At 37.5% G+C, this 115,343-nt stretch carries 113 protein-coding genes, 1 other RNA gene, 7 pseudogenes and 1 riboswitch (2 of these 122 running past the window's edge); of the genes and pseudogenes, 40 read left to right on the top strand and 81 right to left on the bottom strand.

The features are described from left to right. Nucleotides 1–202, top strand: the final stretch of a protein-coding gene (gene phaC, locus JOC76_RS03280) for a class III poly(R)-hydroxyalkanoic acid synthase subunit PhaC (RefSeq protein ID WP_205176045.1). 842 nt of this gene lie to the left of the window's left edge; the window shows 202 of its 1,044 coding nt (coding positions 843–1,044); its start codon lies beyond the left edge, outside the window; the stop codon is at nucleotides 200–202. 109 nt (nucleotides 203–311) lie between these two features. Here the strand turns inward: phaC and pdxR are convergent, their stop codons facing one another. After that, a complete protein-coding gene (pdxR, locus tag JOC76_RS03275; RefSeq protein WP_205176043.1) occupies nucleotides 312–1,754 on the bottom strand; it encodes a MocR-like pyridoxine biosynthesis transcription factor PdxR in 1,443 nt (480 codons plus the stop codon). 220 nt (nucleotides 1,755–1,974) lie between these two features. On the opposite strand from pdxR, the gene JOC76_RS03270 reads away from it, so the two are divergent. Then, entirely contained in the window at nucleotides 1,975–2,583 is a 609-nt protein-coding gene (locus tag JOC76_RS03270) for a histidine phosphatase family protein (protein ID WP_205176041.1), read from the top strand. A 186-nt stretch (nucleotides 2,584–2,769) separates the two neighbouring features. Here JOC76_RS03270 and JOC76_RS03265 read toward each other — a convergent pair whose 3' ends face one another. Together JOC76_RS03265 and JOC76_RS29790 are read right to left on the bottom strand one after the other, a co-directional pair. Next, on the bottom strand, nucleotides 2,770–3,237 hold the full coding sequence (locus tag JOC76_RS03265; protein ID WP_205176039.1) for a collagen-like protein: 468 nt from the start codon (nucleotides 3,235–3,237) through the stop codon (nucleotides 2,770–2,772). 170 nt (nucleotides 3,238–3,407) lie between these two features. After that, a complete protein-coding gene (locus tag JOC76_RS29790; RefSeq protein ID WP_239557514.1) occupies nucleotides 3,408–3,611 on the bottom strand; it encodes a YjcZ family sporulation protein in 204 nt (67 codons plus the stop codon). 299 nt (nucleotides 3,612–3,910) lie between these two features. Between JOC76_RS29790 and JOC76_RS03255 the strand changes: the two genes are divergently transcribed. Both JOC76_RS03255 and JOC76_RS03250 read left to right on the top strand, forming a co-directional pair. Continuing rightward, a complete protein-coding gene (locus JOC76_RS03255; RefSeq protein WP_372441901.1) occupies nucleotides 3,911–4,798 on the top strand; it encodes a permease in 888 nt (295 codons plus the stop codon). Between the two features lie 10 nt (nucleotides 4,799–4,808). Next, nucleotides 4,809–5,705, top strand: coding sequence for a TIGR03943 family putative permease subunit (locus JOC76_RS03250; protein ID WP_307784681.1), 897 nt, complete (start codon nucleotides 4,809–4,811; stop codon nucleotides 5,703–5,705). Nucleotides 5,706–5,835: 130 nt separating this feature from the next. Here the strand turns inward: JOC76_RS03250 and JOC76_RS03245 are convergent, their stop codons facing one another. The 5 genes from JOC76_RS03245 to JOC76_RS03225 form a co-directional block, all read right to left on the bottom strand. Continuing rightward, nucleotides 5,836–6,663: a protein-ADP-ribose hydrolase gene (locus JOC76_RS03245; RefSeq protein WP_205176032.1), complete on the bottom strand. Its 828-nt coding sequence runs from the start codon at nucleotides 6,661–6,663 to the stop codon at nucleotides 5,836–5,838. Between the two features lie 88 nt (nucleotides 6,664–6,751). Continuing rightward, nucleotides 6,752–7,597 (bottom strand): Sir2 family NAD-dependent protein deacetylase, encoded by an 846-nt coding sequence (locus tag JOC76_RS03240; RefSeq protein WP_205176030.1) that lies wholly within the window; start codon nucleotides 7,595–7,597, stop codon nucleotides 6,752–6,754. A gap of 79 nt (nucleotides 7,598–7,676) precedes the next feature. Continuing rightward, the gene (locus JOC76_RS03235) at nucleotides 7,677–8,549 is read right to left on the bottom strand and encodes an SDR family oxidoreductase (RefSeq protein WP_205176028.1); all 873 of its coding nucleotides are present in this window, start codon (nucleotides 8,547–8,549) and stop codon (nucleotides 7,677–7,679) included. 187 nt (nucleotides 8,550–8,736) lie between these two features. After that, entirely contained in the window at nucleotides 8,737–9,717 is a 981-nt protein-coding gene (locus tag JOC76_RS03230) for an NADPH:quinone reductase (protein ID WP_205176025.1), read from the bottom strand. A 156-nt stretch (nucleotides 9,718–9,873) separates the two neighbouring features. Next, nucleotides 9,874–10,323: a hypothetical protein gene (locus tag JOC76_RS03225; protein ID WP_205176023.1), complete on the bottom strand. Its 450-nt coding sequence runs from the start codon at nucleotides 10,321–10,323 to the stop codon at nucleotides 9,874–9,876. A 226-nt stretch (nucleotides 10,324–10,549) separates the two neighbouring features. Between JOC76_RS03225 and JOC76_RS03220 the strand changes: the two genes are divergently transcribed. The 3 genes from JOC76_RS03220 (at nucleotide 10,550) to JOC76_RS03210 (ending at nucleotide 11,842) form a co-directional block, all read left to right on the top strand. Next, a complete protein-coding gene (locus JOC76_RS03220; protein ID WP_205176021.1) occupies nucleotides 10,550–10,720 on the top strand; it encodes an SPW repeat protein in 171 nt (56 codons plus the stop codon). Between the two features lie 421 nt (nucleotides 10,721–11,141). Then, nucleotides 11,142–11,297: a hypothetical protein gene (locus JOC76_RS03215; RefSeq protein ID WP_205176019.1), complete on the top strand. Its 156-nt coding sequence runs from the start codon at nucleotides 11,142–11,144 to the stop codon at nucleotides 11,295–11,297. Nucleotides 11,298–11,371: 74 nt separating this feature from the next. After that, nucleotides 11,372–11,842: a tRNA (cytidine(34)-2'-O)-methyltransferase gene (locus tag JOC76_RS03210; RefSeq protein WP_205176017.1), complete on the top strand. Its 471-nt coding sequence runs from the start codon at nucleotides 11,372–11,374 to the stop codon at nucleotides 11,840–11,842. 638 nt (nucleotides 11,843–12,480) lie between these two features. On the opposite strand, the gene JOC76_RS03205 is transcribed toward JOC76_RS03210, so the two are convergent. Next, complete coding sequence (locus JOC76_RS03205) at nucleotides 12,481–12,597, bottom strand: aspartyl-phosphate phosphatase Spo0E family protein (RefSeq protein ID WP_307784685.1); 117 nt, start codon at nucleotides 12,595–12,597, stop codon at nucleotides 12,481–12,483. Nucleotides 12,598–12,883: 286 nt separating this feature from the next. On the opposite strand from JOC76_RS03205, the gene JOC76_RS03200 reads away from it, so the two are divergent. From JOC76_RS03200 to JOC76_RS03190, 3 genes are all read left to right on the top strand, one after another. Then, complete coding sequence (locus tag JOC76_RS03200; protein ID WP_205176016.1) at nucleotides 12,884–13,198, top strand: ArsR/SmtB family transcription factor; 315 nt, start codon at nucleotides 12,884–12,886, stop codon at nucleotides 13,196–13,198. 84 nt (nucleotides 13,199–13,282) lie between these two features. Beyond that, the gene (locus tag JOC76_RS03195) at nucleotides 13,283–13,711 is read left to right on the top strand and encodes a DMT family transporter (RefSeq protein ID WP_205176015.1); all 429 of its coding nucleotides are present in this window, start codon (nucleotides 13,283–13,285) and stop codon (nucleotides 13,709–13,711) included. Nucleotides 13,712–13,722: 11 nt separating this feature from the next. Continuing rightward, nucleotides 13,723–14,220 carry a DMT family transporter gene (locus JOC76_RS03190; RefSeq protein ID WP_205176014.1) on the top strand — a complete coding sequence of 166 codons (498 nt, stop codon included), beginning with the start codon at nucleotides 13,723–13,725 and terminating at the stop codon, nucleotides 14,218–14,220. A gap of 267 nt (nucleotides 14,221–14,487) precedes the next feature. Here the strand turns inward: JOC76_RS03190 and JOC76_RS03185 are convergent, their stop codons facing one another. The 11 genes from JOC76_RS03185 to purK form a co-directional block, all read right to left on the bottom strand. Next, nucleotides 14,488–14,976 (bottom strand): CBO0543 family protein, encoded by a 489-nt coding sequence (locus tag JOC76_RS03185; protein WP_205176013.1) that lies wholly within the window; start codon nucleotides 14,974–14,976, stop codon nucleotides 14,488–14,490. 263 nt (nucleotides 14,977–15,239) lie between these two features. Next, nucleotides 15,240–16,178 carry a ring-cleaving dioxygenase gene (locus JOC76_RS03180; protein ID WP_205176012.1) on the bottom strand — a complete coding sequence of 313 codons (939 nt, stop codon included), beginning with the start codon at nucleotides 16,176–16,178 and terminating at the stop codon, nucleotides 15,240–15,242. A 111-nt stretch (nucleotides 16,179–16,289) separates the two neighbouring features. Continuing rightward, complete coding sequence (locus tag JOC76_RS03175) at nucleotides 16,290–16,688, bottom strand: DoxX family protein (RefSeq protein ID WP_205176011.1); 399 nt, start codon at nucleotides 16,686–16,688, stop codon at nucleotides 16,290–16,292. Between the two features lie 63 nt (nucleotides 16,689–16,751). Continuing rightward, nucleotides 16,752–17,174: a MarR family winged helix-turn-helix transcriptional regulator gene (locus tag JOC76_RS03170; protein ID WP_205176009.1), complete on the bottom strand. Its 423-nt coding sequence runs from the start codon at nucleotides 17,172–17,174 to the stop codon at nucleotides 16,752–16,754. A 221-nt stretch (nucleotides 17,175–17,395) separates the two neighbouring features. Continuing rightward, nucleotides 17,396–17,974, bottom strand: coding sequence for a phosphoribosylglycinamide formyltransferase (purN, locus tag JOC76_RS03165; protein WP_205176007.1), 579 nt, complete (start codon nucleotides 17,972–17,974; stop codon nucleotides 17,396–17,398). A gap of 2 nt (nucleotides 17,975–17,976) precedes the next feature. Then, the gene (gene purM, locus JOC76_RS03160; RefSeq protein ID WP_205176005.1) at nucleotides 17,977–19,011 is read right to left on the bottom strand and encodes a phosphoribosylformylglycinamidine cyclo-ligase; all 1,035 of its coding nucleotides are present in this window, start codon (nucleotides 19,009–19,011) and stop codon (nucleotides 17,977–17,979) included. Nucleotides 19,012–19,024: 13 nt separating this feature from the next. Next, nucleotides 19,025–21,310 (bottom strand): phosphoribosylformylglycinamidine synthase subunit PurL, encoded by a 2,286-nt coding sequence (gene purL, locus JOC76_RS03155; RefSeq protein WP_205176003.1) that lies wholly within the window; start codon nucleotides 21,308–21,310, stop codon nucleotides 19,025–19,027. Beyond that, a complete protein-coding gene (gene purQ, locus JOC76_RS03150) occupies nucleotides 21,297–21,980 on the bottom strand; it encodes a phosphoribosylformylglycinamidine synthase subunit PurQ (protein ID WP_205176001.1) in 684 nt (227 codons plus the stop codon). The genes purL and purQ overlap by 14 nt, the downstream gene beginning before the upstream one ends. A 20-nt stretch (nucleotides 21,981–22,000) precedes the next feature. Next, nucleotides 22,001–22,249, bottom strand: a complete 249-nt coding sequence (gene purS / locus JOC76_RS03145) for a phosphoribosylformylglycinamidine synthase subunit PurS (RefSeq protein ID WP_205176000.1) — start codon at nucleotides 22,247–22,249, stop codon at nucleotides 22,001–22,003. Beyond that, entirely contained in the window at nucleotides 22,242–22,961 is a 720-nt protein-coding gene (gene purC, locus JOC76_RS03140) for a phosphoribosylaminoimidazolesuccinocarboxamide synthase (protein ID WP_205175999.1), read from the bottom strand. The genes purS and purC overlap by 8 nt, the downstream gene beginning before the upstream one ends. Nucleotides 22,962–22,983: 22 nt before the next feature. After that, the gene (gene purK / locus JOC76_RS03135; protein ID WP_205175998.1) at nucleotides 22,984–24,111 is read right to left on the bottom strand and encodes a 5-(carboxyamino)imidazole ribonucleotide synthase; all 1,128 of its coding nucleotides are present in this window, start codon (nucleotides 24,109–24,111) and stop codon (nucleotides 22,984–22,986) included. Nucleotides 24,112–24,280: 169 nt separating this feature from the next. Between purK and purF the strand changes: the two genes are divergently transcribed. Next, nucleotides 24,281–25,660, top strand: a complete 1,380-nt coding sequence (gene purF, locus JOC76_RS03130; RefSeq protein ID WP_205175997.1) for an amidophosphoribosyltransferase — start codon at nucleotides 24,281–24,283, stop codon at nucleotides 25,658–25,660. Nucleotides 25,661–25,759: 99 nt separating this feature from the next. Here purF and add read toward each other — a convergent pair whose 3' ends face one another. Then, complete coding sequence (gene add, locus JOC76_RS03125; RefSeq protein ID WP_205175996.1) at nucleotides 25,760–26,752, bottom strand: adenosine deaminase; 993 nt, start codon at nucleotides 26,750–26,752, stop codon at nucleotides 25,760–25,762. 66 nt (nucleotides 26,753–26,818) lie between these two features. Continuing rightward, a riboswitch (purine riboswitch) is annotated at nucleotides 26,819–26,917 on the bottom strand. Between the two features lie 359 nt (nucleotides 26,918–27,276). On the opposite strand from add, the pseudogene JOC76_RS03120 reads away from it, so the two are divergent. Then, nucleotides 27,277–28,254 (top strand): annotated as a pseudogene (locus tag JOC76_RS03120) (aldo/keto reductase). 634 nt (nucleotides 28,255–28,888) lie between these two features. Here the strand turns inward: JOC76_RS03120 and JOC76_RS03115 are convergent. Next, nucleotides 28,889–29,542: a TerC family protein gene (locus JOC76_RS03115; RefSeq protein ID WP_205175995.1), complete on the bottom strand. Its 654-nt coding sequence runs from the start codon at nucleotides 29,540–29,542 to the stop codon at nucleotides 28,889–28,891. A gap of 258 nt (nucleotides 29,543–29,800) precedes the next feature. Here JOC76_RS03115 and JOC76_RS03110 point away from each other — a divergent pair, with 258 nt between their 5' ends. Both JOC76_RS03110 and JOC76_RS03105 read left to right on the top strand, forming a co-directional pair. Then, nucleotides 29,801–30,190, top strand: a complete 390-nt coding sequence (locus JOC76_RS03110; protein WP_205175994.1) for a thiol-disulfide oxidoreductase DCC family protein — start codon at nucleotides 29,801–29,803, stop codon at nucleotides 30,188–30,190. Between the two features lie 330 nt (nucleotides 30,191–30,520). Then, the gene (locus tag JOC76_RS03105) at nucleotides 30,521–31,831 is read left to right on the top strand and encodes a prolyl oligopeptidase family serine peptidase (RefSeq protein ID WP_205175992.1); all 1,311 of its coding nucleotides are present in this window, start codon (nucleotides 30,521–30,523) and stop codon (nucleotides 31,829–31,831) included. A gap of 98 nt (nucleotides 31,832–31,929) precedes the next feature. Here the strand turns inward: JOC76_RS03105 and JOC76_RS03100 are convergent, their stop codons facing one another. Then, nucleotides 31,930–33,159, bottom strand: a complete 1,230-nt coding sequence (locus JOC76_RS03100; RefSeq protein ID WP_205175990.1) for a multidrug effflux MFS transporter — start codon at nucleotides 33,157–33,159, stop codon at nucleotides 31,930–31,932. Nucleotides 33,160–33,221: 62 nt separating this feature from the next. Further along, nucleotides 33,222–33,653, bottom strand: a complete 432-nt coding sequence (locus JOC76_RS03095) for a MarR family winged helix-turn-helix transcriptional regulator (RefSeq protein ID WP_307784680.1) — start codon at nucleotides 33,651–33,653, stop codon at nucleotides 33,222–33,224. Nucleotides 33,654–33,947: 294 nt separating this feature from the next. Here JOC76_RS03095 and JOC76_RS03090 point away from each other — a divergent pair, with 294 nt between their 5' ends. Further along, a complete protein-coding gene (locus JOC76_RS03090) occupies nucleotides 33,948–34,160 on the top strand; it encodes a hypothetical protein (RefSeq protein WP_205175988.1) in 213 nt (70 codons plus the stop codon). 337 nt (nucleotides 34,161–34,497) lie between these two features. Here JOC76_RS03090 and JOC76_RS03085 read toward each other — a convergent pair whose 3' ends face one another. From JOC76_RS03085 to JOC76_RS03065, 5 genes are all read right to left on the bottom strand, one after another. Continuing rightward, entirely contained in the window at nucleotides 34,498–35,505 is a 1,008-nt protein-coding gene (locus JOC76_RS03085) for a DUF3231 family protein (RefSeq protein ID WP_205175986.1), read from the bottom strand. A gap of 224 nt (nucleotides 35,506–35,729) precedes the next feature. After that, entirely contained in the window at nucleotides 35,730–36,626 is an 897-nt protein-coding gene (locus JOC76_RS03080; protein WP_205175983.1) for a quinate/shikimate dehydrogenase, read from the bottom strand. Between the two features lie 7 nt (nucleotides 36,627–36,633). Then, nucleotides 36,634–37,398 carry a type I 3-dehydroquinate dehydratase gene (gene aroD / locus JOC76_RS03075; RefSeq protein WP_205175975.1) on the bottom strand — a complete coding sequence of 255 codons (765 nt, stop codon included), beginning with the start codon at nucleotides 37,396–37,398 and terminating at the stop codon, nucleotides 36,634–36,636. A 183-nt stretch (nucleotides 37,399–37,581) separates the two neighbouring features. Next, on the bottom strand, nucleotides 37,582–38,895 hold the full coding sequence (locus JOC76_RS03070; RefSeq protein ID WP_205175973.1) for an MFS transporter: 1,314 nt from the start codon (nucleotides 38,893–38,895) through the stop codon (nucleotides 37,582–37,584). Nucleotides 38,896–39,089: 194 nt separating this feature from the next. Then, the gene (locus JOC76_RS03065; protein WP_239557513.1) at nucleotides 39,090–39,653 is read right to left on the bottom strand and encodes a VOC family protein; all 564 of its coding nucleotides are present in this window, start codon (nucleotides 39,651–39,653) and stop codon (nucleotides 39,090–39,092) included. 237 nt (nucleotides 39,654–39,890) lie between these two features. Here JOC76_RS03065 and JOC76_RS03060 point away from each other — a divergent pair, with 237 nt between their 5' ends. Beyond that, nucleotides 39,891–40,796 carry a LysR family transcriptional regulator gene (locus JOC76_RS03060; RefSeq protein WP_205175971.1) on the top strand — a complete coding sequence of 302 codons (906 nt, stop codon included), beginning with the start codon at nucleotides 39,891–39,893 and terminating at the stop codon, nucleotides 40,794–40,796. A gap of 162 nt (nucleotides 40,797–40,958) precedes the next feature. Here JOC76_RS03060 and JOC76_RS03055 read toward each other — a convergent pair whose 3' ends face one another. From JOC76_RS03055 to JOC76_RS03035, 5 genes are all read right to left on the bottom strand, one after another. Further along, a complete protein-coding gene (locus JOC76_RS03055) occupies nucleotides 40,959–42,905 on the bottom strand; it encodes an FUSC family protein (RefSeq protein ID WP_205175969.1) in 1,947 nt (648 codons plus the stop codon). Between the two features lie 341 nt (nucleotides 42,906–43,246). Beyond that, complete coding sequence (locus tag JOC76_RS03050; protein ID WP_205175967.1) at nucleotides 43,247–43,858, bottom strand: FMN-binding negative transcriptional regulator; 612 nt, start codon at nucleotides 43,856–43,858, stop codon at nucleotides 43,247–43,249. A 26-nt stretch (nucleotides 43,859–43,884) separates the two neighbouring features. Further along, entirely contained in the window at nucleotides 43,885–44,403 is a 519-nt protein-coding gene (gene paiA, locus JOC76_RS03045) for a spermidine/spermine N(1)-acetyltransferase (protein WP_205175965.1), read from the bottom strand. Between the two features lie 26 nt (nucleotides 44,404–44,429). Continuing rightward, nucleotides 44,430–44,882, bottom strand: coding sequence for a MarR family winged helix-turn-helix transcriptional regulator (locus JOC76_RS03040; RefSeq protein ID WP_205175963.1), 453 nt, complete (start codon nucleotides 44,880–44,882; stop codon nucleotides 44,430–44,432). Nucleotides 44,883–45,068: 186 nt separating this feature from the next. Beyond that, nucleotides 45,069–45,533, bottom strand: a complete 465-nt coding sequence (locus tag JOC76_RS03035; protein WP_205175961.1) for a DUF3291 domain-containing protein — start codon at nucleotides 45,531–45,533, stop codon at nucleotides 45,069–45,071. Between the two features lie 297 nt (nucleotides 45,534–45,830). Between JOC76_RS03035 and JOC76_RS03030 the strand changes: the two genes are divergently transcribed. Further along, entirely contained in the window at nucleotides 45,831–46,274 is a 444-nt protein-coding gene (locus JOC76_RS03030) for a GNAT family N-acetyltransferase (RefSeq protein WP_205175959.1), read from the top strand. Continuing rightward, nucleotides 46,271–46,933: a YczE/YyaS/YitT family protein gene (locus JOC76_RS03025; RefSeq protein WP_205175956.1), complete on the top strand. Its 663-nt coding sequence runs from the start codon at nucleotides 46,271–46,273 to the stop codon at nucleotides 46,931–46,933. The genes JOC76_RS03030 and JOC76_RS03025 overlap by 4 nt, the downstream gene beginning before the upstream one ends. Nucleotides 46,934–47,304: 371 nt before the next feature. Here the strand turns inward: JOC76_RS03025 and rnpB are convergent. Together rnpB and JOC76_RS03015 are read right to left on the bottom strand one after the other, a co-directional pair. Continuing rightward, nucleotides 47,305–47,690, bottom strand: an RNA gene (rnpB, locus tag JOC76_RS03020) — RNase P RNA component class B. Nucleotides 47,691–47,902: 212 nt separating this feature from the next. Then, on the bottom strand, nucleotides 47,903–49,096 hold the full coding sequence (locus JOC76_RS03015; RefSeq protein ID WP_205175955.1) for a YhgE/Pip domain-containing protein: 1,194 nt from the start codon (nucleotides 49,094–49,096) through the stop codon (nucleotides 47,903–47,905). Between the two features lie 168 nt (nucleotides 49,097–49,264). Between JOC76_RS03015 and JOC76_RS03010 the strand changes: the two genes are divergently transcribed. From JOC76_RS03010 to JOC76_RS03000, 3 genes are all read left to right on the top strand, one after another. Next, on the top strand, nucleotides 49,265–49,882 hold the full coding sequence (locus JOC76_RS03010; protein ID WP_205175953.1) for a TetR/AcrR family transcriptional regulator: 618 nt from the start codon (nucleotides 49,265–49,267) through the stop codon (nucleotides 49,880–49,882). Between the two features lie 201 nt (nucleotides 49,883–50,083). Continuing rightward, nucleotides 50,084–50,476 (top strand): HAD hydrolase family protein, encoded by a 393-nt coding sequence (locus JOC76_RS03005; RefSeq protein WP_205175951.1) that lies wholly within the window; start codon nucleotides 50,084–50,086, stop codon nucleotides 50,474–50,476. After that, nucleotides 50,463–50,924: an HAD family hydrolase gene (locus JOC76_RS03000; RefSeq protein WP_205175949.1), complete on the top strand. Its 462-nt coding sequence runs from the start codon at nucleotides 50,463–50,465 to the stop codon at nucleotides 50,922–50,924. Before JOC76_RS03005 ends, JOC76_RS03000 begins: the two co-directional genes overlap by 14 nt. 291 nt (nucleotides 50,925–51,215) lie before the next feature. Here JOC76_RS03000 and JOC76_RS02995 read toward each other — a convergent pair whose 3' ends face one another. The 5 genes from JOC76_RS02995 to JOC76_RS02975 all read right to left on the bottom strand — a co-directional run bounded on the left by JOC76_RS02995 (nucleotide 51,216) and on the right by JOC76_RS02975 (nucleotide 54,562). Next, nucleotides 51,216–51,563 (bottom strand): VOC family protein, encoded by a 348-nt coding sequence (locus JOC76_RS02995; RefSeq protein WP_205176327.1) that lies wholly within the window; start codon nucleotides 51,561–51,563, stop codon nucleotides 51,216–51,218. 143 nt (nucleotides 51,564–51,706) lie between these two features. Then, the gene (locus tag JOC76_RS02990) at nucleotides 51,707–52,648 is read right to left on the bottom strand and encodes a hypothetical protein (RefSeq protein ID WP_205175947.1); all 942 of its coding nucleotides are present in this window, start codon (nucleotides 52,646–52,648) and stop codon (nucleotides 51,707–51,709) included. Between the two features lie 126 nt (nucleotides 52,649–52,774). Continuing rightward, complete coding sequence (locus tag JOC76_RS02985) at nucleotides 52,775–53,044, bottom strand: hypothetical protein (RefSeq protein ID WP_239557512.1); 270 nt, start codon at nucleotides 53,042–53,044, stop codon at nucleotides 52,775–52,777. 595 nt (nucleotides 53,045–53,639) lie between these two features. Beyond that, nucleotides 53,640–54,092 carry a GNAT family N-acetyltransferase gene (locus JOC76_RS02980; protein ID WP_205175944.1) on the bottom strand — a complete coding sequence of 151 codons (453 nt, stop codon included), beginning with the start codon at nucleotides 54,090–54,092 and terminating at the stop codon, nucleotides 53,640–53,642. Beyond that, entirely contained in the window at nucleotides 54,089–54,562 is a 474-nt protein-coding gene (locus JOC76_RS02975; protein ID WP_205175942.1) for a hypothetical protein, read from the bottom strand. The genes JOC76_RS02980 and JOC76_RS02975 overlap by 4 nt, the downstream gene beginning before the upstream one ends. Before the next feature lie 124 nt (nucleotides 54,563–54,686). Here JOC76_RS02975 and JOC76_RS02970 point away from each other — a divergent pair. Continuing rightward, nucleotides 54,687–54,827: pseudogene (locus tag JOC76_RS02970) on the top strand (hypothetical protein); the annotation flags it as partial. A 74-nt stretch (nucleotides 54,828–54,901) separates the two neighbouring features. On the opposite strand, the gene JOC76_RS02965 reads toward JOC76_RS02970, so the two are convergent. Continuing rightward, nucleotides 54,902–55,384 carry a hypothetical protein gene (locus JOC76_RS02965; RefSeq protein ID WP_205175940.1) on the bottom strand — a complete coding sequence of 161 codons (483 nt, stop codon included), beginning with the start codon at nucleotides 55,382–55,384 and terminating at the stop codon, nucleotides 54,902–54,904. Nucleotides 55,385–55,755: 371 nt separating this feature from the next. Here JOC76_RS02965 and JOC76_RS02960 point away from each other — a divergent pair. Then, nucleotides 55,756–56,433, top strand: a pseudogene (locus JOC76_RS02960) (DUF3231 family protein). A gap of 380 nt (nucleotides 56,434–56,813) precedes the next feature. Here the strand turns inward: JOC76_RS02960 and JOC76_RS02955 are convergent. Then, nucleotides 56,814–57,887, bottom strand: a pseudogene (locus tag JOC76_RS02955) (nitric oxide synthase oxygenase). 243 nt (nucleotides 57,888–58,130) lie between these two features. Beyond that, the gene (locus JOC76_RS02950) at nucleotides 58,131–59,180 is read right to left on the bottom strand and encodes a DUF3231 family protein (protein ID WP_239557511.1); all 1,050 of its coding nucleotides are present in this window, start codon (nucleotides 59,178–59,180) and stop codon (nucleotides 58,131–58,133) included. A gap of 345 nt (nucleotides 59,181–59,525) precedes the next feature. Here JOC76_RS02950 and JOC76_RS02945 point away from each other — a divergent pair, with 345 nt between their 5' ends. Together JOC76_RS02945 and JOC76_RS02940 are read left to right on the top strand one after the other, a co-directional pair. Beyond that, nucleotides 59,526–60,023: a YhcN/YlaJ family sporulation lipoprotein gene (locus JOC76_RS02945; protein WP_205175938.1), complete on the top strand. Its 498-nt coding sequence runs from the start codon at nucleotides 59,526–59,528 to the stop codon at nucleotides 60,021–60,023. A 278-nt stretch (nucleotides 60,024–60,301) separates the two neighbouring features. Then, entirely contained in the window at nucleotides 60,302–61,195 is an 894-nt protein-coding gene (locus tag JOC76_RS02940; RefSeq protein WP_205175936.1) for a CPBP family intramembrane glutamic endopeptidase, read from the top strand. A 49-nt stretch (nucleotides 61,196–61,244) separates the two neighbouring features. Here JOC76_RS02940 and JOC76_RS02935 read toward each other — a convergent pair whose 3' ends face one another. Further along, nucleotides 61,245–61,850 (bottom strand): hypothetical protein, encoded by a 606-nt coding sequence (locus JOC76_RS02935; RefSeq protein WP_205175934.1) that lies wholly within the window; start codon nucleotides 61,848–61,850, stop codon nucleotides 61,245–61,247. Nucleotides 61,851–61,906: 56 nt separating this feature from the next. Then, nucleotides 61,907–62,647, bottom strand: coding sequence for a ZIP family metal transporter (locus tag JOC76_RS02930; protein WP_205175932.1), 741 nt, complete (start codon nucleotides 62,645–62,647; stop codon nucleotides 61,907–61,909). Between the two features lie 488 nt (nucleotides 62,648–63,135). Between JOC76_RS02930 and JOC76_RS02925 the strand changes: the two genes are divergently transcribed. The 7 genes from JOC76_RS02925 to JOC76_RS02895 all read left to right on the top strand — a co-directional run bounded on the left by JOC76_RS02925 (nucleotide 63,136) and on the right by JOC76_RS02895 (nucleotide 71,551). Continuing rightward, the gene (locus JOC76_RS02925) at nucleotides 63,136–64,497 is read left to right on the top strand and encodes an arsenic transporter (RefSeq protein WP_205176324.1); all 1,362 of its coding nucleotides are present in this window, start codon (nucleotides 63,136–63,138) and stop codon (nucleotides 64,495–64,497) included. Nucleotides 64,498–64,524: 27 nt separating this feature from the next. Continuing rightward, on the top strand, nucleotides 64,525–65,205 hold the full coding sequence (locus JOC76_RS02920; RefSeq protein WP_205175931.1) for a YwrJ family protein: 681 nt from the start codon (nucleotides 64,525–64,527) through the stop codon (nucleotides 65,203–65,205). Nucleotides 65,206–65,715: 510 nt separating this feature from the next. After that, on the top strand, nucleotides 65,716–66,120 hold the full coding sequence (locus tag JOC76_RS02915) for a CotD family spore coat protein (RefSeq protein WP_275591317.1): 405 nt from the start codon (nucleotides 65,716–65,718) through the stop codon (nucleotides 66,118–66,120). Between the two features lie 513 nt (nucleotides 66,121–66,633). Further along, nucleotides 66,634–67,509 (top strand): DMT family transporter, encoded by an 876-nt coding sequence (locus tag JOC76_RS02910; protein ID WP_205175930.1) that lies wholly within the window; start codon nucleotides 66,634–66,636, stop codon nucleotides 67,507–67,509. A gap of 227 nt (nucleotides 67,510–67,736) precedes the next feature. Beyond that, nucleotides 67,737–69,221, top strand: coding sequence for a spore germination protein (locus tag JOC76_RS02905; RefSeq protein WP_205175929.1), 1,485 nt, complete (start codon nucleotides 67,737–67,739; stop codon nucleotides 69,219–69,221). Then, complete coding sequence (locus tag JOC76_RS02900; protein WP_205175928.1) at nucleotides 69,202–70,428, top strand: Ger(x)C family spore germination protein; 1,227 nt, start codon at nucleotides 69,202–69,204, stop codon at nucleotides 70,426–70,428. The genes JOC76_RS02905 and JOC76_RS02900 overlap by 20 nt, the downstream gene beginning before the upstream one ends. 25 nt (nucleotides 70,429–70,453) lie before the next feature. Continuing rightward, nucleotides 70,454–71,551 (top strand): GerAB/ArcD/ProY family transporter, encoded by a 1,098-nt coding sequence (locus JOC76_RS02895; protein WP_205175927.1) that lies wholly within the window; start codon nucleotides 70,454–70,456, stop codon nucleotides 71,549–71,551. Between the two features lie 85 nt (nucleotides 71,552–71,636). Here the strand turns inward: JOC76_RS02895 and JOC76_RS02890 are convergent, their stop codons facing one another. Beyond that, complete coding sequence (locus JOC76_RS02890; RefSeq protein WP_205175926.1) at nucleotides 71,637–72,521, bottom strand: MurR/RpiR family transcriptional regulator; 885 nt, start codon at nucleotides 72,519–72,521, stop codon at nucleotides 71,637–71,639. Nucleotides 72,522–72,774: 253 nt separating this feature from the next. On the opposite strand from JOC76_RS02890, the gene JOC76_RS02885 reads away from it, so the two are divergent. Next, nucleotides 72,775–74,175, top strand: a complete 1,401-nt coding sequence (locus tag JOC76_RS02885) for a 6-phospho-beta-glucosidase (RefSeq protein ID WP_205175924.1) — start codon at nucleotides 72,775–72,777, stop codon at nucleotides 74,173–74,175. Between the two features lie 274 nt (nucleotides 74,176–74,449). On the opposite strand, the gene JOC76_RS02880 is transcribed toward JOC76_RS02885, so the two are convergent. Continuing rightward, nucleotides 74,450–75,043, bottom strand: a complete 594-nt coding sequence (locus JOC76_RS02880; RefSeq protein ID WP_205175922.1) for a nucleotidyltransferase family protein — start codon at nucleotides 75,041–75,043, stop codon at nucleotides 74,450–74,452. Between the two features lie 126 nt (nucleotides 75,044–75,169). On the opposite strand from JOC76_RS02880, the gene JOC76_RS02875 reads away from it, so the two are divergent. Next, nucleotides 75,170–75,598 carry a ribosomal maturation YjgA family protein gene (locus tag JOC76_RS02875; protein ID WP_205175920.1) on the top strand — a complete coding sequence of 143 codons (429 nt, stop codon included), beginning with the start codon at nucleotides 75,170–75,172 and terminating at the stop codon, nucleotides 75,596–75,598. A 111-nt stretch (nucleotides 75,599–75,709) separates the two neighbouring features. On the opposite strand, the gene JOC76_RS02870 is transcribed toward JOC76_RS02875, so the two are convergent. The 8 genes from JOC76_RS02870 to JOC76_RS02835 form a co-directional block, all read right to left on the bottom strand. Continuing rightward, nucleotides 75,710–75,892, bottom strand: a complete 183-nt coding sequence (locus JOC76_RS02870) for a Fur-regulated basic protein FbpA (RefSeq protein ID WP_205175918.1) — start codon at nucleotides 75,890–75,892, stop codon at nucleotides 75,710–75,712. Nucleotides 75,893–76,264: 372 nt separating this feature from the next. Continuing rightward, complete coding sequence (locus tag JOC76_RS02865) at nucleotides 76,265–77,242, bottom strand: aldo/keto reductase (protein ID WP_205175916.1); 978 nt, start codon at nucleotides 77,240–77,242, stop codon at nucleotides 76,265–76,267. A gap of 38 nt (nucleotides 77,243–77,280) precedes the next feature. Next, a complete protein-coding gene (locus JOC76_RS02860; RefSeq protein WP_205175914.1) occupies nucleotides 77,281–78,006 on the bottom strand; it encodes a dihydrofolate reductase family protein in 726 nt (241 codons plus the stop codon). A gap of 89 nt (nucleotides 78,007–78,095) precedes the next feature. Beyond that, nucleotides 78,096–78,641, bottom strand: coding sequence for an NAD(P)H-dependent oxidoreductase (locus JOC76_RS02855; RefSeq protein ID WP_205175912.1), 546 nt, complete (start codon nucleotides 78,639–78,641; stop codon nucleotides 78,096–78,098). Nucleotides 78,642–78,673: 32 nt separating this feature from the next. After that, nucleotides 78,674–79,105 carry a cyclophilin-like fold protein gene (locus JOC76_RS02850; RefSeq protein ID WP_205175911.1) on the bottom strand — a complete coding sequence of 144 codons (432 nt, stop codon included), beginning with the start codon at nucleotides 79,103–79,105 and terminating at the stop codon, nucleotides 78,674–78,676. Further along, nucleotides 79,071–79,430, bottom strand: coding sequence for a cyclophilin-like fold protein (locus JOC76_RS02845; protein ID WP_239557510.1), 360 nt, complete (start codon nucleotides 79,428–79,430; stop codon nucleotides 79,071–79,073). The genes JOC76_RS02850 and JOC76_RS02845 overlap by 35 nt, the downstream gene beginning before the upstream one ends. A 21-nt stretch (nucleotides 79,431–79,451) precedes the next feature. Next, complete coding sequence (locus JOC76_RS02840) at nucleotides 79,452–80,624, bottom strand: MFS transporter (protein ID WP_205175909.1); 1,173 nt, start codon at nucleotides 80,622–80,624, stop codon at nucleotides 79,452–79,454. A gap of 55 nt (nucleotides 80,625–80,679) precedes the next feature. Continuing rightward, on the bottom strand, nucleotides 80,680–80,883 hold the full coding sequence (locus JOC76_RS02835) for a tautomerase family protein (protein WP_205175907.1): 204 nt from the start codon (nucleotides 80,881–80,883) through the stop codon (nucleotides 80,680–80,682). A gap of 235 nt (nucleotides 80,884–81,118) precedes the next feature. Between JOC76_RS02835 and JOC76_RS02830 the strand changes: the two genes are divergently transcribed. Beyond that, entirely contained in the window at nucleotides 81,119–81,658 is a 540-nt protein-coding gene (locus JOC76_RS02830) for a TetR/AcrR family transcriptional regulator (protein ID WP_205175906.1), read from the top strand. 78 nt (nucleotides 81,659–81,736) lie between these two features. Continuing rightward, nucleotides 81,737–82,286, top strand: a pseudogene (locus JOC76_RS02825) (TetR/AcrR family transcriptional regulator). A gap of 169 nt (nucleotides 82,287–82,455) precedes the next feature. Here JOC76_RS02825 and JOC76_RS02820 read toward each other — a convergent pair. The 4 genes from JOC76_RS02820 to JOC76_RS02805 all read right to left on the bottom strand — a co-directional run bounded on the left by JOC76_RS02820 (nucleotide 82,456) and on the right by JOC76_RS02805 (nucleotide 84,834). Beyond that, a complete protein-coding gene (locus tag JOC76_RS02820) occupies nucleotides 82,456–82,641 on the bottom strand; it encodes a hypothetical protein (protein ID WP_205175905.1) in 186 nt (61 codons plus the stop codon). A 326-nt stretch (nucleotides 82,642–82,967) separates the two neighbouring features. Continuing rightward, entirely contained in the window at nucleotides 82,968–83,378 is a 411-nt protein-coding gene (locus JOC76_RS02815) for a cupin domain-containing protein (protein WP_205175904.1), read from the bottom strand. A 26-nt stretch (nucleotides 83,379–83,404) separates the two neighbouring features. Then, nucleotides 83,405–84,160 carry a carboxymuconolactone decarboxylase family protein gene (locus JOC76_RS02810; RefSeq protein ID WP_205175903.1) on the bottom strand — a complete coding sequence of 252 codons (756 nt, stop codon included), beginning with the start codon at nucleotides 84,158–84,160 and terminating at the stop codon, nucleotides 83,405–83,407. Between the two features lie 179 nt (nucleotides 84,161–84,339). Further along, complete coding sequence (locus JOC76_RS02805; protein WP_205175902.1) at nucleotides 84,340–84,834, bottom strand: MFS transporter; 495 nt, start codon at nucleotides 84,832–84,834, stop codon at nucleotides 84,340–84,342. Between the two features lie 521 nt (nucleotides 84,835–85,355). Between JOC76_RS02805 and JOC76_RS02800 the strand changes: the two genes are divergently transcribed. From JOC76_RS02800 to JOC76_RS02785, 4 genes and pseudogenes are all read left to right on the top strand, one after another. Beyond that, the gene (locus JOC76_RS02800) at nucleotides 85,356–86,453 is read left to right on the top strand and encodes an MBL fold metallo-hydrolase (protein ID WP_205176319.1); all 1,098 of its coding nucleotides are present in this window, start codon (nucleotides 85,356–85,358) and stop codon (nucleotides 86,451–86,453) included. A gap of 133 nt (nucleotides 86,454–86,586) precedes the next feature. Next, nucleotides 86,587–87,063, top strand: a pseudogene (locus JOC76_RS02795) (IS607 family transposase). Then, the gene (locus JOC76_RS02790) at nucleotides 87,060–88,211 is read left to right on the top strand and encodes an RNA-guided endonuclease InsQ/TnpB family protein (protein ID WP_205175900.1); all 1,152 of its coding nucleotides are present in this window, start codon (nucleotides 87,060–87,062) and stop codon (nucleotides 88,209–88,211) included. Before JOC76_RS02795 ends, JOC76_RS02790 begins: the two are co-directional and overlap by 4 nt. A gap of 160 nt (nucleotides 88,212–88,371) precedes the next feature. Further along, nucleotides 88,372–89,025: an NAD(P)H-binding protein gene (locus JOC76_RS02785; protein WP_205175899.1), complete on the top strand. Its 654-nt coding sequence runs from the start codon at nucleotides 88,372–88,374 to the stop codon at nucleotides 89,023–89,025. A gap of 112 nt (nucleotides 89,026–89,137) precedes the next feature. Here JOC76_RS02785 and JOC76_RS02780 read toward each other — a convergent pair whose 3' ends face one another. The 21 genes and pseudogenes from JOC76_RS02780 to JOC76_RS29770 all read right to left on the bottom strand — a co-directional run. Then, a complete protein-coding gene (locus JOC76_RS02780; RefSeq protein ID WP_239557509.1) occupies nucleotides 89,138–92,266 on the bottom strand; it encodes a family 78 glycoside hydrolase catalytic domain in 3,129 nt (1,042 codons plus the stop codon). 111 nt (nucleotides 92,267–92,377) lie between these two features. Then, a complete protein-coding gene (gene rhaS / locus JOC76_RS02775) occupies nucleotides 92,378–93,436 on the bottom strand; it encodes a rhamnose ABC transporter substrate-binding protein (RefSeq protein ID WP_205175898.1) in 1,059 nt (352 codons plus the stop codon). Between the two features lie 62 nt (nucleotides 93,437–93,498). After that, nucleotides 93,499–94,533 (bottom strand): ABC transporter permease, encoded by a 1,035-nt coding sequence (locus JOC76_RS02770; protein WP_205175897.1) that lies wholly within the window; start codon nucleotides 94,531–94,533, stop codon nucleotides 93,499–93,501. 4 nt (nucleotides 94,534–94,537) lie between these two features. Further along, the gene (locus tag JOC76_RS02765) at nucleotides 94,538–95,575 is read right to left on the bottom strand and encodes an ABC transporter permease (RefSeq protein ID WP_205175896.1); all 1,038 of its coding nucleotides are present in this window, start codon (nucleotides 95,573–95,575) and stop codon (nucleotides 94,538–94,540) included. Nucleotides 95,576–95,604: 29 nt separating this feature from the next. Continuing rightward, a complete protein-coding gene (locus JOC76_RS02760) occupies nucleotides 95,605–97,116 on the bottom strand; it encodes a sugar ABC transporter ATP-binding protein (RefSeq protein ID WP_205175895.1) in 1,512 nt (503 codons plus the stop codon). A gap of 188 nt (nucleotides 97,117–97,304) precedes the next feature. Next, nucleotides 97,305–98,918 carry a helix-turn-helix domain-containing protein gene (locus tag JOC76_RS30690; RefSeq protein WP_205175894.1) on the bottom strand — a complete coding sequence of 538 codons (1,614 nt, stop codon included), beginning with the start codon at nucleotides 98,916–98,918 and terminating at the stop codon, nucleotides 97,305–97,307. Then, on the bottom strand, nucleotides 98,908–100,734 hold the full coding sequence (locus JOC76_RS02750; RefSeq protein ID WP_205175892.1) for a sensor histidine kinase: 1,827 nt from the start codon (nucleotides 100,732–100,734) through the stop codon (nucleotides 98,908–98,910). Before JOC76_RS02750 ends, JOC76_RS30690 begins: the two co-directional genes overlap by 11 nt. After that, entirely contained in the window at nucleotides 100,724–101,731 is a 1,008-nt protein-coding gene (locus JOC76_RS02745) for an autoinducer 2 ABC transporter substrate-binding protein (protein WP_239557508.1), read from the bottom strand. Before JOC76_RS02745 ends, JOC76_RS02750 begins: the two co-directional genes overlap by 11 nt. 612 nt (nucleotides 101,732–102,343) lie before the next feature. Further along, entirely contained in the window at nucleotides 102,344–103,831 is a 1,488-nt protein-coding gene (locus tag JOC76_RS02740; RefSeq protein ID WP_205175890.1) for an amino acid permease, read from the bottom strand. Nucleotides 103,832–103,993: 162 nt separating this feature from the next. Continuing rightward, complete coding sequence (locus tag JOC76_RS02735) at nucleotides 103,994–104,272, bottom strand: YokU family protein (RefSeq protein WP_205175889.1); 279 nt, start codon at nucleotides 104,270–104,272, stop codon at nucleotides 103,994–103,996. 2 nt (nucleotides 104,273–104,274) lie between these two features. After that, nucleotides 104,275–105,684 carry a lysine 2,3-aminomutase gene (gene kamA / locus JOC76_RS02730; RefSeq protein ID WP_098528242.1) on the bottom strand — a complete coding sequence of 470 codons (1,410 nt, stop codon included), beginning with the start codon at nucleotides 105,682–105,684 and terminating at the stop codon, nucleotides 104,275–104,277. 60 nt (nucleotides 105,685–105,744) lie between these two features. Further along, complete coding sequence (locus JOC76_RS02725; protein WP_098528243.1) at nucleotides 105,745–106,224, bottom strand: GNAT family N-acetyltransferase; 480 nt, start codon at nucleotides 106,222–106,224, stop codon at nucleotides 105,745–105,747. Continuing rightward, nucleotides 106,212–107,732, bottom strand: a complete 1,521-nt coding sequence (locus JOC76_RS02720; protein WP_205175888.1) for a M81 family metallopeptidase — start codon at nucleotides 107,730–107,732, stop codon at nucleotides 106,212–106,214. The genes JOC76_RS02725 and JOC76_RS02720 overlap by 13 nt, the downstream gene beginning before the upstream one ends. Before the next feature lie 68 nt (nucleotides 107,733–107,800). Next, nucleotides 107,801–109,261: an aldehyde dehydrogenase family protein gene (locus JOC76_RS02715; RefSeq protein WP_205175887.1), complete on the bottom strand. Its 1,461-nt coding sequence runs from the start codon at nucleotides 109,259–109,261 to the stop codon at nucleotides 107,801–107,803. A 40-nt stretch (nucleotides 109,262–109,301) separates the two neighbouring features. After that, nucleotides 109,302–110,597: an aspartate aminotransferase family protein gene (locus JOC76_RS02710; RefSeq protein ID WP_205175886.1), complete on the bottom strand. Its 1,296-nt coding sequence runs from the start codon at nucleotides 110,595–110,597 to the stop codon at nucleotides 109,302–109,304. Then, nucleotides 110,581–111,966 carry an aminotransferase family protein gene (locus tag JOC76_RS02705; RefSeq protein WP_205175885.1) on the bottom strand — a complete coding sequence of 462 codons (1,386 nt, stop codon included), beginning with the start codon at nucleotides 111,964–111,966 and terminating at the stop codon, nucleotides 110,581–110,583. Before JOC76_RS02705 ends, JOC76_RS02710 begins: the two co-directional genes overlap by 17 nt. After that, nucleotides 111,954–113,144, bottom strand: a complete 1,191-nt coding sequence (locus JOC76_RS02700; protein WP_205175883.1) for a thiolase family protein — start codon at nucleotides 113,142–113,144, stop codon at nucleotides 111,954–111,956. Before JOC76_RS02700 ends, JOC76_RS02705 begins: the two co-directional genes overlap by 13 nt. Beyond that, the gene (locus JOC76_RS02695; protein WP_205175881.1) at nucleotides 113,144–113,806 is read right to left on the bottom strand and encodes a 3-oxoacid CoA-transferase subunit B; all 663 of its coding nucleotides are present in this window, start codon (nucleotides 113,804–113,806) and stop codon (nucleotides 113,144–113,146) included. The genes JOC76_RS02700 and JOC76_RS02695 overlap by 1 nt, the downstream gene beginning before the upstream one ends. 1 nt (nucleotide 113,807) lies before the next feature. After that, nucleotides 113,808–114,464, bottom strand: a complete 657-nt coding sequence (locus JOC76_RS02690; protein WP_205175879.1) for a CoA transferase subunit A — start codon at nucleotides 114,462–114,464, stop codon at nucleotides 113,808–113,810. Between the two features lie 186 nt (nucleotides 114,465–114,650). Beyond that, nucleotides 114,651–114,980, bottom strand: a complete 330-nt coding sequence (locus JOC76_RS02685; protein ID WP_205175878.1) for a DUF3870 domain-containing protein — start codon at nucleotides 114,978–114,980, stop codon at nucleotides 114,651–114,653. A gap of 243 nt (nucleotides 114,981–115,223) precedes the next feature. Continuing rightward, a pseudogene (locus JOC76_RS29770) lies at nucleotides 115,224–115,343 on the bottom strand (pyridoxal 5'-phosphate synthase lyase subunit PdxS) (its annotated part continues 38 nt past the right edge of the window); the annotation flags it as partial.

Below are 115,343 nucleotides of genomic sequence, written 5' to 3'. Positions count from 1 at the left end.
CGCCAATGTCCTAAACCTGTCTGCTGAAAGAGATCATATTGCACAACCGCATCAGGTAGAAGCTTTAATGAATGTCATATCCAGCAAGGATAAAACGTATATTTCTCTTCCAACCGGACACGTATCAGTAGCATTTGGCTCTAAAGCATCAAAAGTCACTTATCCAACGATAGGAAATTGGCTAGAAAAACGTTCAGATTAACAAAGATTTTAGGATTTGCAAACTATTTGTGGAGTACAGAAGTTGGTTCCTTCTTCTATTTATGCGAACGTCCAAGAGGATTTTCTTGGACGTTTTTTTAGTGTGTCAATTAGCTACGAATCTTAAAAGTCGCAAGTACTTCCGCAAACCTTTTAATCCCCTCATCGATTGCTCCTTCATTTTCCCTTGCAAAAGTAAAACGAACAAATCCTTTCTGAGACCCCATCGTATAGCCTGGGACATAAATCACTCCCCTTTTGATCGATTCTTCTAGTAATTGTACTTCATTAACCTCTTTATTTATCTTGACCCAAATATGAATGCCTCCCATAGGTATGGAGAAATCCACTTTGTCCCCTAAATAAAAATGAAGACTATTAACAATTTGATCTCTTCTCATTTCTAATTGTTTGGTTAAATTTTGAATATGAGAATGAAAATTTTCCGATTCTAAAAAGTCATTTGCGACCCATTGAGTATAACTTGCATGACCAAAATCAATTTGCTGCTTCGCATCGGATAATCTCTCAATAACAGGTGTAGGACCTATAATCCAACCAATTCTTAATCCAGAAGCGACGATTTTGGATAAAGAACTAATATATAAAACATTTCCGTTAGCATCCATTGATTTTAAAGTAGAGACCTTTTCCCCTGTAAAGGATGTTAAACTGTAAGGATCATCTTCAACGACAGGGATACCATATTCTGAAGATATATCAAGAATGGCTCTCCTTTTTTTTTCGCTAAGTAAAGCTCCCGTTGGATTTTGATAAGCAGAATTCAAGAAGATCATTCGTATTCGATGCTTTTTATACAAGGATAGTAAGTCATCCGGATTGATACCATCCTCGTTTACAGGTATGTAAAGCGGTCTCAATCCTGTTGATTTAAAGGTTGGAAGATTGTAGTTGTAAGATGGATCTTCCAATGCCACTGCATCCCCTTGTTTCAATAGGCATTGAACCACCAAGTGTAAGGCCTGTTGTGCACCAGATGTAATCAAGATGGATGAAGGATTGGTTTCAATGTTTCGATATTGCTTAACATGCTTGGTAATGGTCTCTCTTAATATTGCGTTTCCTTGCGGATGATCATAACCTAAGCTACCTATAAACGACCGAGAGGAAGTAATCTCCCTTAAGTATTTCAGTGGGAAAAGATCCTCTGACAGTTCTCCGCTTGCTAAATTGATTAACTTATGTTCTACAGCTTCTTTTCTAATCCTCTGTGTTATAGGCAAATTGGGTAAAAACGATCCTGCTTCAATATACCTGTTCCAACTTGGAATTCGTTTCTTCGTAATTCCCCAAATATCCTTACTTATGGTTGTGCCGCTTCCTCTATTTCTTTGAATTAGTCCAATTGACTCCAATTCATCATAGGCTGCAACTACTGTACTTCTATTCACATTAAGTTCCTTAGCTAAAGTTCTTTCCGATGGTAATGGTTTATCTGGAGGATATGTCCCATCTGCAATTCCATTCTCGATATATTCAGCAAGTTGTTTATATATAGCTTTTTTGTCTTGGCGATCTGGTTTCCAATCCATCTATTTCAGTCCTTCTAAAGAAATTTAGTTTAACTATTATATTTCCTATTTTACATTAATGTTGGTGTTTCTTCTTTATGGACAACCCCAAATTAGTATTTAAGCAAATAGTCTCGTTTTCGTGAAGGATAAATTTATAACTAGACGTTGCAATCAATAATTATATAAAATATAAAATATATTAAATTTTTTTAAAAGTAGCAACAAGGGGGGAGAACGGATGAAAAAAACATTTTATTTAATGAGACATGGGGAAACTTTGTTTAATGTAAGAAGAAAAATTCAAGGTGCTTGCGATTCTCCTTTAACAGACTTGGGGAGAAAACAAGCAAAAATAGCGGGTGAATACTTTAAAGGTATCCCTTTAGATCATGTCTATTGTTCTACATCAGAAAGAGCTAGTGATACATTGGAAATTATAACGAATAATCAAATGCCGTATATAAGGTTAAAAGGATTGAAAGAAGCGAATTTTGGTACTTTTGAAGGGGAAAGCGAAGACTTGAACCCGTCACGAGAAGAATATGAGACATTTTTTGTTCCCTATGGCGGAGAACACAGACAAGAAGTTCGAGAAAGAATGGTAAAGACTTGCACGGACATCATGGAAAAGGATGACCATCATGTTGTTTTAGCCGTTTCTCATGCAGGTGCATGCCGTAATTTCTTAAGTGTGTGGCAAGACACATCTGATGTCCTGCCAGAAAGAATTCCAAACTGTACCATCTTTAAATATGAATATGAAGATAAAAAATTCAAATTGCTAGAAATCATTACACCTAATTTTTCAAAAATTGAAGAGCTTTTGTCTGCTGCGACCATTTCATAAAAAAGCGCCATTTGGTGCTTTTTTTATGTCTATATAAAGCTGAAAGTGATACCAGTTAACGGCATCACTATCGAATGTTAGAAAAAGCTTCCTTTTTATTTAATACCATAGCGATCCATATATAATCGCAGTGCATTTCACCGTTAACAGAGCTATAAGCTTTCGTTTTTCTTGTTCTCATAGATATTAAAAACACGTAAAGGAAAGAATTCTCCTTGTATCAATACCAAATATCATCCAGGAAAAACCATTCCATCTGAAACCAGCAACAGATCTTGGACCTACGAAAATGGGATAAAACCAAAATCCTTCACCATTGTTGAGCCATATAAAAGTATTACGAAACAGACATAACCTTATGGCTCCTGGATCAACAGCAAATGGCGAAGCAGTTGCTTGTTGAGGAATAAATGGTGGAGGAGGAGCAGTTGGGGCTTGTGGTATTTGTGATCCTGGAAGGCCTGGAAACCCTGATGGTCCCTCAAACCCAGGTCCTGGTATGCCCGGTATGCCTGGTATGCCCGGTATGCCCGGTAAACCGGGTAAACTCGGTAAACCCGATGGTCCCGGAAACGACGGTATCGGTAAAGTTTGAAATTGACGCTCCAATTGCTGATCATAATCTAAATAGGAGTATACTGTCTGATTATACATTTAAAAGATCACCACCTTATCTTAAATAAATCTCTAAGTATTAGTATGTTGTGCTGTTCCTTTGTGAAGCTTAATCACAGTCTATATTACTGCCCATTTGCTTTCCAAAAATATTGTAATCCTCATCTGGAGTTAAGATGAGGATTCTTTAAAAGATACAGTCAGATCTTTTAACCATAGAAACAAACTGCTCCAATAATGATTAATAAAATAAACAACACTACGATGAGTATAAACTCACCGCACCCATGGGCAGGAAAACAACTTGCATAAACAGGAGCTGCATAGGAGTAAGACAATGGCTGTGGAAGAGGAGTAATTGGTAAGGCATTTGGCATGGCATTTGGCAAAGCATTTGGGATGGCATTATTCATTTTTTACACTTCCTTTCGAAGTATAGTTAGCTACGACATTACACTATATATTACAACTCAGAGAGGAAATTGGAGCCCGTCTATTTAATAAATGGGCATGACTTAACTCCCAAGCATCCATCTGTCATTAATCTTTTTTATAAAAAAATCTTTTGAACTGTTAACAATTTTGTCATAAAGATTGTTTAATATATAGTAATGGAATCATAACTACCACATATGGAAAATCAAAACATATCTATTTAGTTATAATTTTGATATGATAGTAGTTGTTTTTTTAAATAAACCAATTGTGTTATATCACAGGAGGAATATGCATGGATCGATTATTACAATTGAATACGATTTTTATTAGTATTATCATTGAAGCATTCCCATTTATTGTCGTTGGGGCTTTTATTTCTGCACTAATAGAAGTTTTTGTTTCTGAAAATACACTGCTTAAAATTCTACCAAAAAATAGATATTTATCTGTTGTTGCTGCTAGTTTTATGGGAGTATTATTTCCTGGATGTGAATGTGGGATTGTTCCCATCGTTTCACGGTTAATAAAAAAAGGACTTGCCCCTCATGCAGCAATTTCCTTTATGCTTTCTGGTCCCATTATCAATCCGATTGTTTTATTTGCTACATTTATTGCATTCGGAGATAGTTGGACGATGGTTGGGTACCGAGCAGGGTTAGCAATAGGTGTTTCAATTTTAGTTGGGCTTGTATTATCTTTTGTTATTAAGGACAATCCGCTAAAAGAAAATAGCGAAATACATGTTCACGATCATTCACACCAGAATACTAGACAAAAATTAATGAGTGTTCTAAACCATACTATTGACGAATTTTTTAGTATGGGAAAATACGTAGTGCTAGGTGCACTAATTGCATCTACTATGCAAGTTTATGTACCTACACGGATATTAACAACACTAGGCGGTACGCACGTAACTGCCATATTGGTTATGATGGCTTTAGCTTTTATCTTATCTGTTTGTTCGGAAGCAGATGCTTTTGTAGCAGCATCTTTTCGTAATTTTTTCCCCCAAACTTCTGTCGTGTCTTTCTTAGTGTTTGGCAATATGGTAGATATTAAAAATTTATTAATGATGTTTGGGTCTTTTAAGGCAAAATTTGCGGTTCTCTTAGTTTCATTAATTACTTCATTTGTATTCATTGGTTCACTTCTTTTGTAAAGGATGTGGGATGATGTTTAAAGTCCTAATTTTAATACTTACTACAAACTTGTTTTTTATGCTGCATGTCACAGGAAACATTTCAAAATATATAAACATGAAATATAGCTTCTTATCTGCGAGTATGATCGTGATTTTATTCATACTTACAGTGGTCGAAGGAATTAAATTATGGTCCTCTGGAGATAAGAAAGAGAAACATCATGATTGTGCTTGTAGCCACGATCATCATGAACATAAACACCATCATGAACATGATTACGATAAAAAGAAACCATCTGCTGGAAAAAAGATAAAAAAATTCTTGGCTTACACGCTCGTGGTAATCCCTGCTATTACTGGAGTAATATTTCCAGTGGCTACTCTTGATTCACAGCTAGTGGATGCCAAGGGCTTTTCATTTCCAACATTAGAAGACGGAAGTGATCAGTACGGGACCCATCAAGTTCTAAATCCTGATATGAGTAAATTCATGAACCAAGCTGATTTTACGGATTTAGTAAGGAAAGAGTCTAAGTCTTATATTCCAAAAAATAATATTACTCTAACGGATAAAGACTATTTAGTCGGGTTAGAAGTAATGTATAATTTTTCAGGGGCGTTTGCTGGGAAAACTCTTACCATGAATGGATTTACTTACAATGGTCCAGGAGAACAGCCTAACCAGCTGTTTTTACTTCGCTTTGGGATTATTCATTGTGTCGCTGACTCTGGTGCCTTTGGAATGATGATTCAATTCCCGAAAAACGTACACATTCCGAATGACCAATGGTATCAAGCAACAGGAACAATGGATACAGTCTATTATCCACAAATGAAAACTAAAATTCCTGTTTTAAAAGTAACAAGTTACAAAATCATTCCAAAACCGAAGGACCCTTATGTTTACAGAAACACTTTGAATTAATTAGAAGGACCCTATGAGGGTCTTTTTTTTTGATATATGGATGGAAATACAGAAGAACAAAGGAGCTTAGAATAGTTTCAGCTCTTAGCTATTTCTTTAGAAACATTTGTTGCTGCAAGAACAATAAACATCACTGGGTAAAAACATTTAAATATTCATTGTAATCCTCTTTACTAAACACGTTAAAGATGATTTTTTCAATACGATTAGAGTGATCTAGTAGCCATTGATTTACTGTCTTTACGGCGATATGAGCAGCTTCCGTTTTTGGAAAACCGAATACACCCGTTGAGATTGCACAGAAAGCAATCGTTTTAATATCCTCTATTTCATTTGCCAATTGGAGGCAAGAAATATAACAAGATGCTAATTCATCCCTTTTCTGATTTGTTAATGTCGTTCCCTTTGGGACAATTGGTCCAACCGTATGCAAAACATAATGGGAGGGCAGGTTATAAGCTCTTGTAATTTTCGCATTCCCCGTCTCCTCTAACTCTCCTTGGGAAGACATAATCAGTTCGCAATCACCCCTTAGTTGCGGACCAGCAGCCGAATGAATGGCATTATCAATACATGCGTGTAACGGCTGAAAACACCCTAACATTTGTTTATTGGCTGCATTTACAATTGCATCAGCATTTAATCGTGTTATATCCCCTTGCCACAAAATAAACTTCGCTGATTGGGAAAAAGGATTTGCAGGAGCCCTGGATACAACTGATTCAAGTTTTACCACATCAACGGTCCCCTTTTCATTTAACTCCCATTGTAAAAGAGAATCGATCTTTTCCACAATTTCATCATTTAGTGGTTTTGGTGCCCTTATGTTTAATAGAGCCCTTAATAAACTTCGTTTTGCGTTATAATCACTCGGAATTTCTACATCACCTGGAACATTAGGTTCTCGTAATAAGGCAGTAATTAAATCGTCTATCATATTTTCAGGATTGTTTTCCATGATTGGAAATGGCGGGATAAATGTTTCAGTTAATTTAATTAATGAAGCATAATCCTTTTATAATAATTGTGGCATTGTGTACGCTCCTTCATTCCATTATGGCTGATACAACTTCTTGCATATCCTCCGTAAAGGCAATAGTTTTATCAATATTTTCTTTTGCACCTTCAGGGTTTTCCTTGTTTAGACGAATCAATGTTGCATTCTTATTGTGGTATGTCATTTGTTCAAAGGGATAGCGAATAATTCCAGGAGTATTAAAGCCAACACCTAACTCCAAAAAGACCAATTTCTTTCCTCCGGATTCCTTTAAAAATGTATTGTATGATTGGTTCCATTCATACCACTTTTCATCCTGCACAAAATATTGGTTGATTCTTAAATGAGGGTCCATATTTCCACCACAGACAGGGCATGTTGGTACAAGTTCGGATGGTATTTTACAACCGACCGTTTTTTCTACCATTTCCTTTACCAGTGATTCATTATAATACACCTTGTTGTGGCAACCTGTTGAACATTGCAGAAAACCATAATTCCCTTGTACTTCAAACACTTTGTCAAAGGCGAAACCCGACTTCTCAAACTGGCTATCGACATTGGTTGTCATGACAAAATAATTTTTGCCATTTACCAATCGTAAAAGGTCCCTGTACAGTTTAGTAGCACCAGGTTCAAATCGGTTTATAAGAATATGTTTTGCCCAGTATGCCCAGCGTTCTTCCTGTGTTGGGAATGGATAGAAACCTGATGAATACATGTCAGTCAATCGATACTTTTCTATAAAAGAGGCAAAATTCTCCTTAAATCTTTTTCCGCCATACTCAATCCCAGCAGCAGCAGATAAACCTGCTCCGCCGCCTAGCAAAATATATTCTGCATTTTCGATTGCGTTCTTTGCCTGCTGAATACCTGTCTCAAAAGCCTTTTTCATACGCTGTACCTCCTCTTAACTAAAAACCGACCTTTTTTCGTATCAAGGTCGGTTTGTCATTATCATTGTCTCAAATATTTTATTTAGTTTGTGAAATGGCATTAACAAGTTGGGGCAGTGCTTCGTTGATCGGCGTAATTGGACGACCAAGAACTTTCTCAAAATCATTGCTTTCAACTTCTAGTGAACCGTTTCGAATGCTTTCTTGAATTCCTACTACAATTGGAATCACAAAATCAGGTAGCCCTAACCCTTTCATGATTTCTGCATATTTTTCGTCATTAACTTGTTGTACAGGTACTTCTTTACCCAAAACTGCACCAAGAGCTGCTGCCAATTCTGCTTGAGTTAAAAGGGGACCAGAAAGTTCATACACTGTATTTTCATGACCTTCTCCAACAAGAACCGCTGCCGCTGCATCGGCGTAATCTTGTCGCAGTGCCCAGCCTACTTTACCTTCTCCAGCAGAGGTTACCCACGGAGCTCCCGCAATAGCACCTTGAATGCTTCCGATCTCGTTTTCCAGATACCAATTGTTACGCAAGAAGGAATATGGAATACCTGTCTTAATGATGGCTGCTTCTGTCGCAACATGCGGTGGAGCCATTAAGTTTTTACTTTCGGTTGCATTTCCTAAGCTTGTGTAAGCAATAAATTTTACTCCTGCACGCTCAGCTGCTTGGACAGCATCTGTATGTTGACGAATTCTTGTTTCATTATCACCATCTGCAGAAATAATTAATAAGCGATCAATCCCTTTAAAAGCATGTTCTAATGTTTCTGGTCGGTCAAAATCTCCTTGACGAACGTCCACTCCACGAGCACGAAGTCCTTCTGCTTTCTCGGGATTTCGAACACTCACTGCCAGCTCACTTGCTGGAATAGCTTTTAATAATGAATCGACCACTTTTGAACCTAAGTTCCCTGTTGCTCCAGTTACTAATATTCTCATTTATATTCCCTCCAACTTTTAAATGTAACAATATTGATTACATGTATTTATTTTAGTTACCTGTAATCGTTTTGTCAACAAATAATTTTGTTCTAAAATTGGTTGCTTCTTTCAGTCACTTTCCTAGTCAAATAAAAAAGGCGATCTCCATTATGGAATAATCGCCTCCTATTAAAGAGATAAATAATTAGTCAATTTTCAAAACAAGTTTACCATTTGCACTGCCTTTTGCTATTTGTTCAAAGCCTTCCGTTGCTTGCTGAAGTGGCAATGTTGTACCAATAATTGGCTGAAGCGCACCACTTGTTAGCATGCCAATGACACCATGGATGCTTTGGTCATATTCATCTTTCGGTGCGTTCCATAGAGCAGTTGCTAAAATATCACATTCTTTTTGCATGGCAAGGCGTGGATTAATTTCGATGGAACCGCGATTCCCAATAATGACAATTTTTCCATATGATGCAATCAGCTTTAAATCTGTCTCTAAATTCTTATTTGCCAAAAACTCAATAATGACATCAGGCCCCTTGCCCTCTGTTAAGGCTAGCACATCTTCAATCGTTGCTTCAGTCACATGATCAATGACAAAATCAGCACCAGCTTGCTGCACAAATTTTTTACCCTCGTGTCTACTGGCTGTTCCAATTACTCTAGCACCGTGAGATTTAGCCATTTGCACAACCTGTAAGCCAACCCCGCCACTGGCTCCATGAATTAGCACAGTTTGACCAGGCTTCAGATAGGCGCGTTGAAATAGTGCACGATAGGCTGTTAAGGCAGGTACTCCTAATGCGGCACCTTGTTCAAAGGATACATGTTCCGGTAATGGATGAACCGATGTTGCATCACATACTACTTTTTGTGCAAATGCGCCTGTACTATGACCATTCATTAAGGACGCAATAAAGACACGATCCCCCACACGAACATTCGTGACTTCTTCTCCAATCGCCTCTACAATCCCAGCCCCGTCTAAGCCTGGGGTATAAGGCAACTGAGGTATACTAAACGCATATGTACCTGTTAATGTGTAAGTATCACTCGGATTGACGCCTGCCGCATGTAATCGAACACATACCTCTCCCTTTCCTGCTGTTACTTCGTCAACGTCTGTATAAACTAATTTCTCAGGTCCACCAAATTCTGTTACTTGAATTGCTTTCATGTTCTCAACCTCCTCAAAATTTATTATATATCGAAAGATTAGATTTACAGTAGTATCTTGGTTTGAAATAGTTTAGTTCCCCAAATTAGTACAAGAACAGTAAAAAGGGACCTTCCTCTTGAAGAAACGACCCTTTCGTTAAACACCATATTTAATCTATTTGAATACAGAATCGTACCATCTTTGATAAAGATAAATGATTGGTAAATGACTAATAATAGCAAAATATAGCCCCAAATTACTCATATTGTTCAACTCATAAAGTCCAACTTTTTCAAAAATAAAAGGGCTAATAATAAATGCTTGTACTGCATCTAATATGATATTAGCGCCAAAAAACAACCAAACGTTGGGATAAAAAAAATAAAATACAAGGATTGTAGTGACAGGAAGTAGCCCATATGTAAACGATGAAACATTTGATAGAAAAAATAAATTTTTTGTAACCGTCCACCAATCCCAAACTTCCGTTATTTGGAAATAAATCGTATACAATAAGACCGTAAAAAACGCAACGGATAAAAAATTTCTTTCCCTGATTGAATTTAGTGGTACAAGTAAAAACCAAGGTACGATCATTACAATCCAAGAAAGGACTTGACCCATTGATGAACCTCCAATAATTTTTTTATCTTTTCCTAAATTGGGTTACTCTTATTCAACTCCCTCCTAGTGAGGCATACATTTTCCTGCTTGGTCCTAATGGAACTAACCGGATAAACTTTCGGATTAAGAATCTGGCTTAATATGAATTAGGTTATATTCAGGAATAGAAAGTCATATATTTTAAAGACGTTAACGTCGACGTTAAATTTTAAAGGGAGTGGTAACTATGTGGCAACTTTGGCTCACTGGATTAATTGGTATCTGGCTCGTCATTTCGCCATGGGTGTACAATTTCTCCGATAACGCAGGCGCTCTATGGAATAGTATTATTTTTGGAATTATTACCTTAATCCTTGCAATTTGGGTAGGATCGAAAAAAGATACCAATAAATCCTAGTCGACTTATAACTGAACGATTGCAGGGGCAACTCCTATTGGGGTTCCCCTGCTGTTGTCTGTACGGAAAGGTATATATGCTGCAATTTTTATTACTGTGAAAGTCAAACCCCATTTTGCATCCCCCTCATCCTCACATTCATATCAAAAAAAGTACAGTTAAAACTAACCACAAGAAGTTTTGTATTTAATCCCCCAATTACTAACTCGACCGGTAGTTAAAAAACAAAAACTCGATCTCCGTAACAAGCCTATTTTTAAATTAAGTACCCGTTAATTCGTATATATTCAACTTGCATCAGTCCAGGTATGTAATTCCTTTGTAATGATTGTAGTGAAGACTTAAAACAAAGTGTACAAGCATTGGAGCATAAAGATGAAATAGATAAAAAATCAACTTTTCATTGAAGGAGGTTTTTATGATGGCTATTCTAGATAAGATCATCTGCAAATTAAAAGGTCACATTTATGAAGAAACAGATCAGAGACCAGATGGATGGGGATATATTGCGACTTGGTTTAGATGTCACCGATGTGGAGATGAAACAGTAGTCACGAAGAGAGAGAACGAAGTTTAATGCTAGTCATCAAGTAACAGTGCCTACTGTATGTTATAATTTGGAGGGTAAAATACAGATAGAGGTGACCATTCTTGGCAATACATGTTGTACTATATCAACCAGAAATTCCGGCTAATACTGCCAATATTGCACGTACTTGTGCCGCAACGGAAACAGCCTTGCATTTTATCCGGCCACTTGGCTTTTCAACAGATGAAAAGATGATCAAACAAGCTGGTTTGGATTTCTGGCAGCTTTTAAACATAACGTATTATGACTCATTAGATGAATTTTTCTCAAAAAATGAAGGTGAGTTTTACTATATTGAGACATATGGTGAAAAACCACATTCATCTTTTGATTTCAGTGATGTATCAAAGGAACACTATTTTATGTTCGGAAAAGAAACAACCGGTTTACCAAAAGATTTAATGAAAAAAGATAAAGATCACTTTTTGAGAATCCCAATGACTGGTAATATTCGATCACTGAACCTTTCGAATACAGCTGCTATATTGGTATATGAGGCTTTACGCCAGCAAGGATTTCCCAATTTAAAATAAAAAAATCTTCCATCTATTGGAAGATTTTTTATTTTAATTTTCTTTACAGAAAATTTGTGCTTATTAAAGTAGTGTCCTAAATGCCTGTCCCCTGTAAATCTATTCAGACTTTTAACAAGTCTATATCCAATTCACGTACTTGATCATATGCTTTTAAACGATATTTAGGTACCAGTGTTTTTCCAAGTTCCCAAGAATTCTCTTCGATTTCTGCTAAAAGCTGTTCTTTTTCTTCTTCTCCACCATAAAAGAGAGTCTTTAAAACTCGTGTATTTTTCCTAAATTCTAAATAATAACCGAGCTGGTGATAAAGTATAATCTTCGAACAGTTTTCATCTGTTTCTTTAATTTTAAAGTTAATTTTAGCGTTATACCCGTTAATTTGTATGTAGTTAAACTTGATCGTATTTGACGATACGTTATAACTTATCGGTAAAGTCAGTTTATTACTGAATTTAATAATTATATTTAGTTTGAGCTATTTTTACTGTATTAGTTATTATCTTCTCGATATCCCTAAACCAACCAAGAGAATCGTCCCCAAGATTAACTAAAATGGTTGAAAGTCAGGTAACTCCTGTCCACTTTTAAAATTCTCATGAAACATTAGTAAGTAGATTTATGTCTTTATTGGTAGATTACTTCATATATTTATTTATTAATATGTCAAGATTCTGACTACATTTTATTGTCTCTTCACTTTGCAAACCAGTATACTTTGCTGATTCAATCATTTTTTTCTTCATTTTATCAATACAATTTAAAATTAAAAATTAAGGTTTATCCACATTCATGCAACCACAAGTCTCCTACACAATATTTTAATAATTAAAAACACAAGATTAATTATAAAGTATTTTAATTCAATAAAATAGTTTTTTGGGGAGAATTTACAAACAAAAAAATGGAGTATGTCCACTCTCTCTGCCCCTTTAATCAATTAGGGGAATCCTTACTTATTCAGAAACAAAGCATAATAATAGTCATGACTTTCTTTGACTGAATTGACATATCGGAAAAATTCGATATATAATGTAAAACATGGAACCAATCGATGTATTTAAGGCGCTATCAAACGAAACTCGACTTAACATTTTACAGTGGTTAAAGGAACCAGAGAAGCATTTCCCTAAACAAGGCGCTCACCTGCCAAAGGAGGTAAGCTACAAAGGTGGAGTATGTGTTGGGGATATTCAAGAAAAGGCTAAAGCTTCTCAATCTACGGTTTCACACTACTTAAATATGATGCAGAAAGCAGGTCTGCTTGAATCTGTTCGTTATGGCCAATGGACTTATTATAGAAGAAACGAAGATTTCATTCGTCAGTTGGCTGAATATTTTAAAACGGAAATCTAAGTTGGGTGATTTCTGTTTTTTATTAAAACTTATATCGATTATTCTAGATATTTATTTATACAGATAATAAGGAGGACTTATCGTATGCGTTACTTCTCGTATTTACTTGCGTTATTTGCAGGTGCAGCACTTAGTTTTGAAGGTGCTATCTACGGTGAACTAGGGAAAACCATCGGACAATTGGAAACTAGTTTTTACAACTTCTTTATGGGTTCAATCATCTTGGGATTATTATGGATATTCTTTGGAAAAGGTAAACTATCATATGCTGTTGAGGCACCTAAATGGTCACTGCTTGGTGGTGTCTTAGGAGTTGTTTATTTAACATCTATTGTGGTTAGTGTTCCCTTTGTTGGTGTTGGGATCACCATGGTTGCAGTAATTATTGGTCAACTGGTCATGAGTATGGTTATTGAACATTATGGTTGGTTAGGCAGCAAAAAAACTAGAATCAATAAAGAGAAGATATTTGCTGTTATTTCAATGATAATTGCACTTATTTTAGTTTACTAGGAGGTCTTAAAATGGATATATTAATGATTCTATTTACCTTATTTGGAGGTATTACACTAAGCGCTCAATCGTCTATCAATGGTACATTTAGTCGAAAAGTAGGAACTATTGAAACTACACTGTTAACCTTTCTAACTGGGACATTGTTTTTAGCCATTTTTATTATCTTTTTTGGACAAGGAAATATCCTTGCCATCCTAGATGTACCTAAATGGCAATTAAGTGCCGCATTCTTAGGCACTATGTACTTACTTCTCACGGTCATGGCGGTACCAAGAATTGGCGTCATAGCAACCAATATTGCTGGTATAGCTGGTCAACTTGTTATCGGTATGTTGATTGATCATTTTGGATGGTTTAATAGTTTAGTAATTTCACTAGATATGAAACGTGCCTTCGCATTACTATTTATGATTATTGCCCTTTATTTAATCTATAAAGGAAATAAACGTTCAAGTGAACAAACAGATGCACAATATTTAAACAAACAAAAAGCTGTAAACTGCTAAATAAAGGTTGTAGTTCAATTCAAACAACGAAAAACACCTATTTGGACTTATATATTAAAACAATATTATAACTTGAAATAAAATTTACTTTTAGTTTGATAATTGAAATTAATCAATTAAGGCAATCCTCATGTTAAAAGGATTGCCTTAAAATTGTCTTTAAATCTTAAAATTTGATTAGCTCTTTATTGCTCTCATAACGAACTTCTATAAAAAATTTCAAAAGACAAAAAACTCTATTAAAGCATGTTATCATAGTATTAACCCTTAATTTTCGCTTATATTTTGCCTACCCTTAAATTTATCTAAAATTTTTATAAAACCAACAAACCCTCTAATCGTAAACAAAGTAAAATTAACACTTGCAAAAGTATGGAAGGCTGACCATTTGTTCCATTTAAATAATCTCGTGTTTTTTTCCATAAACCATTGCCCCAGACTCATAGGAACACTGAAAAGCAAACTTTTCATTAGAATGTTACTAAATTTATCATTATACGATATTTTCACCCAAATAACGCTTAGAATTGGGAAAAATAACATATCATAAAGAATATTTGTTTGAAAAATTTTTGAAAGAGGACGAACTGGGTATTCTATTCTTTTGGTTCCAACAACATAAGCATCAATAAGAGTCGCAATAACACCTTTTGAAAAAAAGATCAAAAGATTTTCTCTCATTTTTGATCCTCTGAATAAAAATGGAAAACATAAAACGCATACTGCTAATAGTAACTTTAACAACTTTTTCTCCACTAATTAACATCCTCTCGACATTCTCATATTGACATCCTTAAAATGCCCTAATTTTGCCATTTATACCCTATGATTATTTATATATTTTTTTATTAAAAACCCTAAATCCGTACATTATATTAGGTCGTTCATTTAAAGGTAATGTATATACACCTTTTTCTTTTTTGAAAACAAAAAGCTAATCGTGAAGTTGCCGATTAGCCTTTTGTGTCAATTATTTATGATTTGATTTCTCAACCCAAGAAATCATCCCTTTTCATAAATCAGTCTAGTTCTCTTACTTCAAACGGTAATAATACTCTTTCAATTTTTTCTCTATGTGGTTCATACTGTGTTGGCAACATTAATTTTTCACCCATTGTCTCTACGGATTCATCATGAGCAAATCCTGGAGGATCAGTGGCAATTTCAAATAGGATTTCTCCATGTTCTCTAAAATAAATGGCATTAAAGTAGTTTCTATCCTGAACAGGAGTGACACCATAACCATTAGCAGCGACATACTTTTGCCAATCCAATTGATCCTCATCATCAATAGCCCGCCATGCAATGTGATGGACTGTTCCAACACCCATTTGTCCACGTCCAATTGGAGTTAATTTAAGGTCGATGATATTTCCAATATCTGCAGTAGAACGGTAACGTGCGAAATCTTCTTCTTTACCGACCCATTCAAGTCCCATCACTTTTTCTAATAATTCGCCCGTTTTCTCAGGTTGAGTTGAGAAAAGAGTTGCACCACCAAAACCTTTTATAGCAACTTCAGGTGATACATCGCCAAAAGTCCAGGTATTAACATCCCCTTCCTCTCTTTCAACGATTTCAAGGTGCAGCCCATGAGGATCATCAAACTCCAAATACTGCTCTCCAAAGCGTTCCATTTTCGTAAAAGGAACATGGAATTTTTCTAACCTTTTTTCCCAGAATTCCATGGCACCTCTCGGAACGACATAAGAAGTGACACCTACTTGCCCGTCTCCAATAATTCCTTGACGAGCACCTGCCCAAGGAAAGAATGTAATGATAGTTCCTGGTTTTCCACCTTCATTTCCGAAATAAAGGTGATAGGTACCTGGATCATCAAAATTGACCGTTTGCTTGACCAAACGTAATCCCAAAACTCCTGCGTAAAAATCTACATTTTCTTGCGGATGCCCTACGATTGCCGTAATATGGTGAATACCCATTGTCTTTTTACTCATTTTTTTCACCCCTATTTAATATAAAATCCAGTTATCCCTTATTTTGTTCCTAATACGGATATTAAACCCGGAGCAATTATCTTAATTCAAATATCTCTAAATAAAGATAATTTAGAATAAAAAAGTATCTAAAGCATATTGTCCAGGACCGATTAATGCTACTCCGATAGCAACTGCAATCAAGGTTAGGTTATACTCATATCCATTCGCTGTTGCCCATAATCCGTTTGCTCCATGCACCTTAACGATTGCCATAACCATGGTGCCTGCGATCATTATAGCTGCAAGTGGTGTTAAAAGTCCTATTGCAAATAAAATACCACCAAGTAATTCTGCTAATCCTGCGAAAAGCGCCATGGTTACACCTGGTTTCATTCCAATCGATTCAAACCAACCACCTGTACCTTTTAAACCATAACCACTGAACCATCCAAATAATTTTTGAGCACCGTGACCTACAAATAATAAACCAACTACTAAACGTATAATTAATAAACCAATATTTAACATTTTTAAAATCCCCCTAAAAGTTTTTGTCTCGAAATCGAGATATTTTTTTAAAAAAAATGTTTGTTAAACATTATTCCTTACTTTTTTCAAAAGCTTTACAAATGTATCTGCCTCATCAGAATTTAATGAATCAAACATATCATTAACGACCTCATGATATTTGGGCATGAATTCGTTCATCCATTCATTTCCCTCTTCTGTTAATGTCACATGAATCGCTCTGCGGTCATCTGGACAAGCATTTCTCTTCAATAAACCTCTTTGTTCAAGTTTATCTAAACAATAGGTCATCGAACCACTTGAGATTAGTATGCATTGACCAATTTGATGAATGGTTTGTTTCCCTTTATGATAAAGTACTTCTAAAACAGAAAATTCCGTAATACTTAACTTGTTTTTTGCCATTTCTTCCTTTATTCGATCATGAATGGCTTTAGATGTTTGCATTAATAACAAAAAGGGCTGATTATTGCATTTCCTCTCCATTTCGTTCACCTCCTCAAATTAATCTTGAAATAAAGTATCTTGAATATGAGATAATAATAATACTTATTAATTTTTTTGTCAATAGCCTTTTTTATTTTAGGTTAGAAAATATAATCGAAAAATAGCAGGGACTGGCTCAATGTGTGTGGAGCAGTCCCTTTATCTTTAACTATAATATGTAAACGTACAATGAACATTTGAAAAAGATTCTCATAACACCATCATTTTGCTACCACCTTATTGGACAAACTTTGTATCACTTCTGGTAATAGTTTGTGTTCAACCTCTTGTATCTTTTTCATTAATGTTTCTTTTGTCTCCACCGAATCAATTGTGACAGCCTGTTGGGCAATGATTGCGCCTGTATCCATGCCTTCATCCACATAATGGACTGTAACTCCCGTGACCTTTACCCCATATTCGAGAGCTTGTCCAATCGCATCTTTGCCTTTAAATGAAGGTAACAAGGATGGGTGAACGTTAATGATGTTTCCCTCATAGGCATGCAACAGTACATGCCCCAAGAGTCTCATATACCCAGCTAATATGATGAAATCTACATTCCTTTCTATTAATTCTTTTAGTATTTCTTCTTCATAGGCTTGTTTGTTGGGATAATCCTTTGCTTTAAAAGTAAAAATCGGAATCAATTCATCCTTTGCTTTGCTTACTGCAAGAGCTTCAGGGTTATCACTGACCAATAAAACGATTTCGACGTTTGTGATTTGTTTCGATTTGATTGATTTTAGTATTGCGGCAAAATTAGTACCAGTTCCAGATGCAAAAACGGCAATTTTCATGGTTATTCCTTCTTGAACACTACGTTTTGGGCACCCTTTTTCACTTCTCCAATCAAGGATACTTCTTCACCTAATGTTTGGAGATGTTCAAGAATTACCTGGGAGTCAACAGAATCGACGATTAAAATCATTCCTATTCCCATGTTAAACGTGCGGAACATATCAAAATCTGAAATTTTACCGGCTTGTTGGATAATCGAAAAAATCTTTGGTATTTTCCAAGACCCATCTTGTATTTCCACCTGAAGATTTTCAGGAAGAATACGTGGAATGTTATCATAAAATCCGCCACCTGTTATATGAACCAAACCGTAAACAGTAAATTCCTTTAAAACGGAAAGGACAGATTTAACATAAATTTTTGTTGGTTGTAATAACACTTCTCCTAAAGTACAACCCAATTCTTCCACATATTCCCCTATTGAGAACTTGGCGTCCTCTAGTAACACCTTTCGGACAAGTGAAAACCCATTACTATGTAAACCGCTTGAAGCAATGCCAATCAGAACCTGTCCTTCTTGGATTTTGCTTCCATCGATAATCTGTTTTTGATCAACCACTCCTACTGTAAATCCAGCAATATCATATTCTCCATCTTGGTACATTCCCGGCATTTCCGCCGTTTCACCGCCAATTAGTGCACATCCGGCCTGCACGCATCCATCAGCGATTCCTTTTACGATCGCTTCGATTTTATGAGGGATGATTTTATCTGTGGCTAAGTAGTCTAGAAAAAAAAGGGGCTCAGCCCCTTGGACGATGACATCATTCACACACATAGCGACGGCATCGACTCCAATGGTATCGTGCTTATCCATTGCAAAGGCTATTTTCAACTTCGTACCGACACCATCAGTGCCTGAAACAAAAACAGGTTCTTCCATTCCCTTTAAATTTGGCTTAAATAATGCCCCAAACCCTCCCAATTCGGTTAAAACTTCCGGACGGAAGGTTTTTTTGACATGTTTCTTCATACGTTCTACGGCTTCATTACCTGCATCTATATCGACTCCCGCTTGACGGTATGAATCGCTCATCAGTCCCACTCCTTTATGGTAAACTTGCTGAAATTTCTTGGATATTGACGTTTTTTAATCTTTCAGACATTATCTCCGGAATTGAATTTCGCCATATTCCTTCTAATTCTTTAATTGATTGCGAAATGACTCTTTGACCGTTATGTTCAATGGAAAAATTCGTTCCTTTTACTTTCCCAATTTCTTTTATTGGGACTCCCATTTCCTTTGCCATATCATTTAATTTCTGAGTTTGTTCTTTTGAAATCGACAGGATAATTCGTGATTGGGATTCGCTAAACAAACTAAGATCCGTTCTTAGTTCATCCGAAAATTGAATGTCCGCCCCTAAATCCCCGCAAATACAGCTTTCTGCAATGGCTACAGCAAGACCGCCCTCTGCTGTATCATGAGCAGATTGCACGAGCCCTTCCTGAATCACTTTAAGTGTAAAAGCCTGTACTTTCCTCTCCAATTCTAAATTGATTTCTGGAGGACGTCCTTCTATTTTCCCTGTCATTAATTTTTGATACTCTGAACCGCCAACTTCAGCTTTTGTTTCACCAACTAAGAAAATCAAATCCCCGTCTTTTTTAAATTCCTGAGTGGTGATATGATCTACATCTTTTACTAATCCAACCATCCCAATGGTTGGGGTTGGAAAAATGGCTTCTCCTTTTGTTTCATTATAAAGACTGACATTCCCTCCAATGACAGGAGTGTTTAGCTGTCGGCACGCTTCACTTATACCGTCTGCAGCTTTTTCAAATTGCCAGAAAATTTCCGGTTTTTCTGGGCTGCCAAAGTTTAAGTTATCTGTAATGGCCAAAGGCTCGGCTCCAGAACAAACTACATTTCGTGCGGCCTCAGCAACGGCAATTGCCCCACCTACATATGGATCTAGGTAAACGTATCTTCCGTTACAATCCGTCGTCATGGCGAGAGCTTTTCGTGTTCCGCGAATGGCAACAACAGCAGCATCCGATCCTGGTATGACTGCCGTATTGGTTCTAACCATATAGTCATATTGCTGATAAACCCATTCCTTACTTGCTATCGTAGGCTTCCCTAAAAGCTGCCGTAAAACGAGATTATAGTCTTTTGGTTCTTCTATTACTGCTGCGAAATCTACTGAAGCATATCGTTCATAATAGGGTGCTTCCTTTGACGACTTACAATAAACTGGTGCGTCTTCTGCCAGTTTGTCAGCAGGAATTTCAGCTACGACTTCTCCCTTATGAAGCAAGCGAAGCATGTTATCATTGGTTACTTTTCCGATGACAGCAGAATGCAGTCCCCATTTTTCAAAAATCTTTTCAACTTCCTTCTCTTTTCCCTTTTTCGCCACCACCAACATCCGTTCTTGTGATTCTGAGAGCATCATTTCATAAGCACTCATGCCTTTTTCCCGTTGTGGAACGAAGTCCAAATTTAATTCAATCCCGTTCCCCGCTTTACTTGCCATTTCGGAGCTTGAGCTTGTTAATCCTGCTGCCCCCATATCCTGTATTCCTACCACATGGCCAGATGCAATCAATTCTAGAGTAGCTTCAAGCAACAATTTTTCCATAAAGGGATCACCTACTTGGACGGCTGGCCGTTTTGCTTCTGAGTTCTCACTTAATTCTTCCGAAGCGAATGTAGCTCCATGAATACCATCTCTTCCAGTTGCAGCCCCAACGTAGATAACAGGATTATCAATCCCTTTCGCTAAGCCTTTTTGGATCTCATCATGATTAATCAAACCGACACACATGGCATTTACGAGTGGGTTTCCTTCATAGGATGGATCGAAATAGATTTCTCCTCCAACTGTAGGAATCCCCATACAATTTCCATATCCGGCGATTCCTGCGACGACATTTTCAAATAAATATTTAGTTTTCGGGTTATCCAGTTCCCCAAAACGCAATGAATTTAATAGAGCAATGGGGCGGGCACCCATTGAAAAAACATCACGGATAATTCCTCCTACCCCCGTAGCCGCTCCTTGGTATGGCTCAATGGCTGATGGATGGTTATGGCTTTCTATTTTAAACACCACAGCTTGTTGATCACCAATATCAACAATCCCAGCGCCTTCCCCAGGGCCTTGCAGAACGTGTGGTCCTGTGGTAGGAAAACGCTTAAGAACGACCTTTGAATTTTTATAACTGCAATGCTCGGACCACATGACACTAAAGATACCGGTTTCCGTATAATTCGGTTTTCTCCCAAGAATTTGTACTACTTTTTCAAATTCTTCATCGGTCAATCCCATTTCCCGGTAAATCCCTTGTTCTGATATTTGCTCAGGGGTAGGCTCTTTATGCTGTTCCATGTTGTTTCCTCCAATAACTTAAAATAGAGGTAAACATCCGTTTACCATCATCTGTTCCAAGCCATTTGTGGACGGCCCTTTCAGGATGGGGCATTAATCCTAAAACATTTCCTCTTTCGTTGATCACTCCGGCAATTTCAGCGATGGAACCATTTGGATTCTTTCCCTCATACCTAAAAACAATCTGATTATTTTTTTCGAGCTGATGTAATGTTTGCTCATCACAATAATAGTTCCCATCTCCATGGGCGATAGGAATACAAATATTCTCCTCTACTTGATAATCTAAGGTAAAAGGAGTTTGGTTGTTTTCTACTTTTAAACGGATGGTGTCGCAACGAAATTTCAGTCTTTGATTTCTTCGTAGCGCACCTGGGAGTAAGCCAGCTTCAGTTAAAATTTGAAATCCATTACAAACACCTAAAACTAACTTCCCTTCATCAGCAGCCTTTTTAACCTCCTCCATTACGGGAGATAGACTAGCAACAGCACCGGGACGCAAATAATCCCCATAGGAAAAACCTCCTGGGACAAGGATGGCATCATACTTTGAAAGATCTGATTCTAAGTGCCAGACATACTCAACAGGCTGTTCAACCGTATCTATAACAGCTTTATACATATCAACATCACAATTGGAACCAGGAAATACTAGAACAGCGAAGTTCACCTTTTAACCCTCCTTTGTTTCTATAATGTTGTAACATCAAATCGATAATCTTCAATTACCGTATTCGCTAAAAGCTTCTCGCACATGTCTTTGACTCTTTGTTCAGCCTTGTTTTGATCCTCACTATTAATTTCCAGCTCCATATATTTGCCTATTCGTACTTCTCCTACTTCATCATAACCAAGGGAATGTAGTGAATCTTGAACGGCATTCCCTTGGGGATCTAGCACACTTTCTCGTAAAGTTACATAAACCGTAGCTTTAAACACCAACACTACCTCCAATTCGTTGTAGAATTTCTTGATAAGCTTCTTCCACTTGTCCCAAATCCCTTCTAAACCGATCTTTATCGAGTTTTTCTTTTGTATGTGCATCCCAAAATCGGCAGGTATCCGGTGAAATTTCGTCAGCTAAAATAATCTTTTCATTTGTAGTTTTTCCAAACTCTAATTTAAAATCGACCAATATAATGCCTTTCGGTAAAAGAAAATCTTTTAAGATTTCATTCACTTTTAGTGCAGTGTTACTTATTTCTACTAAATCAGATTCCGAGGCAAGGCTAAGAACGGAAATGTGGTCATTGTTAATAAAGGGGTCACCTAGGTCATCATTTTTATAGTAGAATTCCACAATAGGCCGCGGAAGCTCTTTTCCTTCCTCCCATCCCAATCGTTTGGCAAGCGAGCCGGCTACAATGTTACGGACTACTACTTCAATAGGGATAATCACCACTTTCCGGACAAGCTGCTCTGTGGATGAAATTTTTTTTACAAAATGGTTTTCAACCCCTTTTTCCTTAAGTAAGCTAAGAAAAATTGTGGTAATTTCATTATTCAACGATCCTTTACCAGTAATTTTGCCTTTTTTCTCCCCATTGAAAGCCGTTGCATCATCTTTATACTCAATCCAATATTCTTCCGGATCAGATGTTTTAAAGACCTTTTTAGCTTTACCTTCATAAAGCTGTTCTAATTTTTCCACTTTTTTCTCTCCTTCACTTTTTTCAATCCCAGATTTGCAGTTCTTTAATTTGTTGAAGCAATTGCTCTGTTGATGTGCCTAAAAAATTGATATGGCCCATTTTCCTATTTTCTTTTGCCTCTTTTTTTCCGTACAAATGGAGCTTGGCTGTTGGTGGAAGCTGCTCGACTTTATCTAACACCTTACTCAAATGCTGACCTAAAATATTAACCATGATAATAGGACTTAACAGTGTGGTATCTCCAAGTGGCAACCCGCAAATGGCCCGTATATGCTGCTCAAATTGAGATGTCATGCATGCGTCCATCGAATAATGGCCGGAATTATGAGGTCTTGGCGCTAATTCATTTACTAGAATTTCACCTTCATTTGTAAGAAACATTTCAATGCCTATTAAACCTACAACTTGTAAAGAATCAGCAATTTTGATAGCAAGAGCTTCTGCTTCCCTCTTTTGTTGCGCCGTTATTCCAGCAGGTACGATCGACTGATGTAGAATATTATTGATATGGACGTTTTCAACCGGAGGGAACGTTTTAGAATCCCCTAAACTATTCCGAGCTATTATTACGGACATTTCCTTGCTAAAGGGAATAAATTTTTCAATAATCATATCCATGTCTGCCTTTTTCCATGTCTCTATGGCATCGGAAATCTCACTCTCGCTTCTAATTACCCATTGTCCTTTCCCGTCATAGCCTCCTTCAGCCGTTTTCATGACAAAAGGAAGGCCAAGGCTTTCAACAGCCCTACGGATATCATTTTCCGATTGAATGATCATGAAGGGTGCGACAGGTACCTCATAGGATTGCAACGTTGATTTTTCACGAATTCGATTTTGAGTTATTTTTAGAAGTCTACTTCCTTGGGGTACAAATGAGGTAGTTTCTAAAACGGATGCTACATCGGCATTTACATTCTCAAATTCATAGGTAATCACATCGGATGCATTTGCTAATTCTTTTGCAGCCTCAAGCTCAGAATAGGAAGCAACAATTTGACGGTCTGCTGTTTGTCCGCACGGAGAATCAGGGGTCGGCTCCAAAGTGATGAAACGATAGCCCATATTCCTTCCAGCAATTGAAATCATTCTTCCTAACTGACCTCCTCCCAAAATGCCGATGGTGGAACCGGGTTTAATTACTTTCATCAATTCATCCTCCTTACACAACTCATTGTTTAGCCTATCCTTTCTTAATACCTTTTACTATTAAAAATTCCAAAAACTTTTGTCATTTTATAATGATAGAAAATTAAAAAGGATAGAAAATCCCCTATCGCCCAAAATATAGAAGTGAAATGTACCGGGAGGCGGAAAAATGGATACTGAATTGAAAGAAAAATGCGGTGTGTTTGGCGTATTTAACCATCCAAAGGCAGCAGATTTAACCTATTACGGACTCCATGCGCTTCAGCACCGGGGGCAAGAAAGTGCCGGAATTGTAGCTAGTGACGGAAAATCCTTTAGGCATCACAGAGGAATGGGTCTAGTAACTCAAGTATTTACCAGGGAAATCCTGGATGGACTGAGAGGAAACATGGCCATTGGCCATGTACGTTATTCTACCTCTGGTGCAAGCCTGCTACAGAATGCTCAACCACTTGTTTTTAAATATAGCGAAGGAGACCTGGCCGTAGCCCATAATGGAAACCTTGTCAATGCAAGGATTGAGCAGAAAGTGTTGCAACAGCAAGGGGCCATCTTTCAAACCACAACGGATACGGAAATTATTGCACACCTAATAGCCCGATCAAGTAAAAAACATTTTTTCGAAGCTGGGCCTGATGTTCTGAAGCGGCTTGATGGTTCATTTGCTGTTTTAATCATAACGGATAAACAAATGTTAATCGGTTTAGACCGTAATGGATTACGTCCGCTCAGCCTTGGCAAAATAGGTGAATCCATCGTTGCATCCTCCGAAACCTGTGGATTACATGCAGTAGATGCCAAGTTCTGGAGGGATGTTGAGCCAGGTGAATGGCTTCTCATCGATGAAAATGGAATTCAAACCGGCAGATTCGCTGAAAAAGGAAAGGTTTCACTTTGTTCCTTTGAATTTGTTTACTTTGCCCGTGCCGATAGTGTGATTCAAGGAAGAAGTGTTTTGTCTATCCGCAAAGAATTAGGGCAAATTCTTGCACAAGAACATCCGACGGAAGCGGATGTTGTCGTCGCAGTCCCTGAATCAAGTGTACCGGCAGCTCTTGGATTTGCTAAAGAATCGGGAATTCCATATGAAATGGGCATTATTAAAAACCCATATGCTGGTCGTTCCTTTATTGAGCCTACTCAGGAATTGCGTGATTTGGCTGTCCGTCTTAAATTAAGCGCTGTACAGGAAATACTTGAAGGAAAGAGAGTTGTCCTTGTAGATGATTCCATTGTCCGCGGAACGACAAGCAAACGTATTGTTGAATTAATTCGGCAGGCTGGTGCAAAGGAAGTACATGTACGAATTAGTTCACCAATGGTACGAAACCCTTGTTTCTATGGAATTGATATGCCCACAAAAGAAGAGTTATTTGCAAACAAACATGAACATGAACGAGCGATGGGACAAGTAATTGGGGCAGATTCACTAGCCTTTTTAAGTACAGAGGGATTATTGACAGCGGTTGACGTGGACCTTGCAGAAACTAGTAATAGTTGTATAGCTTGTTTTAGTGGGGCATATCCAACTAATTTATACTTAAAATGAAAAAACAAAGAAGGACAATCTTACCCATTGTCCTTCGCTCATCTACGCATGTTAATATTGGTACCGTTCAACCTGCAAAAAGAGGCTGGTTACAAGTCATTAATATTGTGCCAAGCACCATTCTTTGGTTTCTTGGGTTGCAAAGGATGCTTCTACACTATTTAAAAAGATTTGCCGGTAATCCTCTTCGCTTAGATTAAATTCTTTGTTAACTAAATGGATTTCTTTTGACATAGTAGTATCAGATACTGTTCTGTTATCCGTACTAATTGTCACTTTTATTCCATCTTTATGAAACTTATATATCGGATGATCAGAATAATGCTGAACTGCTTTTGTTTGGACATTACTTGTTGGACACATTTCAAGAACTACCTGTCTTTCTTTCACTTTCCTATAAGCCTCTGCACATTCTTTAATAAATACTCCGTGTCCGATTCTTTCAGCACCCAACAATTCAACAGCCTCTAGGACGTTTTTACCTATCCCCGTTTCTCCTGCATGAATCGTGACTCTGTAGCCATATTCTTTGGCTAATGCGATTGGTTCTCTGAATCTTTCACAGAAACCTTCTTCTTCTGATGCACATAGGTCAATCGCGACCACACCTTTTCCTAAGAATCTTTTTCCCTTTTCAACCACCTCAAATGCGCTTTCTACAGACATTGACCTCAAGCAAGACAGGATAATATTACCCTTTATTTCGTAACAGCTCTCTGCTTCCCTCATACCCTCAATAACGCACTGAATAACTTCTTCAACATCTAGTCCTTTTAATGTGTGAAGTAACGGTCCAAATCTGACCTCCAAATATTTCACATTTTCCCTTGTTGCATCCTCAAACAGCTCAAATGTAATTCTTCTTAAACTTTCCTTGGACTGCATGACCAAATTTGGAAGAGAAAATCTTTTTAAATATTCCTCAAGGGAGTCACATTCCAGTGGAGCAATCAGCTCCTTTTGCAACTCTTCCTTATCAAAAGAGGGTAACTGGATGCCTTCCTTTTGAGCAATATCAATAATCGTTTCAATCCTAACGCTCCCATCCAAATGACAGTGAAGCTCAATTTTTGGCAACTCTAAAAAATTCATTTTGACCTCCAAATATAGTTTTTATATGTAATTACAGAAAAAAAATTCCTGATTACGAAGAAAATACAAATCATGTACATTCTTCGTAATCAGGAATTTCGGTTCCTGGTAGAGACCTCCAAACCATATTATTGGAGTTATACGAAATATATGGAATTCATAAATGCTTTATAAAGGATAATTAAAAAAGTTTAGATTGTCAATATAGTGTCTAATACAAAAAAATTATTTTGTTTATTTTAAAAAGAAGAGTTTATGCCAATTAAGAGAACTGCATTGGATGTCGGAACGGATAAATATTTATATTATGCCCGTTAAGCATAACTTGATATAAGATATAAGCAATAGAATATAAACAAAAGTTAAGATAGAATAAACAAAGGAGTTTATATGGTGCTAAAACGAAAAAAGGTAGAAAACAACTGTATTAAATACGATTTTTTTGGGGGGCAAAACAATTGGTTTATTCCAAAGTCTTCCTTATCAAAATGTAAGCACACTTTAAAAGAAAGGGGTATAATTTCATGCGCAAAATGCCATTGGAAAAGCGGGATATTACGACAAGCCGCTTAGTTTTGGGCTGTATGAGGTTTGGCGGCAGTTAGGATAACAGCCCCATTACAAAAGAAGTTATTGTTGAAATGGAAAAAGCAATTGATTTATCACTTTCGTTAGGAATTACGATGTTTGATCATGCAGATGTCTATGCACTAGGAAAAGCGGAAGAGGTCTTTGGCAAGGTATTAAAAGCTCGTGCGGATTTAAGAGAGCAAATGGTCATTCAAAGCAAGTGCGGATTCCGTTTTGCGGATGAAAGAGGACCCCTCCGATATGATTTTTCGAAGGAGCATATCTTAGACTCTGTTAATGGGATATTGAAAAGGCTCTCCGTAGAATACATAGATGTTTTGCTATTGCATCGCCCCGATCCATTAATGGAGCCAGAAGAAGTGGCAGAAGCCTTTCACATGCTGAAAACATCCGGAAAAGTAGGTCATTTTGGTGTTTCTAATATGAATAAAGGACAAATCGAGCTCATTCAAGCATATTGCGAACAGCCGATGATTGTCAATCAACTGCAAATGAGTTTATTTAAGCGGGATTGGGTGGACCAAGGGGTATTGGTAAATCATGAAGCAGGAAAAGCATCTTATTTTGGAGAAAATTTGCTTGAGCACTGTATGTTAAATGATATTCAAATTCAATCATGGTCTCCATTGGCGAAAGGAATTTATTCTGGAAAAAATGGGAACGATCTTTCAGAGGCTGAAATGAAAACACGGGAATTGGTAGCAAAAATGGCTGAAGAAAAAGGAACAACAAGAGAAGCGATTGTTCTCAGCTGGCTGATGCGCCGCCCGGCAAAAGTCCAGCCGGTAATCGGTACGACAAATTTAGAACGAATTAAGGATTGCCATGATGCGATTCGCCAGTCGGAATTCATGACCCGCGAGGAATGGTATTCCCTTTATGTTACAGCAAGGGGTAACAACTTGCCATAATGGAAAAATGATTAAAAAATCTTATGAACACCTCTAAACGACCGGAGCCCTGATTTTTTTAACGCTCCTGTAGTTATGAACCCTTCTTAACGACTGAAGCTCTGATTTTTTTAACAGATCGGTCGTTATAAACCCTTCTTAACGACCGAAACCCTGATTTTCTTAACAGTTCGGTCGTTATGAACCCTTCTTAACGACGGAAACCCTGATTTTCTTAACAGTTCGGTCGTTATGAACCCTTCTTAACGACCGTCGCCCTGATTTTTTTTACAGTTCGGTCTTTATGAACCCCTCTTAACGACCGAAACCCTGATTTTCTTAACAGTTCGGTCTTTATGAACCCTTCTAAACGACTGAAGCTCTGATTTTTTTAACGCTCCGGTAGTTATGAACTCTTTAAACGACCGTCGCCCTGATTTTTTTTACAGTTCGGTCTTTATGAACCCTTCTAAACGACCGAAACCCTGATTTTCTTAACAGTTCGGTCGCTATGAACTCCTCTAAACGATCGAAACCCTAATTTTTTTAACGCTCCGGTAGTTATGAACTCTTCTAAACGACTGCACCCCTGAACTTTTTAACAGTTCGATTGTTTTACCTCAAATTGGCTCCCATTTTGACATTCCAACATTTCTTAACTTTCTTTAGCAGTTTTTATTTTATTAGTTAAATATCCCAAACCAATGACAAGAACGGTAATAGCGGTTGGAATCAATAAATGTAGATCGTCTGGAAGAAGATTCTCGAGTTTTGGTTCTCCAACCATCATTTCCCCTGCTGTCCAAGCTAATATCCCTGCTCCAGCATAAGAGATGATAGGGTACTTTTCCATTGCTTTTAATATTATCTGGCTGCAAAAAACAACAAGAGGAATACTTACAATAACTCCAATTACTATCCCAGCTATATTCCCTTCAACTGCACCAGCAATAGCTAGGACATTATCAAGGGACATGATTGCATCAGCAGTAATAATCATTTTCACCGCAGAAATTAAACTTGAACCACCTTCTCGATGAAAGTCTTCTTCTTCATCTATTAACAGTTTTATGGCAATATAGACTAGAAGAAGACCTCCTACAAACGTTACGAAAGGTAAGGCTAGTAGGTAAACAATTCCTATTGCAAAAATAATACGTAAAATAATGGCTCCAAATGTTCCCCAGAAGATTGCTTTCTTTTGTTGCTTCTTTGGAACATTACGTGATGCCATGGCAATTAAAACTGCGTTATCTCCGCTTAATACAATATTAATTAAAATAACCTCCAAAAGAACCGTAAAAGACATACCAAAAATCTCCAACCTATTCACCTCTGGAAAAGCTAACTAAGAAATTATATTAATTTGGGCTTTAAAAAAGACCGGAGTTTTTAGAAGATAAATGAAATACTATATCATATTATAAGAATATTGCATAAGCACTTGATAGACACATAAACCTTATTCAATTTAATAAAAAAACTTCCAGCTAATAGTAGGCAACTGCCATTTCGTTAAATGAGATAAAAATTAAAGATCCTATACTTAAAGAAAGGTTGGATTGATTTGGAAAGGATTATTTTATTCGACGGTGAGTGCAACTTTTGCGACTTCAGCGTACAATTCATCATTAAAAGAGACCCAAATGGCCTCTTTAAGTTCGCTTTGCTACAAAGCGATATTGGTAAAGAGTTATTGCATAAATATAATACCCCAAGTAATATAGATAGTTTGGTTCTTATAGAAGATAAGAATTGCTATTTTAAATCAACCGCAGCCCTTCGAGTTTGTAAGAACTTAAAAGGAGCTTGGAAGTTACCGTATTTCCTTTTGGTTATCCCGAAACCTTTGAGAGATTTCTTTTATGAAATCATCGCTAAAAATAGATATAAATGGTTCGGTACAAAAGAAAGTTGTATGATACCATCTTCAGAAGATAGAAACCGGTTCTTATAGTACCGATACCGCCGGGAATCCGATTTACGTACCATAATTGAAACTACCCCTACCTCAACTATAAGCAAAAAGATCTATTTTTACTATTACCTCTAACTAGCAAACTAGCCTTTTCTCACTAGAACAAGTCGTTTGTACTTTAAATATATGAATTAATACTCCTAATATTTATCGAATCTTGTCACTTTTCTGAATAAGTATACAATTAATTTCCTTTGATTACGGAAATTGGTTACATCGAAACCGCTTACATAAGGGTGCTATAATTCCCTTAGCAAATAAATTTTACATAGTTTAGATGCCCTGTAATCAGAATTGGAGGAGAGGAAAATGAAGAAAAAGGAATGGATGAAATCAGTTGTAACAATGGGTTCGGCTGCCCTTTTGACTCTGTCAATCGGCACAGGTGCGTTCGCAAAAGAATTGCCTACTCAGCCCACATCCTACAAAACGGTCACTGAAATTGAGGATTGGGGAGCCGCCATTACAAAAGTCATAGTGGACTTGGGAAGACCCGTTCCGGTTGGTTCTGTGACGAAGGATACCTTTAATGTGCATGTGGCAAGATACGACAACCGTCTAACAAACCCATCCTTAGGGGAAGGCAATCGCGTCGTGACCAAAGCGTATGTTTCTGATAAAGACGGAAACCCAACGCAACAAATGGGTCAATATGCGGTGCTGGAGTTAAAAATCGGCCCAACTGATTCCTTAGGTGCCGGGTTAAACTACGCTAACGGTAGGAATGCATGGGTGGACAGTAAGTATACCATTACCCAGCAAAAAGACATTGTTACTAGTGCTGGAAAGGTTTCAGGGCTTACCGTCAATACATTTGCAGGCGGAACACGCGTATTGGTCGATGATTTCCATACAGGAAAAGCCACTTACGGTGATACAACCCTTTCCTATGCCGACTTTACACCGAAAGTGGACAACCATAAGAATCCGCTTATTATCTGGCTCCATGGCGGCGGTGAAGGCGGAACGGATCCAACTATTCCGATCTCTGCAAACAAAGCTGACTCGTTCGCATCTCAAGAAACACAATCATACTTTGACGGTGCCTACGTACTAGCTCCGCAAGCACCGACTTTTTGGATGAATGGTACTTCAGGTAGCGCCGATGGAACAAGCATTTATGAAGACGCTCTCATTTCTATGATTAAAGATTATGTTGCAAATCATAAAGATGTGGATCCAAACAGAATTTATGTAGGCGGTGACTCAAACGGCGGTTATATGACTATGCTGCTTACACGTGATCTTCCTGGCTATTTTGCTGCGGCATTCCCTACTTGCGAAGGATTGAACAACAGTAAGATTAGCGATGCTGATCTCCAAAACTTGATCCAAACTCCAACTTGGTTCATTGCGGCTAAGAACGATACAACCTTACCACCAGCTATCAACACCTTACCAACTTACAACCGTTATGTACAAGCAGGTGCGACTAACGTGCATTTATCTTTATTCGATGACGTTCACGACACGACTGGACTTTACAAAAATGATGATGGAACAGCTTATCAATATCCTGGACATTGGTCATGGATCTATGTATATAACAACGAGCCAACTAATGAAATCAATGGTAAAACCACCACACTTATGGAGTGGCTTGCAGCACAGTCTAAATAAGTAGAAAACCCTTTCCTCCATTGGAAAGGGTTTTATTTTTAACATCTCATTTCTTATTATTAAAACTAAACAAGTTCAATCATTTTTTGTTAATAAAACTAATTACTATGCTTTTCTAACTTTTTGAAAGAGGTCATTGTTTTACCCCTTTTAACTAAGAATACATAGGCGATGATAGACAACAAGCTCGTAGTGAAAATAATAACTCCGAATGGTACCGCAGAATATTCACCTGCAAGACCCACAAGTGGAGCACTTACAGCACCAAATAATGTTGGCATAACACCCAAAAGTGCAGCGGCGCTTCCTGCGATGTGCCCTTGCGATTCCATCGCTAATGTAAAAGAAGTTGGACCTGTGATCCCAATCGCAGCGTTTAAGAAGAAAAGCGGAATGACTAACATCATTAAGGGACCATGCCAAAAGACATTGATCAAGACAATCGTCCCAGATATAAAGGCTAGTGCAAGCCCGATTAGTAGAATACTATCTTCTTTTATTCGCCCTGCTAATAATTTCACAATTTGAGCCCCTAGAATTAAACTAATGCCATTCAAAGCAAAAAGCATTGAAAACACTTGCGGTGTCACATCATAAATTTTTTGATAAATAAATGAAGCTCCGGAAATGTAGGCAAAAACCCCGGCAAACAATATACCTTGAACAAGAGCGTACCCCATGAATCTCCTAGACTTAAGCAAATCTTTAAAATTCTTTAATAATCCCTTGAAATCACTAGAAACACGCCGATCTTCAGGCAGGCTTTCTTTGATTTTCAATGCTGTTAAAGTGGATAATAAGATTCCAAAAAAACCTAAAAAGATAAATATACCTACCCAAGGAGTAAAAGAAATGATGGCACTTCCAGCAAGTGGTGCAATCAACGGAGCAAGATTAAAAATGATGGTTAAGAGTGAAAAAAACTTTGTCAGTTCTAAACCACTGTATAAATCACGCACAATTGCACGAGAAATGACAATCCCAGCAGAACCTGCAAATCCCTGTATAAAACGCAAAATAATAAATAGCGTAATGTTCGGTGCGAAAGCACAAGCGAAAGAAGAAAGAGAATACACAAGCATAGAAATCAATAAAGGTTTACGTCTGCCATGAACATCACTTAATGCACCCATGATGATTTGACCAAAAGCAATCCCTAATATACAAGAAGTCAAGCTTGCTTGGACCGTCGAAGCCTTTGTCCCAAAATGGCCCATAATTTTAGGAAATGATGCTAAATACATATCAATGGTAAACGGACCAATTGCAGAAAAGACTGCTAATAGTATAGCGAAAGCAATCGAATATTTATTTCTCCTTAAAGCCAATTCAATTCAACTCCTTACTAATTTTTTAATACATAGACATCTATGTAATGTTGTAAAAAAAATTAAAACCTTTTCAGGACTATCTCTAACAAATATTCCAGCTGTTCTTTTTCGGTTTTCGTTAAACCACCATAAATTACCGTGTTTAACTTTTCTGATACCTCACTGAAAATCGGCTCCAGCTGCTTACCCTTTTCCGTGAGATTGATTAACGTTACTCTACTATCCTCCCAGCTCTTTACTCTCTCGACATAATTAAGTTTTTGCAACTTGTCGACTAAAACGGTTACTGTCGGTTGTGTGCGATGGATTTTCTCAGCAAGTTCCTTCACGGATAAGCCATTTTTTTTGTAAAGGCACACTAAAATATCCCCATGAGAAGGAGCGATGCCATCCACTCCGTGTTTGTTAAGTTCCGACAAAATCAAATTGTTTACTGCGTCTCTAATCTTTCCAACCATTGAAGCTGTATCATATTTAATCATGTTTACCATTATACATAGATATCTATATAATTTCAAGTTCACACTCCCATTATGAAAATTAAACTATCCTCCCTTTATAGTTGTTATTATAATTACCATTTCAATCCTGGTACCTTAAAAGAAGCTGCCTGGTTTTCAAGTGCTTGGACCTATAACCATTCCTGAAGTTCAAAGAAAAAATTTGGTAATGGTGATTTAAAAAATGATTTAGGAAAAAAATAAAAAACGGACGTTCCTCCCACGCAAAAAGTAGGCGGAGTATTCATTTGCACCAAGGACAACAAAACTAAAGGAGAGATATAAATGCTCTATAAAACAGCACAAGTTGAAATGGGTAAGGAAGCAGAAATTCAAAATTATTTAAACAACCTCGATCTAAAAAATGAATCCCATACATTGTCTGACGGAACTACTGTTATTGATATTGAAGTTCCAACTGATTCAATAGTAGAAGAAATTGAGAAATTGAAAGGTGTAAAAAAAGTAAAGGATACTGTTTTCTCTTCGGGAAGTTAAAAAGAGCATAAAAACGCTGCCGCCTCAGGTGACCATTCCATCAACGACAGGGATGAATCGCGGCTGGCTGGAGGAGCCGCCGCAAATGGAGGGGGTCTAATCTATAAATTTTTCACCACTTACACGTGGGCATTCTTCTTGGCAGGCGTTTCCTGTTTATTAGCAAGCTTATTTGTTATTATGATTAAAAAACAACACTCAACTCAATTAACGAAAGAAGAATTTATGACGTTATAGCCATGCATCGAAAGCAAAAACAAAAAAGGGGTGAAGAAGGCGATTTAATCATTGGCTTCTACCCCTGTAAGACAGTTTATTACATAAAGTAATTCTCTAACTAGACTTTTCTATTTACTGCTTGAGGAGGTTGTTCAAACCATTTTTCTTTTATCGCTAAAAGGATACCTAGTCCATAATACTTCTTCATATCATCCGATATTTTGCTTAATTTAGATACAATGTCCGTTCTTAGACTAGAAGTCATAGCCTGACTAATCATGGAAAAACAGAATATTCCCAGACAAGTATTCACAAAAAACAACATTAACTTATCGGAGAATGGGGACATCTCTACATCAGAAATAGTATAGTCCCCTGATGCTGATATCGGAATATTTTCTTTATCAAGAACTTCTTGAAGTGACTCTAATACTTTTTCGATCCCATCTCTACCTTTACTAAAATGTTGTTTTAACTCCTTTGCTTTCGTTAATTTACTAAAAGTAACAAAAACCATTTTTGAAAACTGTGCTCTATGGACAATTCTGGATAGATTAGAAATTTCAGCAGTATTTAAAGGTCTTGATCCACCAAAAAAACCATTGAGATATAACATGGAATCAGCAATTTCTACCTCACTATCTATCTCAATTTGTGGATTTTTCAAATATACCCCTTGTGATAACATTAAGTCTACAATTTCATTCTGGATTTTCACAGAAAAGGCAATGTTTTTTTGAAAATGTTCTCGCACATCGTTTCTGGTGCAATCTGATAATGCAATTGGATATGTACTCATCGATAGATGTGTAAGATCAAAACAAAAAAACAAAATAAATGTATCGGAAAATACTTTGTGTGCGTCAACCCTTACGTCTTCCTCGGTAAAACCAAGAGGAATAGTAAGATTGACTTTGTTAAAAATCTCCTTGAGTTCATTTATATTTTGTTGAGATTGATTTAACATCTTTTCAATCACTTGTTTTATTTCACTGTTTTCTGTACTTGCATAAAAATATTCAAAAAGCCTTAGTTCCATACTGCTCTTTAAATAGGAAGACCAAAGGTTTGATACTTCGTTGGCGGTTAATTCTGCAAAAGCAAAATTGTGATTTGTATGACTCATTTTATCCACTCGCTTCTAAATTAGTTTCTCCAAATAGTACATAGCAAAAATGCATTCTAATAGCCCTTTCAGAACTGTTAAAAATAGTTTTTCCCATTTACTATTAATTATTTTTTGAAAACCAAGAAACGATTTAAGGAGCATGAAAGATAATAAAAAAGCTCTACTTCTTTTAGAAGTAAAGCTAACTGTAGCACCATAATAGTTTCAAAAAGTGATAACTTTTATTCAAACATGATTTTTTTGATCTCTTCAATGGGCATATCTTCACCCGTAAATAGTTTAAAGGCAATGGCCCCCTGCCACAACATCATACCTAACCCATTAATGACAGTTGCTCCAGCCTCTTCTGCCAACTGTAATAATTTAGTTTTTCGAGGATTATAAACAACATCTGTTACGACTAAACCTTCACGCAGAACGCCTAAATAATCATCCACGATACTTAAATGGTCTAAAGGTTTCATCCCCAAACTTGTACCATTGGCTAGTATGGCACTTTCTGATACTTCATGTTGAAATGCTTCTTTATCTTCTAATGAAAAGATATTGGCTCGAACACCAAAATCTTTCATATCGTGGTTAATTTTTTCTACATTTTTTACAGCTTGGTGGAAGAAATTATCCTTTCGTGCAAAAATACTAATTTCGCTAATACCCGACTGGGCTAATTCGATAGCGATTGGTGTGGCAGCGCCACCGGATCCAACTAGTGTAACTTTTTTTTTGTATAAATCTATCCCGTGTACTTCAAGGTTTTTCACATACCCTTTTCCATCTGAGTTATATCCAATTAACCTACCATCCGTATGTACCACCGTGTTTACCGCACCCGTGAATTTAGCACTAGCATCTAGTTCATCCAAATATTTAATCACTTCCATTTTATTTGGCATGGATACATTAAACCCAGCTACATCGAGAGCTCTCATTCCTTCTACCGCTTTTTCAAGCGTTTCATTCCCAACTTCAAAGGCAAGATAAGAGTAGTTTAAACCTTTTAAGGTATAACCTAAATTATGCATTCTTGGAGATAAACTGTGTCCAATGGGTGTAGCAAGTAAGCCTACCAATTTTGTTTTACCATCAATTTTTTCTAAGTTTTTTTGAAAGTTTGTCATTGTTGAATCACCTTGAATTTTTTTTGATTATTTCTAAAACCGTTCTTAATTCAGTAACTGGAATTTGTCCAGGTGCAGATTTTTCTTTCCCTGCAGCAAATGTACATGCTGAGCCAAATACTTCACCTGCTAGTCTACTGATCAAGCCGTCTTCGCCCATTGACATGGTAATAATGGGACGATCCGCATATTTTGTTTTCATTGTGGTGGTAGCATCAAGTAAAGTGATAACATCCTCCATACTATTCGGCATCACGGCCATTTTAGGAATATGTGCTCCTAGTTCTTGCATTTTACGAAGTCGATCAATTATTTCCTCTTTATTTGGAGTCTTATGAAAATCATGATTAGACATTACCACAAAAATACCATTCTCATCAGCTAAATCTACGAGTTCTTTGACAACAGAATCACCTGTAAACAATTCAATATCAATAAGATCTATATTCTTTGCCTTTATGACAGCTTGTATCAATTCTTGATAATGGCTATCTGAAATCTTTTTATTCCCACCTTCTTTATGACTTCTGAATGTAAATAAAAGAAGCGAATCCGTCACAAGGCTTCTTAATTCGGACAGTATTTGTTGAACAGCTTCTATGTTTTCGACATGTGCAAACATATCTACCCGCCATTCAATAATATCAGGGGTTAACTTTTTTACTTCGTTTAACTCTTGAAGAAGTTGTTCCTTTGTCTTACCCATTAATGGGATAATAATCTTTGGTATCCCCTCCCCAATTACCTTATTTTTAATCGTAATGGTTTTCATAAAAAATTTCCCTCCGTTTATTTGTTCGATTAATCGAAAGTTGATTAGTTGTATAACATCTTTAATTCAATAAAGAGAGCCGATACTGGAGTTGTAAACCGCAGAAAAGGCTCTTTTTAACTGATCGTTATGACTATTCAAAATGATTGGAAAAGGTTGAAACTCCTTTTTATTTGCAAATCATTAGTTAGCCTTTTGTTTAGTAGTCATTTCACGATTGCTAGATGTGTCGTAATCAGGACTTTCAATCGGTTCTAGATCTGTCAGAAGGAAGGTATAGCTTATAATACCTACGACAAGAATAACGGCCGCTAAAAGAAATGCGTACATAAAGGAACCTGTGGCTTGTACGATAAATCCAGTCGTGATGGGTGCTACGATTGCCATGGCATTGTTTCCAAAAGTGAGAATCCCTGTCAACGTTCCCGTCGTTCCCTTAGGAGCAATAAAGGTTGGAATGGAATAAGCAACTGCTGATGTCACCACAAGACCTCCGAGTGCCAATGAAATAAAAAATACAGCAACATTTGCACTATGAGTAAATGCAGCTCCAATAATAGATAAACCGAAAAGCAAACCGATCACTAAAAATGTTTTGCTCACACGGGTACGATTGTAACCCTTTTCGATTAATCGATCCACTAGCCAGCCACCAATCACAATTTCTGTTAACGTGCCGACAATCCATGGAATCGCTGAATACCAGCCAGATTTTAAAATGGACATGTGCATCTCCGTTGCAAGATATCCCGGAAGCCATGTTAGAAATAAAAACCATGAATATCCATATGCAGCAAACCCAATAAATACGGCCCATACTTTTCGTTTTGACAAAAGGTAACGTATATTTTGCATTGCATTGCCTGGTGCTTCTTCTGAACTTTGTGAACCGCCCTCCATTATGTATGTATATTCCTCTTTTGTCAGGCGTTTATCTTCATGGGGCTCACGATACCAGATAAAGTACACAAGTGCATAGAGGAAACTAAGAATAGCTGTTGCCATAAAACCGCCGCGCCATCCCCATTCGGTCACGATCAAGGCTATGATAGGTGCACCAATTGCATTGGACAATTTAGACATCGCATCATAGGAAGCGATTGCCTTTGAACGCTCTCCTCTCGGAACCCATTGGCCCACTGCCTTGGCAGCTGCCGGGAAATATGGCGCCTCTCCAACACCCAATAAGACCCTTGATAAGATAATCAATCCCCATCCATTCGCAACAGCCGTTAATAAGCAAGCGAGGGTCCATATCATGGTAGCCACACGTGTTACCCATTTAACCCCTATCTTGTCCAATAAGGGTCCTACAGGAAGTTGAAGAATGGCATAGGACCATGCAAATGCTGATAAAAAAATCCCTACCTGACCTGGCGACAAATGAAATTCCTTTTGCATTAATGGCATTGCGATTGACATATTGGTTCGATCAAAGTAATTCACAATCACACCCACAGCAATTAAGAGTACGATTGACCAACGATGTTTTTTCATCCTTTTCCCCCTTGATATCATGATTCAGAAGGATACGCTTTCATTTTTATGAAATAAAAACCTTGATTGGTTGTTATTATCCTTCAAGCATTTCACCTTCAGATTATCTACCTACCTTAAAATTTTCAAACTATTTTAAATTATATCATTTAAAACTCACTGGACATGAACCATTCTTCCTAAGTTTCGTCATGTTAGCGTTTTCTTTTTTCAGGTGTCCAACGCTCCGCATCACTGTTTTCAGGGTAGTGAATTCCACTAGAATACGAAATTAGTTCGATTAAGCTTCCCCATGGTGCTTGACCATATACCCAGTCATTCATTTCTCCACCTTCTATTTCTGAAGGCAGCGGATGTGGATCTGAACATAGCTTACCGCCGGCCTCAACAAATTTTTTAGCCGTTAACTGGATATTATCCGTATAAAAGGCAAGATGTGTTAGGCCGTAATGAACGATGGTATCTATAACGGATTGGTTATTTGCCTTAATATGAAATAATTCAATACAAGGTGTGTTTCCGATTCTTAGAAGTCGAATATGGTCAATGCCTGCGCCTTCTGGGAGATTTACGTTCCTTTTGGCTGATTCTCCCCTTTGCGGAGGCATCTCCGGAGTATGCACATCATAACAAACCTTTGCACCAAAAACCTTTTTAAAAAATTCCGTTGCCTCCTCCATATCTGGAACAGTTAATCCAATATGATCCATTCCTCGTACTTCATGCATACTTGCCTCCATTTTGTTTTCCGTTTCCATTGATGGTTTTATATTGTTCTCCACCCTTTCCCTTTAATTGTTTTTACTTAAATAAACTCCATAATCCATTTTTATCAACTTTGTGTTTGGTATCTTTGGTAGTTTGTAAGCTCATTATAGTAATAATATTCAGAAAAATAAATCTGATAAATTATATAGTATCAATAGAATTTTTCTATAGATTCTTTTATACTTTGCTTAATACATGATTGCTAAAGAGAGGTCGGGGAATCATTAATGAACTTAAAACATCTGGAGTATTTCCGTGTATTGGCGAAGGTAGAGCATTACACACTAGCGGCAGAACAGCTATCTATTGCCCAACCAAGCTTAACTTACGCCATTTCGGAATTGGAGAAGGAGTTAGGCGTCTATCTTTTTGAAAAGACTGGAAGAAACATTCGATTAACGAAATATGGGTCGATCTTTTTGGAATATGTCGATCAATCTCTCAAGTCGCTTGATGAAGGTCAAAAAAAAATTTCCGATTTAGTCAGCCCACATAAAGGTAAAATCGATTTGTCCTTTATTTATACCCTAGGATCACGATTTGTACCAACGATGGTAAAGGATTTCCTCAGTATGGATGAGCATAAAGATATTTCATTTTCGTTTAGTCAGGGAACCACTAAAAATATTATCGATGGTCTTAAATCCGATAAATATGATCTGGCCTTTTGTTCCTACCTTGAAGATCAACACGATATTGATTTTATTCCGTTGATTAAACAGGATTTAGTCCTTGTAGTCCCTTCCGACCATCCTCTGTCAAACCACACCAGCATAGACTTAAAGGATACGGAACCTTATCCATTTGTCTATTTTGATAAAGGAAGTGGTCTTAGAGGATTGATTGATGGGTTATTTAACGATGTTCAGATTACGCCTAATATTGCTTATGAAGTGGAGGAAGACAGTGCCGCCATTGGCTTGGTTTCCATGAATTACGGAATTGCTTTGCTACCAGATATTTGGATGCTAAAGCATTTCAATGTAAAGGTTTTACCCATCATCAATCCACCATATGAGCGTTTTATTTATCTTGCATCCGTAAAAAACAAATATTTAAGCCCTGTCGTCCATTTGTTTCGAGATTTTGCAAAGCAGTATTGTAAAGTGAAGTCTGGAAAAATACAAATCTAGGATGGATCATGCCATTACGATACGAGCAGAAAAAGTAAGTGGGTGAAACCAGTACGATTTCACCCTCTATACAGTCTGCTAATTATATTGTTTGCATCTCAAATCATTCAAAAATGTAAGCTAACCATGAAATCTTTTTACCATACAAAAGCGCCCTTTCATTTAAAAAGTAACGCTTCCATCTATTTGAAGGGATTTTTGCAATGTAATAATTTCATTCTGTATACTTGACAACCCTTCCATTTCAGGGACGTTTTTTATTGTGGGTGACTGTTTTCGATTGGCGGCAATTGCCATCGTTTCACAAACATAAAGCAATTGGGAAAGAGTTTCATCTGAAAAAATAGGGCGATATTCATTTTTCGAGCAATTATCCAATAAATATCCTAAATGCTCTAAGGAGAATATAACTGGCCAGTAATATTCTAGTGCTTTTTGATTGACTGGAATCTCACCAGCAGCTGTATTATATAGTGTTTTTAAATTATTTAAATTCGTTCGCATTTTTATGATTTCTCTACTCTTTCTCGCATTATAACCGGTTCCTTGGTCAGAGAAAAGAATGAATAAAAGTTGCGCCTGACTTCGAATCGTTTTGGTTATTAAATGTGGGAGTCGACTAGAGGCAGACTGTCTTCCTATGAAGAATACTCCTATTAGACCAATGAAAATACCGATAATGATATCAATTAATCTGGCTGATGCAAAATATGTAAAGGTAAAGCTTCCATGACTCGTGCTTTCAGCCATAAGCAGTGCATTCGGCGTAAAAAATAACGCAGCAAGGCCATAATTTTTTACAATAAATAATTCTGTCATGAACGTCAATAGCAGAATAAGTACTGCAATAATCAATCCAGTTGGGTGAGTCATCAGAATTAAACTTGCCATTAAAATACCTAAGATTGTACCAAATGCTCTTTGAATCGCACGATGATAAGTAGCGACAATCGTAGAGCCTGACATAACTGCTACACAGGATAACGGTATCCAAAAGGGCCTTGTAAATTCAAACTGATACGCGATAATATTAGCGATCGTCGTAATAATACCAAACCGTACAGCATTAATAAATACAATGGAGTTTTTATCAAAGGCCCCCAAAAAAATGCTCATGAGTGATGGCTTGGAGATTTGAATCACTTGATTAATCTTGGAAGTTGGTTCATTCATGATGGCATCCGCATCGGAAATTTTTTTGAATAACTCTAGAACTGCTTCATCCATTTTTTCCGGCAGAAGGATTTTTTTAGCAACACTTTCATTTTTATTTTTCAGATCAAGCGAATGAGCAATTTCCCGGATAAATACCCCTAATTCGGGTGGCAATTTTACGTTAGTTTTCGAAAAATTTTCAAGTACATATAAAAATATCGTGTTTGCATGATCATTTAAGATGACTAATCGATTAAAGATGTCCGTATTTCTCCAAGGTATATATCCTACTGCTAGTGTTTCTTCTGCTTCTTTCAAGTCTGACATGACTTTGTGTCTTGTCTCATTAAATTTCTCTGTACCAACAGACTCAAGAAACGAAGCCAATTCTGAATATACCTTTTTTACTACACCTGTTTCCGGACCATGAGGATCAGAAAACCAACCAATCATGGCAACTACCCATGAAAGTGCCCCACCTAAAAATACAAGACCAGCGCGTAGCAAGACAAGTTCTGGATGTACAGGCATACCAGATGTCATGGCAAAAACTAAAACGAAAAAGATTGCAGATGGACCTATAATTTTTAATGCTCCAAAAATAAAAATAGTCGCAGCTCCAATAATCCCCATCAAAATAGCTACTGCAAGTGGGTAAGGAGCAGCAAGAGTCCCTAAAGCAGAGACTAAAGTCATTCCAAGTACGACAAAAAATAGCTTTTTTGCTCTCTGAGCAAAGGGGATATTAAACACATAAAGATAGGTAAACCCCCCCATTCCAGCTATCAACCCATATTCTAGATTCGCAAATAATAATCCAATAAAGACTGGCAAAGATGCAGCTAAACCCGCACAAAATGCCTTTCCCCACGGAAACGGCTTCCTATTAACCGTTAATGCTTGTTTTATAATGGATGGGGATTTGGGAGAGACCGCTTTAGGTGTTTCTCTCATACTAGATTGCTCCTTTTCCAACTTTAACCAATTTATATTTGAAACACCCCTCCTCTTACTTCATTTAAATTTCCAAATGTTCTTATAAATTATACGACACTTAAAAATCAGCTTCATCATAACTCACTACATTGCTCGACAAAAAGAACTCCCGCCATCCGTGGAGACTTCAACAGTCACAACTGGATCTTGAGCCCAAGCCCCCCCCCAAATTTCCGTTTCTTCAGGTTTGATGGCTTGCCCATTTTGAGGTTGTACAATCAAAGAATTAGGACTAACAGACCAAACCGGTGTTTCTATTATTTAGCCCTCTACTACCTCACGATCCATACTAATCTCCATCATTTTTCAAGGTTTTTCTTCATTAGAGCTGCTACCTGTAAGTTATCTTGGTGAGAAGTGTTTTCTAGTTGCTTTATTATTAACTCTTGTCGTTCCATAGGATGATTTTGACTTAATTTAGCTTTCGCTTCGATTTTTGTGATGTTGATTTTGAATGCTACGATTCCTTTGCTCATGCCTTCGATGAAACTGGGGTCTACATCACTTAAATGGTATGGACTAGTAGGACTTTCATATTTTTTTACCATGTCATCTAAAGAATCAACTATTACTTTTTGATCTTCGATAATCTCCATCTTTCCATATACATGGATTGACACATAATTCCATGTGGGTACAGCCTTCATTGATTCGTACCAAGAAGGAGAAATATAACAATGTGGACCTTGAAAAATCGCCAAAACTTGTTGGTTCTCAGCATCCTTCCATTGTTCATTCGGACGGGCAAAATGACCATATAAAGCATTTTCAGACTTATTGAATATCAATGGAAGATGAGTAGCATAGGGTTCTCCGTTATGCTGTGAAAATAAAGTGGCAAAGCTATACTTCTCAATAAAATCATAAATCGTGTTTTCATCATCGATTATAAAATGTTTAGGTATATACATAAGAATTCCACCTTCGATTCAAAAAATTAATTGAGTGTTTTGGTCATAATAAAGTCGACTTGTTCTTCATCACCCATATAAAAAGAGTGGGCTCCCGTTTGTACAAACCCCATTCTCTGATAAAAAGCAATCGCATTTTCATTTTTTTCCCATACGCCTAACCAGATTTTCTTCTTATTAAGCTCCAGCGCCAATTCCATCGCTTTATTAAACAGATATTTACCAAGACCATGTTTTTGGAATTGATTCTTTATATAAATCCTCTCGATTTCAAGTGATTCATCACCCATTTCTTCTGACTGAGCCTCATTGGTATTGACCTTTAAATAACCAGCTACTTCATGATTCAAATAAACAAAAAAGAATTCCGAAGAACTATTGGCTATTTCTTTTTCTAATTGTTCTAAATTAAAGGCCCTTTCCAAATAAGTGGTCATATTTTCGGGTGAGTTCTGATCCTTAAATGTCTCATTAAATGTTTCATAACTTATTTTTTGAAGTCTGTGTAAATCCTGAAGGGTGCATTTTTTGATATTTATCGTCATTTTTTTATATCGCTCCTTTTAACTCATTAATAATTTCTCTTGTTTCCCTTTTTTACAAATTCCCAGTCTTTTTCTATATTTACTCTTACTCTTTGAAGTAGAGTAAAAATGGTTTCTACTTCTGATTCGGAAAATCCGTCTAATGCAACGGTATTGGAATAATCATTTTCTCTTCTGATGAAAGGATAAACATTTTTCCCTTTCTCGGTTGGAAAGAGCTTTTTTATTTTTTTGTTATGTGTGTCGTCTTTCTTTTCAATAAAGCCATTCATTTCAAGTTTTTTTATGGCACGCGCTGCTGTTGTTCGATCTACTTTTATCATCTCAGCTAACTTTTCTTGAATGATTCCTGGGTTTTCACAGATTCGCACTAGGTACAAATACTGCCCTTTTGTCAGGTCAAATTCTTTAAATTCTATATTGCTTATTGAATCTAATGCTCTTGCAATCATCCCAATTTCACGTAGGATTTCCTTCATAAATTCAACTCCATCCATTTCTTGTCTTATAAAGAGTATTATATTTTTATTGTATTTACAACAAAAATATAATACAAAATTCTCGTTCCCCTTTTTAATTTTTAAACCATGGAAAGAGGCGATGCTTGTTTAAGCATCGCCTCCTATAAATTAATGGATAAAATCTTAATTAATAATGGGTCCCCCCTACTTAATCAAGAACGCCTCTCCTTTTTCATCAAATGCATGCTTAAAATCAAATGCAAAAGGAGTGGAACCATGCTGAATATAATAATTGTATCTCTTAAATGCCTCATCCCATGAGACTTCCTGCACTTTTTCTGTCCACCAAACTACATAAGATAGGTGTTTCTCTGGATATGACTCAATCCATTTGCTTCTATCTTGTAATGCTTGCCTATGTTGTCCTGAATAGGTAAAGTGATATAAGGATTGAAGGCTTCTCCATACTGTTAGTGTAAGAATAGGAGAACCATTCCCCTTTACGGATTCTTCAGGGAATGGAATTCCTTCAGGTGAAAATGTCTCTATAAGTCCTGATTTTGTTGCCTGACGATATACTTCATTTCCTACTTGAAAAAATTCACGCGAGGCAGTGTGGTCATAGGGGTGGTTAAGCCTACCAACAGTATAGATTGAAACTACTGCCATAAACAGCCCTCCATCCATAGTCTAATCCTAAGATATATTCAAGAAAAAATGTGAAAATTCCTTCATCAGCTATAAAGTCCACTTGTTCCTCATCACCCATAAAAAAGGCTAAGTTCCCGTTTAAACAAACTCCATTTTCTTATAAAAAGCTAGCGCATTTTCATATTTTTACATACCCCTAGCCTTATGAACTTTTTATTGCATTTGCAATAAAAGTGTTATAAATTAAATTTATATTATTTTATTGCATTTGCAACAAAAATATCATGATTATATTATCTAAAAGGAATGAAAAAAATGTATGCAAAAAGAATAACGACTATTGAAGATTTAAACGCAGCATTTGCTATTCGAAAAGAAGTATTTGTGATGGAACAAGGCGTACCACTAGAAGATGAATTTGATCAATTTGATACACTGAATGGACTTTGTGAACACATATTAGTCCATTACCATGAACAACCGGTCGGAACGGGAAGAATAAGGTTTATGAATGGTGTAGGTAAATTGGAGAGAATCTGCATCCTTGAACTTTACCGTAAATTTGGTCTTGGAAAAATCATAATAAAAGCTTTAGAGGATATCGCAGAAGAACAGGGAGTATCCCATGTTAAATTACACGGACAAACACAAGCGGAGGGCTTTTATCAAAAACTTGGCTATCGGACTTCATCTAATATATTTATAGAAGATGGAATTCCACATATCATCATGCTAAAAGAATTATCTACTAAAAAATGATAAAAAGATGGAGTAAAGCCAAATATGTTGTTTATGCATTAGGAATATTAGTATTAACCCTTGGTATTTCTTTCACTATACAATCCAACCTTGGAACATCCCCTTTTGATGCACTCTTGGTCGGTCTATCCAAAAACGTGGGGCTTACCGTGGGAAGTTGGGAAATTATCATAGCTTTTATACTGATAGGATGTAATTCATTATTACAAAGACAAAGACCCGAAGTTTTGGGATTATTGACAGCTTTTATTTCGGGTATTGGTATTGATTTGTGGCTGTTTTTATTCCACAAACTTATAACCCCCGAATTATTATTCAGCAAACTTATTTGTTTTGGGGTCGGCTTAGTTGTTATCGGTTTGGGAACAGCAATTTATTTACCAACTAATTTTGCACCTATTCCCATTGACCGTTTAACATTAATCATTCAAGAATTAACAAGAACAAATATACTGTTTTCTAGAACATTCCTTTACCTCTTATTCTTGATAATGGCATTACTTTTCAATGGACCAATTGGCATTGGGACTTTATTAACCGTTTGTTTAGGAGGGATCATCCTTAATTTCTTTATGCTATTTACTGAAAAAGTTTTAGACCGCATTCTAACAAACTCAACATCACCTAAATATGATACTGAAAAAAACCATTCCATTTAGAATGGTTTTTATTTCTTAATAAACAACTCTGTCCAGTTAGTTTGATAAGTCACTACTATTTTTTAAAAGAACGAAAAGAAGAATCTGTTATTTAAGCGAACGAAGATCCTTCCAACCATATGTTAATTCCATTAACTCTTTACCAGTGAAATCAACTGTTTACTATCAACCACTTCCCCACCAATCTTTTCATACTAATATTAACCCATCGATAAAAACACCACTTTTATGGAGTGTCTTGCAGAACAATCTAATTAAATAGAAAAACCCTTTCCTCCTTTGGAAAGAGTTTTAGGATGCTATGTATTTGCGGATTATTGGACTAAATTCCCAGTTCACCCCGCCTTGTCACAACGCTATGCTCAAGAAATGGCTGTAAGCCAGGTTTTGTGCTTCCGTACTACAATCGGCTGCAAGCCTTGTACAGGAAGTAGTAGTCATCTATCTATCGGCCTTTGTGACCAATCCATCCGCAGGTTGATTTCCCTTAAGGATGATGCCCCTACCTAAATTTGGGTTGCTCGCTCGTGGGGTTTACCCCGTTCCACCTTTTCCGTTTCCAGAAAAGCTTCGTCACTGTGGCACTTTCAGGCTATTCTCAGCATATCCCTATGGACTTAGCATGATTTCACCGCCGTCAGCCTATAACTATTGACTGCCCACCTTTGCAAGTGGCACGAACACTACAGGCATCTCAGCACTGTGCGAGCCTGGACTTTCCTCAGCTCCAAAAAAGGAACCGCGACTACTCACCATTTCATGTTTTTGTTTTCGATTGCGACAGTGAATACTATAACAGGAACAACCGAATAAATCTTTAGTAGATTCCTTCCAAAATTTCCATTCCTATTACCTAAAGTTTGCAGCAGCAATCCTTGGTCTTCAACTCTTGTACTCCGTTTACTTAACAAGCTAATATTAAATTTTCTTATTGAAGCCGTCCCCCATAAGGAAACGGCTTGTTTATCATTAACCCTCTAGTTTTGGGTTTTGTGTTTGGTTTTTTATTGAATTAAGTTTTAAAGCAGAAGCTAATAGGAATACCATACTTACTACTCCAATCCATACAAGAGTTGATAGGGATGAACTCCAGGTTAATTCTTTTCCGAAGAAGAACAATTCACGCAAGCCTTGTATCATAAATCGCATTGGTAACCACGAATAAATCCAATCTCGATAAAAGGGAGACATCATTTCTGGAGCCATTGAAAGCAATGGTGCCCCAAAGAATAATAATAGGGCAAAAAGAGCGATACTTCTAAATCCCAACCACGAAAGTACAGCTGAAATCATTAGGAAAAAGCTAAAGGAAGTAATTGTTAGGAATAAAGCTATGCTTGTAAACTGTGGAATATGAAGTCCTACCATATCACCTGCCAGCCATGGTAAACCAAATCCAACGACAAGGGCCACAAAAGCCCCCATTAAAATTTGTGCTATTTTTGCTGTAAGGTACTCTTTTCGATTTGTAATTGATAATTTACTAACAGCCAAAAAGATAATAGCAGCACTTGCTAAACTTCCTATCCATAATGGCTGAAACAAGGAAACAGGAGAATTTCCGTTTGCACTATTAGTACCAATTTCATTAACATTAGTGACATTTTTTGTAATAGGTGTTGCTAGGCTTGCAGCTTGCTTCGCGGTTAATGTTGCTCCTTGCTTTTCAAATCCTTGAAAGAGTTGGGTTCGAACATTTTTGTTCATACTGTCAACTACTCCATTCAAGACCTGTCCCGCCACGCTTGAGGCTGCTGTATTCATTCCCTGATTGATATATATTTGAACTTCAGGTGAAGCAGGTGCTGGCGTCCGTAATGATGCCTGCTTGGCACTGAAATCTTTCGGAATGACCAATGCAGCATAATATTCTTGATTATCCATTCCTTTTTGTACTTCCTCTGCTGTTTTTACTTCAACCCATTTTACAGCAGGTTCTTTATCTGCACCTGTTTTTGAATTTTTTTGTATCATCGCAACGATTGTCTGACCCATATTGATTTTTGGTTGATTAGAAATTTGTACTCCTTGATCTTCGTTAACAATGGCAATGGGCAAATTTTTAGGTTGAGGTTGAACCGATGGAAAAAGTGTTAGTGAAAAAATAAAAAGAACTGCGAATGCAATAATGGGTGAAACCAATAACAATTTGTTTTTGAACATATTTATTATCCTCCCCTGTTTTTTGTTATAATAATGAACAACGTGTTGTTTATCATATTTCAAATTTTATAATTGAATTCTATTCTGTTCAATAATCAAAATAGGCAAATGTGTAGTTTACGGAACACCTTTTATGAATGTGTTGGATAAAATTAAGGAGGAATTAGCTTGCGAGATAGTAATACTGATTTGCGGATCATTCGGACAAAAGGAGCAATCCGAGATGCACTAGTTGAATTAATCGATGAAAAGGGTTTCGAAGCCATTACGGTGAAGGACATAACAATTAGAGCGAAAATTAATAGGGGTACATTTTATGCACACTATCAAGACAAATTTGATTTAATGACCCGATGCGAAGAAGAAATTATGTTTGAGATGTCCAGAATTGCCAAACAGAACTTTCCAGATGTTATTGCTGCTCTCGAAACTAACTCCCCGACTTTAGCACCTGTTCCTCTCGTAGTTTTAATTTTTGAGTATTTAAATGAGAATAGTGGATTTATGAGAGCTGTGTTAGGTCCAAAAGGAGATTTATCCTTTCAAACTAGGTTGAAAGATTTTATGTGGAAAACACTATACGGAAATGATGTAAACGCAATTATAAAAGAGGAAAACTTACTTGTTCCAGGAGAATATTTAGTTTCGTATATAGCGTCTGCACACATAGGGGTTATTCAACAATGGTTGAATAATGGCATGAAAGAATCCCCTCAAGAAATGGCTCGTATTCTATCGACCATTACAGTTAATGGTCCCTTCTTTGCTGCTGGGTTAAAAAAATAATTATTTATATGGCTGACTTCGATTGTTGTTGCGATTGGTCATGGGTTCCGTTTCCTATCGCAAACAAAGAAAATGTAAGGTAAAATATCGTTAGCAGGATTCCGATTTTGAAGTATACGCTCTTGAAATTAGTATGTGGTGTAGGATTCGTGATTTAAAATTTAAATAATCGTCTTTATAAATTATTAGTAGGTGAAACTTTTGAAGAAAATTATTTTCTTGGATATTGACGGAACATTAATGAATGATAATGGGGTGATTCCTGAATCAGCAACACTTGCTGTTCGCAAGGCTAGAGAAAACGGTCATCTTGTATTCATCTGTACAGGTCGGTCTAGAAACATCATATTCCCTGAAATACTAGAGGTTGGTTTTGATGGCATCATTGGAGCGGCAGGTGGATATATCGAAATCGGAGATAACATATTATTTCATGAAAAATTAAAAAAAGAGAACCTCCAGCAGCTTGTGGAGTTTTTTGATAAGCATGAAATCGACTTCTTGTTGGAATCTAATGAGGGTACATTTTCTAGCAAAAAACGCAAAGCAGCGAATGCTTTCCGCTATAGAAAAACACTGGTTGGACAAACCTGATTTTAAAGAAGCAATTGAAAAAGGGTTCATGCCCTTCTATGAGATGATCATTGAGGGGGAAGATTTGATTCGGGAAGATATCAATAAGATTGTTTTTTTTGGTTCCGATGACTTACCCTATGAAAGTATCGCTCAAGAATTTGAAGCGACATTCACGATTATTCCTAACACTGTATCTGCATTTAGAAAGAATGGTGGGGAGATATCCATTCTTGGTATCAACAAATCGACCGCTATTATGAAGGTGATTGAGCATTTTAACATAAGCAAAGTACATACCTTTGCCTACGGTGACGGTTTGAACGATTTGGAAATGCTCGAATTTGTCCATCATGGCATTGCGATGGGGAATGCTCACGAAACGGTCAAGAAAGTAGCAAATGAAGTAACCGATTCTCATGATGAAAATGGCATCTATAATAGTTTTAAAAAGTATGGGTTGATATAAAAATTAAAAATCAGAAAACAAACAAAAGAACTACCGATTCCGTTAAGAAAAACACGTTTGTGGGTGAAACGAAAATATGTAAAGATAAGCAAAAGGCCCTAGAACTGATTCGAGCATTTAATGGCCATTTTGGTTGTCTGTTGAAGGAAATAGGAAAAATTCAAGCGAAGGTTTAAGACACCCCTTCGCTATCTTTATGTTTAATCGCAATAGTGATTGAAATCAACAGATAGTATTATTTTACTGAAGAAACGCACTCGTTTTAACAAATTATGAATATTGACAACCCGTTTATTTCTCCCAGAGCTCAACCAGCCTACCTTCAGGATCTTCAATCCATATAAACTTTCCAAATTCACTAATTTCTTTTTCCTTTGCAAGAGGTACACCAACTTGTCCAAGATGCTTTATAGTCTCGTCTAGGTTATAAACTTGGAAATTTAACATTACTTGCTGTTCTGTTGGGAAATAACTATCATCATCCGCAAAGAAAGAAAAGATAGTTTCATTTTCTGGTTGGGGTTTAATAATAGTCCCATTCCAATTGTCTATTTCAATCTTTAACACTTCACTGTACCATTTTTTTACAACATCAAGATTTTTAGTTCTCCAAAATATTCCCCCGAAACCTTTTATCATCCTAATTAACTCCCCTCTCAAATTCATTAATGTTTCAATAAAATTAGACATTCAAGAAATAGAAACAAATTCCTTCTACAACCAACCTTCCCAAATTGATTAAGAATTATGAAAAAAGTCTGCAGAAACAGTCATTTAGCGAACTACAATTTTTCGACGATTTCCCGTTTTTCTTTTTGGATTTTTTCGAGTTCCGATTGCGTTTCATTGTATTCCAAATTTAATTTCATGATAATTTCCGTTACGTTGTCATATTCATCCCTAGTTTGCTTCAATGCGTTGTTGATTTTTCCCTGCACCATAAAATCGGAAATGAACCCGTCAAAAAAGAAATCAGCGAACTTCAGCATGTCGGAGATTTTGATTTCAATATTGGCATTCTTGTTTACATCCAACAGTTCCTTTTGAAAGAACCGCATACTCGACTGTGCCTTTCTAATCACTTCTTCGGCATGGTCAATGTGCTGATGTTTTACCATATCCGTTATAAAGCCACCCTTAGCAAAAATGTCAAAATTCCCCCAGCTTTGTGCCTTCTTTAGTGCCAATAATGTTTCATCCAACAATTGCGCTACTTCTTCACCGGCATCGATGGCTTCATCCAATTCCCTCATCTTAGATTGAAGGATTCCTTCTTGTTCGCTCATTTCCAAGACTTTTTCTGCCATAGGGGATTGACTTGCTTTGACTAGCTTTTCTTTTTCCAACAGAAGATTTTCATACTGCTTTTCAATATCAACGAGATCTGATAATTGATTTTCTATCTGGCGTTTTGATTCTTCGATATCTTTCTTTGTTAGGGTCGCTTGTTCCAAACGGTATTGGGCAAGCACAAATTCTTCCTTTTCTTTCGCCAGCTTTTCCCCTTTTGTACCGGACAGTGCAGCAAATAAACTCGCAAGGCTGATGCCTTCCAATCTTTTGACATCTTTTTCTTCAGATTGAAAGGCTTTTTCCAATTGACGTATCGTTTCCTGAATGGAATCCCATTCCCTTTCGTATTCGTTTAACTGCCAATGATACTTTTCCTTTTTGCGTAATTGTTCCTGTATTTTCACAAGCTTTTCGTTTATTTCTAAAAACATAAATGTCCACCCCGGTTATTATGTATATTTTCAATATATAAGAATCCAATTCCTCATTGAGCACCTATATTTAATCCAAGATTTTAATTTATTTATACTCGTTTTCTTCTGTTCTTGTTGCTAGTTTTATTTTGCTGTGGAAGAAACAGGAGTTTGTTGTTTTTCCCATTCAGTTGGTCCTTCACTTGGTGGAAGAAATTTTCTCCAAGATTCTCCACTTTGTTTATCAAACAAAATGATGTTGTTTTGACTTGAGATTAACTCATATCTAAATTGATCATTCTGATTTCCTATTTCTTTTTGTTTTGATTTTAAAGATTGTGAAATAATCCAAGAACTTAAAACAATACATAGACCTAAAAAGATAACAGAAAACGGCATTACGTTTTTATCCATATTTACCCCCTTATTTTTCCATCCCCTGTGTTTATTCCACAACTTCAACCATAATACCTTCTTTCCCCCTAATACTGAGCCGCTCATAATTGTTTTATAATTGCACCAATAAAAAGGTTCTATATAGTAACTACCTTTGTTTCCTATCGCAAGCCCAAAAATGCATTCTAAACTGAAACTAAATTTGTACCGACTTTTTCACACAATTAATTGTTCGAATTTTGCCGAAATATGCTATATTATAAGAAAGGGTTTTCAAAGTAACTTTAGAGGAGAATAGAAGATGGATTTATTTAAAAAATTACCTATAGAAGTTCTCATTAGTTTTTATAACGAAATTAAGAATAATATTAAAAAAGGAATACTTACCAAAAAAATGTATTATATGAATTAGGTTTAATTATTTCAGTTGCTAATCTAAAAGATCTCATCCTAGAATTTCCTTCTGATTTTAATGAAGAAGTGAATGAAGAAATTTTAAAAGATTTATCTGAAACACCAAAAGTAAAGCCGGGGTATAGTTTACATTTCTGCAAATCCAACTGACTTAACCATTTCCATAATTCAACAAAATCGCAAGCTTAACAAGCAACTTTTAAATTTTTTTATTGAAAAAGGTTAGTAATAAACCTTCTGTTACTTTTTCTTCTCTTGTTTTTGAGAATCCATTTTTTTGATAGAAGTTTATTGCGGGTACGTTTTTAGATCCAGTTGATACAATTATTGTTTCAAATCCTTTTTCATGGGTTTGAATGAAATCTAATAACATTTTGCCAATTTTTCTTCTGAAATGTTTTGGATGAACGAATAATCTATGTATATCCATGACACCATTTTCTATTTTTATGGATATGACCCCACTCAATTCCTCATTTATGTAACAGCCATAGAATTTTTCTCCACATTGTTGTAACGTTTCAACTGTATCTTTTAATGGAGGTATCTCATTAAAACCAATTAACTCTGCCTCCACCCTATAAGAAAGTAACTGAACATCCAAAACTTTATTAGCAAATTTTGGATTTGTAATATCAATTTTTTTAATCAAGAACTATTATCCTCCTTACTTATTTCAATCCTACATATCCACTTATAATAAGCCAACAAAATTAATAGCAAAATAGGGTCAAGTAAAGCGGAATAAATAAATTTCCACCAACCGTAATGAAAGTACCCCAAAGGTTGCTGTAGAACTAATAACTCATAAGCCAAAAGGAAAATCACCCAAAAAACAAAATAACGAATTTTTTTTAAGCAAGAATGATAAAAAGGAAACCAGTTTAAAAATATTACATTAACTGGTGGAATTAGTACCGTATATACTAATATATTTGTCCAATCAATTCCTTTCCAAAAATACCAGTACCCATTTGTTTTTTCATCGATAAAAATATCAAAGATAATTTCCAATATCATTGTGAATTTCCAAATGTGAACAATTTGATTTTTAGTAAGCTGTTTTCTCATTTTATATGCAACAAAATTGAAAAGTACTAACGAAGCAAAAAATAAGACCATAACTAGATTCCCCTATTTAAAATGGATATAATTTCATTTTAGTTTAAGCTTCACAAAGGGAAATAATTCTCTGTGCTTTAGAATATTACTCCTCTGAATGTTAACCTCTTCGCTGCCATTTTTAGCGGTTTTAAAGGTAGGAACAAATATTGCTAAAATGATTCCCTCCCAAAAGTATGTAAAGGATATCAACGTTGAACTTTTAATTGAAGCTATTGACAATGAATTGGACGGACAGATTGTAGATGTTTCTTTTAAATTATAAAGCACAATCCCTCCTACTGGAATTGTGCTTTTTCTTTGCTTTCGGTAAGGTTCTCCAATTCTTACAAAACCTTATTAAACGCAAGTAAATGATTGAATTTGCCTTAGGCTAATTCCGAAATTAACCCATCTACGTCCAGTCCAGCGATAGCCTGAAACAGAATGTCGCCCAATAAATGTCGGATAAAACCAAAATTGCTCAAAACCTCTTAACCATACATACGTGTTTCTGTGTAGACATCTTACCATACTGCCTGGGTCTACAGCATATGCTCCTGCATGGTGTGTTTGTTGAGGCACAGCAGATGGCGGTGGAGCTGTTGGTGGCCCAACTTCTGTATCATGATGACCCGTTGGTGGTGCGATCGGAGCATGTTGACCTGGTGGAGGTGCTGTCGGACCTTGCTGACCTGGTGGTGGTGCCATCGGAGGTTGCCCCCCGCCGAAATGTCTTTGATCAAAGGTCGAATAGTAATCGGCTTGATACGGAGTTGCAGTTAGATAAGCGTCTTGACTATATGGAATGTTATAATACAACTGTACATGACTAGGATACATAAAATGCACTTCCCTACACTTAATTTTTCATATCATCATATTCATTGGTTATCCTCCTATAAACTTGTTCCAACAAATGTTTTTTTTCCTATGGGTCCCTTCATAAAAGCTAGAAAACATGGACCATGCAAAATATTCATCTAAAGCTCCCTTTTCAGTATATTGCGCATCATTTTCCATCTATATGGAAATAATTTAATTATCTAAAAAGCAAGGTTGGAGTAGTTTGAATTAACAAATCCTATTAGCTCATCCAAAGTCGGAACCCTTTGGCTTACCTACCAAGAAAGGACACTTATCATGAGAATATTAGAATACTTTATCAAGAAAGCCGATGATGATGAGGCGAGAAAGAGGTGTACACCATTAACATGAACATGGCCTATCACGATGATGTGATACGGCTCTATAAGGGACTTACCACTGTGACCCAGAAAATATATAAAAAAGCTACTCAATATTTACTAAAGAAAGGGATTCTTGTACCTCCGCCAAAAGTGACAATGCCTAAGACCATTGAGTTTATTAATAGTAAGCAGTATATGGGCGGCTTTAACCCTTTTAATTCTAAGCGGGCTTTAAACGACATTGAACTCGGTTTTCTTCATCATGGAATAGAAACGAATAACATTGGGATGCAGCTAATAACAGGATTTGCTCAATGTGCCCAGAACAAAGAAGTTAGAAAATATTTAGAAAAAGGAAAAGACCCTGCGAAGAAACAAATTAAAATATTTCAAGAAATTCTTTTAGATCATGATATATAGTTTTCTGCCACATCTGGAAGTACGGTAACGACCTCAACAGTTGCACCTTTTTCAGATAAGCTGATGATGAATTGTATTACCTTCCTCAATGGGTTTTGCATTGTTGGAAATAGTTTTGGGACATTTTTCACATTAAGAAATGATATTAGCTTAAAAATTACCTTATTAGCCAAAGATATCTATTTTTATGGTCAAGAAGGAATTGAAATCATGATTAAACTCGGGTGGTTTGAAGAACCTCCTCAGACAGAAGACCGACATCAACTCATCAACAACACATGAATAAAGTGATTTTTTCGCTGAATACTACCAATAGTGTTATAAATAACACTAAAAACTCCAATGTGGAGGGACTGAGTGTGATTATACTTATTAGCTTATTATCTAGGCTCATGACATTGGTAATAAAAGCTTCCTTCTTTATTGTAAGAATCGAGAAAAGATTCCAGTTTTTATTCAAAACGTCAGCTTTAACTTAAGCATTAAGTATTTTCTCATACCACATTGTATAAACAAAAGAAAGCACCGAAATTTGTGCTTTCTTTTGTTTTAATTAATTGCACAATCCTTAATTTCTTCTAACCTTCTTTAATATCAGTCGATAAGGCGTTTTTTTCTCTAAACGACCGAAACCCTGAATTTTTTACCTGTTCGGTCGTTAATTAATATGGGTTAGGTTGATAAAAATAATTGGGTTTTCTAATGACATTTTGATATGATTTGTGGAAAATATGAGTTGCGGCAGGTGATAAGGGTGGAATAAGCCACGTCCAGTCACCTGTAATTAACCTCTCACTTGCCCTTTCTTTTTCTTCAAATTTTTTAAATTGTTGGGCAGCCGTATGATGGTCTACAATACTAACCCCCGTCCTCCTTAAAGGAATGTAAAACTGCTGTATTTAATTCTAAGAGTGCCCTATCCTTCCATAAAGATATATTACTTTTTATATCCAATCCCATTAATTTACCTATTTTAGGAAGCATATTATACCTCGATTCATCCGCAAAATTCCTTGCCCCTATCTCAGTCCCCATATACCAGCCATTAAAAGGAGCAGCGGTATAAGTAATGCCGCCAATTTCTAAAATCATATCCGAGATCATCGGGACTGCATACCACTTCAACTCTAAATTGGTAAACCATTTGTAATGGGGATGACTAATTGGCACTTCGAGAAGAATCTTTTCTGGAATCTGTGCTACTTTAGGAGGATGATCATTTATTTGAACAACTAAGGGTAAAACATCGAAATTTCCAAACTTCGGTTGCCATCCTAAATCTATACAAGTCTCGGTAAAGGAAATGGAGTGTGGATCCCCTAAAACACCTTGTTCCGTTTTATAACCTGCATAGCGAATTAATTGGTGATTCCATATTCGAACTTATTGATTCGAGACTTTTTGAAAATGGTGATTGTAGGGCGTATTCGCCCCCTATTCGTTGCATATTCGATGTTTTAAAATAAGGCTTCAATTATTTCTTCTTTCTTTAGGTCCCTCTTATCGAATACTTTTAATTGATCCCAAAATAACCTTCCTATACAACGAATACTATTACGCCAAGCCATTTTAGCCCCATATTCAATCTCTAGGTTGGTGTGTTCATAAAAACTCTTATTCCGTAACTGTTCATTCACTTCATTCAATCTATTTTCTAGTTCTTGCTCTGTTTTATTCAATTCGCTATAACAAGTCCGGATAAATTCCTCAGCTTCCTTTTGTAAATCAGTAATCAAAGAAAATCCTCCTTGGGTAGATAGTATATATTCTTTATTATGTAAAAAGGTTCCAAATCTAAATTAATATTACTAAATCAACTTTACCATTTAACTCAAAGAGATTCCCATTTCATATCAGCAATCCTGCCCTGTTAGTTGAACAAGAAAAGCGACTGCTCATAGTGAACAATCGCACCCGAAAATTTAAGTAAAATGCATCAAACCATCATCTAAGTTGTTCAAGCTGTTCCAATCGTACCTTTAACCCCTATCATACGATCTTGGTGGTGCTTCCACCCAACCTTTATCAATTAAGATATTCATGCCGTCGTCAACGAATAAGCCAATATTCATAAGAGTTCTGCCATACAAGAAATTTATATCTCTTCTTGCTGTTACCGCCATTGAATTTCCGAATGACCTTATCTTCATTGCGAACATGTCCACTTTATGAAACAGCATTATTTTATCGGAAAAAGGTGGATATGTAGATGTTGTAACCAAATGGTCTAAGTACGACGGTGATTGAATGTGTTCCATATGCAGTTTTTCTTTATACTGCTTTACCGCCTTTTCAGTCATGTCTAAACCTCGTTTAAACAAAGACTTTATCTTTTGGTCTTGTACGATACGATGAAATCCTAATAATAATGCCATACTTGTTACGTTATTCTCGATGTTATCCCAAAGATGTATGATTTCTAATGCCTGTAATGGTCGGACATCTCCAAAAAATCCATTTAAGTAACTTTGTTTATCAACTTTTTCATTCCCATCTGGTGTTGGAATAATAGGAGGTTCTGCAATTAATTTCTTTTCCATTAAAACATTATTAATTTGTCCTAAAAAGACTGTAGTACATTGATTACAATAAATAAAAAACTCTCTTATATCCTCCCGCAAAATCAATGGAACTGCTACTGCGTAAAGACTCATACCTGCCTTGGAAGCATATTTTAAATAATGAACGTAAAATTCATCTGCGTATAAACGGGGAGCACCGAGATTTACATCATCTTTAGTAAATCCGGCTGGGATAGGAAAATTATCATTTTTAAAGAATCCCTCTATCCTCTGTAGGAAATCTTTTGATAAAGCTAAACCATTTTCCAATAGCGCCTTAATATTTTCATCCTCGCAATGCTGATGAAAATAACTTAAGATTTGAATAGACATACTGTTTCCCATATAGGTCGCCCAAAGTTTCCCCATTTCAAAAGACCTTAAAGGTCGGGTCTCATCTATTATTTTTGGATTGATACTTAGGGGTTGCATCACTTTCATTGGATTTAAATCTTTATCGGTGGTCATAACTAAGTGCTCCTTTTCCCGCATTTTTTCTTTGAATTTATTGGATTACCAACTTCCCTGAATTCTAAATATTAAAAATTCATTTATTCATTCAATATTCTCTAGAACTAATATTTCTACTGTGACTTCCTTCTCATGAATATTATCCCCCCGAACAGAAAATATATAAAAAGAACCATGCTATTCAATGATAGGAAAAAAGACGTTAATTTAATAAAGAATTGGTTTTCCCTCTCCTTGGTTCAAATAAGTATAAATTCTCCCTTAAACCAAGTAATAAGTATAAAAAGAATAAGGTATTCAATAATAAGATTGTTATCTAACATAACTAACGGAGGGACTAGAATGAATAAAACCTTAATCTTGATGGCAATCCTTATATTTAGCCTTGATATAACTGGATGTTCCAAAAATAACTTAAATAAAAATGATGTTGTAAATCGTGACCAGAATGTGACAAAGAACAACATCACCAACAACAGGAACAATAATGCTTATGATAACCGTACTAAGATGAGAGTCGCCGATAATGCAGCTAAAAAAGTAGCAGACTTGCCAGAGGTGGACACTGCAAATGTTATTGTGACAAAAAATAATGCGTATGTAGCTGTAAAGCTTTCACCTACATCCCGGAATAAGGGTACCTATCATATTGAGCACAAGATTTCACAAAGAGTTAAATCTACTGATCGTGACATTGATAACGTTTATGTATCGGAAAACCCGGATTTTTATGATCGTTTAAACACATATGCGTCAGATCTTCGTAACGGTAAATCAGTCTCAGGATTCTTTAATGAATTTACTGAAACCATTCGTAGAGTATTCCCCAAAGCCGAATAGAATGTAAAAATGCTTGGCATATGCCAAGCATTTTTTATAGGTGCAATTTTCTTATAATTTTTGATTATTTTACTTTTTAATTTTCCTCGTTCTTGCAAATTGATTACTCCAGTAATTAAATAAAATTGAAGGTAGTATATATAATTATGTCCACTTTTTATTTAGCAATCTTTATAAAAAAAACAATCCGATAAATCATTCAAATAATTGAAAAGCTTAACCAATAATGAAATAAATTGTATCTTTTTAAATTTAATAGAATGTTGGTGTTAATGTAGATGGATTTTATTAGAGGAATAAAAGGTAAAAATAGCTGGAAGCGGTATTTATCTTCATTTATTGTCATTATTCTGTTTATGTTAATCGGAACGCTGCCTTATGTCATCATCAGTGAATGGATCGTTAATACGGATGGAAACCCCCATACCTATTTGGATTTAAATAAAGGAGATTATGTGGGAATTAACCCGTTACTTTATTTTGCCTTAATCAATTCACAATTTTTGTTTTGGCTTTTGGGTCTTTTTGTCGCGGTTCGGTTCATTCACAAACGGAAATTCACATCGCTTATTACGCCCAATAGAAAGATAGATTGGAAAAGAATAGGCTTTGGATTTCTTACCTACTTTGTAATCCTTAGTGTGACTACCATCATCGATTTCCTCCTAAACCCTGGGAATTACTCATTCAACGATTCAAGAGTTTCTGATTTTTTGATTTTATTCGCGCTCGTGCTTGTATTCACTCCCATTCAAACGACCTGTGAGGAATTATTTTTCAGAGGTTACCTCATGCAGCTGTTCGGAAAATGGATTCGCATTCCTTTCCTTTTATCAATTATAGTAGGCTCGATTTTTGGCGCGCTCCATTTCACCAATCCCGAAATGGGGTATTCCCCTATATTGTTTGGAGCAGATTATTTGTTAACTGGATTCATTTGGTGTTATATCACCGCCAAAACGAACAGTACCGAATTGTCGATTGGAGCGCACGCAGCAAATAACATGCTGCTGGGATGGTTCCTCACGATGGATAACTCTGCCATGGGTAACATTCCATCCTTATTTGTTGTTAGAAATATTGATCCGGCTATCTCCCTATTGTGGACCATTGTTTCTCTTGGAATTTTCTTATTTATTTCTTTGCAAAAATACAAATATACTAGACTTTAATAAAGATGCCAGGCACCTTGTTGAAAGGTTACTGGCATCTATTGTTTCCTTATTTTAGTTGGGTTGTCTCTAAAGGGTTACCGGCTAAAATTTTTTCCACGTCCTCATATCCCGGTAGAAAAGCATAATTATATCGGGCTGGAAGTGCAAACACGTAATAATTGTTGTGTCCCAATTCAGTTGGGTCCACAGGAGCGGCTCCTATATGAAATACTCCTTGCTTAAGTGAGTTCCACTGGTTAAGTGTAAATACCATAATTGGGATGTCCTGGCGTGGGGTCTCCTCAGTCCATTTTGGATCTCTAATGGATATAATCGGACCTGTTTCATTTACTGTACTACTGGTTTCATTAGCTGTCCCCTCCCACTGACTAGTTATAATTGAATAACCTCTCCAACTTGCAGGCAGCTTAAAGCTAAAATCGTATTTTGTATTTTTATAGACAATTGATTTTGATGCATCAGTTGAAGTGGAAGTGGAAGAAGTTGGGGTTGAATTGTTGGAAGAAGTGTTTTGCTGTCCGCTAGTAGTGGTGTTTTTTTGATTCTGTTTACCGCCTGACGGACTGTCATTTCTTGAACATCCCAAAATAAGAATTAAAGCTAGAGGTACAAGAGCCAATTTAACTATTGATTTTTTTAATGCTAAGTTCATAAAAATTCTCCTCACATTTAAAATTTTATAAAAAAACCAAGTATATTTATTATTTCTTACCCTAGAAGTTCTGAAATACTTCGGAATATAAGGAAAAATATGACTCCACATACAAAAGAGATGGGTATCGTTCTGTTCGTGATTTTATTTGCAACAGGAAGTAAGGATGTACCACCAAGATAGATGAATATACCCGCCGTCATGGCAATAGGAATGGCCATAAACTTTTCATTGATTTCTGTGAAATAGGATAACAAAATGGCTAATCCCACACCAAGCCAAATAAATAAACCTTGAATGAAAAGATTAATGGCTGTTTTTCTTCGATTTTGTGTTATCGCAAAAACTGAAGAAGCGTAGGTAATTCCTTCTGGAATCTTATGAAAGATTAAGGCTAAGGATACCACTAGACCTAAGTTCACACTAATTGCATAACTAACACCAATGGATACACCCTCAAAGACATTATGGAGAGACATCCCCAATGAAATTCCCATCATGGAACTTTCATCAAAGCCATGAATATTTGATTTCTTTTTTTTAGATACACTAGTCAGATAGGAAACAAGATACATGATTACGAGCCCCAACATGATATAAAGACTGTTATTACTTAGTTGTTCTTGAGTATCTGGAATCAAATCAAGTATAGATATAGACAAAAGCAATCCTGCACTCATTGCAGTCATAGCAAGCACGCTATGCTGAGACCATTTTTTCTTTATTAATACAAGCATACCACCCAATATATAAGCAACGGAAGAAATTAAAACCACGATAAGAAGGACAGTGCTCATACATATTCCTCCAAATTAGTTTCTACTGTTGAAAATGTATGAGGACTCTTTAATTGATATAACAATGAATGGGTTTATTTTTTGGATTAAAATCTGAATAGGAAAGTTGTGTACTAAAGGAAAGGCTTGAATGCAATTAGCAATAACTCTGGCATCCTTTAGCTCATTTTTAGTACCAGAAGTAGTAGGTTAAAAATAAAATGAAACCGTATGGAGCAGAGCTTACTAAGCTTTGCTTTTTATTTTTGTTACTTCTTTTTTGTCTTGACACATGTAATTATTAGTAATATTTGTTTAGACTCTAGTTGATTTATTGGAAAAAGGGTACAAACCTATAGCCTGTCTCATATGGGATACATATAAATACAGTACAACAAAACAGATGGATGAATGGAAGGGAGGGACATTAGCGGAGCAACTAACATGTGGAGGTACGGTCGTCTCAGGGAAACTTCCTGAATTTTCAACTAGATGAAAGGAGAAAAAATATGGTTGATTTAACCGTTTGGATAACCATTATCACATTTTTGGTTACCCTCGGATTTATTCTTTGGAGACCTAGGGGTATCAATGAAGCTATACCTGCAGCTATAGGTGCGATTATTGTTGTCCTTAGTGGAAGTGTTTCATTATCAGACCTTGGTATCATTGCAGGCACCATAAGTGGCGCTGCCATTACTATTATGGCAACGATCGTAATGGCGATTGTTTTAGAAAGTTTTGGTTTCTTTAATTGGGTCGCAGAAAAACTTGCTGCCAAGGCAAATGGGTCAGGGATTCGTTTATTCTGGTACGTCAATCTTTTATGTTTTCTCATGACACTTTTTTTCAATAACGATGGGAGTATCTTAATCACAACCCCCATTCTAGTCATGTTATTAAACAATATGGGTATCAAGAATCATCAAAAAATCCCTTATTTACTTTCAGGGGGCTTAATCGCCACAGCTTCGAGTGCTCCAATTGGGGTTAGTAATATCGTAAATCTAATCGCGCTGAAAATCGTGCATATGAGTTTATATTTGCATACCGCCATGATGTTTGTACCAGCAACTCTTGGTTTGCTCTTGCTGGTTGGCCTGCTGTTCCTCCGATTTTACAAAGTATTGCCAAAGACCATTCCCACAAACATTCAGGGATTGTCGTTAAAAGCTTACCATCCACTCAAGCCAGTAGTTCATCATGAATCGGAAAGACAGCGTTCAAGATTCATGCGAAATGTTTTATTGTTCGTATTTGCTGTCCGAGTGAGCCTTTTTGTCGCTTCATTTGTGAACATTCCTGTTTCTCTTATGGCAGTTATCGGTTCGCTTGTCCTTTTAGGTTGGCGATGGGTTTATTTAAAAATACCTCCTGGCGATATGCTGAAAAAAACGCCTTGGTATATTATCGTTTTCGCCTTTTGTATGTATGTCATAATTTACGGTCTGAACAACATTGGTTTAACAGACTGGTTGATCACTTTTATGCAGCCAATCGTTTCTGGGAGCTTGCTACATGCGAGTGTGATGATGGGTGTACTACTATCTGTACTCTCTAATATTTTTAATAATCATCCAGCACTCATGGTTGGAACACTGACGTTAACACACATGAATCTAGATTTACTCTCCTTAAAAATCGCTTATCTGGCGAACGTAATCGGCAGCGATATGGGATCGTTATTGCTTCCTATGGGTACGCTGGCAACGTTGATGTGGATGCATATTATTAGAAAAGGAAAAGTGAAGTTCACTTGGTGGGAGTATGTGAAAATTACGGGTGTTGTGATTCCTCCTACTGTTTTATTCACATTAGTCGTTTTATATTATTGGGTTTCATGGCTTTTTGGCGGCGTACTTCAACAATAAGACTACTGATCTGAAAGGAGAAAAATCATGCCTAATGATGATTTAGAAGATTTATTAGGAAAAACAATTGAGGTGGAAATTTCAGGAGGCATTTTTCGCACTGGAACCCTGGTAGATAGTGGCTTGGACATCATCGTTCTCTATGATGGTAAAAACCAATCTTTCCTCTACATTCCCTTTATTCATGTCAAAAGATTGAAAGAAACCATTTTAGATGAAGGAGAATATTACTCCTATCAACCTCCTTCAGAAAAACCGATTGATACTGATGTTATATCTTTCCGTAAAGTTTTAACTATTGCAAAAGGTTTATTTGTTCAGGTATATGTAACTGGGAATAAATCTATTCATGGCTATTTAACTAGCATTATGAATGACTATTTTGTCTTTCACTCCCCTTTGTACAAAACAATCTTTATTTCCATGAAGCATGTCAAATGGCTAATTCCGTATCCACCCAACACAACTCCATACTCCTTAAATAGTGAAAATCTACCCCTTATATCTAAATCCACACCTTTAGCCAGGTCTTTTGATGAACAATTAAAAAAAATGGAAAATCAACTAGTCATTCTTGATAGTGGAGACCATCCCGAAAAAATAGGCTTACTTCAAAGGATTCGAAATAACAAAATCACTCTTATAACAGCTGAAGGGGAAAAGATTTTTAGAAATTTAGAGCATATCAAAACAATACAAATACCCTAACAACGAGGGTGAAGAATTTATTAAAAGATGAAAGAGTGATGTCCACATGTTTAATCAAAATGCACAAAAAGAATAATCCACCCTATGTTTGCCGACGAGGATGGATTACTCAATCTCTTTTATAGTTGTTTTTTTAGACCGTAGCATTTTAGCCACGGTCTTTTTTAATGGTGAACTAACCTACTGTTAACATATGGTTTTTTGATTCATTTTGTTCACCTTAGAAAATATTTTATTAGTATAATCTGCTCATTCTCTCCTCGAAAATGGTATTAATCAACAGTCACTGGCTACCTAAAACATCCCCTAATAAGTATCCACACTAAATATACAGATCATTTCTTGTTAACCTTACTTTAAGAAAAAGAGTTACCCCAGCTACCTCTCTTTTTGCATCTATAGCTCTGCAAATTTTATCTGTCTTGTAAAATAGGTATTCAACTAGTCCACAAATTTTGAATTTGAATAGACTAATGGTGTACCAAGACAAATTCATATGGAGGTCATTTAATGATGAAGAGAAATATGGGATATGGTGGTTTTCCCTCAAACATGCCATCAAACATGCCACCAAATATAATGCCAAATCAGATTGCCCCTATACAATCGATGCCAGCTCAATACTGCCCACCACCACCATGTCCGCCTCAATACTGTCCGCCACAAGTGTTTCCTACACAGTATGATCCGGGGCTAGTTGACCCAGCACAACAATATGTAAAAACAAATTTATTTAATAAGGTTGTCCAACACATCCATCCTTCTCATACGACAACAGTTAACAAGCTTCATATTAATCATCAACATTATTTTCCACATACAGAATCCTGTGTAAATGAATGCTGTGAAACACATACAATGTGCGGTGTTCCAGTCAACCCTTGTTGTCCTCCGATGGGACCATTTGGATTTTAGTTTCTTTTAACCCCCATTTTCGGGGGTTATTTTTTATCCATTTTTATCGTTACATATGTAGTCTTGGACGGTATCCAGAATTTTCAAATTATGATATGATTGTAACTATCACCTATTGGAAGGAGACTTTCTTTGGTTAACAATATTTTTGTCCCCATTATTACAGCTTTTCTCGGGGCTATGGTGGTATGGTTGCTAGTTGCAATTGTAAAAAGAAAAAATCGTTCATAAAGAGTTGCTAGCCAAGTAACTTTTTTTTGTTATATTAGATAATTTTGGTTAATGTTCAGCTTTATAGAATGATAATTTAAGGTAATTTTTAGTATTGTCCATGTTTCTATTCTTGAAGAAACTTATTATAGATTGGACTAGAGGTGATCGTAAAATGTATTGGACTCCTTTATTTGAAAACGACGTACCTGTAGCACGCTTCTGCTCATAATGGAGTGAAGGTGACTACATCTCTCCGTTAGGGGCATTTTCGACCTAATTAAAAAGACGGAGGGTATAAAAATGAAAAACACCATATTCGGTTCTATATATCTAGCTTTAGCATCCAGTATTTGGGGCGGTATGTACGTTGTCGTTAAAATCGTCGTTTCGGTCATACCTCCATTAGAACTTGTGTGGATGCGATATATAGTGGCTGTTATCGCACTTCTCATGATTGGCTTGATTACACGCCAAAATTGGCGGATTGAAAAACGTCATTTCTTCATAATTATAGCGATTGGAATTATTGGGAACGCGATTTCAATTGTTACACAGGAAACTGGAACAATGCTATCCTCAGCACAAATGGGAGCCATTATAACTTCTGCAACACCAGCATTTATGGTTATTTTTGCTCGCTTACTCCTGAAAGAACGGTTGACGTTAAAAAAGGTCCTCTCCGTTTGTTTAGCAACGATGGGGGTTTTTCTCATTGTTGGAGTCGGTCATATGAATTTATCCAGTAAACTTGGTGGTATTTCACTGTTAATTGCTGCTTTAACGTGGGCACTCATGTCGGTACTTGTGAAACGTGTGCCGAGTCATTATTCACAAATCGTGGTAACGACCTATTCGATCTTGGTAGCTCTAATCGTGCTGACTCCTTTTGTTATGCCACGGTTACACGCCATTAATATCTCGCAAGTAACTCATCCAACCATTTGGGGAGGAGTCTTGTATTTAGGTATTATATCAACCGCATGTGGATTTCTACTTTGGAATCGTGGTCTACAAATGCTGAATGCCTCAAGTGGAGGATTATTTTTCTTCTTTCAACCCGTGGTCGGGGCATTACTCGGATGGCTGATTCTAGGCGAGAACATAGGTGTAACGTTTTGGACAGGCTCTATCCTTATTCTTACTGGTGTTTTATTCGTGATCATCGAGAAAAAATAGTTTTAAAATAACCCCTTCAACTGAATCTGAAGGGGTTTTGCTTGTATAATTGCATACAAAAATGAATCCTAATTTTAATATACTACTCCCAAAGACGCTTCCCCTACTAAAACTATTCCAAACACCTCAGCGCAAATGATATCTAATCTATCCCCCCTTCCTTTGCATATTGTCTTAACTTTCTAGAGATAATAAGTTATCAATGTAAATGATCTCAGGTGATAAAAATGAGTGGTAACAAAGTCCCTTCAAGTGATCTGAGTTTTAATATAAAGACCTTAAAAACCATATTTGGTGATAGTTCAGATTTTCAAATAAGAGAGATTAATTTGACCAGTATAAATAAAAAGGCTGCAGTTTTGTTCATCGACGAAATCGTGGATTCAAATGCAGTTCAGCAATATATTTTAGAGCCTTTAATGACCTATAAATATCCAGTTTTCGATACTAAAGAGGAACTACTATCTTATATTGAATTAGCTGTCATTCAAACAAAAAAGATAGAAAAAGTGGAAGATTTAAGACTTGCTGCTGATGAGTTACTTTCCGGCAAAACCCTTGTCATTGTGGAAGGTATCAGTAGGTTCCTTTCTGCTGATACAACCAAATGGAACTCTCGCAATGTAGGAAGCCCTAAAGGACAACGAGTGGCTAAAGGTCCAGATGTGGGTTTCACTGAAAATAGCAGTACAAACATCTCTCTCATTCGAATGATTATCAAAAATCCAAACGTAAGAGTAACTACCAAACAATATGGAAAAAACACCCACACAGACATTTCTGTTATGTACATTGAAAATATAGTTGATAAACAAGTCCTAAGGAAGATCTTTGAACGCCTTGAAAGCCTCCAATTAGATGCAGTGTTAGAAGCAAATTATATTGAAGCTGTTCTTACAAAAGAGTCTAAGTCTTTTTTTCCACTTATGCTCAATACAGATAGACCTGATGTAGTAGCGGCCGAAATACTAGAGGGAAAAGTCGCTATCTTTGTCAATGGTACTCCTTATGTCCTGATCGCTCCCGCAGTTTTCATTCAATTTTTCCAAACACCTGAGGACTATTATTTTAGTAATACAGGTTTTATCAATACCCGCCTATTACGTTTTTGTTTATTTTTTATCTCATTGTATATTCCTGGAGTATATGTCGCCTTTATGACTTACCATGCTAACCTTTTGCCAGTCAAACTATTAGTGGGGTTTATTTCTCAGAAGGAATTGGTACCATTTACAACCTCATTAGAAGTAACGGCATTGACTATCGTAGTTATTGCAATTAATGAAAGTTCGACTCGCTTACAGCAAAACATTGCGGTTACTGTATCCATTTTTGGTGGTATTATTTTAGGGCAATCCGCTATTGAAGCACAATTAGTAGCACCTCCCAGTTTAGTTATTGTTAGTCTCACGTTTATTTTAGTTAGTGTGATCCCAATTTACCAATTGCGTATTACTGGAGCCAATATCACGCTATGTTTTGTGGCTGGTGGTGCAGCTCTTGGCTTTTATGGTATAGCATTATTGTCACTTGTCTTATTACTTCATCTTTGTTCATTGCGCAGTTTTGGAGTTCCCTATTTATCCCCCTTCGCTCCGCTTGTGGGACACGACTTAAAAGATAGCGCTATTCAACTCTCACTAACGGAAATGATTAATGATGAGTCTCAATTTAAGAAAGAAGAAATGTTGGATGAAAAAGATGAAGCTTAACAACAAGGCAAGACATACCAACTCCAAAACCCTCATCACCCTTTTTATTGCGATTGGTTTATTTATTGCCTTAATAGTCAGCAAACAGGTTCAGGATAGTTTGTTAAATAAAATCAGCATTGTTTCAGCCATTGGAATTGATAAAAATAAAAAAGGGTATCTCGCAAGCATCCAAATCTATAATCCAGCTGCCAACAGCAAAGAAGGTTCTGCTGAAACAGGTGCGTATATGTACAGTGCAACAGGAAGGTCCATCCCAGAAGCAATTGATAAAATTCATAATAAACTAGCCAGAACTATATTTTTAGACAATACGGAAGTCGTTGTTTTAGGAGAATCATTGGTAAAATCCGTAGGGATTTCTTCCCTCACAAATTTTTTTATGCGGGAATCCAATTTACCAGCCAACATCAGGTTTGTCGTATCTAAAGGAACAAAAGCTGAAAAGCTGCTTCAAATTTTTACACCTGTTCAAAAAATTTCAGGAAACCGAATGGATGAAATGCTCACAAGAAAACGAGATTCCTGGGGGAATCTAACAGATATAACCTCCAATAAAATTAAAGAAGTGTTTAGCAGAAATCGAACAAATTTAACCATACCCTATATCACTATTAAAGGAAATTCTTCAAAAGGAACCTCAAAGAGTAATATTGAAAAAGTTACACCCGATGCTGTAATTGCAATAGATGGTTTTGCCGTATTCAAAAAGGATATATTTTCATATTGGCTTTCTACTATGGAAAGTAACTTATATGCACTTACCCAATCCAAAATTCACCAAACCACATTGGTTACAGAGTGCAAAGAAAAAAAAGGATTTGTCACTTGGAAAAATGTACAAAGCAGACCAGTTATTAAAATAATTAATAAAAATGGTGTACCAACTTTTCTTCTTCAGCTAGATGTAAAAGGAAAGCTGTCTGACGTTTCATGCAATATGGACACTTCTACCGTAAAAGCGATAACCGCGTTGGAACATGAAGCAGAAATTGATCTTCAAAAACAGGTTCATCAGTTGATAGCCAAAACGCAAATGAAAAAAACGGATATTTTCGGTTTCGGGGAAGTTATGTATCGCAAACAACCGGTTTTATGGAACATGGTCAAAAATAATTGGACTTCATTGTATTCAACCGTAAAAATTGAAACAAATGTTAGGCTTGATCTAATAGATGTAGGCGACATTTCTTCGTCATCAAAATAAACCATGCATGGAAAGGATGTATAGAATGACAGTTAGATTAGCTCCAGTGGAAGTATTCTCCTTAATGATTAACTTTTTGCTTGGCAGCGCCATTGTCGTTGGATGGAACTTTGAGGCTAATCAAGATGTTTGGATGACGATTTTACTATCTTTGGGTATGGGGGTGGGGATTTTTTATTTGTTTATCCTGCTCCATTCGTTAGGCAAATGGGGAAATTTAGTCGAAGTCTTCGAACTGGGATTAGGATTGTGGGTCTCTAAAATACTAGGTTTTATTTATAGTTTATACTTTTTATACATTGCTGGCAGAGTGTTAAAAGATTTCTCTTTTTTCATAGGGGAAGTGCTCTTTCACAATATCCCTATTTGGGTGATTTCTTTTACGTTTCTTCTAGTGGTTTTTTATAGTTGTTTTCTTGGCATCGAAGCTATTGCAAGAAGTTCACTGATTTTATGCGGTTTTACAGGTGTAATCATACTCGTTCTGTTAGTATTTGGATTCCTGTCACCCTTTTTTGAAATCAGCCATTTGACGCCTGTGCTACGGACAAATTGGAAACAGGTATTGTCTTCTGTTTTTCCAACGGGAATAACCTTTCCATATGGTGAGCTTATCGTCTTTACGATGGTATTTCCCTATGTAAACAATACAAACTCTTTACGAAAATACGGATGGGTCTCAGTTTGTATCACAGGTGTAGTACTTCTTGCAGCTGGAGAAATGATATTGGGATTGTTGAGTTCTGAAACAGTCAACTTATATATATTTCCATTTGTTAAAGCCTTAGAACTGACTAGCTTCTTAGATTTCCTATCTCATTTAGAGGCTTTTGCAGTGCTCCTCAATTTAATCGGCGGTTTTGTTAAAATCTCAATCTTTATGTACGGTGGTTTAATGATCCTTTCCTACTTGTTTCCAAAAAGAAAACTAAATCAGCTAAACATAATTTCTGCGATTACTATCTTTTTATTTTCAATTACATTATCTAAAAATATTATCCAACACTTATTCATTGGATTAAAGATTGTTCCACTTTATTTTCATATACCATTGCAACTTATTATTCCTATCATCTTAGTTATAAGTTTGATTATAAAAAAATATATAGTGAAATCAATATAAGGAACACATCCAAAGCATGATTCGATCTGGAATGTTATGGAATCATGCTCCTTTGACAATAAGGTCAATTTTGTTAGAACCTTATTCAAACATTATCCTGATTATCTTCTTGCATAACTATATTAGAACTTTTCCTATGATCAAAATATTGGGAAATGTTAGTTTTAAATTCGAGATTATTTTTATAATCTTTGGAAAAAACACCAGCATAGAGAACATCTAACAGAAAACAGATGGAATCGTTTGAGCTGAAACTGCCTATTTTAGAATACAATCTTTCCCTCGTGGTAATTCGTAAAATGCAATCAGCGTATTTAGTCAGCGTATTTTCCCCAATACTGGTTAAAGCAATGACTGGTACCTTCCTTTTTTTCAAAAAAGGCAATAAACCGACAATATTCCTACTTTCCCCAGTATAAGAGATAACAATTGCACAAGTATCACTAGTCGAATTTACCGCATCGAATTGAGGATCCACTTCGCAAAGTGTGACATGTTTTCCAATTCGGTTCATATTCAATTTAAAATCATGACAAATCAATAAATTATGAGACACAGAAAATACTTTAATATGTGAAGCCTGATCCAACATATTCGTTGCCATTTGCAAATCATCATAATTTAGGAGAGACAAAGTATCGCTAATCGTTGTCTGATTCAATAAAGCCATTTTATTGGCAACAGTCATTAAACTATCCCCTTCGTCAAAAGGATAATTAGCATCAATAGATGAAAAATGACTATTTAGATATTCAATTTCAGCAAGAAAACTATTTTTTAATTCAACCCAACCGCTATATCCCAGTTTTTTCGCAATTCTAATTAAGGTAGATGGGTGTGTGTAGGTCTCTTCAGAAATTTGTTTAGTTGTTTTATCTTTGATATTCTCTCTCTGTTTAAACAAATATTCGATAATGTCCCTTTCTGATGGAGAGAAAATATCCTCTTTCATTTTCTCTGTCAGTAACATATGTAATCACCTCTAATAATAATCTAGTTTGTAAATTTCATTTACAAATTTGATTTGTTTTTGTAAATGAAAATGTAAATGAAGAATGAATTCTCCTTTATTCTATTGAATATATTTCTCTTTATTTTATACTACAGATATGAAAGGTGGAAGTAACATTTAATTACTTATCACAATCCCCTTTTCGTAAATTAAATTTACAAATTTTTTTGCTTGTTTGTAAACACAGCAAAAAAAAGGAGGAAATATAATCATGACAAAAGGTGTAAAAATTGTAACCATTGGTGGAGGCAGCAGCTATACTCCTGAATTAATGGAAGGCTTTATTAAAAGATATGATGAATTGCCAATTAGAGAAATTTGGCTTGTTGATATTGAAGTTGGGAAGGAAAAACTTGAAATCGTTGGTGAGATGGCTCAAAGAATGTGGGACGCTTCTCCATATGATGTAAAAGTTCATTTAACATTAGACCGTCGTGAAGCATTGAAAGATGCTGACTTTGTTACTACCCAATTTAGAGTTGGCCTACTAAATGCTAGAATTAAAGATGAAAGAATTCCTTTATCCTATGGCATGGTTGGTCAAGAAACAAATGGTGCGGGCGGAATTTTCAAAGCCTTCAGAACGATTCCTGTTATTTTAAGCATTGTGGAAGATATGAAAGAATTATGTCCGAATGCTTGGTTAATTAACTTCACAAATCCAAGTGGAATGGTAACAGATGCTATTGTTCGTTATGGTAAATGGGAAAAAGTAATTGGATTATGTAATGTGCCGGTTAATGCCATCATCGCTGAACCAAAATTAATAGGAAAGAAACCAGAAGAGTTAATCCATTCTTTTGCCGGTTTGAATCATTTCCATTGGCATCGAGTTCAAGATTTAACTGGGAAAGATATCACTTCTGAAATCATTGATAAAATGTATGATGGTGATTCCGGTATCCCTACCAATATTCATGCTATGCCATTCTTTAAAGAGCAATTGAAACAGATGAATCTGATTCCTTGTGGCTATCATCGTTATTATTATCGTTATGAAGAGATGTTAAACCATATGGTTGAAGAATATAACGATTCAAACGTTGGAACAAGAGCGCAACAAGTTAAACAAACAGAAGCAGAGCTATTTGAATTATATAAAGATCCTAACTTAGATCATAAACCTGAACAATTGGCTAAACGTGGCGGTGCCCACTATTCAGATGCAGCATGTGAGACTATTGCATCCATTTACGGAAATAAAAATACACACATTGTTGTTTCAACGAAAAATAACGGCGCTGTTCCGGATCTTGCTCCAGACGATGTTGTGGAAGTATCTGCTTATATTGGCTCTGCAGGAGCTAGACCGATAGCATTTGGTTCCCTTCAACCTGCTGAAAGAGGCTGGTTACAAGTAATGAAAAATATGGAGTTAGTCGTCGAAGAAGCAGCCGTAACTGGTAATTACGCACTAGCATTACAAGCTTTTATCATCAACCCGTTAATTCCAAGTGGCGAAACAGCAAAACGTGTGCTAGATGAACTATTAATTGCGCATAAAAAATATCTTCCACAATTTGCTAAAAAAATTGCCGAGTTAGAGGCTGCAGGGGTAACTGTAAAAGACGAAATAGCTAGAGATTTATCTAAAGAAGTAGTTAATGCTTAAAAAACATGAAAAGGATGCAGTATTCAACTGTATCCTTTTCTTTTTGTACTTACCCTTCTCCTCAATAGGAAAAGTGGCCTACATTGAAGCTCACGCTTTTTAAAAGCACCATTTCTATGGACGAATATTTTAAATAGTGCCCTTTGTTTTTTTGTTGTGTAACACAAAAAAGCAGCGAAATTGGACCATGCCCCCTGCTTCCTTTTAAACTATTTTTGTTGCCCCTGCCAAGGAATTTTATATTAGCACATAATGTACTAACTTGCCACCCAAATCAATCCGTTTTTGAATCATAATACTGAATGGCTTTGTGATAATCCCCTTGCGTATCAATATCCATTAATACTCCCGGGTCATTTACATTCAAGTATTCCTTTTCGAAACTATTAAGTACCGCACGCAGATTACTTTCTGAACCGGTTTCAAGAATATTCTGTTTCACTTGATTTGATAATTTAATAGGATGACCGCCTTTATATTGAAAGCTTGGAATCACTACGTTTCCTTTGTGTTCTGCTATTAGCTGAACTGTCTCTTTTTTTACGAGTGGACAATCCCCGGGTGTTATAAAGAAGGCTGAAGCCTTTACTTCGTTACAGCCCTTTTGTATCGAAGTAAACATTCCTTGATGAAAGTTTTCATTATAAACACACTTTATTTGAAATGAAAAGGCATTTTTATAGCAGATTTTCACGATTTCCTCTTCGATGAGTTCCGCTTTAAACCCAGCTACGACAATGACTTTGCTGCATATGCCTTCAAATTTAGAAATCGTTTGCTCCAAGACAGACCTTTGCCCCACTGGTAGTGTCATTTTAAATGCATCCGCTCGACTGGAATATCCAGCAGCTAAGACAATCGCATCCATTTAGTCACCCTCTATAATTCTTTTAAAAAACTTATCGTTCTGTCTCAATTTCTCTTCATGGCAACGAACATTAACCTTTTTCTGATATAATAGAGTCAAATATATAATTTTTTTAAAAGAGTTATTATGTTGAAGACTAAACTTCCATCCAATATCAAATTACGTAACATAAGGAAAACCTATCTCATTTATATGATTGCTATGATTTTTTTAGGACTTGCTTCTCGAAAATACAGTTATGCTCTGCCTTTCTTTCTGGCAGAAAATGCTGGTGATGCGCTGTGGGCCATGATGGTCTATTTTGGCTTTCGCTTCCTTCTTGTAAGGACGCCCATCAGTCTATGTATCATGTTCAGTCTATTGTTTAGCTTTGGTATTGAATTTTCTCAAATGTATCAAGCTAATTGGATCAATCACATCCGCAGTAATTGGCTTGGCGCTCTGGCGCTAGGCAAAGGCTTTCTAACGGCGGATCTTATTCGCTATACGGTTGGGATCCTATTAGCCGCCCTCTGGGATCATTTATTCTTCAAAAACCATCTATCTTCCAATTAGCAAGTTTAAAAGATTCCTTTCTTCCCTAACATTGAACTCCTTAATTTCTTTGCAAAAAAAACCGCAGGTGTGGAAACACCTACAGTCAAAGATACCGTAACCATTTTTATTTTATACCCACTGAATAGATCCAAACTCACCATGCGGATGGTTTTGCAATTTATATCTTTTATACTCATTCGCTAATTTCGATAGTGGCAATTCATAAAGCTGTCGGTCTTCTTTGTTATATACGTTAAAAAAGATTAATTTATTGATAAGTTTTTGCCGCTTTTTTTCATCGTTATTTCTCATCAGAAACACTCCTTTAGTTTTACAAAAACTTCGCTTGAATACAACAACTTTAAATTTGTTTATTAGATTAATATTATTATAAACCCATAATTCCTATCTGTAAAGTATGAATTAAATCAAAATAAATAAGACACAATCATCATGATAGCGCCTTCTTATTTTCCCAATGAACATTTATATTGCATTTTTAATTAAGAGTGCAACTTAAATCGTTTTTCTTCTATTATAATATGTACCATTCCATCATCGAAAACGTGACGGAATGGTACCTTTTTTTGGCATTTCAAATACAAATGGGATATTGGTGCTTCTTCAGGAAAGATTGCCAGTATTCTGAGCTAGGCTTCCTTTAGGTTGCATCAAACGTTTTGTTTACTTCCATTTACCGGTTAATATCTCTGTTCGATCCGTTGCAGGAGAAGGTGTTCTTGATAAATTGGAAATTTCAGCGTATATTTCTTCTGACATATTAAAATCAGCCGCTGCTAATGAATCTTCTAATTGTTCTAAATTACGTGCACCAATGATAGGAGCAGTAACAGCTGGATTAGCCTTTACCCAAGCAACTGCTAATGTTGCAGGTTTCACATCATGCTCTTGTGCATATTTGGCGAACCGTTCAGCCGTAACAAAATCTTCATCAGCACCGTAACGGTCACCGTATCGGGCATTCTGGACAAGGCGGCCTTGCTCAGGACGTTTATTCACTCCATATTTTCCAGAAAGAAGTCCAGCACCAAGTGGGCTGTATGTAATGACTCCTATTTGTTCGGACGTAGCCATTGGTAAAATTTCAACCTCTGCTTGGCGTTTAACAAGGTTATACATAGGTTGGATTAGTTCAAAACGAGCAAGTTGCTCTTTTGCAGAAATTCCTAATGCCTTAGTGATTTGCCATGCTGCCCAATTGCTAACTGCAGGGTAAAGAATCTTTCCTTGGCGCTGTAAGTCATCGAGTGTTTTTAGCGATTCCTCGATTGGAGTTAGTTCATCAAAATCATGGACGAAATAAAAATCAATATAATCCGTCTTTAAACGACGCAGGCTATTTTCAATCCCTTGCATCATATGTTTTCGGGACAAGCCTCTCGCATTCACATCAGCCCCCGTGTTCCAGAACACTTTTGATGTTAGGACGATAGAATCACGCTCATGTGCAATGCATTCACCTAAAATTCCCTCGGAACGTCCATAAACATCGGCCGTATCAAAAAAGTTGATACCAGCTTCCCGACAACGTTGATACATGGCTTTAGCTGTTTCATCATTAGCGTCTCCGCCAAAAGACATAGCACCAAAACATAAATTTGAAACCTGAATTCCTGTTTTTCCTACTGTACGAAATTCCATAATGCCCTCCAATATTTATTCATTTTTTTAAACGGTGGTTAATCACGTTTTGCTACATACTTCAACCAAAGCCCACCATCATCCAGTTTTTCAACTTCCTTTAAGAAGAAATTTACTGGATGCTGCTTTGTTAGATAAGAGCTCGTCTCAAATAGCGTTACTGAATTCGATGCCCCATCAGCAATTGGAACTAAAATTAGGCTCAATTCATCAATTAATCCTTCATTCAATAAGGAGCCATTTATAAAGCCCCCACCTTCTAGCATTAGTTCATCGATTGAAAATAGTTTTTTGAGTTTTTCCACGACAACAGTAAAATTTAATCGTTCTTTTCCGCCGAAAATATAAGATATACCTATTTTTTTCAGATGAGCTAAGTAAGCATCAGATACTTGCTCTGTAAGGACCTCTATTATGTGGTCCTCCAACCTATCCTCATTCCATGGCGCAATTGAATTTTCTGTCCATCCTAGTTTTCCGGTAGGGTCTACTGCTATGACATAACTTTTTACATCTTGATTTGCTACATAATCCGTTCTGGGGATCGTCGGAATGTTATCGTGGTTTAAATCTAATTGATGTCCGAAAGTAAAGTGTTCCTCCATGGTAACCCTTCCACACATCCATGCTTTACATCCGTAACGTCCGTGAATTTTTTCGTATTCATCTGTAAAATACGCTGCTCGTTCTTCCTTCAAATAATCTCCTATGATTTTCCCATCCAATGAAGTTAACATATGGCAGATTATATATGGTCTTTCCATGTGTATTTCCCCTTTAAGTGATAAAATACTGCCTCCAAAGTGTGTATAAGTGGCATCTAATGTGCTTAACCTAAGCATTATTAATAATGTTAACGTACCGCGAGAGCCTTTATTTCGTTGTTCAATGCATAAGCTACGTAATCTTTCGCACTTTGCTCAAGCTGCTCGTTGGACATTTCCCACACTCCGTACACTATAAATGGGCTCAAATAGCGGGTGCCGATCAAGTTGCTAGTCGCCTGAAGAGGTCGTAACAGCTCCGGAACGGTATATTTATGCCTGCCGGTTGGCGTATAATATTCTTCTGTTCCAGCTGTGGAAACAGCTATCAGCAGTTCCTTGTTATGCAGTTTATCCCCATTGCTTCCATAAGCCCATCCGTAGGTAAGGACTTCATCTTCCCATTTTTTCAATAAAGCAGGGGTGCTGTACCAATAGAAAGGAAATTGAAGTACCATACGGTCATGCTGTTCCAATAGCCTTTGCTCTGCTGCCACATCGATTTGTTCATTTGGGTAAGCCTCATAGACTCGGTGAACAGTAACGTTCGACTGCTTCTCCATTTCTTCCGCCAAACGGCGATTAATCCGAGAATTAGTAATATCAGGGTGAAACACAAGAACTAACGTTTTCATTTAACAATCTCTCCTAAGAAGTCTAAAATTTATTAACTGACGGAAAATGTAACCTTTACACTACCTGAACCTAGGGATTCAGTAAGACCTGTCGTGTTTTCAATGTGTCCGAGCTTTACATAGCTGTAGGAAGTATTGAATGTCTTGTAGAAAAGAACAAGACATTTGTTACCATAGAGCATTAAATCGCCTTTATGGATCCTGTCTGGACTGATTGACCTATCTGCGCGTAGATTACCTGACAAATTATGGTATTTTTCATTGCCATTGAGTTCAGACATATCAACTGTTAACGGCAGCTGTTTAACTAGCGCTTTAGCCGTATCGTTCTCCTCAAGAGTTGCGGTAAATGACTTATTACCGACTGTGATATTTATATTTTTTACAGTTGTCCTCTCCTTCGCACTATCTGTTTGGTTTTTAAGTTTATTAATTAATTTTTTCAATTGTAACTGTAAAATCACTAGTCATTCTTGCAAGCTCTTCTTTTCCAGATTCAATGTTACCTAATACAATAAGTCCATTTTCTGCTTTACCAAAATCTTTATAGAATATAGCCAAATTTCCCCAAGGAGAATAATAAGCAAAATCTCCGATTGAAGGAACATTGCTTGGCGTTGCATCTTCGGTGGATAATTTTTTTGAAAGAAAACTAATTTTTTCTTTTCCCACATAATCTTCTAATTTTAATGTTAATGGAAGTAATGTTAAAAAACCCCTGCTTGCTGGATTATCATACATTTTTACAATTACTTCCTTGTTATTAAGCATCAGTCTTATTCTAGTCATAGTACCTCCTCCATCAATCGATTAAACAACTTTCTCGTATTTAGCGGGTTTACTATTAAGACTAAACGAGACCGCTGTGATAATTGCAGCAATTCCAACCGATACAGCACCAATCCAACTTACAACCTGCACCGATGTACTTTTTACGGCAATGCCTCCAATTCCGGCAGCCGCAGCTATGCCTAACTGAATGAATGAACCATATAGACTAAGCATAATTCCTGAGGCCTCTGGAGCAAGCCAGACCAGATTATATTGCATACCAGGACCAGATGACCACGCCGAGAACGACCAAAGCATAAGCAACGGAATGGCGACAAAAGTTGAACTTGCAATAGTAGATAGCAACACTAAAGCTATGACGTGTAAAATCAAACCACCAACAAGAGTTCTGTGATTACCAATCCGATCCGTCATGAATCCACCAAACTTGGATCCTATTAAGGTAGCGATACCGAAGGCAAACAAGGCGCCGCTCACTTCTCGTCCGCTCATGGATGTAACAGTTAATAAGAAGGGAGCAATATACGAATACATCACCCCATATCCTAACTGCCAAAAGAACGTTGCACCGAGCCCCATTAAGATTTTCGGTTGCTTTAAATAAGAGAGTTGCTTGCCTAGAGGGACAGCTCCCCCGTAATTTGTAGCAGGAATCGTTCGCATGATAACGAAGATTGCCAGTAAACTGAGAACACCGATACCCACGAAGATTAGCTTCCAATCGTAGGCTGTGGCTACCACACGGCCAATTGGTACACCGATGATGATGGCTGCACTAAACCCAAGTATTACGGTGCCAATCGCCCCTGCCTGTCGTTCGGGTGGTGCTAGTTTTGCTGCGGCAGTTTTGGCAGCAATGGCAAAAACACCACTTCCTAAAGCAAGTATGATGCGGGAAACGATAAGAAAACCAAAGCCTTGAAGGGTGGTGGTCATCACGCTTCCGATTACCATTAGAACAAGAGAAAGCATCATTACCTTACGCTGATTCATTTTTGTCGTCGCCATTACAACAAGTGGGGATCCGAACGCATTAGCAAGAGCAAATACAGTAATTAGCTGTCCCGCCACCGATACGGAAACATGATTCGAGGCAGCAACTTTATCCAAAATACCTGCGATGACGTATTCTGATGTACTAACCATGAACGTAATAAGGGCTAACAGGTAAATTTTCCATGTGTTGTTCATAATTTTTCCTAATCACTCCTCAACTAAAATTTGTTATGATCATTTCCTACTCTTCTTAATAGCTATATCCTGGTTGTTTATACAACGTTTTTTCTTTTGCTAAAATATCAGGTTTATATACTTCTTCTGCCCATTTCCCATTCGGAATTTCTTCAAATGAAACAGAAATGCTATCCTCTCCAGCGTTTACTGTTTCCATAACAGCTTGCACAATCTTATCTGTAAGTTCTTTCTTTTGATCCTCAGTTCGACCTGGCATAAGTTTTTACAATAATATGTGGCATTTACTATTCTCCCATCGTTAATATTTTACTTTTCATTTACACAACTTACTTGCGGCTGTAAAAATTAATATTGATTGATTAATCAACATCTGTTTATAATTATAAAAAGATTACGAGTACGTTCAATGGTTAATTTAACGCAATTCGTTGATTACTGAACAAATCAATTCATATTGTTGATTATCTACGGGAAAGTTTGGTGATTTTGTAATGTCTAAAGTGGATAGAAGAATAACGAAAAGCCAAGAAGCCATCAAAAATGCTCTAATAGAACTGATGACTGAGAAAAGTTTTGATGACATTACCATTCAGGATATTTCGGATAGAGCAAATGTGAATCGCGGAACCATCTATCTTCATTACACAGATAAATATGATTTGCTGGATAAGCTGATGGAAGAACATATCAACCAGCTTAGGGAGACAAGTGTATGGGCCTGTGAACAGGAATGGATCGATGCGACGAAAACCTTTTTCGAATACTTTGAGTGTAATTATTTATTCTTTTCAACGATGTTAGCGAGTAAAGGGGCTCCTTCATTTCGCAGTAAATTCCTCGAGTTTCTTATCGAAGCGTTTAAGGATGAGGTAGACGAAGATAAAAATCAAGGTTTAAGTGAAGATGTTATTGTTAAATTTGCTGCAAATGCATACGTTGGGATTTTGGAATCATGGTTAAAGGAAGGAATGCCCTCTCCACCTCAGTCAATAGCAAAAGAAGTGGGGATTTTGTTAGAGAGGATTGTATAGTTATTTCTGATCGTCTCTTTTAAGGGAACATTTTCAAATAAAGATGAAGACTATCTTAAGGAAAGTTGGTGATTTCTATTGTCAAAAGTGGATAGAAGAATAACGAAAAGCCAAGAAGCCATTAAAAAAGCTGTTACTGAACTGATGTCTGAAAAAAGTTTTGATGACATTACCATTCAGGATATTGCTGACAGAGCAGATGTGAATCGCGGAACCATTTATCTTCATTACATGGATAAATATGATTTACTGGATAAGATGATAGAAGAACATATAAACAATCTCCGAGAACTATGCCATGCAGCCTCTGAAATGACATTTCAAGAAGGTAATTATGTCTGGTTCGAATACTTTGAGGATAATTATTTTATTCTTTTCGACGATGTTAGCCAGTAAAGGTGCTCCTTCTTTTCGTAGTCGTTTTCTAGAGTTAGTCATAGAAGAGTATAGACCTGAAGTAGATACATCCGAAGAAAAAAATCAAGGATTAAGTGAAGATGTCTTTCTTCAATTTTTTGCTTCAGCTATGGTAGGGGCAGTGGAATGGTGGTTTAAGAATGGAATGCCATTACCAGCTCGTGTCATGGCCGAACAAACAGGTGCATTGTTGGATCGGAACTTTGAATAAATCAATTTGATTTTACAAAATGAAAACATTAGAGTCCACATCTACCTGACATCCCATACTGGCTATGAGACGAACTTTCGGGATCTGGCTTGCATTCGGACAGCCTTTCAAGATTTCCTGCTTGCCCTGTCCGAATCCGCCTTCTATTCGGACTGTCCTTCGAGTTTTCTTACTGGTCCTGTCCGAATCTGCCTTCCTTTCGGACAATCCTACTAGTTTTCCTGCTTGTCCTGTCCAAATCTGCCCTCCATTCGGACAATCCTACTAGTTTTCCTGCTTGTCCTGTCCGAATCTGCCCTCCATTCGGACAATCCTTGGCGATTTCCTGCTTGCCCTGTCCGAATCTGCCTTCCATTCGGACAATCCTAGGCGATTTCCTGCTTGCCCTGTCCGAATCTACCTTCTATTCGGACAATCCTTGGCGATTTCCTGCTTGCCCTGTCCGAATCTACCTTCCATTCGGACAATCCTACGAGTTTTCCTGCTTATCCTGTCCGAATCCGCCTTCCATTCGGACTGTCCTATTAGTTTTCTTACTGGTCCTGTCCGAATCTGCCTTCCATTCAGACAGCCTTAAGTATTTCTTTCATTTTCAGTCCGATTAAGTCGGATTTTAGCATAGGCACTAGAATAAATAACGCATCGAACATAAAATTCGATGCGTTATTTATATTATTTATTTCATTTAGTTAATTTTTCATATTCTTCGTCTGAAACAGGTTCTAACCATTCCGGTCTACCTGCAGTAATGGCAATGTGTACAAACCAGCTATCTTTTGCAGCACCATGCCAGTGCTTCACGCCATCGTGAGTGACAATAACATCGCCAGCTTTTAAGAATTGAGCCGGTTTTCCTTCTTCTTGGTACCATCCTTCGCCACCTGTTACCAATAATATTTGAAATCCATCATGATGAATATGCCAGTTATTTCGGCATCCCGGTTCAAAAGTCACATTCCCAACACCAACGTTGACTTCAGGATCAGCCACTAATCCTTGAAGATAGCTTTGTCCCACAAAAAATTGTGAAAAAGGATTTTTTTCGCCCGCTGGGAAAATTACGCCATTTTTTACTTCTTCATGTTTTGCCATTTTTAATTCCTCCAATAACCTTTATTTTAATTTTCAGGAATCATTTCATTAATGCAAGCTAATGCATTCAGTGTTCTCGGAAAGCCCATATATGGAAGGCAGTGAGTGATGGCTGTGATCAATGTTTCCTTGTCATTGCCCACATTTTTGTTACCAATCACATGTGACTTTACTTGGCTTTCACAACCGCCTAACGTACTGATAATACAGAGAGTCAACAACTCTCGTGTTTTCAAATCAAGCCCGCTACGGGTGTAAAAGTCTCCAAAGCAAAAGGAGGAAAGATAATCCTGCATATGCTTTTGATTTGCTGGGGCAGCCTCACGCATTTTTGCAATAACATCACCAAAAATCTCGACTTGAGTAGCAAGTCCCTTCTCAAAACGGGTATCTTCATCTACCGTCTTTTGACTTTCAAGTGGTAAAGCAATTTCCTTTGCTTTAAAAACCTCATTGGCTTCATTGATTGCATTTAACGTTTTGGGGAATCCAATGTAAGGACCACATTGGTAAATAGCCTCTTTAATTTCTACAGGTGTCAGTCCAACGTTCAGAGCAGCACCAACATGTGCTTTGAGCTGAGGTAAAGTCTGGTTGGTAGTAAGCACTACCAAGGTGATCAACTCACGTTGCTTGTCATCTAGATTACCTTGATAAAAAACTTCACCAAAAATAAAGCGATTCAAAATGTCCTGAAAATCAGGATCGGTAGCATATGCGGCTGGTACTCCATTTCCAAATAGTTGTTTGTATTTTTCCCTGCTCTTTTCAACACGGTCCATAAATAAACCTCCAGTATGTATTTATTTTACTTCTATTATTCCTTTTCCAAAAATCAGCTAAACTTGATGCATGTTAGAAAGACTTTTAATTGCTTAATCAACATCTGTTTATAATTATAAAAAGATTCAGAGTTCGTTCAATGGTTAAATTAACGCAATTCGTTCATTACTCAACAAATCTATTGAAATTGTTGATTATCTTTGAAAGATTGGTAAATACCTATAAAATGGATTGAGTAATTAAACATTACTGATTTTTTTGAAGAAGCCATCGCTTTCCTCTTTTTTATTAGGACTACATTGAAGGAAACAGCCAACATACTGGTTGTAAAAATAATTACTCCTAATGGTAAATCAGAATATTCACCCGCTATTCCCACTAATGGAGAAGCAGCAGATCCTAACAAAAATGGTAGAATTCCTAGCAGTGCAGAAGCACTTCCTGCAATGTGTCCTTGAGACTCCATAGCTAAGGTGAATGAAATCGGACCAATGATACCGTTTGATGAATTGAATAAGAAGAGTGAAATAACTAGTGCAACTAACGGTCCATGAGTCAGGACCACAATGAGAACTGCGAGACTAGCAATAAAAGCATACCACAATCCAATCAGAAAAATATGACGTGGATTCATCCGTCCGGCCAGGTATTTAGTAAGTTGAGCAGCTAACATTAAACTAATCCCGTTCAAGGCGAATAGGATCGAAAAATGATGATTATCTTTTAAAAAAATTTAGTTAATTCGTTTTATTTATAATATTCCAAAATGAGTCAACATACTTAACTCATAATCGAATCCCTTTACAGACATGCGTACGAATTAGCGGCAGACGAAAAGAGCTGTACATCGTACCGAATGCTCGACACGTTGATTTATACGACAAGACGGATTTGATTCCATTCGACAAGTTGGAAACATTCTTTACCGAGAATTTGAATAAGCAGATCAATTCCTATCTTGACCTTTCTGCTTCCAGAGGAAGTTAACTTTAAATTCTTTCAAGAAAAATTTTTAATAGATGCCCCCACTGCTTTTTTGGGGGCATTTTATTATAATTATATTAAAATCTGCCATATTAGGGCTTATAGTTATCTTGCTGATTAAGTGGGAGAAATAAAAGTTGCCAAATTCAAAAGAACCTACAGACCGAAGATTTTGCACCAAAGTCTAGGAAAGGAATCATGAAAATAATAATGATTTATTTATTCATTTTTTTAGTTATATTATTTGTTGTCATAACATTATTATTGAATCTATATCCAGTATTTGGCGGAACACCAAGTAAAGAACAAAAAGAGGCTTATAAAAAGTTTAGTAATTATGTTAACGGAAAGTTTGTCAATCAGGTTCCAACAAACTTAAAGATGAGTTTATCTGATACCTACTCCATGATGAAGGAATCTATTTCAGGTGGTATAAACCGCACTCCTGCTAGTCAAATTTCTGTTTCCGAGATTAATTGGAACAAGATTAACAGTAAAGAAGATAGTTTGACTTGGTTTGGGCATTCTGCTTTTTGGCTGAGTATCGATAACAAAAAAATACTCGTCGACCCCATGCTTGGTCCAATTGCATCACCCGTTTCATTTGTAGGAAGCAAACGCTATACTGGAGATTTATTGCCTATTATTGATAAAATGCCGCCAATTGATGCTGTCCTAATTACCCATGATCATTATGATCACTTAGACTATCCATCCATACGAAAGCTGAAAGAAAAGGTTGGTCATTTCATTGTTCCTCTCGGTGTTAGTAACCACTTAATTCGCTGGGGAGTGCCCAAAGAAAAAATTACAGAACTCAATTGGTGGGATGAGACGGAATTTCAAGGTTTAACTGTTGTCTTGACTCCATCCAAGCACTTCTCTGGAAGAGGGCTTTTTAATCGGAATTCGACCCTTTCGGGTGGTTGGGTCATTCTAGGAAAGAATACACGATTCTATACCAGCGGAGATGGTGGTTATGATAAACATTTCAACGAAATTGGAAAAAAATACGGACCTTTTGATATCACGTTAATAGAAGGTGGTCAATATGATCGACGATGGTCTTGGGTTCATATGACACCCGAAGAAGCTGTCCAGGCTAACTTAGATGTAAATGGGAAGAATATGATGTTAATTCATTGGGGAGGTTTTACTCTTGCCTATCATGAATGGACAGAGCCTATAGAAAGAGCCTTAAAACCGACAAAAGAAAAAGAGATTAATCTAATCGCCCCTGAAATTGGCGAAACTGTACAATTAGATTCTGATCTGCACATTCCTATTTCTCCATGGTGGGATTTATAACTCAAAAAATGCATTTTGAATGAAAGACTAGAAAAGGAGATATTTAACAGTGACTAAAACCACATACAAGTGTCTTCAAAAGTAATAAAATTAGTACAAGGAAAAAATATACAAACTAAAAGAGTTTGCGTCTATGTTGGGCGTAAGCGTCATAACTCTTCAGCGTTGATTGCTTACCGAAACGCTGTATCGAGAATACAGAGGAATTCCAAAGGAAAATAAAGTAGGTAAGACGATTATTTATGCGAGAGTTTCCAATCAAAATCAAAAAAGGGATTTAGAAAACCAGATTGAGTTTTTGGAGAATTTGCCAATTCCAAAGGATGGATTGTGGATGATATCCTGAGAGATATTGGAAGTTGACTAAATTACAAACGCAATGAATTACTAGACTTGGTTCAAAAGCGAGAAATCAAAACCGTTCTTATCTCTCATAAGTTTGAAGGCTTTTTGCAAAAGTGTGGAGTAGAACTGGTCGTTGTGAACAATGATACCCTTTCCCACAAGAAGAACTCGTTCAAGATTTAATTTCAATTATTAACGTTTTTCTTGTCGTATCTATGGTTTAAGAAAATACAAAAAGAAATTGAAAGAAGATAAAGAGTTATGAAAAGGGCCTATAAAACGGAAATTGAATTAACTTCCGATCAAGCAGAGAAGGTGAATCAAACAATAGGGGTTTGCCGCTATGTTTATAACTTATATCTGAAAACAAACCAGGAGCTTTACGTAAAAGAAAAGAAATTTATGAGTGGCTTTGATTTTTCTAAGTGGCTTAATAATGTCTATACCAAAGAAAACGACCCTTGGATCAAGAAAGTGTCTAGTAAAGCAGTTAAGCAAGCAATTATGAATGGCGATAAAGCATTTAGAAGTTTTTTTGAAGGGAAAGCCAAACGTCCTCGATTCAAAAAGAAGAAAAATCAAGATGTGAAAGCCTATTTCCCAAAGAACAATAAAACAGATTGGACAGTAGAACGCCATCTGATTAAGATTCCTACCTTAGGGTGGATTAAGCTGAAGGAATTCGGATATATTCCAACAATGGCCGAAGTTAGAAGCGGAACGGTTTCGCAAAAAGCAGGCCGATATTATGTATCGGTATTATGTGAAGTGCCGCCTAAAGAAAAGACGATCAACAACCATGATGGGGTAGGAATCGATTTAGGCATAAAGAATTTTGCGGTTTGCAGCAATACTGAGGTATTTAGGAATATAAACCTTTCGGAAAGAATAAGGAAGCTAGAAAAAAGCTTAAAACGTCAGCAGCGAAAGCTTAGTCGAAAATACGAATCCAAAAAGAAAGGTGGTGAATCCTGCTACAAAAACATCGAAAAACAAATAAAGATTATTCAAAAACTTCATGCTAGATTAACCCATATACGTAAAGAATATGTCCGTGATGTCGTAACCCGAGTGGTGAAAGCCAAACCATCTTTTATTACGATTGAAGATTTAAACATCAAGGGCTTGTTAAAAAACAAACACCTTGCCGACTGCGTTAGAAAACAAAATTTCTATTATTTTCGTACATGCTTGGAACAAAAATGCAAGCAGACAGGGATTGAATTGCGAATAGTAAGTCGATTCTATCCGTCATCTAAACTTTGTTCTTGCTGTGGTTACAAGAAAGTACATCTTTCTTTATCTGAAAGAACTTTTAAATGTGATCAATGTGGAATCGAAATAGAAAGAGATTTTAATGCGAGTTTAAATTTGAAATATGCTATGAACTATACTATTCTCACTATACGGTAATGTTATAGATATAGGGTGGGCTACATCCGAATTAACGCCTGTGGAGAGCCGAACAGACGATAGTAGCGAGCAAGTGGCGAGGTCGGGTTCAATGAAGCAGGAAATTAATCTAGCATAAATGAATGATTATATTTGTTTATGTTTTTAGTAGCAGAAGAAAATGCACGCATTATTAATTGGAGCAACGGGAGCCACAGGTAAAGACTTGCTGAATTTATTATTAAAAGACGATTCTATTCATCAGGTAGATATTTTTGTTAGGCGTGATCTGGCTATCCAACATAAAAAATTAAAGATACATGTTATTGATTTTGATAAACCAGAACAATGGAAACTTTTAGTGAAGGGCGACGTATTGTTTTCGTGCTTAGGAACTACCATTAAAGCGGCAGGAAGTAGAGAGGCTCAATGGAAAGTTGACTACGATTATCAATACCAGTTTGCTAAATTCGCCAGAGAAAACAATGTAAATAATTATGTATTGGTATCTTCCGGGTTTTCTTCGCCTAATTCTAACTTCTTTTATACAAGAATGAAAGGACAGTTAGAAGAAGCTGTAAAGGCACTAGGGTTTCCGAAGTTGTCTATCTTTAACCCGCCTGTGTTGATACGAAAAAATAGTGATCGAACAATGGAAGTTGCCGGATTGAAAGCCATACAGTTATTTAATAAAATAGGAATTTTTCGCTCTCAAAAACCTCTGCCGACAAAAATATTGGCTCAAGCCATGATAAATTCCTCTAAAAGAAAGGAAAACGGTATTTTTACGCTAGGAGGCAATGCGATATGGAAATGTGCCGAAGATAAGTGTTAAATGGCTACCAAACCTTATATTTTCAGCCTTCTATCTATTATTGTTTTCCTTATTGTCCATTAAAAAAAGCTTGCAGAACAGATCATCTGCAAGCTTTTTACTATTACTTCCCCTACTCTGGCTTAGAACCTGCGATGATTGAACGGAATTCATAGCTTCCTGATTCAAGTTCATAGACCGCTTTACCATCTTTAAACTCAATAAACTTAACTCCCCTTGCCTTAGCAATAGGCTGTCCGCTTTCCTTAACAGTACTCACATTGTTTGTAGGAATATACAGGGTCGCAGTCGTATTAGCAGGTACAGTCACATCATAGGTCAACGTACCATTTTTAACTTCCCATTCACTTTTTATCGTACCATAGACGGAATCAAATGAACCTTTCGCCCAAGTGATTCGCTTATCATTATCAATGATAGGCTGAAGAATCGTGTGCTTGAATCCAGGATTTTCCGGATCATTGGAGATACCAGCCATTTCATCATACATCCATTCACCAATGGCACCGTATGAATAGTGATTGAACGAGTTCATGCTTACATCGCCAAATCCGTCTTTAACCGAGTAAGAATTCCATCGTTCCCAAATGGTTGTTGCACCATTTTTTACGGAATAAAGCCAAGACGGCATTTGATCCTGCAATAGCAGCGTATAGGCCAAATCAGATTGTCCGATGTTTGTTAGCACAGGCGCCAGTACATTCACTCCGAGGAATCCTACAGATAATGTATTCTCCGCATATTTTACTCGGGAACTATCAGGATGTGCAGCCTTATATTGATCCGTATTTTGAATATTATCCACTAGAAGCTTAATCATTTGTTTTTTTTGATTTTCATTATCATAGAATCCGAGCTTCAAAGCCCATAATAATGAAGTTTGACTATTATCTTCTCTTGGATAAAAGGCAATGCCAAAACCTTCTTCACGTGATGATTGAATGGTTAAGTTCCCATTATCATCTACTTTGATATGGTTTTTAATAAAGGCTTTCTTAATATTGTTAAATAGTGTCTCATATTTCTTTACATCATTGTCTTTACCAAGGGCGCCAGCCATTTGGGCCATTAATTTGGCATCATAGGCATAGTAGGCGTCGCTCATTAACATGTTATTGGTTCCTTGGAATGCTAACCAGTCACCGAAAATACTGCCAGGTCCGCGGTAGGTTTCTCCTGTTTGGGCATAAATCATGTTCATGTACTTCGCCATGCTGTTATATGCCTTATTAATTAACGTTGTATCACCGGTCATTTGCCAATGAGTCCAAGGAATTATAATCCCGGCATCCGACCAACCTGAGGTAGCAGGAGCCCTTAAACCGAACGAACTTGCCGGTACCGTTACTGGATAGGTCCCGTCGGCAGATTGGGCGTTTACCATATTGTCCGTAAAATTCTCAAAGAAGTTGTACGAATCCATATTATACATGCCCGTCTTTGCAAATAATTGTGCATCCCCCATCCATCCAAGGCGTTCATCCCTTTGCGGGCAATCGGTTGGAACCCATAAATAGTTACCGCGTTGACCCCACTTGATGTTGCTAATTAACTGGTTAACATCTTGATTGGAAGTTTCCAATGTACCTGTGACATCTACTGCTGATGTAGCAACCTTACCCGTTACTTGATCTAGTTCAACTGTAGTTCCTGGAGTTAAAACAGAAACTTCTACATATCTAAATCCAAAGAAAGTTAAGGAAGGCTGATAAGTTTCCCCTTCTTGACTGCCCTTTAATGTGTAGAAAAGGGAGGCTTTTGCTGACCGAAGATTTGCTGTATAGATTGACCCTTTTGGACCGTCTGCTCCTGTACTGTTGTCATTCAGCATTTCCCCGAATCGCAATTTTATTTGTGTTCCGGCTTTCCCCTTTACTGTAATGCGCGGGATGCCCACCATGTTTTGACCAAGGTCATAAATGACTGTATCGCCAGCTGATAAATTTACCTTTGCACTCTTCGCTTCGGAACGATTACTTATGGATCTCGAAGTATCGATTTTGATTTCACCTTTGCCGTTTTTGCTTGATTCTTGGTTTACGACCCCGGTAGCGGTCGTTACAGATATCGGTGTTTGGTCAAGACTATCTACGATTTGTGCAGGTGTGCCATTATAAGATGTAATCGTTGCAGCAGGGAATGCTTGTTTGAATTGGTGTTCTTTCACGCCTTTCCACGCTGAGTCATCAAATCCATTGTTATTCCAGCCGGTCATTTCCTTGGTTGCATCATAAGTCTGACCATCATATATATCGTCTGCCAAATATGGACCATTATTGGTAGCTTTCCAGCCGGAATTGGTATTAGTAACAATCGTCTGAGTAGATCCATCCTTGTAGGTAACTAGCATTTTGGCTAGCAACCCCAAATCATTTCCCTTTGAATTGTAATATTTAGCCCCATCAGAAATTCTACTGTTATACCACCCATTTCCAATGACCGCTGCTAAAGTGACACTATTTTTGCCTTGGATATAATCGGTTACATCATAGGTCATATAATTAATGTTTTTATCGTAACTGGTCCAGCCGGGTGAGAGCAATTCATATGCTGTACTTCCATCCTCATTGACGATGCCCACTTTTTTCCCGTTAATAAATGCATCGAAAACACCTAATGATGAGATATACAGCCGAGCGCTTTTTACTTCACCCTTAAGTGGAGTTTCTTTTCGTAACATCGGTGCGCCATTCTTCACCGAATCGTCTAAGGAGATCCATTTAGCTCCGTCCCATCCGGCTACTCCATCAGTACTTAATAGGCCGGTTTCAAAATAGGCTGGCGCTGTTTCAAATTTTTTTCCTTCCTTATCCCAAACATTAACCGTCCAATAATAGCGGGTGGATGCTGTAAAAGCTTTACCTCCGTATACAACTGCATTAGATTCACCTGAATCGACTTTGCCGCTATTCCAAATATCTGCAGACTCCGGTATCAGCTTATTCGGGCTGGTTGCAACCAGAATTTGATAGGCTGTTTGTTTTTGCCCGCGGAGGTTTGAGAGCATTTCCCAACCAAATCGTGGTTTTTGTATATCAATTCCAATCGGGTTATTTCGATACTCAACTTTTAAATCCGAAATTTTTGTTTCATTAACTGCCTGTGCGGATACACTTGAACCAGCTGCTGCAGCCTTTTGTGTAGGGAGACTAGTACTTATGATAGTGGGAATTAACAGAGTCATCGCCATGGAAACATGAATAGCAAACCGCTTTGCCGATTTTACTTGAGTTTTTACCATATGTTCCTCCTCTTAGAAATCTTTAACCTGTCGATTCATCGGAAAAGCTTATAGATGAATTCAAATCTGACTCTATAAGCTTTCCCTTTTATTACTACTATTTTCGATTCATTAGTAAACACTCTTCCATTGAGCAATATTATCCTTATCAAACTTAAATGGATCACCTAGCATCACTTGTGTCCCATCACCATCTTCTACAATGGTCTGGTCACCCTGGCTTCCAGCTGTAAACTTATCGCCTACTTTCCCAGTAATCTTACCTTCTACTAATGCGTTTGCCGTATAACCTGCCACATATCCTACATCAATTGGATTCCATAAGTACATCCACGGACATACTCCGTTTTCAATATAGCTAGCCATTTCACTAGGAAGCCCTAAACCGGTTAATTTTACCTTTCCTCCAAGACCTTTGTCAGAAAGCACTTTTCCAGCAGCAGCAATCCCTACGGTTGTTGGAGCAATAATCGCTTTCAGATTTGGATAGGACTGTAATAATCCCTCTGTTTCCGATACACTTTTATCCCTTAAGTCGTCCCCATAAGCTACTTTTACTAATTTAATATCTTTATATTCTGGTTTTTGGAGTTCCTTTTTCATTACTTCAATCCAGGTATTTTGGTTGGTCGCTTGAGAAGTTGCACTTAGGATGGCAATTTCTCCTTTGCCGCCAATCATTTGTGAAACACCCTCAATTAGCGCTCCACCAATTCTTTCAGGGTTGGCCTGATTGACATGGACCATACGGCTTTTTGCATTTACGGCTGAATCCACCGATGAAACTTTAATCCCTGCATTCATCGCTTTCTCAAGAACTGGCTGCAGAGCATCTTGGTCATTCCCTGCAATGGTAATGGAATCTACTTTTTGATTAATTAATTGCTCAATAATTTGAATTTGCCCTTCAGCGGTCGGCTGATCCGGTGATCTTAGGATGACTTCGCCGCCTTTTTCTTTAATCGCTTTTTGAAATCCATCCTGCATCTTTTCCCCATAAGGGTTACCCGTATTTTTAAACACAAATGCATATTTCTTCGGTCCGCTTTTCTCAGATGTAGTCCCCTTTGAATCTGATTTTGATTCTGGTTTTGAAGTGGTCGCGCTGCATGCAGCCAGAATCGAGAAAATCATGACAACAGTAACAAATAATCCCCAAAATTTTTTCATTCCTTTTCTCCCCTTGATTTTTAATTGTTTTTATACACACAGTAGAAACACTGTCATGTAACCTAATGACCGGATTGCCTTTTAACCTTTAGAATCTGTTTTAACTTTATCTTTGGAACCGCAACAGCAAAAATGAGTAACAGCCCCACAACAATCAGTAAAGTTTGCGACGAAATATTGACCAATCCTAAACCATATTGAAGATAGCTAATAATGAAAATCGCGATCATCGTGCCGATCATTTTTCCTCTTCCTCCGGCCGTGCTGATCCCGCCTAATGCAGCCATGGCAATCACATCTAATTCATAGCCTGTTGCAATATTTGGTCTTGTACTTCCCATCCTTGAAGCTAAAAATAATGCTGTAACAGCAGCTGTAAACCCCATAAGTGTAAACACAATCAGTTTGATTTTATCGTTTTGAACGCCGGAAAATCGGCTGGCCGTAGAGTTGTTTCCAATGGCATAGATTTGTCTGCCAAAAGTGGTTTTGTGAAGTAAGACGACAAAAACAACAGCGAAAATAAGAAAAGCGATAAGAATAATGGGTATTCCATTTACATATCCCCATCCAAGCAGTTGATACCAGTCCGGAAAATTTCCAGCGGCCTGATCCTGGAGGATAATATAAGCGATTCCCCGATAAAGAATCATCGTACCAAGGGTGACAATAACAGCGGATAGTTCTTTAAACTTGACGATTAAAAGCCCATTGATCAATCCGCAAAGCGATCCCACAGCTAGACAGATTACAATGGAAATGCCCATCGGCAATCCCAAATATTGATAAGAAGTAGCCATTATAACGGAAGATAGTGCCACTGTGGACCCCACCGATATATCGATGTCACCCAGGATCATCACCAAGGCCATTGGGAAAACCATGAAGGCCTTATCTAAAAACGTCATGGTTCCATCCCTTAAATTGGAATAATCTAAAAAATAAGGTGATAAGCTGGTGTTGATCAACATAATGATTAATAAAATGAGGACAAGCATCCATTCCCACTGAAGGAAAAAGGTTTTTATTGAGAATGTTTTTTTCGAAACGATTTTTCGGTTGGGATGTTCCTCTTGAGTGACCGTTTTCTGCTCCATGGTTTTAGATTTTCCTCCTTAAGAGATTATTTCGATCCACGCCTCTCTTCACTAACGTGTTAACCACAACAGCTACCAGAATAATGGCTCCCTGGATGCTGGATTGCCAAAACGGTGATACATTCAATAGAGGCAAAGCATTATTTAATACACCAAGAAGAATCGATCCAAGGATGACGCCGGATATTTTACCTGCCCCTCCAGCAATACTGACTCCGCCAAGAATACAAGCAGCAATCACGGTTAACTCATATCCGGACGCGGTATCTCCTTGTGCTGAAGCATATTTAGAAACCCATAAAACACCCGATAAGCCTGAAAGCCCTCCCATAATGGTGTATACCAACATTAAGATTTTCGTTTGGCTGATTCCGCTGACCTTTGCCGAATCAGGGTTGCTTCCAACCGCATAAATTTGTCTGCCTGTTCTTGTGTGATTAATAAAGTAATAGAAAACAAGATAAATAATGATGGCAATAAAGATAAGTGTGTTGATTCCTAAGATTTTCCCGGTGGCAATTCCAACAAAGCTTTTCGACATTTGATATGAACTGACCCATTTCCCACCGCTAATCGTATAAGTTAGTCCCCTAAAGATATTCATCATGGCAAGGGATGCGATGATGGGCATAAGGCCTATTTTTGCGACCAAAAATCCAGTGATGATCCCGCAAATGATTCCAATTGCCGTTCCAAGTATGATCGCCATAACAGGGTTTAAATTTGGATGTGTACTAATCGTTTGAGCGGTAATCATTCCTGAAATGGCGATAACCGCTCCGATCGATAAATCGATCCCCCTTGTAATTAGTACCACCATCATCCCTAGTGCAAGGATGCTTAGTATGGCCGTATTAGTAACCAAATCATTAATATTTTCTATAGTGAAAAATCTTGGATTTCGGAATTGGATCAGGACGGAAAGCAAGAGAATAAATAGGAGTAGCCCCAGCTCTCTAAACTTCGAGATTTTAGCTGAAAAGGATACTTTTTCTACTTGCTGCCCCGCGTTTGTTGCTTTTTCCAGAACTCCTTCTGGCATGATGCTCACCTCTTTCTTCTAATCTTTCTTTATACTGTTAGTTTCTTTGACAAATCCATCATGGCAGATTCAAGAATGGACTCTTGTGTAGCTTCGCTTTTATTTAAAATTCTTGTAACCCTTCCTTCGCGCATCACAACTATGTTGTCACTTAGTCCTAAAATTTCAGGCATTTCCGATGAAATCATAATAATTCCATACCCTTGGGCGGCTAGTTCATTTATAATCTCGTAAATTGCTGATTTAGCCCCCACATCTACGCCCTTTGTTGGCTCATCAAGAATAATGACATCCAAATCTGCCGTTAATAATTTGGCAACCGACACTTTTTGCTGATTGCCGCCGGAAAGAGAACTGGCTAAATCAAAGATACTGTTGGCTTTTACATTTACTTTTTCCGCAAGGTTCTTAGCCACCTCTGCCTCTCTTTTTGCGTTTAGCCAACCTTTTTTTGATAGTCTTTTAAGAGCTGGTAAGGAGATATTTCTACCAATATCCCAGTCGAGAATTAATCCTTGTAATTGACGATCCTCAGGTAAATAGCCTATTCCCATTTCCATCGCTTCTAAAGGATTATGGAGCTTCACTTCTTTCCCATTAAAATAGACTTTTCCCTTATCGAATGGGCTAATGCCAAAAATAGCCTGGCAAACCTCACTACGTCCTGCTCCAACAAGACCTGTTAAACCAAGGATTTCTCCTTTATGCAACGTGAATGAAACGTCCGCAAAATATCCTGTTTTCCCTAGCCCTACTACTCGAAGAATTTCACTTCCAATGGTCGATTTCTTTTTTGGAAACACCTGAGTAATCTTTCGTCCAACCATTGCCACAATAAGGTCTTCATTGATAATCTCATTTACTCCCCATGAACCGATATATTTGGAATCTCGGAATACCGTGACCTGGCTTGCTAGACGGTACATATCTTCAAATCGATGAGAAATAAATATAATCGAAGCCCCTTGATCCCTTAATCCTTCAGTAATCTTATATAACTCCTCACTCTCCCTCGCAGTAAGAGCCGCCGTTGGTTCATCCATAATAATAATTTTGGCATCGGTTGAGATGGCTTTGGCGATTTCCACAATTTGCTGCTGGGCAACACTTAAGGCCCCCATTTCCGTCTTTGGATCGATGGTAGATCCCAAACTTCTTAATAATTCTTTCGCTTCTTCATGCATTTGTTTCCAAAGCAATCGCTTTGTCCCCTTTGCGATTTTTTCATGTCCCATGAAAATATTTTCCGTGACACTCAAATCGGGATAATTGGTTACATGCTGATATATCGCGGCGATCCCTTTAGCCTGAGCCTCTTTTGGATTATTAAATTCTACCTTTTCATCATTTAAAAAAATTTCTCCCTCATCTGGTTTATGAACTCCAGTAATGACTTTGATAAAGGTCGATTTTCCAGCACCATTTTCCCCCATTAATGCATGTATTTGTCCTGGTTTTAACTTAAAATGAACATGATCTAAGGCTTTAACACCCGGGAATATTTTGGTTATCCCCCTTAATTCAAGTACATATTCGGACATTCTTTCCACTCCTTGGATTCTCAGAATATACCTTGGGTACCATTGATATAAACAGTGAAAACGCTATATTGAATTCGCTTACATATAGATTACTTAATTACACGTTATTAGAAAAGGAGACATCTTTCGGTTAAGGGGGATGATTTTCGGCAATATTTCAAAAATTAAAAAAAACCCCTGAAAGGAGGTTAATTTAAATTAATTTTTGCTTTTTCCTTATATTTAGAAGGAACTTCCCCAAAATACTTTCTAAACAATTTACTGAAGTATTTGGTATCATTGTATCCAACTTGTTGTGAGATATCATATATTTTAAAATCGGTTGATAATAGCAATTCCTTTGCTTTTTCTATTCTTGCTTTTGTCACAAAGTCCAATACCGTTTCACCAGTTTGGTTTTTAAAATATTCACAGAAATAAGTGGGGTTCATATGAACTTTTTTGGCAATTTTATCAATGGTTATATTATTTCCTAAGTTATCCGTAATCCATGTTTTTGCCGTATCAATAGGATTTACCGATTCATGTTGATTCATTTCTTCAAAGATATTAAGCACTTTTTGCATCCACGTCGTTAGATTTTTCTTTAATTCTATGAAGTTTGGAGACTTCCTCGTAAGCTTAAGTGCTTCCTGAATTAAATGAAGCTCGTCTTTTGCAGAGGACTTTGTTAACAGCCGGTTGATTGATTGTATCGCCAACACTTGAATACTTTTTTCTATATCCTGTGGGGAACGAAGCTGTTTTACTTCGTTGAGGAAATGATTAAGATGATGAAAAAGTTCTTCCCTCCTTAAAAGGTCAAGAGATTCTACCATTCTCGTAATGGTAATGTCTAATTCCTTAGACTCTCTGATTTTCCCCCTCTCCTTCAGAATATTTTCTACCAATGAAAGGGTGTAAATTTGATTTCCGCCATAAATCAGGCGAAATTGCAGCAGTGCTGAAAGACGGTCTCTTAATGCGGGTATAACAGCCACGTCATAAAAACCTCTGCTAAGTGCGATGGTCGAGGTCAGGTTCGTTCCTGTTTTTATAGTGGAATGCAGTCCTTCAGCTATCATCATTTCTTGTAATTGGTCAGCTTCTTTGTTGTGTATTAAGATCCAAAACGAAGCCTCATCCCCTTTCCATATCCAAGATAGGTTTAGAGTTGCTTCATTAAGATCCTCTAATATATCCTGAATCCTCTTTTCAAGCTCTCCACTTTGGAGTGCAGAAATATCTCTCTTTTGATTAAAGTCAATGGAAATATGTAATAGGGAATATGTACCTTTAGGAAAGTCTTTTGTCCACTCCAATTCAGCAAGATCTATTTCATTTCCTCTGACAAGTTTGCCTAAAGCTTGAGTCTGCTTCACATGACGGAGTTGAGTGTCGATGATTTCAACCTTTTTTTCTTCTTCCCAATTTTTTAAAATCTTATCTTTTATTTTCCCCAACTGTTGTCGGAATTCATCTCGAATTAACGGTTTCACCATATAGTCGAGCGCTCGTTCGCGAATGGCTGTTTGCACATAATGAAAATCGTTAAAGCCGCTAATAACTACCGCTTCAAAAGAGGCTCTTTTTCTCATTTCTTTGATAAGTTCCAGCCCATTCATACCCGGCATTTTAATATCTGTAATCAATAAATCTAAATGAATGTTTTCTTTTTCATATTCCTTCATCAATTTTGTTCCACTGCTGTAGCTCCCAACAATTTCAAATTCTTCCCCGCATGATAAGATTAACCTTTCAATTCCCCGTCTGATTCGATTTTCATCATCTACCACAATGGCTTTGATTTTTCTATTGATCACTACCTACACCACCTTCAGTCTTTCCCAAATTGTCTTGCATCATTAAAGGGATCGAAATCATTATCTCTGTCCCTTTTTTCATTTGACTATTAATTTGCAATCCAAATCCTTTTCCAAACATCATAATTAGCCGACCATGGACGTTAATTAATCCAAATTGGGAGTCGCGCCTTGCCATTGGGTCCGTTTCAAGGTAGCTCTTGAGGTCAGAGATAGTTTTCTCAGGAATACCAGGCCCATTATCAATTACTCGAAAAATCGCTTCCTCATTTTTCGTTATAACATTACCCACTCTGGTGATGAAAATGTCGATTTTAAAATCCTGTTCTTCATCCAGTCCATGTTTAATGGCATTCTCAACAATCGGCTGCAATATAAACTTTGGCGTGTAGTATTTTTTAGAATCAATTTCTTCATGAATCGAAAATTCAATTCGATCTTCAAATCGAAATTTTTGAATTGTTAAATAATCTTTGATATGTTGAACTTCCTGGTCGATCGGAACCATTTTTTCCTTATTGTTTATCGAAAATCGAAGCATACGGCCAAGTCGGGTAACCATTTCAACCACCACTTCATCCTCCCCTTCTTCTACAGCCATTCCTACTGTTTCAAGGGTATTATACATAAAGTGTGGATTTATTTGAGATTGAAGAGCATATAATTCGGCTTCCTTCTGTTGAAGTTTAATTTGAAAGTTCTGTTTTATTAAACTATTAATCTCATGAACCATCGAATTAAAGCTTTTAGCAAGAACGCCTACTTCATCATTGCCACTGATGGGGAAATCGACATTAAAGTTACCCTTTTCCACTTGTTTCATTAATTTCGTTAATCGGTTGATGGGTCTTGATACACTCCAAGCAAGAATAATCGAGATGACAGTACTTATGAGAATGACACCCAAAAAGGCAATGATGGTCGCTTTTCGGACGAGATCGGTCCTTTCTGTCAAATTCTTCAATAAAACACTATGAGTCAAAATCCACTGATCGGGACCTATTCGACTAATACTTATCAATTTATTATCCTTTTCCCTTGTTGTTTTAAAACTTCCGTTAATTTTGGGATAATGGTTTAAATCCATATTTGTCTTTCCAATATACTTGGCATTTGTATCATAAATAATTTGTCCATTCGTATCCATTAGCGTGATATCTGCTTTGTTAACTGTTTCTAAATTCTTTACTATATTTTTAACAAAGGTTAAATCGACTGCGATAAAAATAGTTCCTAATTTCATTCGATTCTCTGTGTCTGTTATTTGCTGCATAAGCAAGATATAGGGTGGGTTATTTTTAAATTTCAATTTGATCTGATTGGGAAATATGATTTGTTGCTTGCCTTTTAAATCTAAATCTTGTCCAAATGGCAAAGCAATTTCTTCAAAACCTGTGTATGGAAGTCTCGAAGCAGCGAACAGCCTGTTTTTTGATAAAATGAAAACCCCCAGGATATCCGAATTTCCACCGTTAATATAAGTGTTTGTCAAGTAGCTGTTTACAAGAAACTTATCTCGTAAAAGGGAAGAATTGTTTTGATAAACATCTTTTCTAAGTATTTCAATCACTTGATCTGAATTATAGAGAAAGTCCGGAAGCTCCTCTAGTTCATTGATATGATCATTGATTCGCTCATTCGCCTGATCCAATACCCTTGGAATATACTCGCCGACCTGCTCCTCAATTGACTTGGTATACTGGTTATATCCGATATAGCCAATGAATGAAACTGGGATTACCGTAATCAATAGGTACGTAATAATCAGTTTATTCATTAAACGGTAGTTTCTTAGTCTTATCCTATTAAAAATCATACTGATCAACGTTTTCCTTTGTAAAATCTATGGGTTCCCCCATGATGACCATATCATCCAGCATATTAATTTTCCCGACTTGAGGAATTCTTTCACCATCATAAGGCTGTTGCCCCTGGATTAGGTTGGCAGCTAGAGCCACTGTCAAATATCCCAATTTTTTTGGACTCCATAATGTCACAATTTGTGCATCATTTTCTTTTAAATATTGATTCATTGGATTTGGCGGGGATAACCCTACCACGACGACTTTGCCGGCTTTCCCAGCTTCTTTGACAGCTTGAGCTGCGGCCGGCGGACCAACAGAAGAATTTCCGATAATGCCTTTTATATTTGGATACTGTGTTAGAAACTGCTTTGCGAGTATATATGCTTTATGGGGATCATCATCCGAGGCAACGATTTTGATAAGATGCATTTTGGGATAATTTTCTTTTTGCTGTACTTGTATCCAGTTTAACCATTTGGTTAAATTGGCTGCTGATTTGGCTCCTGTGATGATAGCAAAATCACCTTCTTCATTTAATTTCCAAGCCAGTGTATCCATCAAATGTCTTCCCAAGGTTTCTGGATTGACCATGTTGATAAAGAATTCTCTTGAGTTTGGAAGGGTATCGGAATCCCATGTTATGACCTTAATATGCTGAACTTCTGCCTTCTTTAAAACTGGCACTAGCTTGTCGGGATCATTGGCGGATACGGCAATGACATCTACCTTTTGATCAATTAATTCATTGATTACTCTTATTTGCTGGTCAGCGTCTGCAACGGTTGGACCTTTATAGATTACCTTTACTCCCAGATCTTTTCCTGCTTCTGCTGCTCCTTCTTCTACTGCATTAAAATACGGAATATTGACCAACTTTGGGACTACTGCAATGGTATAAGGTTTACTTCCTTCCTTTTCTTGAGGAGGATTCTTCACTTCTCCATTGGAGTATACAACTTTAAACTCTTCCCCCTTACTGCAACCGCTTGCAAAAACAAGAAATACCAATATGAAAAAAAAATAGTCTCTTCTCATGATATTCCATTTCCCCCAACGTTTTTTGATAATAACAACCACAAACCAACCGATCTGAATATAAAAAGCGAATATTCCGATTATTATTGTTTACCATTTTTATCATAACACAATTTTTCCACTTGAATAATAAAAAATAGATAGGATACCATAGCTGGCGTCTTATCTATTTTTTCAATTCATACATGACCCATTTAAAATAAAAGGAGTTACTCCTAATGAGTATCGGAGTTTATCCAAAAATAATAATAAGGAAGTTTAAGATTATTTTCTTTACTCCTATAATTGATTACCACTTTTAGATAACCAGAGTTGGTCATTAAAAAGGAATGAGTAGTTGTAGCAATATCGTTCCTTTAATATTATAGATTTAACGACTTTAAGGTGCGGTTGACAACTTTTTACAGCTAACCGGGGGAATAATAGTAGCCTCCTATGCATTATTGGGTATCCCAACATAGCAATAGAGGCTCTCCAGTCTGTCTATAGTACCCTACACAGTCTATGTGTAAAACGGTTATTTAAACCAAATTGTTCGAGACAACCCAAAAGGTTGATATATCAATACCTTTATCCCTATAATGACTACTTCTCTTCAAAAGAGCATTCCTTTAGTGTAACGATCTTTGTTTTATGAATTAATTTATACCCGAGCCATACTGCCAAGAAGATTGGTAAACCAATATAAGACACGGCCACTCCATACCAATCAATCTCACTAGTTATAAAAGCTTGATAATTTTGGCCAAAAATGACAAAGACACAAATAGCAAAAGCGAGAATCGGACCCAATGGGAACCATTTGGCTCTAAATTTCAAATCATTTATGTCCTTGCCCTGGACGATATATGCTTTTCTAAAACGGTAGTGGCTGACAGCAATTCCAATCCATGCAATAAATCCAGTTAAACCGGACGCATTTAATAACCATGTATACACTTGATCTCCAAAAATGGAACTTAAAAAGGCCAAGCCTCCAATAATGGTCGTAGTAACAAGGGCATTCATTGGAATCCCGCGATTATTTACTCTTTGTAAAAATTTTGGTGCCTGTCCGTCTTTTGCCATCGACCAAAGCATTCGAGTCGACGCATATAAACCAGAAGTCCCTGCCGATAAGACCGATGTCAAAATGACCGTATTCATCACCGATGCCGCAAATGCAATGCCCACTTTCTCAAATACAAGGGTAAAAGGACTGACAGCGATACTATCGACATCCCTGCCCAACAGATTAGGACTTGTATAAGGAATAATAAGGCCAATGACAGCAATGGCGATAATATAGAACAGCAGAATACGCCAGAATACTTGTCGAATCGCCTTTGGTACGTTTTTCTCCGGCTCTTCACTTTCTCCTGCAGCAATCCCGACAAGTTCCGTTCCTTGAAAAGAAAAACCTGCGATGAAAAAAATACTTAAAATGGATAAAAGACCGCCATGAACCGGAGCATCGCCTAATGTAAAGTTTTTAAACCCGATAAACTGGCCGCCAAGAATTCCGAAAATAGTGAGCAAACCGACTCCAATGAAAACAATGATTGTCACTACTTTTATCAAGGAGAACCAATACTCGGATTCTCCGTAACTTTTAACTGATAACGCATTCAATAAAAAGATTAATCCTAAAAAAAGTGCACTCCATAAGATGCTCGGTACATCCGGAAACCAAAACTTCATTATAATAGCGGATGCAACTATTTCAACCGCAAGTGTAACGGCCCAGTTAAACCAATAATTCCAACCAAGTGCAAAACCAAACGCCGGATCAACAAAACGGCTGGCATATGTTGAAAAAGATCCCGACACCGGCATTAACGTAGCCATTTCTCCGAGACTAGTCATCAAAAAGTAGACCATGATGCCAATAGCTCCATACGCAATTAGCGCGCCACCTGGTCCAGCCGTTTGAATGGACGCCCCTGTTGCTAAAAATAACCCTGTCCCGATTGACCCTCCAATAGCAATCATCGTCAGGTGACGTGCCTTTAAATTGCGTTTAACTTGCTGTTCGTCCTCTTTATTATTTCGATTTTTCTGATTTTTATTTGTATAGCTTTTGATTGCTTCCATGTCTTGTCTCCCTTCTATTTTAAACACTAAGAAACTATCTAACCATAAGAATTATTGCAGATTGTTTGGACAATTTATCCTTTCTTGAAGATAGTAGGGATAAATTGTCCAAGAATAAAAGTTCATTGCTGGTGTATCTAAAAACGGGAGACGGCTCGCTATTTATTTGGAAAAATCAAAGTAGTTTCGCTTTAATAAGCGCGGAGCAGCCATTAGGGTTTCATACTTCATACTTTTTTCAAGCATGGAAGAATCAATTAAATATAGCTGATCCTCAATTTCTTTTACGGTAGTATCTGTTTGATAGTTCATTCCACATTCCAGGCATAGAATGGACGGTGTGCCCTGAATTTCAATTACTTTTGTTCCGTCGGGAATTTCCCAATACACTGTGTTGCTCGTTTCATGGACTGTTTCGGATTCGCACCATTGACAGATCAACATTATTCCTCCTTTGCTCCCACCATCTCGTACTTGCTCATTTGCGCCTGGAACTTTTTCTCTTTTAACTCGTCACGTTTATCGCGTTTATCCTTTAAAGAGCTATGCTCAGGATTTTCCCGGTACGTTTTGCGGCGATCTAACCGTTTCAAACCTTCTGGGGTCAAGTTAAATTTCGTATCATCAATAAGCGACAGAACACCATTGCTTTCAAACTTTTCAAATACTTCAGGATAAACCTTCTTATAATAATCTTCTGCACTGCCTGCCACATAGTTCAGTGGCTCAGGATATGAGGTAATGACACCTTCAAAGTTTCGTAATACGACTTTATTGGAGCTTTGAGAAATAATATAGTTCGGCTGCAATGGAATTTTACCGCCTCCGCCAGGGGCATCAACGATAAATGTCGGAACGGCATAACCCGATGTATGGCCGCGAAGTCCTTCCATGATTTCCAATCCTTTACTTATTGGGGCACGGAAATGGCCAATCCCCTCTGATAAATCGCATTGGTAAATGTAATATGGACGAACACGAATTTTAACAAGATCATGCATAAGCTGTTTCATGATCGGAACACTGTCATTGATTCCTGCTAAAATAACCGCTTGATTACCAACCGGAACACCAGCGTTTGCAAGCATTTCACAAGCGCGCTTCGATTCTTCTGTAATTTCTATGGATGTATTGAAATGTGTATTTAGCCAAACTGGATGATACTTTTTCAAGATATTACAAAGATTTTCGGTAATTCGCTGCGGAAACACGACAGGTGCCCGTGTACCGATGCGAATAATTTCAACATGCGGAACCTCACGCAAATTTTTTAAAATATATTCTAAAATATTGTCATTGATAAGGAGACCGTCTCCTCCAGAAATTAACACATCTCTGATTTGCGGATTTGATGCAATATAATTTATCGCTGTGTCTAACTGTTTCTTTGGCACGCCCATTCCAATTTGTCCGGAAAAACGCCTTCTGGTACAGTAACGGCAGTACATGGAGCATTGATTTGTTACCAAGAACAGCACGCGATCAGGATAACGATGGGTTAACCCTGGCACTGGTGAATCCTCATCTTCGTGAAGGGGATCTTCTAAATCATATTTTGTTTTATGCAATTCCTGAGAAATCGGCACAGACTGCATTCTAACCGGACATCTTGAATCATCCTGATCCATAAGTGATGCATAATATGGCGTGATGTTTAACGGAATTGTTTTCGTTGAGATTTTAACGCCTTCTTCTTCCTCAGGTGTTAAGTTAACAACTTTCTTTAAATCTTCTAAATTTTTGATTGTATTCGTCAGCTGCCAAACCCAATCGTTCCATTGCTCATCGGTTACATCCTTCCAAAGCTCGATTTCTTTCCAATGTCTTTTCGGTTTGAATAAAGTGTTTCTCATTATTAAACTCCCCCTAAATTGGCTGATTTTTTATGACCCCTTTAATAAATTCTCTGTTTATTAAGAAATGGAGTATTCCATATAGTAGCGATTTTCGCCTTCTCCAAATTCATCGAATCTCGTCTCTTTTATAGCAAACCCCATTTTTTCATATAGCTTAACAGCTGACTTATTTTCAACGTTGACCGTTAAGCATACTTTTTGAAATCCATCTTGCTTTAAAATCGGATAAATTTCCTGTAAAAATAATTTCCCTATGCCTTTTCCTTGCTGATCAGAGCGGACATAGAATCCAAAAATGTAGGCTTTATGAATATCGTGGTAAGCTCTCATCACTTCGCAAATCGCAATCGGTCTTGGATCACTTTCCTGCCGATATTGAATGAGTTTCCCATAACGTGTAAGCGGGACAAGTGTTTGTTCATCTACTGCCCCAAATCCCGGAAATGCATCTTTTTCAAGCTCCATCATCATTGTCAGCTGATCGGGCTTCAATGCAGCCGGTACTTCGATATAATAGGTTTTTTTCATTGTTTCCATCGTTCTTTCCCCCTCCGTTCCACTTCATATTCGATATCATCCAGCGGCCAAATTGGCTTAGGAATATTACGATACATAAATGTTGATAAACAATTCGAAGCAACACCGGGCGCATCCACATAAATGATCCGGCCTACAATTGGTTCAAATGCTGCACGAAAATGATTTTTAGCCTTGAGCGCGAGAATTTTCTTGGTCGATGGCTCAAGCCCGATATGACGAAACATTGCAGGATCATTCGCTGACATCGGCCTGCCAATCAGAAGGATATCCATCTGACCAACACGGATGTGTGCCGCTCCCTTTAAATCAACTCTTAAATGCTGATTGAAGGGGCCCGTATTTTGAAATATTCCGTCTGATAGAGCCATTACCGTTGCTTCCACTTGAACGGGTTCCCCGAATTCAGGAGACACTTTCCCACCAAGGGACAACCATACCTTATTTCCTACTCCCGCTTTACGACAAAGCTCGATCGATTTGGGATCATAGAGGCCTCCGAACAAAGTGTCCGGAATATCGAGCATTACCATTTCCCGAAGCAGTTCTGTTGTATCGCCGCTCCCGCAACTTAAAGGATTATCTGATATGTCTGCCAGAACGACCGGACGATCGTCTTCAATAGATAGCACCAATTCCAGCCCTTCCTTTACACTGGGTAAATCGATGATAAATTCTTCTTTGACACTCCAGAACAAGGATGCCATCCTTTTAGCTGTCTCTTCTCCTTTTTTCGGATCAAGCGAAACAACTAGTACACTTGCACCGACCATGGGGATGTCCGAATAAGGAAAGCCGCCAAATACGGATACATTCTCAATTCCTGCTTCCTGTTCGGCAAGTTTTGCCCACTCGACCATTTTGTGCATCGGTCCTTCTAAAGTTCTCATATTGATAGAAGGGGGCATCATTGGCAATTTTTCAAAAGAAGCATAATAATTTACCCCTTCCTTTAATTGCTTCATTAAAGCATTTGCTGCATGAACGCCTTGGTCATACATATCAACATGGGGATAGGTTTTAAAGCCAAAATGTAGTGGTGTGTAATGAATCATTTTTTCACTTAAATTGGCATGCATATCTAGTGTTGTAGCAATCGGGATTCGCGGTCCAAGAAGCTCCCGAATTTTACCCAGTAAATGCTCTTCCGGATCAAAGAGATCTTCCACAACCATTGCTCCATGCAATGCCAGCAATAAACCATTTAGCCTTCCCGCCTGTTGGATGGACTCAAGCATTTGTTTTTCGATGATCGAGTATGCTTCGGCTGATACGACCCCGGAGGGAATCGCAGCCGCACACACTAGAGGTACGATTTCCACATCCTTTTCTTGTTTCAAAGCATCTAAAAACCCGCCCACTTCCGTTTTCGTGCCCGTATAGGCATCATAAATTTCGTCGCCAATAAAGTAGCCTTCATGGCGAAACTGTTCGATTTCAGTCTTTATCGGGCTGAAACTGTGGGATTCATGGTAGAAGAATGCGATACCGATACGATGTTCTTTCATATTCTCCCCCCTCGGATATATGAAGTTATTAATATAGTCTTCCTGAACTTCCCTGTCCGTTTTGAAAATTAATAATTTGTATAAATTGACTTCCACTCTGTCATGACATCGAATACATGATGGGAAACTTCACGGTGACCGTTTCCGGACATTTTCATTCCTCCAAATGCCACGCCCATCTCAGCATTGGATGTGCCGTTATTAATATAGATAAGTCCGCTTACCGCCTCCTTGGCAGCACGGTTTGCAAAATGGAGACTTTGAGTATAAATAGAAGTCGACAACCCATAAATGGTCCCGTTATTTACCTTTATGGCTTCCTCATATGAATCTACTTCAATGATGGCAAGAACAGGGCCAAATATTTCTTCCTGTGCAATGGTATCCTTCGGTTTGACATTCTCAATGATGGTGGGTTCATAATAAAAGCCTCCCAATTCATTGACACGCTTACCGCCTGATACAATTTTCCCGCCTTCTTCGATCGCTTTTTTTACATAATGTTCGACTGTACGAAGCTGGTCTTCATTTACGAGTGGGCCCACTTGTATCCCTACTTCAAGACCATTTCCTATTTTCATAGACTTTGTTAATTCCACTACTTTTTGCACTAGCAATTCCTGTACCGGACGCTCCACGATTACCCTGCTTGCTGCTGTACAGCGCTGGCCAGTTGTCGTAAACGCTGATTTTACAATTCCTTCTGCCGCCTTTTCCAAGTCGGCATCCTTCAAGACAATCACGGCGTTTTTTCCGCCGAGCTCCAATGATATACGTTTTAACGTTTTACTGCTCATTTCACTAAGCTGTTGACCGACTTCAGTTGAACCCGTAAACGAAATGACTTTCACATCCGGATGCTCTGCAAGTCTTTGTCCCACAATTCTTCCCGAACCAGTAATTAAGTTAACAACGCCCGCAGGAAATCCAGCTTCATCCAAGACTTCCACGAAAATCTTTGCCGATAACGCAACCTCAGAAGCAGGCTTCCATACGACAGTATTCCCAGCAATCAGGGCTGAAAAGATTTTGTAGGAAGCAAGCGCAACCGGGAAATTCCAAGGAGTAATGCAGGCGACAACTCCAAGAGGTTCACGAACCATTGTTACGTTGCGGTCTGGGAAACCTGCCGGGACTATTTCTCCAAAGAGGCGTCGTCCCTCACCGGCCATGTATTGAGCAGTTGCGATGACGACTCCTGCTTCACCTAAAGACTCAGACAGTACTTTGCCCATCTCCATTGTCATGACACGAGCAAGTTCGTCTTTTCGCTTTTCAAACAATTGAGCTGCTTTCGTTAAATATTCCGCTCGTTCTGGAATGGGGGTGTTCTTCCATTTTAAATAGGCATCATTCGCTATTTCGACAGCATCATCCACTTGTTCTGTTGTAGCAGCCGCACATAGGCCAACAAGTTCACCTGTTGCGGGATTTAAACTATTAAAATACGATTGGTCGGGTGCAGTTACCCATTCTCCATTTATATAAAGATCTCCCTGAAGAATATCTGTTTTGATTTGGCTAGACATAAGCTAGACCTCCTTTGGTGGTATTCCGAGGAAATGAAAATTAGTTTCCTGAAATGGTTTCTGTGATCACATCTTCTAAAATCGTTAATCCTATGTTCAGCACAACTTCTTCAATATTAAGCGGCAGCATTAATCGGATTGTTTGACCGCTTACACCGCAGTTCATAATAAGCAAACCATTTTCCAGTGCCTTTGATTTAATTTTAGGTACATAGTAAGGAGCAGATTGCGAATCGAATTCAATGCCGATCATCATTCCGACTCCACGGACTTCAACAATACCTGGTAAATGACCGATCGTGCTTTGTAGCCTGCGCACAATTTCCGCACCTAGTTCAGCACTGCGTTCGACTAACTTTTCTTCCTCAATAACCTCAATGTTTGCCAATGCCGCTGCACAAGAAACTGGATTTCCACCAAATGTCGAACCGTGACCAGCCGTCGGCCATTTTTCATGCAGCTCTCGGCTTGCCACAATGGCACCAAGAGGCATTCCGCCAGAAAGGGCTTTTGCTAGTACCAAAATATCAGGAGTGACATTCGCATGCTCGGCCGCGAACATTTTACCAGTCCGGCCAAATCCTGTTTGTACTTCATCAAATATCAGCAAAATGCCGTATTCCTCTGTCATCTTTCTTAACGCCTGCAAGAAGCTTGGCGGTGCTGGATAATAGCCGCCTTCCCCCATTACCGGTTCAATGATGATCGCAGCTACTCGTGAAGGGTCGACGCGTAAATCAAACAATTTCTGAAGCTGATTCAAGCAATATTCTTCAACTTCTTCTTCTCTAATGTTTTTCAACTGGCTCGGATACGGATATGGTGCATGGTACACTTCGCCTAAAATCGGTTCATAATAACGGCGGTATTTAGAACTAGAGGCCGTTATAGCTGTTGCTCCTAATGTGCGGCCATGAAACGATCCTTCAAAAGCAATAGTCGCTGGTCTGCCTGTAGCCGCTTTTGCCAGTTTAAGAGCCCCATCAATTGCTTCAGCTCCAGAATTGGAGAAAAAGACGGTGTCTAAATTTCCAGGAGTGATCTGAGCAAGCTTTTCTGCCAAATTTGCCGCCGTTTCATAATAACCATAATTCAATCCCAGATGTATCAAGGCTTCTGCCTGCTTCTGAATCGCCTCGACCATTTTTTTGTTCGTATGCCCGACAGCGTTGACGGCGACTCCTGAAACGAAATCAATATATTCCTTACCGTCCATCGTCCAAAATTTGGCGCCATGGGCTTTTTCAATGACAAGCTCAGTCACCCTTGTCATCACCGGTGATAAATGTTTTTTTGCTTTTTCTTGGATTTCTGTTGTTTTATTTTGTAATTTCATAGAGTTCATCCTTTCTTAATTGAAGGTTGAAAATAGTGAATGATTCATCTAGAATTCTTACCATCTCATCCATTTCTGTTTTGGTAACATTTAAAGGAGGGCTGATGATAAGGTGTTCCCCCTTTGTGCCATCAATCGAACCGGAACCGGAGTAAAATACCGCACCGAGATCCATAGCAATTCCATTCAATCTTTCAGCTGCTTTTTCAGCTGGATCGAACAATAGATCCTGCTTACGATCCTTCACAAGCTCGATACCCATTAAAAGCCCTCTACCGCGCACATCAGAGATAATTGCGTGTTTTTGCTTCAACTCCAAAAGCCGGTTGAAAAGATAAGGACCTTGTTTTTTGACATTTTCCAGTACCGATTCCTGCATATATACGTCCAATGCAGCTAGGCCGGCTGCAACCGCTACGGGATGCCCGCTATATGTGTAACCATGAATGAATTTCCCGTCGCTGTTTTTAATGAGCCCATCGATTACCCGATCATGAACAATCATTCCAGCAAGCGGGGCATATCCAGCTGATACCCCTTTACCAAAAGTAATCATATCCGGAACGATCCCTATCTGTTCTGTGGCAAAGTTGGTGCCGGTACGACCGAATCCAGTCATCACTTCATCGATAATTAAAAGAATTTGATAACGGTCACACAGCTCCCGAACTTTCTTAAAATACCCGAGCGGCGGAGGAACAGCTCCTTGCTGGCTTCCGACAATCGGTTCGGCGATAAACGCTGACACATTCTCTGGCCCAAGCTCTAAAATCGATCTTTCAATATCCGTAACGCACGTCCAGTTTTGGTTCGAAAGACAATCATCCTTTAGTCGATCATAGGGACATCGATGGCAATACGGAGAATAGACATGGGCATAGTTTAAAAGATTAGGAGTGTAGGCATGCCTCCGTTTGACGTCCCCTCCTGCTGATAAAGAACCAATCGTGTTACCGTGGTACGACTGCCATCTCCCTATGACGATATGTTTTTGGTGTCTGCCAGCATCCCGATGATATTGCCTTGCCAGCTTCAGTGCACTTTCATTTGCTTCGGAACCGCCGGTTGTAAAATACACTTTATTTAAATTATCCGGAGCCATTTTTCCGATTGTTTCGGCCAGCTGGTGGAGCGCTTTTGTCTCAAAACGCATGGTATGGACGAAAGCTGCTTTTTTTGCTTGTTCCGCCATGGCCTCGCCGATGGACGATATTCCATGGCCCAGGTTTGCTGCCACTGCCCCCGAACAAGCATCCAAATATTTTTTCCCGTCATCATCGAAGAGATAGGAGCCTGCACCGTGGGTAATAATCGGATATTTCTTTTTTAAATCACGATGAAACACATAGTCTTTTTTTATTCCATCCATCTTTCCACCACCATTGCCATTCCTAATCCTCCTGCGACACAAATCGTTGCAAGGCCAAATTGCCTCTTTTGTTTATCAAGCTCATGACACAATGTAGTGACGATCCTTGCACCGGAGCATCCAAGTGGATGCCCTAAGGCAATCGCTCCTCCATTTACATTGACGTTATCTCCTTTTATGCCCCATTCTCGTAAACAAGCAAGACTTTGCGCAGCGAATGCTTCATTTAATTCAATCAAATCGATATCTTCCAAACGGAGCCCCGCCTTTTTCAATGCCATTTGGGATGCCGGCACAGGACCGAGTCCCATTTCTTTTGGCGATAGACCGACTGCAGCAAAAGAACGAATCCTTGCCATCGGTACAACTCCGAGTTGTTTCGCCTTTTCTTCCGACATCAACAGCAGCATTGAGCCACCATCATTTCTTCCGGATGAGTTACCGGCTGTTACCGTGCCATCCATTTGAAACACAGGCCTTAATGTTCGAAGTGTTTCAATTTCCGTTAATCTAGGGTGCTCATCTGTCGCAAAATTTTTGATCCCTGTTTTTCCTTCCTTTACCGGAACAGGAATAATTTCTTCTTCAAAACGACCCATTTCAATGGCGCGTTTCGCTTTCTGCTGGCTTATATAAGCAAATTCGTCTTGTTCCTGGCGGCTAATGTTATATTTTTCAGCCAGCCATTCTGCTGTTTGCCCCATCGTGAAACGGCCGTATATCTCCTCCGGCTGGGATTTTGGCTGACTTTCCGTATTGGAATCGTATAATGTGATATCTCCCATCTTTGGTCCAAATCGACTGCCAACCAAATAATGAGGAGCTTGTGACATGCTTTCAACTCCCCCTGCTAACACAACGCTCGCCTCGCCGGCCAAAATCGACATAGCTCCGTTTATGACCGCCTGCATTCCCGAGCCGCACTGCCGATGGACCGTATAAGCAGGAAGCGATTCAGGAAAATGGGCCAATAGTGCAGCCACCCTTGCGATATTCGGAGCATGGGCACTCTGCTTTGTTTGCCCGACGATGACTTCATCGACAATATTGGCACCGTAACCGGAAGCGGAAAGGTTATTTTTCATAATCAAGGAAACCAGCTCTTCTGGACGAGTATTAACCAGTGACCTTCCAAAGCTTCCGATAGCAGTACGAAAGGCATTTACAATGACAACCACTACACGGTCACCTCTTTGCTGTTTTTGAATGACTCAGGAATATGGAAAGGTGCATCCGTTTTCTGCTCCACTTCCCTTAGGGAAACCCCAGGGGACAGCTCGATCAGATGAAGTCCATCTGCCTTTACAGTAAATACCGCCAAATCAGTAATAATTACATCCACTATTCGTTCCGATGTTATTGGATAGGTTAATTCCTTAACGATTTTTGTCCCCCCCTCGGTATTTGTATGCTTCGTAGTGACAATCACCTTCTTGGAACCCTCCAATAAATCCATTGCCCCGCCAACACCAAGAACATTTTTTCCTGGTACGGCCCAATTAGCGATCCGACCATTGGCATCGATTTGCAGTGCACCAAGGATGGAGACACTCACATGCCCTCCACGAATCATCGCAAATGAGGAAGCGCTATCAAAAAAGGATGCTCCTTCTAATACCGAAACGGGTAGTTTCCCTGCATTGACCAGATTTGGGTCCGTATGCTCCAGATCTGGAGAAGGGCCTACTCCAAGAATGCCGTTTTCCGAATGTAAAAACACTTTGACATCTGATGGAATATAATCAGACACCAGCGTTGGAATCCCAATCCCCAAATTGACGATATCGCCAGGCTTTAATTCCTTCGCTGCCCTTGCAGCAATGTATTGTTTTGGATTCATGCTAGTTCCCTTCCTTTACAACGATATAATCTACGTATAAATGAGGGGTTACAATTTCTTCAGGAGAAATTCCCCCTGCCTCCACCATCTCGTCAACCTCTGCAATCACAACATTTGCAGCTGTTGCCATTATTGGATTAAAGTTTCTTGCTGATTGGTTGTAAATGAGATTTCCTAATTGATCTGCTTTTTTCGCTTTTATGAAAGCAAAATCGGCTTTAATTGGCTCCTGGAACACATATTTTTTACCATTAAGGGCTCTCACTTCTTTGGTTTCGGCGATTTTCGTTCCGACACTGACCGGTGTATAAAACCCCCCGATTCCGGCACCGCCCGCCCGAATAGCCTCAGACATCGTTCCCTGCGGGATAAGCTCCACCTCCAAATCTTGATCCTGATAGGCTTTCACGACCTCAGGGTTAGAGGTAAAGTAGGAACCAATCGCCTTTTTCACTTGTTTTTGTTGTACTAAGACTCCAAGACCTCTCCCCGGCTCTCCAAGGTTATTACTAATAATCTCTAAGTCTTTCACGTCTTCCTGAGCTAAAGCGTCGATTAAACTGAGCGGACATCCTACAAGTCCAAATCCTCCTACCATAATCCGCGAGCCGCTTTTAACCATTTTTACAGCTTCAGCGCATGTAATCAGCTTGCTCATCCTTTTCCGTCCTCCTCTTGGTTAATTGTGTGTTTTAACGGTTTGGAAAAATAAAAAACCGGACAAAACATAAATCCTCCATAAAGAATGAGTTCTAAAGAACATTCCTTACAAAGTGTTCATGTTTGCCCGGTTTTAATAAGACCATGGTAAGAGGTCATCTTCCCACTTTATTATAACCAAACGTTATTTATTCTTTTGCTTTATGTTATCCCAGTAACGTTGAACTGCCGCCTGAAGGGCCACAATGATCGCTTGCTGGGATGGAGCAAAATAAAAGCTTTGAATTCGTTCTATCAGCGGCTCAACACCGTCTTGAAGACAGTAACCAATCAGTAGTTTTTGAAAATAATTTTTCGTTAGTTCTGTTACGAATGTAAATTCGGCGCCGATAATTTTATGCTCTTTCAGTTCCACTTCGAGTACAATTCCCGCATGCTTATACATTTCATACATGGAAGTTCCCTGTGGAGCCTTTGCATATCCTGTAACAATCACTGTTTCCAGTGTTTGCATGCCCCTAATCCTCCTTTCAAAAACCAACTGACCATATTACTAACACGAGTATACGTGTCAGAAAAAACTATGTCAATAATAATATTCTAAATTTTTAAATATATTAAAGCGCTTTCAACATCTAGGAACGACTTACAACAAATATTAAAATCTATAATAATATATAAATCATTATCTCTTATTTGAAAAAAACCTTCCACAAAGATTAAAAATTTTTTACCAACCACCTTCCTGCATACGCGCCCCCGGCTCTCCTTTTGTACAAAGCATGGATGCACCTTCACCACTACGGCGAGCTGCTTCTCTAGATCACAGCAACCACAAACAAACGGAACAGTGTAAACTTTTTTATTTTGATGGTAT

It is taken from the genome of Neobacillus cucumis, from assembly GCF_016908975.1.
GTDB classification, from domain to species: Bacteria; Bacillota; Bacilli; order Bacillales; family Cytobacillaceae; genus Neobacillus; species Neobacillus cucumis.
This window is presented reverse-complemented; position numbering and strand designations above follow the sequence as displayed.

Bases quoted from the DNA above. Each gene is read 5' to 3' on its own strand.
- pdxR (WP_205176043.1), bottom strand. From the start codon at position 1,754: ATGGATTGGAAACCAGATCGCCAAGACAAAAAAGCTATATATAAACAA.
- JOC76_RS03270 (WP_205176041.1), top strand. From the start codon at position 1,975: ATGAAAAAAACATTTTATTTAATGAGACATGGGGAAACTTTGTTTAAT.
- JOC76_RS03265 (WP_205176039.1), bottom strand. From the start codon at position 3,237: ATGTATAATCAGACAGTATACTCCTATTTAGATTATGATCAGCAATTG.
- JOC76_RS29790 (WP_239557514.1), bottom strand. From the start codon at position 3,611: ATGAATAATGCCATCCCAAATGCTTTGCCAAATGCCATGCCAAATGCC.
- JOC76_RS03250 (WP_307784681.1), top strand. From the start codon at position 4,809: ATGATGTTTAAAGTCCTAATTTTAATACTTACTACAAACTTGTTTTTT.
- JOC76_RS03245 (WP_205176032.1), bottom strand. From the start codon at position 6,663: ATGGAAAACAATCCTGAAAATATGATAGACGATTTAATTACTGCCTTA.
- JOC76_RS03240 (WP_205176030.1), bottom strand. From the start codon at position 7,597: ATGAAAAAGGCTTTTGAGACAGGTATTCAGCAGGCAAAGAACGCAATC.
- JOC76_RS03235 (WP_205176028.1), bottom strand. From the start codon at position 8,549: ATGAGAATATTAGTAACTGGAGCAACAGGGAACTTAGGTTCAAAAGTG.
- JOC76_RS03230 (WP_205176025.1), bottom strand. From the start codon at position 9,717: ATGAAAGCAATTCAAGTAACAGAATTTGGTGGACCTGAGAAATTAGTT.
- JOC76_RS03225 (WP_205176023.1), bottom strand. From the start codon at position 10,323: ATGGGTCAAGTCCTTTCTTGGATTGTAATGATCGTACCTTGGTTTTTA.
- JOC76_RS03220 (WP_205176021.1), top strand. From the start codon at position 10,550: ATGTGGCAACTTTGGCTCACTGGATTAATTGGTATCTGGCTCGTCATT.
- JOC76_RS03215 (WP_205176019.1), top strand. From the start codon at position 11,142: ATGGCTATTCTAGATAAGATCATCTGCAAATTAAAAGGTCACATTTAT.
- JOC76_RS03200 (WP_205176016.1), top strand. From the start codon at position 12,884: ATGGAACCAATCGATGTATTTAAGGCGCTATCAAACGAAACTCGACTT.
- JOC76_RS03195 (WP_205176015.1), top strand. From the start codon at position 13,283: ATGCGTTACTTCTCGTATTTACTTGCGTTATTTGCAGGTGCAGCACTT.
- JOC76_RS03190 (WP_205176014.1), top strand. From the start codon at position 13,723: ATGGATATATTAATGATTCTATTTACCTTATTTGGAGGTATTACACTA.
- JOC76_RS03180 (WP_205176012.1), bottom strand. From the start codon at position 16,178: ATGAGTAAAAAGACAATGGGTATTCACCATATTACGGCAATCGTAGGG.
- JOC76_RS03175 (WP_205176011.1), bottom strand. From the start codon at position 16,688: ATGTTAAATATTGGTTTATTAATTATACGTTTAGTAGTTGGTTTATTA.
- JOC76_RS03170 (WP_205176009.1), bottom strand. From the start codon at position 17,174: ATGGAGAGGAAATGCAATAATCAGCCCTTTTTGTTATTAATGCAAACA.
- purN (WP_205176007.1), bottom strand. From the start codon at position 17,974: ATGAAAATTGCCGTTTTTGCATCTGGAACTGGTACTAATTTTGCCGCA.
- purM (WP_205176005.1), bottom strand. From the start codon at position 19,011: ATGAGCGATTCATACCGTCAAGCGGGAGTCGATATAGATGCAGGTAAT.
- purL (WP_205176003.1), bottom strand. From the start codon at position 21,310: ATGGAACAGCATAAAGAGCCTACCCCTGAGCAAATATCAGAACAAGGG.
- purK (WP_205175998.1), bottom strand. From the start codon at position 24,111: ATGAAAGTAATTAAACCCGGTTCCACCATCGGCATTTTGGGAGGAGGT.
- purF (WP_205175997.1), top strand. From the start codon at position 24,281: ATGGATACTGAATTGAAAGAAAAATGCGGTGTGTTTGGCGTATTTAAC.
- add (WP_205175996.1), bottom strand. From the start codon at position 26,752: ATGAATTTTTTAGAGTTGCCAAAAATTGAGCTTCACTGTCATTTGGAT.
- JOC76_RS03115 (WP_205175995.1), bottom strand. From the start codon at position 29,542: ATGTCTTTTACGGTTCTTTTGGAGGTTATTTTAATTAATATTGTATTA.
- JOC76_RS03105 (WP_205175992.1), top strand. From the start codon at position 30,521: ATGAAGAAAAAGGAATGGATGAAATCAGTTGTAACAATGGGTTCGGCT.
- JOC76_RS03095 (WP_307784680.1), bottom strand. From the start codon at position 33,653: ATGGTAAACATGATTAAATATGATACAGCTTCAATGGTTGGAAAGATT.
- JOC76_RS03090 (WP_205175988.1), top strand. From the start codon at position 33,948: ATGCTCTATAAAACAGCACAAGTTGAAATGGGTAAGGAAGCAGAAATT.
- JOC76_RS03085 (WP_205175986.1), bottom strand. From the start codon at position 35,505: ATGAGTCATACAAATCACAATTTTGCTTTTGCAGAATTAACCGCCAAC.
- JOC76_RS03080 (WP_205175983.1), bottom strand. From the start codon at position 36,626: ATGACAAACTTTCAAAAAAACTTAGAAAAAATTGATGGTAAAACAAAA.
- aroD (WP_205175975.1), bottom strand. From the start codon at position 37,398: ATGAAAACCATTACGATTAAAAATAAGGTAATTGGGGAGGGGATACCA.
- JOC76_RS03070 (WP_205175973.1), bottom strand. From the start codon at position 38,895: ATGAAAAAACATCGTTGGTCAATCGTACTCTTAATTGCTGTGGGTGTG.
- JOC76_RS03065 (WP_239557513.1), bottom strand. From the start codon at position 39,653: ATGGAAACGGAAAACAAAATGGAGGCAAGTATGCATGAAGTACGAGGA.
- JOC76_RS03060 (WP_205175971.1), top strand. From the start codon at position 39,891: ATGAACTTAAAACATCTGGAGTATTTCCGTGTATTGGCGAAGGTAGAG.
- JOC76_RS03055 (WP_205175969.1), bottom strand. From the start codon at position 42,905: ATGAGAGAAACACCTAAAGCGGTCTCTCCCAAATCCCCATCCATTATA.
- JOC76_RS03050 (WP_205175967.1), bottom strand. From the start codon at position 43,858: ATGTATATACCTAAACATTTTATAATCGATGATGAAAACACGATTTAT.
- paiA (WP_205175965.1), bottom strand. From the start codon at position 44,403: ATGACGATAAATATCAAAAAATGCACCCTTCAGGATTTACACAGACTT.
- JOC76_RS03040 (WP_205175963.1), bottom strand. From the start codon at position 44,882: ATGAAGGAAATCCTACGTGAAATTGGGATGATTGCAAGAGCATTAGAT.
- JOC76_RS03035 (WP_205175961.1), bottom strand. From the start codon at position 45,533: ATGGCAGTAGTTTCAATCTATACTGTTGGTAGGCTTAACCACCCCTAT.
- JOC76_RS03030 (WP_205175959.1), top strand. From the start codon at position 45,831: ATGTATGCAAAAAGAATAACGACTATTGAAGATTTAAACGCAGCATTT.
- JOC76_RS03025 (WP_205175956.1), top strand. From the start codon at position 46,271: ATGATAAAAAGATGGAGTAAAGCCAAATATGTTGTTTATGCATTAGGA.
- JOC76_RS03015 (WP_205175955.1), bottom strand. From the start codon at position 49,096: ATGTTCAAAAACAAATTGTTATTGGTTTCACCCATTATTGCATTCGCA.
- JOC76_RS02995 (WP_205176327.1), bottom strand. From the start codon at position 51,563: ATGATAAAAGGTTTCGGGGGAATATTTTGGAGAACTAAAAATCTTGAT.
- JOC76_RS02990 (WP_205175947.1), bottom strand. From the start codon at position 52,648: ATGTTTTTAGAAATAAACGAAAAGCTTGTGAAAATACAGGAACAATTA.
- JOC76_RS02985 (WP_239557512.1), bottom strand. From the start codon at position 53,044: ATGGATAAAAACGTAATGCCGTTTTCTGTTATCTTTTTAGGTCTATGT.
- JOC76_RS02975 (WP_205175942.1), bottom strand. From the start codon at position 54,562: ATGGTCTTATTTTTTGCTTCGTTAGTACTTTTCAATTTTGTTGCATAT.
- JOC76_RS02965 (WP_205175940.1), bottom strand. From the start codon at position 55,384: ATGTATCCTAGTCATGTACAGTTGTATTATAACATTCCATATAGTCAA.
- JOC76_RS02950 (WP_239557511.1), bottom strand. From the start codon at position 59,180: ATGACCACCGATAAAGATTTAAATCCAATGAAAGTGATGCAACCCCTA.
- JOC76_RS02945 (WP_205175938.1), top strand. From the start codon at position 59,526: ATGAATAAAACCTTAATCTTGATGGCAATCCTTATATTTAGCCTTGAT.
- JOC76_RS02940 (WP_205175936.1), top strand. From the start codon at position 60,302: ATGGATTTTATTAGAGGAATAAAAGGTAAAAATAGCTGGAAGCGGTAT.
- JOC76_RS02935 (WP_205175934.1), bottom strand. From the start codon at position 61,850: ATGAACTTAGCATTAAAAAAATCAATAGTTAAATTGGCTCTTGTACCT.
- JOC76_RS02930 (WP_205175932.1), bottom strand. From the start codon at position 62,647: ATGAGCACTGTCCTTCTTATCGTGGTTTTAATTTCTTCCGTTGCTTAT.
- JOC76_RS02925 (WP_205176324.1), top strand. From the start codon at position 63,136: ATGGTTGATTTAACCGTTTGGATAACCATTATCACATTTTTGGTTACC.
- JOC76_RS02920 (WP_205175931.1), top strand. From the start codon at position 64,525: ATGCCTAATGATGATTTAGAAGATTTATTAGGAAAAACAATTGAGGTG.
- JOC76_RS02915 (WP_275591317.1), top strand. From the start codon at position 65,716: ATGATGAAGAGAAATATGGGATATGGTGGTTTTCCCTCAAACATGCCA.
- JOC76_RS02910 (WP_205175930.1), top strand. From the start codon at position 66,634: ATGAAAAACACCATATTCGGTTCTATATATCTAGCTTTAGCATCCAGT.
- JOC76_RS02905 (WP_205175929.1), top strand. From the start codon at position 67,737: ATGAGTGGTAACAAAGTCCCTTCAAGTGATCTGAGTTTTAATATAAAG.
- JOC76_RS02900 (WP_205175928.1), top strand. From the start codon at position 69,202: ATGAAAAAGATGAAGCTTAACAACAAGGCAAGACATACCAACTCCAAA.
- JOC76_RS02895 (WP_205175927.1), top strand. From the start codon at position 70,454: ATGACAGTTAGATTAGCTCCAGTGGAAGTATTCTCCTTAATGATTAAC.
- JOC76_RS02890 (WP_205175926.1), bottom strand. From the start codon at position 72,521: ATGTTACTGACAGAGAAAATGAAAGAGGATATTTTCTCTCCATCAGAA.
- JOC76_RS02885 (WP_205175924.1), top strand. From the start codon at position 72,775: ATGACAAAAGGTGTAAAAATTGTAACCATTGGTGGAGGCAGCAGCTAT.
- JOC76_RS02880 (WP_205175922.1), bottom strand. From the start codon at position 75,043: ATGGATGCGATTGTCTTAGCTGCTGGATATTCCAGTCGAGCGGATGCA.
- JOC76_RS02875 (WP_205175920.1), top strand. From the start codon at position 75,170: ATGTTGAAGACTAAACTTCCATCCAATATCAAATTACGTAACATAAGG.
- JOC76_RS02870 (WP_205175918.1), bottom strand. From the start codon at position 75,892: ATGAGAAATAACGATGAAAAAAAGCGGCAAAAACTTATCAATAAATTA.
- JOC76_RS02865 (WP_205175916.1), bottom strand. From the start codon at position 77,242: ATGGAATTTCGTACAGTAGGAAAAACAGGAATTCAGGTTTCAAATTTA.
- JOC76_RS02860 (WP_205175914.1), bottom strand. From the start codon at position 78,006: ATGGAAAGACCATATATAATCTGCCATATGTTAACTTCATTGGATGGG.
- JOC76_RS02855 (WP_205175912.1), bottom strand. From the start codon at position 78,641: ATGAAAACGTTAGTTCTTGTGTTTCACCCTGATATTACTAATTCTCGG.
- JOC76_RS02845 (WP_239557510.1), bottom strand. From the start codon at position 79,430: ATGACTAGAATAAGACTGATGCTTAATAACAAGGAAGTAATTGTAAAA.
- JOC76_RS02840 (WP_205175909.1), bottom strand. From the start codon at position 80,624: ATGAACAACACATGGAAAATTTACCTGTTAGCCCTTATTACGTTCATG.
- JOC76_RS02835 (WP_205175907.1), bottom strand. From the start codon at position 80,883: ATGCCAGGTCGAACTGAGGATCAAAAGAAAGAACTTACAGATAAGATT.
- JOC76_RS02830 (WP_205175906.1), top strand. From the start codon at position 81,119: ATGTCTAAAGTGGATAGAAGAATAACGAAAAGCCAAGAAGCCATCAAA.
- JOC76_RS02820 (WP_205175905.1), bottom strand. From the start codon at position 82,641: ATGGAAGGCAGATTCGGACAGGGCAAGCAGGAAATCGCCAAGGATTGT.
- JOC76_RS02815 (WP_205175904.1), bottom strand. From the start codon at position 83,378: ATGGCAAAACATGAAGAAGTAAAAAATGGCGTAATTTTCCCAGCGGGC.
- JOC76_RS02810 (WP_205175903.1), bottom strand. From the start codon at position 84,160: ATGGACCGTGTTGAAAAGAGCAGGGAAAAATACAAACAACTATTTGGA.
- JOC76_RS02805 (WP_205175902.1), bottom strand. From the start codon at position 84,834: ATGTTAGCTGCTCAACTTACTAAATACCTGGCCGGACGGATGAATCCA.
- JOC76_RS02800 (WP_205176319.1), top strand. From the start codon at position 85,356: ATGATTTATTTATTCATTTTTTTAGTTATATTATTTGTTGTCATAACA.
- JOC76_RS02790 (WP_205175900.1), top strand. From the start codon at position 87,060: ATGAAAAGGGCCTATAAAACGGAAATTGAATTAACTTCCGATCAAGCA.
- JOC76_RS02785 (WP_205175899.1), top strand. From the start codon at position 88,372: ATGCACGCATTATTAATTGGAGCAACGGGAGCCACAGGTAAAGACTTG.
- JOC76_RS02780 (WP_239557509.1), bottom strand. From the start codon at position 92,266: ATGGTAAAAACTCAAGTAAAATCGGCAAAGCGGTTTGCTATTCATGTT.
- rhaS (WP_205175898.1), bottom strand. From the start codon at position 93,436: ATGAAAAAATTTTGGGGATTATTTGTTACTGTTGTCATGATTTTCTCG.
- JOC76_RS02770 (WP_205175897.1), bottom strand. From the start codon at position 94,533: ATGGAGCAGAAAACGGTCACTCAAGAGGAACATCCCAACCGAAAAATC.
- JOC76_RS02765 (WP_205175896.1), bottom strand. From the start codon at position 95,575: ATGCCAGAAGGAGTTCTGGAAAAAGCAACAAACGCGGGGCAGCAAGTA.
- JOC76_RS02760 (WP_205175895.1), bottom strand. From the start codon at position 97,116: ATGTCCGAATATGTACTTGAATTAAGGGGGATAACCAAAATATTCCCG.
- JOC76_RS02750 (WP_205175892.1), bottom strand. From the start codon at position 100,734: ATGATTTTTAATAGGATAAGACTAAGAAACTACCGTTTAATGAATAAA.
- JOC76_RS02740 (WP_205175890.1), bottom strand. From the start codon at position 103,831: ATGGAAGCAATCAAAAGCTATACAAATAAAAATCAGAAAAATCGAAAT.
- kamA (WP_098528242.1), bottom strand. From the start codon at position 105,684: ATGAGAAACACTTTATTCAAACCGAAAAGACATTGGAAAGAAATCGAG.
- JOC76_RS02725 (WP_098528243.1), bottom strand. From the start codon at position 106,224: ATGGAAACAATGAAAAAAACCTATTATATCGAAGTACCGGCTGCATTG.
- JOC76_RS02720 (WP_205175888.1), bottom strand. From the start codon at position 107,732: ATGAAAGAACATCGTATCGGTATCGCATTCTTCTACCATGAATCCCAC.
- JOC76_RS02715 (WP_205175887.1), bottom strand. From the start codon at position 109,261: ATGTCTAGCCAAATCAAAACAGATATTCTTCAGGGAGATCTTTATATA.
- JOC76_RS02710 (WP_205175886.1), bottom strand. From the start codon at position 110,597: ATGAAATTACAAAATAAAACAACAGAAATCCAAGAAAAAGCAAAAAAA.
- JOC76_RS02705 (WP_205175885.1), bottom strand. From the start codon at position 111,966: ATGGATGGAATAAAAAAAGACTATGTGTTTCATCGTGATTTAAAAAAG.
- JOC76_RS02695 (WP_205175881.1), bottom strand. From the start codon at position 113,806: ATGAATCCAAAACAATACATTGCTGCAAGGGCAGCGAAGGAATTAAAG.
- JOC76_RS02690 (WP_205175879.1), bottom strand. From the start codon at position 114,464: ATGAGCAAGCTGATTACATGCGCTGAAGCTGTAAAAATGGTTAAAAGC.
- JOC76_RS02685 (WP_205175878.1), bottom strand. From the start codon at position 114,980: ATGCAAACACTGGAAACAGTGATTGTTACAGGATATGCAAAGGCTCCA.